105 protein-coding genes, 13 tRNA genes and 1 pseudogene (1 of these 119 only partly in view) are annotated in these 114,435 nt (G+C 45.8%); 86 read left to right on the plus strand and 33 right to left on the minus strand.

The window, feature by feature from the left end:
* The first annotated feature begins 239 nt into the window (after positions 1 to 239).
* Positions 240 to 905, plus strand: a complete 666-nt coding sequence (locus OKC24_RS00005; RefSeq protein ID WP_131276057.1) for a pseudouridine synthase — start codon at positions 240 to 242, stop codon at positions 903 to 905.
* Between the two features lie 12 nt (positions 906 to 917).
* Here OKC24_RS00005 and OKC24_RS00010 read toward each other — a convergent pair whose 3' ends face one another.
* Complete coding sequence (locus tag OKC24_RS00010; protein ID WP_165499122.1) at positions 918 to 1,058, minus strand: hypothetical protein; 141 nt, start codon at positions 1,056 to 1,058, stop codon at positions 918 to 920.
* A 284-nt stretch (positions 1,059 to 1,342) separates the two neighbouring features.
* On the opposite strand from OKC24_RS00010, the gene OKC24_RS00015 reads away from it, so the two are divergent.
* The 11 genes from OKC24_RS00015 (at position 1,343) to OKC24_RS00065 (ending at position 8,823) form a co-directional block, all read left to right on the plus strand.
* Complete coding sequence (locus OKC24_RS00015) at positions 1,343 to 2,287, plus strand: SNIPE associated domain-containing protein (RefSeq protein WP_131276056.1); 945 nt, start codon at positions 1,343 to 1,345, stop codon at positions 2,285 to 2,287.
* An 89-nt stretch (positions 2,288 to 2,376) separates the two neighbouring features.
* On the plus strand, positions 2,377 to 2,787 hold the full coding sequence (locus OKC24_RS00020; RefSeq protein WP_005007888.1) for a ribonuclease E inhibitor RraB: 411 nt from the start codon (positions 2,377 to 2,379) through the stop codon (positions 2,785 to 2,787).
* Between the two features lie 232 nt (positions 2,788 to 3,019).
* Entirely contained in the window at positions 3,020 to 3,466 is a 447-nt protein-coding gene (locus OKC24_RS00025; RefSeq protein WP_130144266.1) for an SRPBCC family protein, read from the plus strand.
* Positions 3,467 to 3,474: 8 nt separating this feature from the next.
* Complete coding sequence (locus OKC24_RS00030; protein WP_130144265.1) at positions 3,475 to 3,822, plus strand: DUF488 domain-containing protein; 348 nt, start codon at positions 3,475 to 3,477, stop codon at positions 3,820 to 3,822.
* Positions 3,823 to 4,009: 187 nt separating this feature from the next.
* On the plus strand, positions 4,010 to 4,354 hold the full coding sequence (locus OKC24_RS00035; RefSeq protein WP_130144264.1) for a zinc ribbon domain-containing protein YjdM: 345 nt from the start codon (positions 4,010 to 4,012) through the stop codon (positions 4,352 to 4,354).
* A 110-nt stretch (positions 4,355 to 4,464) separates the two neighbouring features.
* On the plus strand, positions 4,465 to 4,830 hold the full coding sequence (locus OKC24_RS00040) for a 5-carboxymethyl-2-hydroxymuconate Delta-isomerase (RefSeq protein ID WP_131276055.1): 366 nt from the start codon (positions 4,465 to 4,467) through the stop codon (positions 4,828 to 4,830).
* A gap of 232 nt (positions 4,831 to 5,062) precedes the next feature.
* Positions 5,063 to 5,398: a YegP family protein gene (locus tag OKC24_RS00045; RefSeq protein WP_130144263.1), complete on the plus strand. Its 336-nt coding sequence runs from the start codon at positions 5,063 to 5,065 to the stop codon at positions 5,396 to 5,398.
* 118 nt (positions 5,399 to 5,516) lie between these two features.
* Positions 5,517 to 6,176 carry a DUF2939 domain-containing protein gene (locus tag OKC24_RS00050; protein WP_131276054.1) on the plus strand — a complete coding sequence of 220 codons (660 nt, stop codon included), beginning with the start codon at positions 5,517 to 5,519 and terminating at the stop codon, positions 6,174 to 6,176.
* A 124-nt stretch (positions 6,177 to 6,300) separates the two neighbouring features.
* Positions 6,301 to 6,735 carry a YybH family protein gene (locus OKC24_RS00055; protein ID WP_130144261.1) on the plus strand — a complete coding sequence of 145 codons (435 nt, stop codon included), beginning with the start codon at positions 6,301 to 6,303 and terminating at the stop codon, positions 6,733 to 6,735.
* A gap of 491 nt (positions 6,736 to 7,226) precedes the next feature.
* Positions 7,227 to 7,631, plus strand: a complete 405-nt coding sequence (locus OKC24_RS00060) for an NUDIX hydrolase (RefSeq protein ID WP_131276053.1) — start codon at positions 7,227 to 7,229, stop codon at positions 7,629 to 7,631.
* Positions 7,632 to 7,749: 118 nt separating this feature from the next.
* On the plus strand, positions 7,750 to 8,823 hold the full coding sequence (locus tag OKC24_RS00065) for a DUF1176 domain-containing protein (protein ID WP_131276052.1): 1,074 nt from the start codon (positions 7,750 to 7,752) through the stop codon (positions 8,821 to 8,823).
* Between the two features lie 58 nt (positions 8,824 to 8,881).
* On the opposite strand, the gene OKC24_RS00070 is transcribed toward OKC24_RS00065, so the two are convergent.
* Positions 8,882 to 9,649: a hydroxymethylpyrimidine/phosphomethylpyrimidine kinase gene (locus OKC24_RS00070; protein WP_131276051.1), complete on the minus strand. Its 768-nt coding sequence runs from the start codon at positions 9,647 to 9,649 to the stop codon at positions 8,882 to 8,884.
* A gap of 95 nt (positions 9,650 to 9,744) precedes the next feature.
* Between OKC24_RS00070 and OKC24_RS00075 the strand changes: the two genes are divergently transcribed.
* Entirely contained in the window at positions 9,745 to 10,413 is a 669-nt protein-coding gene (locus tag OKC24_RS00075) for an HAD family hydrolase (RefSeq protein ID WP_131276050.1), read from the plus strand.
* Here OKC24_RS00075 and OKC24_RS00080 read toward each other — a convergent pair.
* Entirely contained in the window at positions 10,410 to 10,892 is a 483-nt protein-coding gene (locus OKC24_RS00080; protein WP_131276049.1) for a hypothetical protein, read from the minus strand. The two genes, OKC24_RS00075 and OKC24_RS00080, sit on opposite strands and share 4 nt — an antisense overlap.
* A gap of 224 nt (positions 10,893 to 11,116) precedes the next feature.
* Between OKC24_RS00080 and OKC24_RS00085 the strand changes: the two genes are divergently transcribed.
* Both OKC24_RS00085 and OKC24_RS00090 read left to right on the plus strand, forming a co-directional pair.
* Positions 11,117 to 12,286 carry a low temperature requirement protein A gene (locus OKC24_RS00085; RefSeq protein ID WP_265464459.1) on the plus strand — a complete coding sequence of 390 codons (1,170 nt, stop codon included), beginning with the start codon at positions 11,117 to 11,119 and terminating at the stop codon, positions 12,284 to 12,286.
* 93 nt (positions 12,287 to 12,379) lie between these two features.
* Positions 12,380 to 12,793 (plus strand): TM2 domain-containing protein, encoded by a 414-nt coding sequence (locus OKC24_RS00090; RefSeq protein ID WP_213073341.1) that lies wholly within the window; start codon positions 12,380 to 12,382, stop codon positions 12,791 to 12,793.
* Between the two features lie 202 nt (positions 12,794 to 12,995).
* Here OKC24_RS00090 and OKC24_RS00095 read toward each other — a convergent pair whose 3' ends face one another.
* The 4 genes from OKC24_RS00095 to OKC24_RS00110 all read right to left on the minus strand — a co-directional run bounded on the left by OKC24_RS00095 (position 12,996) and on the right by OKC24_RS00110 (position 18,315).
* Positions 12,996 to 13,604, minus strand: a complete 609-nt coding sequence (locus OKC24_RS00095) for a DUF805 domain-containing protein (protein WP_131276048.1) — start codon at positions 13,602 to 13,604, stop codon at positions 12,996 to 12,998.
* A 174-nt stretch (positions 13,605 to 13,778) separates the two neighbouring features.
* A complete protein-coding gene (locus OKC24_RS00100) occupies positions 13,779 to 15,062 on the minus strand; it encodes a ribonucleotide-diphosphate reductase subunit beta (protein ID WP_005007934.1) in 1,284 nt (427 codons plus the stop codon).
* A 144-nt stretch (positions 15,063 to 15,206) separates the two neighbouring features.
* Positions 15,207 to 15,341: a hypothetical protein gene (locus tag OKC24_RS00105; RefSeq protein ID WP_005007937.1), complete on the minus strand. Its 135-nt coding sequence runs from the start codon at positions 15,339 to 15,341 to the stop codon at positions 15,207 to 15,209.
* Positions 15,342 to 15,477: 136 nt separating this feature from the next.
* The gene (locus tag OKC24_RS00110; protein WP_131276046.1) at positions 15,478 to 18,315 is read right to left on the minus strand and encodes a ribonucleoside-diphosphate reductase subunit alpha; all 2,838 of its coding nucleotides are present in this window, start codon (positions 18,313 to 18,315) and stop codon (positions 15,478 to 15,480) included.
* Positions 18,316 to 18,914: 599 nt separating this feature from the next.
* Here OKC24_RS00110 and bfmR point away from each other — a divergent pair.
* Together bfmR and bfmS are read left to right on the plus strand one after the other, a co-directional pair.
* Positions 18,915 to 19,631 (plus strand): response regulator transcription factor BfmR, encoded by a 717-nt coding sequence (bfmR, locus tag OKC24_RS00115; RefSeq protein WP_005007943.1) that lies wholly within the window; start codon positions 18,915 to 18,917, stop codon positions 19,629 to 19,631.
* A 40-nt stretch (positions 19,632 to 19,671) separates the two neighbouring features.
* A complete protein-coding gene (gene bfmS / locus OKC24_RS00120) occupies positions 19,672 to 21,348 on the plus strand; it encodes a sensor histidine kinase BfmS (protein WP_131276045.1) in 1,677 nt (558 codons plus the stop codon).
* 57 nt (positions 21,349 to 21,405) lie between these two features.
* Here bfmS and OKC24_RS00125 read toward each other — a convergent pair whose 3' ends face one another.
* On the minus strand, positions 21,406 to 21,762 hold the full coding sequence (locus OKC24_RS00125; protein WP_005007947.1) for a hypothetical protein: 357 nt from the start codon (positions 21,760 to 21,762) through the stop codon (positions 21,406 to 21,408).
* A 626-nt stretch (positions 21,763 to 22,388) separates the two neighbouring features.
* On the opposite strand from OKC24_RS00125, the gene ndhC reads away from it, so the two are divergent.
* The 16 genes from ndhC (at position 22,389) to OKC24_RS00205 (ending at position 39,493) form a co-directional block, all read left to right on the plus strand.
* Positions 22,389 to 22,934, plus strand: coding sequence for an NADH-quinone oxidoreductase subunit A (gene ndhC / locus OKC24_RS00130; protein ID WP_005007950.1), 546 nt, complete (start codon positions 22,389 to 22,391; stop codon positions 22,932 to 22,934).
* A gap of 7 nt (positions 22,935 to 22,941) precedes the next feature.
* A complete protein-coding gene (locus OKC24_RS00135) occupies positions 22,942 to 23,619 on the plus strand; it encodes a NuoB/complex I 20 kDa subunit family protein (protein ID WP_005007953.1) in 678 nt (225 codons plus the stop codon).
* An 87-nt stretch (positions 23,620 to 23,706) separates the two neighbouring features.
* On the plus strand, positions 23,707 to 25,494 hold the full coding sequence (gene nuoC / locus OKC24_RS00140) for an NADH-quinone oxidoreductase subunit C/D (protein ID WP_005007955.1): 1,788 nt from the start codon (positions 23,707 to 23,709) through the stop codon (positions 25,492 to 25,494).
* A gap of 14 nt (positions 25,495 to 25,508) precedes the next feature.
* Positions 25,509 to 26,018 (plus strand): NADH-quinone oxidoreductase subunit NuoE, encoded by a 510-nt coding sequence (gene nuoE, locus OKC24_RS00145; RefSeq protein ID WP_005007957.1) that lies wholly within the window; start codon positions 25,509 to 25,511, stop codon positions 26,016 to 26,018.
* Positions 26,015 to 27,343, plus strand: coding sequence for an NADH-quinone oxidoreductase subunit NuoF (gene nuoF / locus OKC24_RS00150; protein WP_005007958.1), 1,329 nt, complete (start codon positions 26,015 to 26,017; stop codon positions 27,341 to 27,343). Before nuoE ends, nuoF begins: the two co-directional genes overlap by 4 nt.
* Positions 27,344 to 27,354: 11 nt before the next feature.
* Positions 27,355 to 30,039: an NADH-quinone oxidoreductase subunit NuoG gene (gene nuoG, locus OKC24_RS00155; RefSeq protein ID WP_131276044.1), complete on the plus strand. Its 2,685-nt coding sequence runs from the start codon at positions 27,355 to 27,357 to the stop codon at positions 30,037 to 30,039.
* 3 nt (positions 30,040 to 30,042) lie between these two features.
* Positions 30,043 to 31,059 carry an NADH-quinone oxidoreductase subunit NuoH gene (gene nuoH / locus OKC24_RS00160; protein WP_005007963.1) on the plus strand — a complete coding sequence of 339 codons (1,017 nt, stop codon included), beginning with the start codon at positions 30,043 to 30,045 and terminating at the stop codon, positions 31,057 to 31,059.
* 18 nt (positions 31,060 to 31,077) lie between these two features.
* A complete protein-coding gene (gene nuoI, locus OKC24_RS00165) occupies positions 31,078 to 31,620 on the plus strand; it encodes an NADH-quinone oxidoreductase subunit NuoI (protein WP_005007966.1) in 543 nt (180 codons plus the stop codon).
* Positions 31,620 to 32,138 (plus strand): NADH-quinone oxidoreductase subunit J, encoded by a 519-nt coding sequence (nuoJ, locus tag OKC24_RS00170; RefSeq protein WP_171065499.1) that lies wholly within the window; start codon positions 31,620 to 31,622, stop codon positions 32,136 to 32,138. Before nuoI ends, nuoJ begins: the two co-directional genes overlap by 1 nt.
* On the plus strand, positions 32,138 to 32,446 hold the full coding sequence (gene nuoK, locus OKC24_RS00175) for an NADH-quinone oxidoreductase subunit NuoK (RefSeq protein ID WP_005007970.1): 309 nt from the start codon (positions 32,138 to 32,140) through the stop codon (positions 32,444 to 32,446). The genes nuoJ and nuoK overlap by 1 nt, the downstream gene beginning before the upstream one ends.
* The gene (gene nuoL / locus OKC24_RS00180; RefSeq protein WP_265464464.1) at positions 32,443 to 34,332 is read left to right on the plus strand and encodes an NADH-quinone oxidoreductase subunit L; all 1,890 of its coding nucleotides are present in this window, start codon (positions 32,443 to 32,445) and stop codon (positions 34,330 to 34,332) included. The genes nuoK and nuoL overlap by 4 nt, the downstream gene beginning before the upstream one ends.
* Position 34,333: 1 nt before the next feature.
* A complete protein-coding gene (nuoM, locus tag OKC24_RS00185; RefSeq protein WP_219190011.1) occupies positions 34,334 to 35,944 on the plus strand; it encodes an NADH-quinone oxidoreductase subunit M in 1,611 nt (536 codons plus the stop codon).
* A gap of 3 nt (positions 35,945 to 35,947) precedes the next feature.
* The gene (gene nuoN / locus OKC24_RS00190; protein WP_130144247.1) at positions 35,948 to 37,492 is read left to right on the plus strand and encodes an NADH-quinone oxidoreductase subunit NuoN; all 1,545 of its coding nucleotides are present in this window, start codon (positions 35,948 to 35,950) and stop codon (positions 37,490 to 37,492) included.
* A 125-nt stretch (positions 37,493 to 37,617) separates the two neighbouring features.
* Positions 37,618 to 38,253: a uracil phosphoribosyltransferase gene (gene upp, locus OKC24_RS00195; RefSeq protein ID WP_005007976.1), complete on the plus strand. Its 636-nt coding sequence runs from the start codon at positions 37,618 to 37,620 to the stop codon at positions 38,251 to 38,253.
* A gap of 84 nt (positions 38,254 to 38,337) precedes the next feature.
* Entirely contained in the window at positions 38,338 to 38,631 is a 294-nt protein-coding gene (locus OKC24_RS00200; protein ID WP_130144246.1) for a cold shock domain-containing protein, read from the plus strand.
* Positions 38,632 to 38,740: 109 nt separating this feature from the next.
* The gene (locus OKC24_RS00205) at positions 38,741 to 39,493 is read left to right on the plus strand and encodes a cold shock domain-containing protein (RefSeq protein ID WP_265464468.1); all 753 of its coding nucleotides are present in this window, start codon (positions 38,741 to 38,743) and stop codon (positions 39,491 to 39,493) included.
* A 50-nt stretch (positions 39,494 to 39,543) separates the two neighbouring features.
* On the opposite strand, the gene gigC is transcribed toward OKC24_RS00205, so the two are convergent.
* Positions 39,544 to 40,425, minus strand: coding sequence for a LysR family transcriptional regulator GigC (gene gigC, locus OKC24_RS00210; protein WP_130144245.1), 882 nt, complete (start codon positions 40,423 to 40,425; stop codon positions 39,544 to 39,546).
* An 85-nt stretch (positions 40,426 to 40,510) separates the two neighbouring features.
* Between gigC and OKC24_RS00215 the strand changes: the two genes are divergently transcribed.
* Positions 40,511 to 41,272, plus strand: a complete 762-nt coding sequence (locus OKC24_RS00215) for a ferredoxin--NADP reductase (protein WP_005007982.1) — start codon at positions 40,511 to 40,513, stop codon at positions 41,270 to 41,272.
* A 69-nt stretch (positions 41,273 to 41,341) separates the two neighbouring features.
* Here the strand turns inward: OKC24_RS00215 and OKC24_RS00220 are convergent, their stop codons facing one another.
* On the minus strand, positions 41,342 to 41,764 hold the full coding sequence (locus OKC24_RS00220) for a hypothetical protein (RefSeq protein WP_265464577.1): 423 nt from the start codon (positions 41,762 to 41,764) through the stop codon (positions 41,342 to 41,344).
* 209 nt (positions 41,765 to 41,973) lie between these two features.
* On the opposite strand from OKC24_RS00220, the gene eat reads away from it, so the two are divergent.
* The 7 genes from eat to OKC24_RS00255 all read left to right on the plus strand — a co-directional run bounded on the left by eat (position 41,974) and on the right by OKC24_RS00255 (position 48,596).
* A complete protein-coding gene (gene eat, locus OKC24_RS00225; RefSeq protein ID WP_265464471.1) occupies positions 41,974 to 43,413 on the plus strand; it encodes an ethanolamine permease in 1,440 nt (479 codons plus the stop codon).
* A 38-nt stretch (positions 43,414 to 43,451) separates the two neighbouring features.
* Positions 43,452 to 44,855, plus strand: a complete 1,404-nt coding sequence (locus OKC24_RS00230; RefSeq protein WP_265464473.1) for an ethanolamine ammonia-lyase subunit EutB — start codon at positions 43,452 to 43,454, stop codon at positions 44,853 to 44,855.
* Positions 44,852 to 45,670 (plus strand): ethanolamine ammonia-lyase subunit EutC, encoded by an 819-nt coding sequence (eutC, locus tag OKC24_RS00235; protein WP_265464474.1) that lies wholly within the window; start codon positions 44,852 to 44,854, stop codon positions 45,668 to 45,670. The genes OKC24_RS00230 and eutC overlap by 4 nt, the downstream gene beginning before the upstream one ends.
* 133 nt (positions 45,671 to 45,803) lie before the next feature.
* Positions 45,804 to 46,076 carry a hypothetical protein gene (locus tag OKC24_RS00240; protein ID WP_130144240.1) on the plus strand — a complete coding sequence of 91 codons (273 nt, stop codon included), beginning with the start codon at positions 45,804 to 45,806 and terminating at the stop codon, positions 46,074 to 46,076.
* 238 nt (positions 46,077 to 46,314) lie between these two features.
* Positions 46,315 to 48,045, plus strand: coding sequence for a mechanosensitive ion channel (locus tag OKC24_RS00245; protein ID WP_265464477.1), 1,731 nt, complete (start codon positions 46,315 to 46,317; stop codon positions 48,043 to 48,045).
* Between the two features lie 67 nt (positions 48,046 to 48,112).
* The gene (locus OKC24_RS00250; RefSeq protein ID WP_265464479.1) at positions 48,113 to 48,286 is read left to right on the plus strand and encodes a hypothetical protein; all 174 of its coding nucleotides are present in this window, start codon (positions 48,113 to 48,115) and stop codon (positions 48,284 to 48,286) included.
* A gap of 160 nt (positions 48,287 to 48,446) precedes the next feature.
* Positions 48,447 to 48,596, plus strand: coding sequence for a hypothetical protein (locus tag OKC24_RS00255; protein WP_265464480.1), 150 nt, complete (start codon positions 48,447 to 48,449; stop codon positions 48,594 to 48,596).
* 173 nt (positions 48,597 to 48,769) lie between these two features.
* On the opposite strand, the gene OKC24_RS00260 is transcribed toward OKC24_RS00255, so the two are convergent.
* From OKC24_RS00260 to OKC24_RS00280, 5 genes are all read right to left on the minus strand, one after another.
* Positions 48,770 to 49,969: a BaiN/RdsA family NAD(P)/FAD-dependent oxidoreductase gene (locus tag OKC24_RS00260; protein ID WP_265464481.1), complete on the minus strand. Its 1,200-nt coding sequence runs from the start codon at positions 49,967 to 49,969 to the stop codon at positions 48,770 to 48,772.
* An 89-nt stretch (positions 49,970 to 50,058) separates the two neighbouring features.
* Entirely contained in the window at positions 50,059 to 50,925 is an 867-nt protein-coding gene (locus OKC24_RS00265) for a 1-aminocyclopropane-1-carboxylate deaminase/D-cysteine desulfhydrase (protein ID WP_265464578.1), read from the minus strand.
* A gap of 75 nt (positions 50,926 to 51,000) precedes the next feature.
* Positions 51,001 to 52,113: an HlyD family secretion protein gene (locus tag OKC24_RS00270; protein ID WP_131276036.1), complete on the minus strand. Its 1,113-nt coding sequence runs from the start codon at positions 52,111 to 52,113 to the stop codon at positions 51,001 to 51,003.
* 84 nt (positions 52,114 to 52,197) lie between these two features.
* Positions 52,198 to 53,850, minus strand: a complete 1,653-nt coding sequence (locus OKC24_RS00275) for an MFS transporter (protein ID WP_265464482.1) — start codon at positions 53,848 to 53,850, stop codon at positions 52,198 to 52,200.
* A gap of 12 nt (positions 53,851 to 53,862) precedes the next feature.
* A complete protein-coding gene (locus OKC24_RS00280; protein ID WP_131276034.1) occupies positions 53,863 to 54,411 on the minus strand; it encodes a TetR/AcrR family transcriptional regulator in 549 nt (182 codons plus the stop codon).
* Between the two features lie 232 nt (positions 54,412 to 54,643).
* Between OKC24_RS00280 and OKC24_RS00285 the strand changes: the two genes are divergently transcribed.
* On the plus strand, positions 54,644 to 54,832 hold the full coding sequence (locus OKC24_RS00285; RefSeq protein WP_131276033.1) for an NF038215 family lipoprotein: 189 nt from the start codon (positions 54,644 to 54,646) through the stop codon (positions 54,830 to 54,832).
* 222 nt (positions 54,833 to 55,054) lie between these two features.
* Here the strand turns inward: OKC24_RS00285 and OKC24_RS00290 are convergent, their stop codons facing one another.
* Entirely contained in the window at positions 55,055 to 55,510 is a 456-nt protein-coding gene (locus OKC24_RS00290; RefSeq protein WP_005008019.1) for a DIP1984 family protein, read from the minus strand.
* 171 nt (positions 55,511 to 55,681) lie between these two features.
* On the opposite strand from OKC24_RS00290, the gene OKC24_RS00295 reads away from it, so the two are divergent.
* Positions 55,682 to 56,305: a LysE family translocator gene (locus tag OKC24_RS00295; RefSeq protein WP_265464484.1), complete on the plus strand. Its 624-nt coding sequence runs from the start codon at positions 55,682 to 55,684 to the stop codon at positions 56,303 to 56,305.
* A gap of 283 nt (positions 56,306 to 56,588) precedes the next feature.
* Complete coding sequence (locus OKC24_RS20095; protein ID WP_018572368.1) at positions 56,589 to 56,702, plus strand: hypothetical protein; 114 nt, start codon at positions 56,589 to 56,591, stop codon at positions 56,700 to 56,702.
* A gap of 162 nt (positions 56,703 to 56,864) precedes the next feature.
* Here OKC24_RS20095 and OKC24_RS00300 read toward each other — a convergent pair whose 3' ends face one another.
* From OKC24_RS00300 to metG, 3 genes are all read right to left on the minus strand, one after another.
* Positions 56,865 to 57,833 carry an MBL fold metallo-hydrolase gene (locus OKC24_RS00300; RefSeq protein ID WP_131276032.1) on the minus strand — a complete coding sequence of 323 codons (969 nt, stop codon included), beginning with the start codon at positions 57,831 to 57,833 and terminating at the stop codon, positions 56,865 to 56,867.
* A gap of 46 nt (positions 57,834 to 57,879) precedes the next feature.
* Complete coding sequence (locus OKC24_RS00305; protein WP_131276031.1) at positions 57,880 to 59,424, minus strand: LA2681 family HEPN domain-containing protein; 1,545 nt, start codon at positions 59,422 to 59,424, stop codon at positions 57,880 to 57,882.
* Positions 59,425 to 59,487: 63 nt separating this feature from the next.
* Positions 59,488 to 61,545: a methionine--tRNA ligase gene (gene metG, locus OKC24_RS00310; protein WP_131276030.1), complete on the minus strand. Its 2,058-nt coding sequence runs from the start codon at positions 61,543 to 61,545 to the stop codon at positions 59,488 to 59,490.
* A 412-nt stretch (positions 61,546 to 61,957) separates the two neighbouring features.
* Here metG and OKC24_RS00315 point away from each other — a divergent pair, with 412 nt between their 5' ends.
* The 3 genes from OKC24_RS00315 to OKC24_RS00325 all read left to right on the plus strand — a co-directional run bounded on the left by OKC24_RS00315 (position 61,958) and on the right by OKC24_RS00325 (position 64,113).
* On the plus strand, positions 61,958 to 62,578 hold the full coding sequence (locus OKC24_RS00315) for a hypothetical protein (protein WP_265464487.1): 621 nt from the start codon (positions 61,958 to 61,960) through the stop codon (positions 62,576 to 62,578).
* A 125-nt stretch (positions 62,579 to 62,703) separates the two neighbouring features.
* Positions 62,704 to 63,504: a hypothetical protein gene (locus OKC24_RS00320; RefSeq protein ID WP_130144227.1), complete on the plus strand. Its 801-nt coding sequence runs from the start codon at positions 62,704 to 62,706 to the stop codon at positions 63,502 to 63,504.
* A gap of 147 nt (positions 63,505 to 63,651) precedes the next feature.
* Positions 63,652 to 64,113, plus strand: coding sequence for a hypothetical protein (locus OKC24_RS00325; protein WP_131276028.1), 462 nt, complete (start codon positions 63,652 to 63,654; stop codon positions 64,111 to 64,113).
* Between the two features lie 142 nt (positions 64,114 to 64,255).
* On the opposite strand, the gene OKC24_RS00330 is transcribed toward OKC24_RS00325, so the two are convergent.
* Positions 64,256 to 64,555, minus strand: coding sequence for a hypothetical protein (locus OKC24_RS00330; RefSeq protein WP_131276027.1), 300 nt, complete (start codon positions 64,553 to 64,555; stop codon positions 64,256 to 64,258).
* Positions 64,556 to 64,930: 375 nt separating this feature from the next.
* Between OKC24_RS00330 and apbC the strand changes: the two genes are divergently transcribed.
* The 7 genes from apbC (at position 64,931) to OKC24_RS00365 (ending at position 74,711) form a co-directional block, all read left to right on the plus strand.
* Positions 64,931 to 66,199 (plus strand): iron-sulfur cluster carrier protein ApbC, encoded by a 1,269-nt coding sequence (apbC, locus tag OKC24_RS00335; protein ID WP_130144225.1) that lies wholly within the window; start codon positions 64,931 to 64,933, stop codon positions 66,197 to 66,199.
* Between the two features lie 300 nt (positions 66,200 to 66,499).
* Positions 66,500 to 67,090, plus strand: coding sequence for a LysE family translocator (locus OKC24_RS00340; RefSeq protein WP_130144224.1), 591 nt, complete (start codon positions 66,500 to 66,502; stop codon positions 67,088 to 67,090).
* A gap of 154 nt (positions 67,091 to 67,244) precedes the next feature.
* Complete coding sequence (gene dcd, locus OKC24_RS00345; RefSeq protein WP_005008040.1) at positions 67,245 to 67,814, plus strand: dCTP deaminase; 570 nt, start codon at positions 67,245 to 67,247, stop codon at positions 67,812 to 67,814.
* A 761-nt stretch (positions 67,815 to 68,575) separates the two neighbouring features.
* The gene (locus OKC24_RS00350; protein WP_130144223.1) at positions 68,576 to 70,285 is read left to right on the plus strand and encodes a hypothetical protein; all 1,710 of its coding nucleotides are present in this window, start codon (positions 68,576 to 68,578) and stop codon (positions 70,283 to 70,285) included.
* Between the two features lie 10 nt (positions 70,286 to 70,295).
* A complete protein-coding gene (locus OKC24_RS00355) occupies positions 70,296 to 70,955 on the plus strand; it encodes a hypothetical protein (RefSeq protein ID WP_005008043.1) in 660 nt (219 codons plus the stop codon).
* 26 nt (positions 70,956 to 70,981) lie between these two features.
* On the plus strand, positions 70,982 to 73,279 hold the full coding sequence (locus tag OKC24_RS00360) for a DUF6160 family protein (RefSeq protein WP_130144222.1): 2,298 nt from the start codon (positions 70,982 to 70,984) through the stop codon (positions 73,277 to 73,279).
* A gap of 31 nt (positions 73,280 to 73,310) precedes the next feature.
* A complete protein-coding gene (locus OKC24_RS00365) occupies positions 73,311 to 74,711 on the plus strand; it encodes a hypothetical protein (protein ID WP_130144221.1) in 1,401 nt (466 codons plus the stop codon).
* 64 nt (positions 74,712 to 74,775) lie between these two features.
* On the opposite strand, the gene OKC24_RS00370 is transcribed toward OKC24_RS00365, so the two are convergent.
* From OKC24_RS00370 to OKC24_RS00385, 4 genes are all read right to left on the minus strand, one after another.
* Positions 74,776 to 76,491, minus strand: a complete 1,716-nt coding sequence (locus OKC24_RS00370) for a proline--tRNA ligase (RefSeq protein WP_265464489.1) — start codon at positions 76,489 to 76,491, stop codon at positions 74,776 to 74,778.
* 117 nt (positions 76,492 to 76,608) lie between these two features.
* Positions 76,609 to 79,713, minus strand: coding sequence for an efflux RND transporter permease subunit (locus OKC24_RS00375; RefSeq protein ID WP_130144219.1), 3,105 nt, complete (start codon positions 79,711 to 79,713; stop codon positions 76,609 to 76,611).
* Positions 79,714 to 79,736: 23 nt separating this feature from the next.
* Positions 79,737 to 80,864, minus strand: a complete 1,128-nt coding sequence (locus tag OKC24_RS00380) for an efflux RND transporter periplasmic adaptor subunit (RefSeq protein WP_131276026.1) — start codon at positions 80,862 to 80,864, stop codon at positions 79,737 to 79,739.
* Between the two features lie 49 nt (positions 80,865 to 80,913).
* Positions 80,914 to 81,561, minus strand: coding sequence for a hypothetical protein (locus tag OKC24_RS00385; RefSeq protein ID WP_130144217.1), 648 nt, complete (start codon positions 81,559 to 81,561; stop codon positions 80,914 to 80,916).
* A gap of 280 nt (positions 81,562 to 81,841) precedes the next feature.
* Between OKC24_RS00385 and pilG the strand changes: the two genes are divergently transcribed.
* The 6 genes from pilG (at position 81,842) to OKC24_RS00415 (ending at position 90,361) form a co-directional block, all read left to right on the plus strand.
* Entirely contained in the window at positions 81,842 to 82,225 is a 384-nt protein-coding gene (gene pilG, locus OKC24_RS00390) for a twitching motility response regulator PilG (protein WP_005008057.1), read from the plus strand.
* 26 nt (positions 82,226 to 82,251) lie between these two features.
* The gene (locus OKC24_RS00395) at positions 82,252 to 82,620 is read left to right on the plus strand and encodes a response regulator (RefSeq protein ID WP_005008058.1); all 369 of its coding nucleotides are present in this window, start codon (positions 82,252 to 82,254) and stop codon (positions 82,618 to 82,620) included.
* Between the two features lie 6 nt (positions 82,621 to 82,626).
* Positions 82,627 to 83,163 carry a chemotaxis protein CheW gene (locus OKC24_RS00400; protein WP_130144216.1) on the plus strand — a complete coding sequence of 179 codons (537 nt, stop codon included), beginning with the start codon at positions 82,627 to 82,629 and terminating at the stop codon, positions 83,161 to 83,163.
* Positions 83,164 to 83,206: 43 nt separating this feature from the next.
* Entirely contained in the window at positions 83,207 to 85,279 is a 2,073-nt protein-coding gene (locus OKC24_RS00405) for a methyl-accepting chemotaxis protein (protein ID WP_130144215.1), read from the plus strand.
* Between the two features lie 168 nt (positions 85,280 to 85,447).
* The gene (locus OKC24_RS00410) at positions 85,448 to 89,911 is read left to right on the plus strand and encodes a hybrid sensor histidine kinase/response regulator (RefSeq protein WP_131276025.1); all 4,464 of its coding nucleotides are present in this window, start codon (positions 85,448 to 85,450) and stop codon (positions 89,909 to 89,911) included.
* A gap of 3 nt (positions 89,912 to 89,914) precedes the next feature.
* On the plus strand, positions 89,915 to 90,361 hold the full coding sequence (locus OKC24_RS00415) for a hypothetical protein (RefSeq protein ID WP_130144213.1): 447 nt from the start codon (positions 89,915 to 89,917) through the stop codon (positions 90,359 to 90,361).
* A gap of 64 nt (positions 90,362 to 90,425) precedes the next feature.
* Here the strand turns inward: OKC24_RS00415 and dapE are convergent, their stop codons facing one another.
* From dapE to OKC24_RS00430, 3 genes are all read right to left on the minus strand, one after another.
* On the minus strand, positions 90,426 to 91,562 hold the full coding sequence (dapE, locus tag OKC24_RS00420) for a succinyl-diaminopimelate desuccinylase (protein WP_130144212.1): 1,137 nt from the start codon (positions 91,560 to 91,562) through the stop codon (positions 90,426 to 90,428).
* 114 nt (positions 91,563 to 91,676) lie between these two features.
* Entirely contained in the window at positions 91,677 to 91,820 is a 144-nt protein-coding gene (locus OKC24_RS00425; RefSeq protein ID WP_099048129.1) for an entericidin A/B family lipoprotein, read from the minus strand.
* 130 nt (positions 91,821 to 91,950) lie between these two features.
* The gene (locus OKC24_RS00430; RefSeq protein WP_130144211.1) at positions 91,951 to 92,814 is read right to left on the minus strand and encodes a DUF1853 family protein; all 864 of its coding nucleotides are present in this window, start codon (positions 92,812 to 92,814) and stop codon (positions 91,951 to 91,953) included.
* Positions 92,815 to 92,900: 86 nt separating this feature from the next.
* Here OKC24_RS00430 and OKC24_RS00435 point away from each other — a divergent pair, with 86 nt between their 5' ends.
* The 17 genes and pseudogenes from OKC24_RS00435 (at position 92,901) to OKC24_RS00515 (ending at position 96,381) form a co-directional block, all read left to right on the plus strand.
* Entirely contained in the window at positions 92,901 to 93,305 is a 405-nt protein-coding gene (locus tag OKC24_RS00435; RefSeq protein WP_005008071.1) for a YbaN family protein, read from the plus strand.
* Positions 93,302 to 93,793: a cell wall-recycling L,D-carboxypeptidase ElsL gene (gene elsL, locus OKC24_RS00440; RefSeq protein ID WP_131276023.1), complete on the plus strand. Its 492-nt coding sequence runs from the start codon at positions 93,302 to 93,304 to the stop codon at positions 93,791 to 93,793. The genes OKC24_RS00435 and elsL overlap by 4 nt, the downstream gene beginning before the upstream one ends.
* A 406-nt stretch (positions 93,794 to 94,199) precedes the next feature.
* Positions 94,200 to 94,275: transfer RNA gene (locus OKC24_RS00445), tRNA-Val, on the plus strand.
* A 26-nt stretch (positions 94,276 to 94,301) separates the two neighbouring features.
* Positions 94,302 to 94,378 (plus strand) — tRNA-Asp (locus tag OKC24_RS00450).
* A gap of 49 nt (positions 94,379 to 94,427) precedes the next feature.
* A tRNA-Asp gene (locus tag OKC24_RS00455) sits at positions 94,428 to 94,504 on the plus strand.
* A 21-nt stretch (positions 94,505 to 94,525) separates the two neighbouring features.
* Positions 94,526 to 94,601: transfer RNA gene (locus tag OKC24_RS00460), tRNA-Val, on the plus strand.
* A gap of 26 nt (positions 94,602 to 94,627) precedes the next feature.
* Positions 94,628 to 94,704, plus strand: a tRNA-Asp gene (locus OKC24_RS00465).
* A gap of 49 nt (positions 94,705 to 94,753) precedes the next feature.
* Positions 94,754 to 94,830, plus strand: a tRNA-Asp gene (locus OKC24_RS00470).
* A 21-nt stretch (positions 94,831 to 94,851) separates the two neighbouring features.
* Positions 94,852 to 94,927: transfer RNA gene (locus tag OKC24_RS00475), tRNA-Val, on the plus strand.
* Positions 94,928 to 94,940: 13 nt separating this feature from the next.
* Positions 94,941 to 95,017, plus strand: a tRNA-Asp gene (locus tag OKC24_RS00480).
* Between the two features lie 30 nt (positions 95,018 to 95,047).
* A tRNA-Val gene (locus OKC24_RS00485) sits at positions 95,048 to 95,120 on the plus strand.
* A 46-nt stretch (positions 95,121 to 95,166) separates the two neighbouring features.
* Positions 95,167 to 95,243 (plus strand) — tRNA-Asp (locus tag OKC24_RS00490).
* 30 nt (positions 95,244 to 95,273) lie between these two features.
* Positions 95,274 to 95,349: transfer RNA gene (locus tag OKC24_RS00495), tRNA-Val, on the plus strand.
* A gap of 84 nt (positions 95,350 to 95,433) precedes the next feature.
* Positions 95,434 to 95,607: pseudogene (locus tag OKC24_RS00500) on the plus strand (DUF2750 domain-containing protein); the annotation flags it as partial.
* Positions 95,608 to 95,652: 45 nt separating this feature from the next.
* Positions 95,653 to 95,729 (plus strand) — tRNA-Asp (locus tag OKC24_RS00505).
* A gap of 30 nt (positions 95,730 to 95,759) precedes the next feature.
* A tRNA-Val gene (locus OKC24_RS00510) sits at positions 95,760 to 95,835 on the plus strand.
* An 84-nt stretch (positions 95,836 to 95,919) separates the two neighbouring features.
* Positions 95,920 to 96,381 carry a DUF2750 domain-containing protein gene (locus OKC24_RS00515; RefSeq protein WP_130144209.1) on the plus strand — a complete coding sequence of 154 codons (462 nt, stop codon included), beginning with the start codon at positions 95,920 to 95,922 and terminating at the stop codon, positions 96,379 to 96,381.
* Positions 96,382 to 96,401: 20 nt separating this feature from the next.
* Here the strand turns inward: OKC24_RS00515 and OKC24_RS00520 are convergent, their stop codons facing one another.
* The 4 genes from OKC24_RS00520 to yccS all read right to left on the minus strand — a co-directional run bounded on the left by OKC24_RS00520 (position 96,402) and on the right by yccS (position 102,924).
* Entirely contained in the window at positions 96,402 to 97,172 is a 771-nt protein-coding gene (locus tag OKC24_RS00520) for a YdcF family protein (RefSeq protein WP_265464491.1), read from the minus strand.
* 113 nt (positions 97,173 to 97,285) lie between these two features.
* Positions 97,286 to 99,922 (minus strand): PepSY domain-containing protein, encoded by a 2,637-nt coding sequence (locus OKC24_RS00525; RefSeq protein ID WP_265464493.1) that lies wholly within the window; start codon positions 99,920 to 99,922, stop codon positions 97,286 to 97,288.
* 181 nt (positions 99,923 to 100,103) lie between these two features.
* A complete protein-coding gene (locus OKC24_RS00530) occupies positions 100,104 to 100,664 on the minus strand; it encodes a YcxB family protein (protein WP_130144206.1) in 561 nt (186 codons plus the stop codon).
* Positions 100,665 to 100,749: 85 nt separating this feature from the next.
* Positions 100,750 to 102,924, minus strand: coding sequence for a YccS family putative transporter (gene yccS / locus OKC24_RS00535; RefSeq protein WP_130144205.1), 2,175 nt, complete (start codon positions 102,922 to 102,924; stop codon positions 100,750 to 100,752).
* 140 nt (positions 102,925 to 103,064) lie between these two features.
* On the opposite strand from yccS, the gene OKC24_RS00540 reads away from it, so the two are divergent.
* A complete protein-coding gene (locus OKC24_RS00540) occupies positions 103,065 to 104,267 on the plus strand; it encodes a multidrug effflux MFS transporter (RefSeq protein ID WP_252151879.1) in 1,203 nt (400 codons plus the stop codon).
* A 113-nt stretch (positions 104,268 to 104,380) separates the two neighbouring features.
* Here the strand turns inward: OKC24_RS00540 and OKC24_RS00545 are convergent, their stop codons facing one another.
* On the minus strand, positions 104,381 to 105,085 hold the full coding sequence (locus OKC24_RS00545; RefSeq protein WP_130144203.1) for a nitroreductase: 705 nt from the start codon (positions 105,083 to 105,085) through the stop codon (positions 104,381 to 104,383).
* 684 nt (positions 105,086 to 105,769) lie between these two features.
* Here OKC24_RS00545 and OKC24_RS00550 point away from each other — a divergent pair.
* The 5 genes from OKC24_RS00550 (at position 105,770) to OKC24_RS00570 (ending at position 111,636) form a co-directional block, all read left to right on the plus strand.
* A complete protein-coding gene (locus OKC24_RS00550; protein ID WP_130144202.1) occupies positions 105,770 to 107,068 on the plus strand; it encodes a DcaP family trimeric outer membrane transporter in 1,299 nt (432 codons plus the stop codon).
* A 458-nt stretch (positions 107,069 to 107,526) separates the two neighbouring features.
* A complete protein-coding gene (gltS, locus tag OKC24_RS00555) occupies positions 107,527 to 108,768 on the plus strand; it encodes a sodium/glutamate symporter (protein WP_130144201.1) in 1,242 nt (413 codons plus the stop codon).
* 457 nt (positions 108,769 to 109,225) lie between these two features.
* Positions 109,226 to 110,251: a patatin-like phospholipase family protein gene (locus OKC24_RS00560; RefSeq protein ID WP_130144200.1), complete on the plus strand. Its 1,026-nt coding sequence runs from the start codon at positions 109,226 to 109,228 to the stop codon at positions 110,249 to 110,251.
* 384 nt (positions 110,252 to 110,635) lie between these two features.
* Positions 110,636 to 110,818, plus strand: coding sequence for a hypothetical protein (locus OKC24_RS00565; RefSeq protein ID WP_005008096.1), 183 nt, complete (start codon positions 110,636 to 110,638; stop codon positions 110,816 to 110,818).
* A gap of 296 nt (positions 110,819 to 111,114) precedes the next feature.
* Positions 111,115 to 111,636 (plus strand): acyl-CoA thioesterase, encoded by a 522-nt coding sequence (locus tag OKC24_RS00570; RefSeq protein ID WP_005008097.1) that lies wholly within the window; start codon positions 111,115 to 111,117, stop codon positions 111,634 to 111,636.
* A gap of 42 nt (positions 111,637 to 111,678) precedes the next feature.
* Here OKC24_RS00570 and OKC24_RS00575 read toward each other — a convergent pair whose 3' ends face one another.
* Positions 111,679 to 112,023 carry a hypothetical protein gene (locus OKC24_RS00575; RefSeq protein WP_130144199.1) on the minus strand — a complete coding sequence of 115 codons (345 nt, stop codon included), beginning with the start codon at positions 112,021 to 112,023 and terminating at the stop codon, positions 111,679 to 111,681.
* A 227-nt stretch (positions 112,024 to 112,250) separates the two neighbouring features.
* Between OKC24_RS00575 and OKC24_RS00580 the strand changes: the two genes are divergently transcribed.
* The 3 genes in view from OKC24_RS00580 to OKC24_RS00590 are tightly spaced (at most 12 nt apart) and all read left to right on the plus strand, a layout consistent with a single transcriptional unit that may run on beyond the window.
* Positions 112,251 to 112,871, plus strand: coding sequence for a TetR/AcrR family transcriptional regulator (locus OKC24_RS00580; protein ID WP_130144198.1), 621 nt, complete (start codon positions 112,251 to 112,253; stop codon positions 112,869 to 112,871).
* Complete coding sequence (locus OKC24_RS00585; RefSeq protein WP_131276019.1) at positions 112,868 to 114,079, plus strand: MFS transporter; 1,212 nt, start codon at positions 112,868 to 112,870, stop codon at positions 114,077 to 114,079. Before OKC24_RS00580 ends, OKC24_RS00585 begins: the two co-directional genes overlap by 4 nt.
* A 12-nt stretch (positions 114,080 to 114,091) precedes the next feature.
* Positions 114,092 to 114,435: the start of a LysR substrate-binding domain-containing protein gene (locus OKC24_RS00590; RefSeq protein WP_130144196.1), read on the plus strand. The gene runs 550 nt beyond the window's last position; the window shows 344 of its 894 coding nt (coding positions 1-344); its start codon is at positions 114,092 to 114,094; the stop codon falls past the right edge of the window.

A 114,435-nucleotide genomic window follows, 5' to 3' on the forward strand; every position in this document is an offset into this window, starting at 1 on the left:
CAGGATAGTTGAAGTAAACGATTCCGTTTTCTCTTACACCGCCCTTAAAATTCCGTTCTAATAAAATGATAAAAACAATAAAGATTACCGCTTTTTATTTCAAACCGCTCATCGTTTCATTTTCAGCCCAACTTAAAATTGGCCATCCAGCATTGCTGAATGCGGAATCTGTTCCAGACATTGACACATGAAAATGCAGTTGCTATGTTGCGCCAAAATTTTCCCAGTATTGCAGCGCTATGCCCTTAGACGACAACTTTATCTATATGCCTCCGCAACAGCCGCTGATGATTGTCTATGAAGATGATGATCTGGTGGTGATTGATAAGCCTGCAGGGCTGCTGTCTGTGCCGGGGCGGCTGCCTGAGCATCAGGACAGCGCTTATCTGCGCGTGGTGGAGAAATTTCCGAATGCTAAAATTACCCACCGCTTGGATATGGCAACCTCAGGCATACTGATGTTTGCCAAGCACCGCGATGCGGAAGTGGCGGTCAGCAAAATGTTTCAGGCGCGGACCGTGAAGAAGAATTATATTGCTTTAGTGCAAGGCCGGCTGGAAGGCGCAGGCAGCGTCAATGAACCGTTAATTACAGATTGGGAAAACCGGCCGCGGCAAATGGTGCATTATGAATTGGGCAAGCCTGCGCAAACGCTGTATCGAGGGCTGAGCTATGATGATGCGCAAGCAGTCAGCCGTGTGCTGCTGACGCCGATTACAGGCAGATCGCATCAGCTGCGGGTGCATATGATGCATATTGGACATCCCATTACCGGCGATAAAATCTATCATCCGAATGCCGCGCAGAGCCCTTTAAAGCGCATGGCGCTGCACGCCAGCTATTTGGCTTTTATCCAGCCTTTGAGCGGGAAAGCCGTCGAAATTAATGGCAATGTACCGTTTTAAGAACAGTGGAAATTATTCAGGCTTCAGCTGCGCGGTTTGCCTTGGCGAATGCGCCGAGAACGGCTGGCGGCAGGCGCTTGGAATGATTGTGTTGCTGGCGCGGCCCAGCAGGCTGTTGGATGCCTGATCATGCTGCCGCGCAGAAAATAACACTAAAAATGAAAGACAATTAAAATGAAAACTTGGCTAATATCAAATGTTTATAAAATCAGTTTTTGTTTTTCAAAATATTTCCATTGAAACAAAGCAGCTTCAGCAATAATAAAAAAGACAATAAAAAAGATAAGCTTATTTAAGAATCATGGCGCTTGTCCGCTAATCGTATTTTACCGCTCAGCTGTTGAAAGCTTATTCAGGATCGCCTATTCATTATAAAGAAAAGATCATCTGCATAAATGAACGCAAGAGGGTGAAATTCCTCATGCCGAGGAGCAGCGATGCCGTATCCGTATATTATGTTCATTGCACTGCTGGCTGTGCTGACAGCATTATTGCTGTTCACTTGGCAGCAGCTGAAGAAAAGCCGCCAATTATCAAATGCCTTGCAGGACAATTTAGCGCATGCCCGCAATGAGCTGAACCAGCATGAACAGCAGGCCAATGAGATGAAATATGATATGACGCAGCTGCGGATTCAGCTCAGCGGCTTAAAGGTTTCTGTCAATCAGCTCAGCCAGTATCAGCATGTATTAGATATCGAAAAATATGTGATCACCCGCCGCCTGCAGGCCGACAGCTTTATTGAGCTGACGAAAATGAACGCTGAAATCATGCTGAATGAGATCAAAGAGCAAATCGCGCAGGTCAAGGATTTTTTGACAGCGCATCAGCACACAACCCAAGCCTATATCGAGCAAAAAGCGCAGGAAAAACTCAAAGCCTATTGGGGGCAAGCGCAGGCGCTGCAGGAGCGCGATGACGTTATGCAGGCGCTGGAACGGAAAATTAACGGCTATCAGCAGCATTATTTTGCGCCCATTCAGCATTTGCAGAAACAGCTGATTGACGGCTACAGCGGCTCAGATGCCGCGCAGCATTTACTGCAGCTGCGCGCCCAAATTCAGGAAGCGAATCATGCCGGGCGGGTTGCCGAATGCCATTATCTGGATGAGAACCGCTGTCAGGCCGCGATTGCATTGGTTGCATTGGTGTTTAATGCAAAAGCGGACTTGTATTTATCATTGCTGAATGGCGAAAATGTGGGCCAGCTGCTGCAGGAGCTGCGGGATGATTATCAGCTGATCAACTTTCATGGCAATCATTTCAGCCATGCGCAGCTGTACGAGTCATACTTAAATTTAAGGCTGGAAGAGCTGAAGTTTATGGCCTTAATGCAGGAAGCGCCTGACCGCCAAATACTTGAGCAGGATGAAGCATGCTGATCGAAAAATGCTGCGTAATAAATCTCCAAACAGCAGCAAATTTCGGCTAATCTAAAAGCGGCACAACAAAAGCAGAATAAGGACAATATATGACACGCGATTACCAGCAATTCCCAGATGATGATAATGGCAATGTATTATGGCAAATGCTTGAAGATGGCGATGATCTGAGCGTAGCGCATGAAATTGAATATTCCATTGCCTTTCAGCATGAAGAGAAAGCTGACCAATGCGCCATTTACCTGCTGAAAGAAGAACAGAAAATCAGCCTGTTTGAAGATGAGGAATCGGGTGAATGGATCATTACCATTTATGTGTACATGGAGCCTGAGTATGCCGATATTGTCGATTTAGAAGAATGGTTTACCAAAATTGCAGGGCAGTTTTCAGGTGAATATGACGGCTGGGGCTGCATGGCCTATGTATATGATGACGATCTCGAAGAGGATGACGAAGACGCCGCATTCGATGCTGAAAATGCAGACGGAAAGCTGAATTAAACGTTGACGCTGCAGTTAAATGAAAGCCTCGCGCTGAAATCGCCAGGCTTTTTTTAATCCATCCTGCATCGGTAAAAGCGCAGCAGGCTCCTGCCCACAGTCAGATGTAAAAAATGATTGCTGTTCAATTATCCTACAGAAAAGCGCTGGATCATTTTTAGGCAGGCGGATAAATTGATAGCAATAGCGCAAATGCATGACATCATGAATATGATGACCGTGGAGAAAAACAATGAAAAATACCGTACAGCTGCATCGCGTTTTCAGTGCCCCGCCAGAGCGGGTGTTCCGTGCATTTACAGACCCAGACGCTTTAGTGAAATGGATGCCGCCGCATGGTTTCAGCGCGCATGTTGAGTATGCTGAAATATCGACAGGCGGCAGTTACCGGATGCATTTTACTAATTTTTCTACAGGAACCAAGCATTCTTTTCACGGCAAATACCATCAGGTGATACCAAATCAGCTTTTGCGCTATACCGATCACTTTGACGCGCCTGAATTGGCGGGTGAAATTGAAGTGACTATTGAATTCAAAGAAGTCAGTGTGGGAACTGAAGTTAGAATTACCCAAACGGGGCTGCCTGACGTGATCCCAGCCGATGCCTGCTATTTAGGCTGGCAGGAGTCGCTGCAGCTGCTGTCTTTTTTAGTCAACCCCGCTATTCCGGATGAGTAAAGCGGTCTATGGATATACAGATTAAACGGATTTATGACCCTGCTGATGCCGCAGACGGCAAGCGGATCTTCATTGACCGCCTCTGGCCCAGAGGCATAAAAAAAGAACAGGCGCTGCTGGACGGCTGGCCTAAAACATTGACGCCTTCCAATGAATTGCGCAAGTGGTATCATCAGGATATTGAACAGCGCTGGCCCGAGTTTCAGCAGCGTTATGCGGCGGAACTGGCAGGACAGCACGAAGCCATGCAGCAGCTGCGTGATTTGGCGCGTCAGCATAAAGTGACGTTGCTGACAGCGGCTAAAAATACTGGAAAAAGCCATGCCGATGTACTGAAGAAAATTTTAGAACAATAGGCAATCCTTTCGGCTCTATTGGAACAGCGTAGCGCAGAGGAAAACCTCCCGAAAGCGGAATAAAACCTTAAAATATTTACGTGATTTAAGTGGCTGAAAATTAAAAGTGATATAGTACGTGCTTTGAGCGCTGCGGCGGCTCTTTTTGTTTTTCCGTTTTTTCTTTTTTTCTTTTTTTGAGGTTGCCATGTCTTTACCCCTATGCCCAAAATGCCAGTCAGAATATGCCTATGAAGATGGCGATTTGCTGATTTGCCCTGAATGTTCATATGAATGGAAAGAGGGCGAGGCCGCAGACGGCGATGCGCAAAGCGTGATCAGCGATGCCAATGGCAATGTGCTGGCTGACGGCGATACTGTGACTGTGATTAAAGATTTGAAAATTAAAGGCTCATCTTCTGTGGTTAAGGTAGGCACTAAAGTGAAAAATATTCGCCTGCTGACCGATGCTGCCGATGGCCATGACATTGACTGCAAAATTGACGGCATTGGCGCAATGAAATTGAAATCTGAGTATGTAAAAAAAGCGTAAGTGAAGTTTCAGCTGCATTGCTCTATAAATGCGCTGTTTGAGGCAAATCATTCAGCGCACGCTGCTTTGGCAAGGCATAATAGCCTGAAACATTTAAGAGGCCTATGACCATGCCGCATATCCATTTGGAATATTCTGAGAACCTTCAGCCCTTTGACGCTAAGCCTGTTCTGGCAGCTTTAAACCGCGCTTTTTTTGAATCTGGCCATGTCAGCGATTTATCTGACATTAAAAGCCGTGCAGTGTGCCAGCAAGCCTACGTGATTGGTTTGGGAGAGGATGGCGGTGAAGCGTATCTGCATGCGAAAGTCTCTTTATTGACTGGCCGGAGCATCGCGGTGCAGCAGGAGATTTCAGCGCTGTTATTGCAGGTGCTACGGCAGCAGGTGCCGGCCCGGGAAAATTTGCGCATTCAGGCCTGTGTAGAAATGCTTGAAATAAATAAAGAAACGTACAGCAAGCATATTTTAAAATAAAAACAACAAAGCAAATGCAGCAGCTGCTGCATTTGTTTTGTTTTATTTTTTATTTAATTTTTTGAAAAATAACAATATTTGTAGTTTATTCCTGACGGATGGGAAGTGCCTTGAGCTGAAATAAAAAGTATTGTTTTCTTTGATAAATTTCAATTATATTCATAATAATAGAATAAATTTTAGACAATGTAATTCTATCGAATACAAACTTTATAACGAAAAGAGGTGTGAGATGGCGGGGTGGTATGAACTTAGTCAGGCAAGTGACGGGCAGTTCCGTTTTGTGCTTAAAGCAGGCAACGGTGAAGTCATTTTGACCAGTGAATTGTATAAAGCCAAAGCTTCAGCGCACAATGGGATAGAATCTGTTCAGAAGAACAGTTCAGACGATAGCCGTTATGAACGCTTAGAGGCGAAAAACGGCAAGCCGTATTTTAATTTGAAAGCGGCCAATCATCAGATTATTGGCACCAGTCAATTCTACGGCAGTGAGCAGTCGCGGGATAAAGGCATTGAATCAGTTAAAAATAATGGCAGCAGTGAAACCATTAAGGATTTAATTGGTTAATCAATCGCTGTTGTGCAGGCAGGATGCAATCACATATCCTGTCTGCATGAGCGTGAAAAAGCATGTTTCGGCATGCTTTTTTGCGTTATTCAGGGCAAGGCTGGAGCCAATACAGAACATGAAAGCTTTAAAATTTGCACTTGCCGGCATGGTCATGGCCGCGCTCATCCTGTTTTTTGCTTCGCCTTATTGGGTGCTGTACCAAATCAATCAGGCGTATCAGCAGAATGATGCTGCCGGCATTGCCAAATATATTGATTTCGACCAAGTCAAAAAAAGTTTGCAGCCGCAAATTGAGCAAAAATTGAGTGCAGCAGCGGGACTTGAACATTTGCCTGGCGCTTTGCAAAAGTGGGGCCATCAATTGAGCAGTGTAATCAGTACTCAAGCCGTCGATGCGGCGGTAAATGAGCACACCATATTTTTATTAATGCAGGGCAAGGGGCTAAAAGAATCCTTGCAGCAAAGCCTGACGGAGAATTCTGCGGCAATGCCTGAATCAATCCGCAATCTTCTTGCGCAGCAGGCATCAGCAGCCAGCCAATCAGAAAAAATTGAGCAAGACCTTGCCAAGCCTGAAATGGATGCGCAAGGAACAGCGGAACAATCCAGCCTTGATGCTCAGGAAAAACGGCCTAAACCCAAGATGAAAGCGCACTACACTGGTCTGAACAGTTTTGAAATCGCTGTGCCGAATGATGCGGGCGAAATAACGCATGTTGAAATGCGGCGTTCTAATCTTAGCTGGAAAATAGTGAATATCCAGTTGCCAAATTAATTTATAATATATTCGCTAGTTTAATATGCTTTTAAACTAAAATTAATAATAGATCTACAATACAGCCAGATTTGGCAACAATTGCCAAAAAAAAGGAACTCTTTAAATATATGGGAGGGACAGAGTGAAAATAACCGGTGATCAATCTGCGGGACTTGAAATTCTAGCTGTCTTAAACAGTTGGGATAAAGCCATTTGCAGCTTAGATATGAATCAAATTGCGGAGCACTGCGCTGCAGAGGTCAATTTGTTTGATGTGACGATGGAACTGCAAGGGCTTAGCTCTTATCAAAAGGTTTGGAGCGCATACGAGGACTATTTTAGAACTGGCCTGCGGGTCTTCCGTGATCAGCTGAATATACATGCTGAGCCAGACATGGCATTTGTGCATGGTTTTTGCAAAATTGATGTTGAAAGCGGTAAGCCGACTCCTGGCGTTGTCTGGTGCAGAACGACCATTTGCCTCAGGAAAAAAAGTGGAAAATGGAAAATTATTCATCAGCATGTTTCTTTGCCGCATCCTGTTGAATCGATAGTGTCTATGGAGTGGAATATTTAGGCCGCGCTGCAGATTTTATCAATTTAAATTTTCGGGCTTACCGGCTATGCGCGCCTCATTGATTGAGGACAGTCCAATGAATCATCAAAAACAATTTGCATGAACATCCAGCAAAAATAAAGCCGCAGCCGAAAATGCGGATTTCAACTTTCAGTTCCTTTTTTCGCTGGCTGTGAATGGCAGCCAGCAAAATGCAAAAGAGCGGCTGTAGACACCCGCCTAGCATTTCTCCATTTCCTAAATAACAGCATCGGCTTTGATGCAGGCCAGCTGTTGCACAGCACAGCGGGTTTGGCTTTGGATAGTTTTGGCTCTAGCAATAAAATATCTGTGTCATGAGCGAAAATGATTCAGTGAAGTTTAAGGCCTCGCTGCAGGTTTTAATGCTGATCGGGCTGGATGCCGCTATGCTGAAACTGGAGCAGATGAAATAAATGCATGAATATTGGACAATGGCAGGCTGGGTATTGGGTTGAGCTGCAGAGGCGATTATGGGGTTTCATGATTTTTATCGAATGAGTGCGCATGCAGTTATTGTCAACGCGCAGCATCAGGTGCTTCTGCTCAAGGCAAATTATGCGGATCATGCCTGGGGCCTGCCTGGCGGCGGTTTGGATATGGGCGAGACCATTCATCAGGCGCTGCTGCGGGAGTGTCAGGAAGAATTAGGCTGTGCAGTCGATGTGGCTTATTTGTCCGGCGTTTATTTTCATGCCGCGGTTTGTTCACATGCTTTTATTTTCCGCTGCGCTTTGCCGGAAAATGCGCAGATTCAGCTGAGCGAAGAACATTCTACTTACCGCTGGTTTGCCTTGGAGGAGTTAAGCGCGGTACAGCGCATACGTGTGGACGATTGCCTGCAGTTTGATGGCATGGTGCGTAGCAGGAGTTTTTAGCTAAAGTGTAAAAATATGAATGCTTTGTATGGCGGGCATCTGAAATTTTGTATTGAACTTTGATTGCAAGGCATTATTCAGTATTCTGAGAGAATGTCCAAAAATTGAGAGTGCAGCCATGATGATACGCCATAAGCCTCTGCCGCTGCATGTTGCCCTGAGTTTTGCATTTTTCAGTCTGTACAGCGTCAGTCAACTCAGCGCTGCGGAAACCATTTCAGGCACGCATTTTCTGTATAAGGACTGGGAGCTGGCCTGTGACAATACCGGTACTTGCCGCGCTGCGGGCTATCAGGCCGATGATCATTTAGAACGGCCAGTTTCTGTATTGCTGCAGCGGGCTGCTGGAGCAAATGCGCCGCTTACGGCTTGGGTGAAAATTGATCCAGAACAGCTGCCGGCACGCGGAAAACGCTTGGCTGTGCATATGCTGGGGCGCAGCTATGGCACAGTGGCAATCCATGAGCAGACCGGAGAAGGCAAGCTGTCTGCCGTGCAGACAGCCGCATTGCTTCAGGCTGTGCAAAGCGCAGCGTCCATCATTTGGACAGCAGAGCAGACTGAGTGGGCGTTATCGCCAGCAGGCGCCAGTGCCGTTTTGCTGAAAATGGATACTGTACAAAAAAGGCTGGGAACGCCTTCTGCTTTGACTCGTAAAGGCAATCAGCCTAATAGTGCAGTGCTGAAACCGCAGGCTTTGCCTTTGATCCTCATTAAGAATTACCGCCGCGGCATAGCAAAGCATTTGGATGTGAATGCTGCAGAGGCCCAAAAACTGGTGCAGGAATTCAGGAAGTCAGTAAATAAAGACAGCTGCTGGACGCTGTATGAGCAGAATTATCTGCCGGAAGATCAAATCACGATTTACCCGCTGAACCGTCAAAATGTTGTGGTCGAAGCGCCGTGCTGGCGCGGCGCTTACAATTATGGATATGGCTATTGGGTGATGGACAGCGCATTGCAGCAAACCCGCCAGCTGGTGACAGTATCAGGCTCCAGTTTCAGTGAAGGGCAAATTTTTGCAGTGCAAAAAGGGCGCGGCCTGGCTGATTGCGGTTCGCAAGAAGAATGGGCGTGGAATGGCAGCCGTTTTGTGCAAACCTACAAAGCCATTCAGGCGCAATGCAAAGGCTTTGCTGGCAGTGCATGGCAAATGCCTGTGTTTATTTCAAAAGTACAGGCTGCGCAATAAAAAGCGCCCCAACGGGCGCTTATTTTTTGATGTGAAATGCAGCTAGCTATATTTAGAGCTAAAAGCGCTTAGGAATTTTCTGCCCGTTTGGCACAGGTGTTTCAGCATTCTTCAATACACCAAAAAGCCAGACTTCGGCATGATGCACGGCAGTTTTTACATCATCCCCTAAGGCCAGCCGTCCGGCAATATAGCTGGCCAGCGAGCAGCCGGAGCCATGGTATTCACCGTCCAAACGCGGGCATTGGGTTTCAGACACTAATTCACCCTGAACATATAAAGCATTGCGGATGAATTCGGGCGTAGCTTCATGGCCGCCTTTGACCAATACGGCCTGAGCGCCCATAGCAAAGAGTTTTTGGATTGCCCGCTGCAGATCCTGTTCACCGGTTAAAGCCCGCAGTTCGATGGTGTTGGGCGTAATCAGCGTGGCCAGTGGAATCAGTGCAGCAAAGGCTTTAACCAAAGTATCCTGATCGCCTAATGAGCCGCCGCTATTGGCCACTAAAACCGGATCTAAGACATATAAATATTGCGGCTGTTCCTGCAGAAACTCTGCCAGCGCAGCAATATTGTCCGTGGTGCCCAGCATGCCGGATTTGACGCATTTGATTGGCAAATCTTTCACGACGGCATGCGCCTGCGCCAGCAGCAGCTCTTTAGAGGTCGCGCTGAAGCCAAAAACCTGCTGTGAGTTTTGAATGGTCAATGCTGTACAGGCAATGGCGGCATGCGCGCCGCTTTGGCCAATGGCTTCAATATCCGCCTGCAGCCCAGCGCCGCCAGAGGGGTCTAAACCGGAAAAGCACAATACGGTTGGCCGCATAATGGAATCCTTCTGATGCAAAATTTGGGTTAGTATAGGCAAGTTTCAGGCAACACTCGAGTGCATTTTGCAGAGTGGCGAATAAGGTGCAGGGCGTGATTAAAAATATATTGATTGATTTGGATGGAACGTTGACAGACCCCAAAGTCGGCATTACTGCATCGGCGCGTTATGGGCTGGAAAAAGTGGGGCATCCGATTAATGAGCATATCAATATCGACTGGATTATTGGCCCACCGCTGAAAGCATCACTGGCGAAAATTCTTAATGTGGCGCTCGATGATCACTTGGCTGAGCAGGCTTTGCTGGGGTATAGAGAGCGCTTTTCGGTCACCGGCCTGTTTGAAAATCAGGTCTATCCGCATGTGCCGGAAACACTAGAAGCCTTAAAGCAGCAAGGCTTTAAACTGTATGTCGCGACAGCGAAACCAACCGTCTATGCCAAGCGGATCTTAGAGCATTTTCAATTAGCGCCGTATTTTAGCCGGATTTACGGCAGCGAGCTGTCGGGTGAGCGCACCAATAAGGCAGAGCTGATTGCCTATATTCTAGAGCAGGAACAGCTGGCCGCCGCAGAATGTCTGATGGTCGGAGACCGTGAATATGATGTGTTAGGCGCGCGCCATAATGGCATCGACAGTATAGCTGTGACTTATGGTTACGGCAGCGCAACAGAACTGGCGCATGCGCAGCCGAAAAAGCAGATTGAGTCCTTTGCCGATTTAGCCGCGGTGATTCCATCGCTTTGCAGCCAGCCGGCTTAAAGCGAGGGGCTGGTTTTTTCAAGTGACAGCACGGCGGCCAGTGCAATCAGATACAGCACAATCAGGCCGATCATCATCATGCGGAACGTGCGTGAAGCTTTTACGGGCAGTTTTTCATGCGCTAAAGGTTCACCATTTTTAAAAAATATTTGCACCATGCGGGCATTGGCGCTTAATGCAATTTCACGGATGGCTTGAATTTCAATGCCATCCAGCTGTGCTTCTGTACGGTCCATCAGCTGAATAAAGACAATCGGCTGTCCAAATTCATTCCATTTTAAATTGGCCTGCTGCAAGAGCTGTGCAAAATGATGTTCCGCAACGGGGTAATTCACGGCAAAACTGTCTAGGCTGTCAAAGGAAATGGGGCACATTTCTTGCGCAAGCAGGGTTTGGCTGGGCGACAGCAGCGACATCTGCTGCTGTGCAATCTGTACCCAAAGCGCCTGCGGATACAGTTCTAAATAATCTTGAATCATTTATTATAGAATTGGTTTTTATTTTAAAGCAGTATGTCACTGATTTTTTGATAAAAGAAGTTATTTTAAGTAAAGCGGCCTTAATTGGATTGCCTTTGCAGCCAGCAGTGTGATGAGCAGGCAGCAATTGGAACCGAAAAAACTATTTATTTTGTAAGCCTGCTTGTTTCTCCGAATTTAATTTGAAAAAATTTGCCTGAATCCATGAATCGTCAGAATAACAAATGCCAAATTATTTTTCATTCGCTCATGCATGGCTCAAGCCGATTGCGCCGCGTGACCCGCATGAGAAGCACCGAGTCGCAACTTCTTTAGAATTGCTGTTTGATTTAATTTTTGTTGTGGCGATTGCGACTGCGGGGCAGCAGCTGCATCATGCCATCATTGAAAATCATTTGGCGCATGGCCTGACTTTGTATGGCATGGTGTTCTTTGCACTGTGGTGGGCGTGGATGAATTTCAGCTGGTTTGCTTCAGCTTATGACAATGATGATGCGCTGTACCGAATTTTAACCTTTATACAGATTATAGGCTCGCTGGTGATTGCTGCAGGCATTCCCAGCGCATTTCAGCAGCAGGACTTTGATGTCATTATCATCGGCTATGCCATTATGCGGCTGAGCTTAGTCACGCAATGGCTCCGTGTTGCAAAACATGATGCTGAACGGCGTCAAACGGCGCTGCGTTATGCTTTCGGCATTATTCTGGTGCAGTGCGGCTGGCTGCTGTTTCACTTTTCGCCGATACAGTTCACGGTCTATTTATTTGCGCTGCTGGCGGCCGCCGAGCTGTGTGTGCCTGTTTTTGCAGAAGCGGCCAGCCGCACGCCGTGGCATGCGCATCATATTGCTGAACGCTATGCGCTGCTGACGATTATCGTGCTGGGGGAGTCGATTGTCGGCTGTTCAATCGCCATTACCGATGCCTTGAATAATCAGCGTTTCAGTACCGAACTGATTTTTCTGATGATTGGCGGTCTGGTCATGATGTTCACCATGTGGTGGGCCTATTTTGACAGTGAGATTGCAGAAAGGCTGAACAGCCGAAAAATGGCCTTTGCGTGGGGCTATGGGCATTTTTTTGTGTTCATCAGCATTGCGGCCATTGGCGCAGGGCTGGCTGCCGCCGTTGATGTCGTGTCGCATGAGGCTCTGATCAGCTCTATGCATGAAAGCTATTTCGTGGCGATCAGCCTGATTGTGTATACCTCTAGTCTGTACATTCTGCATGAAGCGCATCATCAAAGCGGTTTGAAGAAATGGCTTTATCCGCTGACAGTGGTGATTGTATTGTGTATTCCTCAGTTGATTGGGCCTGCGGGGTATGCCATTTTTGCCATGGCGGCGGTATATGCGCTAAGGCTGATTTTATCTAAATGCTATTTGAGGCGCTAAACAGATAGACGTATTTGCTTTATTTTGAGTTTGAGGATTTCATGGCATAATCTTGAATACAAACATAAAAATGCAAAAATACTGAGGGGTAATATGAAAGGGCAAATATTAGATTTCTCCATTCAAAGTAATACGGGTGCGATCAGTGGCGATGATCAAAATCGTTACCAATTTTCGGGTAGCGATTGGAAGGGGCAGAGTCATCCTGCTCGAGGACAGTTTGTAGACTTTGAAATTAGAGGCTTAGGGCAAGCGGCTAATATTTACCAAATATCTGTTCCTTCTGCACTAGGTACTCAATATGGTCAAAAAAGCCGAATTGCCGCAGCAATTTTGGCTTTTTTTCTTGGTGGATTTGGGATTCATAAATTTTATTTAGGTCAAATAGGCTGGGGAATTATTTATCTGCTTTTCTGTTGGACCTTTATCCCTTCAATCGTTGCTTTCATTGAATTCATTATTTACTTATGTACGTCAGATGAAGATTTTGCCCGTAAATATGGTTAAGTTGATAAACAATAAAAAGGCGCTAAGTGCGCCTTTTTATTGTTTAAGACCTTGGACTGGCTGTTCCTCTTGGTTCATATTGGCTTTGGTATTTGTTGCTTACCAAATAAATAAGAGGAGGTGATACTGATGCTGCTAAATTTGGAATGAGTAAAATAATACTGCAGATATTTTCTAATCGATGAGCGCTAATGATTTGTACTTACTTTGCAGGTTGTCCCCATTGATTAGGTTCAGGTTTTGTTTCAGTTGCAAACCAGACAATCAGTAAAATTCCTCCAATTAATGGAATTAAAGCAATTAGATACCACCAACCAGATTTATTAATATCATGCAGTCGACGAACTGATACGGCTAAACTTGGAATAAATAGTGCCAATGCGACCAATCCATACAATACAAAATCAGTTCCAATAATTGAGTCAATAATTTGAGTAATAATGAGTATGATGAATTGAACTAATACAAAAAACCAAAATTCTTTACGGCGTGCACGCCCTGTGAAATTAGCATAATTTTTCAGGCATTTTACAAACCAATCAATCATATTAAATTCTGATTCAGACTGATCTTGATTGGAAATTTTATCAAGCTGTTGTGAAAAGTTTTGTATTGGATTGGCGCTGCCCAGTGCAGTAAATATTTGAACAGCTTTGCCTTCGGGGTTAATGTCAAAATCTACGCGGTCACCCCGTTTAGGTACATTTTGTCCTCGCCACTCAGCTCCTATAAACTCATATCGGTTTTGATCATCGGCACTGATAATGCCTGTATTAGTTTGAATCGAATAATCTAGAATCTGACCTTTCATTTTCACCTCTATTATTATGCGTTTTTTTAAATTGATGTATTTTTAAACTGTTTTATATTATCAGAATAGTTTTAACTTAAACTGATATATTCATAACTAAGTGTATTTCTAATGTTTTTATATAAAAAAAGCGGAACCAAAACGTTCCGCTTTTATTTTCACTGAAGTGATTTCCTACCAGCTCAACGCGCCGCCAGTCTGATAATCTGTTACGCGAGTTTCGAAGAAGTTCTTCTCTTTGCGCAAGTCCATCATTTCAGACATCCACTGGAATGGATTGTTCACGCCAGCAAACTGTTCAGGCAAGCCCAGCTGAGCTAAACGGCGGTTACAGATGAATTTCAAGTATTCTTCCATCATTGCCGCGTTCATGCCCAGTACGCCGCGCGGCATAGTATCGCGTGCGTATTCAATTTCCAGCATGGTCCCTTCAAGAATCATTTGAATGATCTCTTGCTGGAATTCAGCCGTCCATAAACCTGGGTTTTCGATTTTGATCTGGTTGATCATGTCGATACCGAAGTTCAAGTGCATCGACTCATCGCGTAAAATGTACTGGAACTGCTCAGCAACACCATTCATTTTGTTGCGGCGGCCCATCGACAGGATTTGGCTGAAACCGCAGTAGAAGAAGATGCCTTCAAGCACACAGTAGAACGCGATCAAGTTGCGAAGCAAAATTTGGTCGTTTTCAGGTGTGCCGGTTTGGAAAGTAGGATCGCTTAAAGACTGCGTATACTTCAAGCCCCATGCCGCTTTGCGCGCAACACTTGGTACTTCACGGTACATGTTGAAGACTTCGCCTTCATCCATACCCAAAGATTCGATGCAGTACTGGTAAGCATGCGTATGAATCGCTTCTTCAAATGCTTGACGCAAGATGTACTGGCGGCATTCTGGGTTGGTGATGTGGCGGTAAATAGCCAAGACCAAGTTGTTTGCAACCAAAGAATCCGCAGTCGAGAAGAAACCCAGTGAACGCATAACAATAGTACGCTCATCTTCAGTTAAGCCGTTTTCAGACTTCCAAAGCGCGATGTCATGGTTCATGTTGACTTCTTGCGGCATCCAGTGGTTTGCGCATCCGTCAAGATATTTCTGCCAAGCCCATTCGTATTTGAACGGGACCAGCTGATTTAAGTCAGCGCGGCAGTTGATCATTGCTTTGTCGTCAACCTGTACACGCTGCGCGCCCATTTCCAGCTCTTCCAAGCCTGGAGCGGCATCCAGCTGTTCTAAGGCAGCAGATGCTCTTTCCATTGAATTGGTTGGATTTGATCCGCGACTTCCAGCGGTTCGAGCGGGTTGTGCAGCTGCCAGATTCGGCGATGATTGCTGTGCATCAGATACCACTTGCGAATCAACCGTTTTTTTCGGCTCGACGGGCGCAGGCTGGTGAGCTTGTGCAGCTTGTTTCGGTTCATCATCTTCGAAATCGTCCCAACTTAGGATAGACATAACAGTTCTCTCTTCGTTGCTTTATATCTTTTATGAGACATCCAGCTGTTGAAGCTAAGACATCCTACTATACGCTCATTCTGTGTAAGCAAAATTAAGTTTTGCCGATGGATGCTCTAATTTTATGCGGAAGAGCAAATATCCTCACGACTTATTTTGATTACGCTGCTGTTCCCGTATTTTGACCCATGCATAAGTCAACGGTACGTAAAAACAAACAATAAAGGAAACCACCAAGGCAACAAGTCCTAACAAGTAGTTATGGGTCATATGCGGCATGGTGGGGTCCTTTATTTATCTTTCATTCTTAAATCCTCCCTAACCCTCCTTTGAAAAAGGAGGGAACTCCAACTCTCAAAAGTATGGGAGTCCCTCTTTAAAAAGGGGGATTTAGGGGGATTAAAAACCTGTCAGCTTACTGACAAGCTTCACAATCAGGATTGTCAATTGAACATGCCATTGGCACTGGTGCCGCATTTGCGAAACCATCATCTTCAGCAGAGGCTTCAGGTTTTTTCGCTTCAACAACAGGAGCCGCTGCGGCAACAGGCGCTGCAGCTGCAGTCGCTTTAACTGCATTCAATGCGCCAGTGTTAATGGTCGATTTCTCTGCAGAAGTCGCGCCCAATGCACGCAGGTAATACGTGGTTTTCAGGCCGCGCAGCCATGCCATTTTGTATGTCATGTCCAGTTTCTTGCCGTTTGCACCAGAGATGTAAAGGTTCAGAGACTGAGCTTGGTCGATCCATTTTTGACGGCGTGATGCAGCGTCAACAATCCAGCGCGGCTCAACTTCAAACGCAGTCGCGAAGATCGCTTTCAGCTCTTCAGGAATACGTGAGATTTTTTGAACAGAACCTTCGAAGTGTTTTAGGTCGTTAACCATCACAGAATCCCAAAGACCGCGCTCTTTCAACGCACGTACCAAGTACGGGTTGATCACTGTGAATTCGCCAGAAAGGTTAGATTTCACATACAGGTTTTGGAATGTCGGTTCGATTGATTGCGAAACGCCGCAAATGTTCGAAATGGTTGCAGTCGGTGCAATTGCCATCACGTTCGAGTTGCGCATGCCGTCTTTTTGAACTTTGGCACGCAGAGTGTCCCAGTCCAAACGCTGTGTGCGGTCAACTTCAAACATGCGTTCAGGGCGTGACTTCGCAACCAGATCTAAAGAGTCGATTGGCAGGATGCCTTGATCCCACAATGAACCTTTAAATGTTTCATAGGTGCCGCGTTCAAGCGCTAGATCGCTAGACGTTTGAATCGCGTAGTAAGAAATCACTTCCATAGATTCATCAGCAAAATCAACAGCAGCTTCTGAACCGTAAGCCAATTGCATTTCATACAGCGCATCCTGGAAGCCCATGATGCCCATGCCGACTGGACGGTGTTTCAAGTTCGAATTGCGCGCTTGAGGAACCGCATAGTAATTGATATCGATCACGTTATCGAGCATGCGGACTGCAGTTTTTACGGTACGCGCCAGTTTTTCACGGTCAAGAACGCCGCCTTGAACGTGCTGCACAAGGTTGATTGAACCTAAGTTGCAGACTGCAATTTCATCGGCATTGGTGTTCAGCGTAATTTCTGTACACAAGTTAGATGAATGCACTACGCCAACGTGCTGCTGCGGAGAGCGCAGATTGCAGACGTCTTTGAATGTGATCCAAGGGTGGCCTGTTTCAAACAGCATAGACAGCATTTTGCGCCACAAATCTTTTGCACGGATTTTCTTGTGCAATAAGTTTTGCTCTTTGGCAATGCCTTCGTAGTATGCATAGCGTTCAGCGAATTCTGCGCCAGTCAAATCATGCAGGTCTGGTGTTTCAGATGGCGTGAACAGTGTCCATTCCGCATCTTCAAATACACGCTGCATGAACAAGTCTGGAACCCAGTTTGCTGTGTTCATGTCGTGTGTACGGCGGCGGTCATCACCTGTGTTTTTACGCAGCTCTAGGAATTCTTCGATGTCCAAGTGCCAAGTTTCAAGGTATGCACAGACTGCGCCTTTACGCTTGCCGCCTTGGTTCACTGCAACTGCAGTATCGTTCGCCACTTTCAGGAAGGGAACAACACCTTGAGACTTGCCGTTAGTGCCTTTGATATAAGAGTTCAAGGCGCGAACAGGAGTCCAGTCATTGCCTAAGCCGCCAGCCCATTTAGACAGCATCGCGTTGTCACGCATTGCGCCATAAATGTTGTACAGGTCATCGCCAATGGTGGTTAAGTAGCAGCTCGACAATTGCGGACGCAATGTGCCTGAGTTGAACAGGGTAGGCGTAGACGCCATGTAATCGAAGCTGGACAATAAGTTGTAGAATTCGATTGCACGGTCTTCACGGTTTTCTTCATTGAGCGATAGGCCCATTGAAACACGCATGAAGAACAATTGCGGCAATTCAAAGCGCACGCCATCTGAATGGATGAAGTAACGGTCAAATAAGGTTTGCAGGCCTAGATAGGTAAATTGGTTTGAGCGTTCAGGCTGAATCGCAGCGGCCAGCTTAGCCAAGTCAAAGTTAAGCAACTCTGGTGAAAGCAGGTCAAGTTCAATCCCTTTCTTAAGGAAAGTCTCTAGAGCGTCGCCTTCATTGGTTTCTGCAGCCAGACCCAAGAATTCCAAACCGGTCGCAACAAGGTTGTCGCGAAGCAAACGCGCAGTCACGTAAGTATAGTTGGGTTCTTGTTCAATGCGGGTACGGGTCGCCATCATCATTGTGGTTGCAATATCTGACTCTTTTACGCCGTTGTATAAGTTTTTAACGGTTTCATCGATAATGGCCTGAACGTCGATGCCTTCCAAGCCTTCAGCCGCTTTCGCAATATGCGCTTCAAGCGCGCTGAGATCCAGCGGGCGAAGCTGGCCGTCTGCAGTGGTAACCTGCAGGGTTGGGTGGTGATTCGCGCCAGTCAGCTTGCGCGCTTCAGCGCGCTGTTCACGGTAAATCACATAAGAACGCGCAACTTTCTGTTCGCCTGTGCGCATCAGCGCAAGTTCAACTTGATCTTGAATTTCTTCAATGTGGATTGTGCCGCCAGACGGTAAACGGCGCTGGAACGTATTTAATACCATCTCGGTAAGTTGAGAAATACGATCGTGGATACGGCTAGAGTCAGCGCTTTGCTGGCCTTCAACAGCCAAGAACGCTTTGCCGATCGCTACAGAAATTTTTTCCGCATCAAAAACAGCAACATCACCGGTGCGCTTGATCACCTGCAATTGGCCTGGGGTAGACGTGATTACGCTCATGTCAGCATAGCTCCATTGTCATCTATTGTTATGTTTGTAGACCGTTTGAACCGGGCAAAAACTATGCCGCAGTGTTTGAGGTTTAAACACAAGACTTAGTGGTTTAAAAATGAATTGGACACAAGATACGGGAAAATTTAGGTCAGATCAATATTGACATTTTATTAAATATTTTAATCTGTTTCGATGGAAATCCTTCTCGAAAAAATCCCTATTTTTTATCTTTCTTGTTTAAGCCTTATTGGACAAGGGCATAGCATAGCAAAGCTAAGTTTAAGTGCTTATAGATAACCTTGTGGATAAGTTGAAAAGCTAAAAACTTATTTGCGTCATGGTTCATCTGATTGCTGTAAATATAGGCATTGTCTAATTTTTATACTTTTTGTAACTGAATGTTTTGAAAAATTCCTGAAAAAGTGCATATCGGAAAATACAGCGAATTCATCATTTGAAAATTTTTAACAAATTGCAGTCTTGATGTATCAGTTTCGTGAACAGCATCTTGTTTACAATGTAAACGTGTGTATATTGCAAAATATATTGAATTGTATCTTTTGGATTTTTAAGGGATACGTCCAGTCAAATAAAGGGGCACTCTAATGAGCCAAGAAGAAAAGTTACCTAAAATTTTAATCGTTGAAGACGATGAGCGTCTTGCCCGCTTAACTCAGGAATACCTTATCCGCAATGGACTTGAGGTTGGGGTAGAGCCGGACGGCAACCGCGCAATCCGCCGCATTATTGCAGAACAGCCGGATATGGTGGTTTTGGATGTGATGCTGCCGGGTGCAGATGGCTTAACGATTTGCCGTGAAGTGCGTCCGCATTACCATCAGCCAATTTTAATGCTGACTGCGCGCACAGAAGACATGGATCAGGTGCTTGGCCTTGAAATGGGTGCAGATGACTATGTGGCAAAACCTGTGCAGCCGCGCGTATTGTTGGCGCGTATCCGTGCATTGCTGCGCCGTACAGACAAAGCGCCGGAAGATGAAGTGGCGCAGCGCATTGAGTTTGATGATCTGGTGATCGACAACGGCGGCCGTTCAGTGACGCTCAATGGCGAGTTAGTTGATTTTACCAGCGCCGAATATGACCTGCTGTGGCTGCTGGCGTCAAACGCTGGCCGTATTTTGTCGCGTGAAGATATTTTTGAGCGCCTGCGCGGTATTGAATATGATGGTCAAGACCGTTCGATTGATGTGCGCATTTCACGTATCCGCCCAAAAATCGGTGATGATCCTGAAAATCCAAAACGTATCAAAACTGTACGAAGCAAAGGCTATCTGTTTGTAAAAGAAACTAACGGCATCTAATTGATGCCGTCCCTTTGAGGCTGAAGCAGGGCAGGTCTAAGTGTTAAAGCACAGTATTTTTTTGCGCATTTATGCAGGACTGGTCATCTTGGTGGTATTGGTGGCTTTGTTCGGCTATTTGCTGGTGCAAATCATCAATTATCAGCGCGCGCAGGAATACCGCGAGTCCCTGACGGACGGCATGGCTTATATCATCAGTGAAGGCATTGCCCGTCAGCCGAATGAGCAGCAGCGCATGGATTGGATCTCCGATGCGTCCAATCTGCTGGAATTGCCCATCTATTATGTTAAAGCCGACAAGGTGGACTTAACCCGCGCCGAAGCGAAGCGCATTGAAGAGCGCAAAGCGGTGGTGCGCTGGGATGCGCAAACCAATGTGGCCTATATCATTATCGGCCTGAAAGATGATGCTGGGCACCTGCTGTATATCAAGGCTGAAAATATCACTGAACGGCAGATGAAGGCTCTGCCTGTATTTGTGCTGGATTATTTGGTGTATTACCCGGGGCAGGAAAAAGAATATCTGCAGCGCATTCAGCATTATTTTGCTTATCCGATGCAAATTGAAGATGTTAAAAACCTGCCTTTGGATTCAGAGCAGATTGGCCGCTTAAGGCTGGATCACAGCATTATCCTGTACCGCGACAGCGCAACAGTGCGCGGCACAACTATTTCTATTGTTTCGCCGATTCCAGGCTCAACTACTGAAGTGCTGGTGATGGGGCCTGTGCCTTTATTCAATTGGATGCCTTTTCAGCTGGCTGCCGGCATTACCTTACTGAGCCTGTTTGTATTAAGCCTTGGGGTGTATGGATTGCTGGTGCCGATGCAGCGCAAGCTGCGCGCGGTGAATTATGCATTGAATAAAATGAAGACTGGGGACATGTCTGTACGCCTGCCTGTGGAAAGCAGCGATGAAATGGGTTCACTGGCGTCCAGCTACAACTCCATGTCAGATCATATTCAGCGTTTGATTGAGGCGCAGCGTGAGCTGATGCGCGCTGTGTCGCATGAATTGCGTACGCCTGTCGCCCGAATCCGTTTCGGTGTGGAAATGATGGCAGATGAAGAAGATTACGAATACCGTCAGCATCAGGTCGAGCAGATTGATAAGGATATTGAGGCGCTAAATACCTTGATTGATGAAATCATGACGTATGCCAAGCTGGAGCAGGGCACGCCGTCATTGGATTTTGAGCAGATCATCCTATTTGAAGTGCTGGATCAGGTGGTAATAGAGACTGAAGCGCTGAAGACTGGAAAAACTCTGGAACTGCAGGCGCCGCCGCTGACCGTTGTGGTGGATGCTGAACGCCGCTATCTGCACCGCGTTATTCAGAATCTGGTGGGCAATGCGGTGCGCTACTGCGACAATAAAGTGGTGATTAGCGGCGGGCTGGACGGCAAAGGCAATGCGTACATCTGTGTGGAAGATGACGGCCCAGGGATTCCTGAAGACGAGCGCAGCCGCATCTTTGAAGCGTTTGCCCGCTTGGATGACAGCCGTACCCGGGCATCAGGCGGTTATGGGCTGGGCTTGTCGATTGTCAGCCGGATTGCATACTGGTTCGGCGGTTCGGTGCATATTGATGAAAGCCCAAGATTGGGCGGCGCGCGTTTCATTATGCAGTGGCCTGCCAAGCGTTTTAAAGACAGTAAGCGTAAAGCTGGCGATGCTGCGAAGGATTCGGACAACGAAAGCTTGAACGTTAAATAAGGCGTTAAAGCCAAAAAAAGCCATTCAATTGAAAGGCTTTTTTTATCGCTTGAGTTTTTATTCGTGAACGGATGCGTCTGGCGCAATAATGTCTTTGCCATTTTTTAATGCGGCCAGCGCATTGGTATTGAAATCAATCAGCAGTGAATTATTTTTAGCATCAATAGCATAGCGGCTAATCAATTTTTCATCGCCATTCAGTGTTTCAACTTTATATTCATCGGCAATATTCATGATGCCGTCTAGGTTGGTTGTTGCTGAGGCTTTGTCTTGACGGAACAATTCGTAGATATCACGCAAATCAAAAATGGCATTATCTGCGTCTGGGTGTTTTGCTACATAGTTTTCAATGTGACGGATAATGAGCTGGGCAAACAAAAAGTAGTCTGGCTTATGCGTAAACTCTAGATTCATGTATTGCTCCTTTTTCGAGTGATTTGATTGTTTTATATAGGAATAGCACAAAAAGAATTAAATGCAGATAGGCGGCTTAAATTTGCTGCAAAAAAATACAAAGCCGAATGAAAAAAAATTGCGGTTAAAAGCGCATGCCGCAGCGGCAGGGGAGATAATTTTTGCAATGCGGCCATGCCGCTGCAAGAGGTAGGTAAAAAGTTGGCTGGCGGTTAAAAGTGCCAGAATGATAGATTTTTATTGTTAAAATTATCATAATGTGAAAATTTAGTGAAAAAATAAATAAAAGTTGGGTTGCTGGTGAATTTCTCAATCATGCGGTGATATTTTGTGCTTTGTGGTTTGAAGCTGTGCTTTTAAAATGCGCCGGAAATAGAAAATTTGTAAAAATAATAATAGCTTAAAAATTTATTTAATAAGGCGGTAAATCGGGGTGAAATACGGCTTTAGTCGAAAGTTTTAAGAAAAATGCCTAAAAAATCATCCCAAAGACTAAGGCTTATAAGCTAGCAAGATACATCATCAATCAGGTACAATTGGCGGGATTAATTTTGTGTTTGGTGTATTTGAAGGCCAATACATGCATTCTTTGTTAATAAATTAGGCCTGCCAGGAGTTATCCCCGCATGAGTGCCATTACTCCATACGATTGGGCAATTATTGCCTTCGTGATCGGCGTTACATTTCTATGCGTCTTTATGCTCACAGTCCCGTTACTCCTAGGGGGTAAATCGTGGGGCCGTGCTAAGCAAGAGCAGTTTGAGTCAGGTGTTGTCGGTGCAGGCGGTGCGCGTATCCGCTTGTCTGCAAAGTTCTATTTAGTTGCAATTTTCTTCGTCGTTTTTGATATTGAAGCGCTCTACCTCTATGCATGGTCTACATCTGTGCGTGAAGCAGGCTGGTTTGGTTTCACGACGGTGGTCATCTTTGTAGTCGATTTATTGATTGCATTGGTTTATGCCGTGAAGGTTGGCGCGTTGAATTGGGCGCCAACAGATAAGCGTAAAGCTGCTGGCCGAGAGCTGAAAATTGGTTCACCAAACATGAACATTGCAGAAATTACCCGCTTTAACTCAATTGAAGAATTGGTACTTGACCCTACTGGTCAAATTCCAGCTCAATCATCTGGCCGTGTGAAAAAATCTGCGGCTGCATCATCTGATAAGGAGTAACCCGGGAATGAAATATACATTAACCCGTGCGAATCCGGATGCTGATCAATATCCGCTTCAAGAGCGTCAAATCGTGACAGATCCGCTTGAAGAAGAAGTGAATAAAAATGTATTCATGACCCGTTTAGAGGACTTGATGCATACAGCAGTAAACTGGGGCCGTAAAAACTCAGTTTGGCCGTTCAACTTTGGTACATCTTGCTGCTACGTAGAGTATGCAACAACTTTAACTGGCGTACATGACTTGTCACGTTTCGGTGCCGAGGTTATCCGCGCTTCACCGCGTCAGGCGGATGTGATGATTGTTGCAGGAACCTGCTTCATGAAAATGGCGCCAGTCATTCAGCGTTTGTACGAGCAAATGCTTGAGCCGAAATGGGTAATTTCCATGGGCGCTTGTGCAAACTCAGGCGGCATGTACGACATTTATTCTGTTGTGCAAGGCGTGGATAAAATTATTCCTGTGGATGTGTACATCCCAGGCTGTCCGCCGCGTCCTGAAGCATTAATTCAAGCATTAATGCTATTGCAAGACCAAATTCAATTAGAGCGCCGCCCATTGTCAGCGGTTATCGGTGATGATCTTCAGCCAGTGTATAAGCCAAAGATGCAGCCGGAACGCGACCGCAAGCAAGCACAGCGCATTGCTGTGAAAAACCTGCGCTCTATGGATGAAATTAAATAATTTAAACGATGAATGTTTGATACACCCGGTCCGGGTGTAATTGTCGTTTAGGTTGACTGAATTTGTATTAAATAGGAAGCCAAGCCAATGGCTGAAACTGAAATTGCTATGCCAGAATCAACTCCCGTTGATTCACGCCCAGCATTTGCAATTGTAGAAGAGCTCAAAGCCAAATTTGGCGAGAACTTCTACGTGCAAACGACTTTTGAAGACTTTCCTACAGTCTGGGTTGAGCGCGCACGTGTGCAAGACGTTTTAATGTTCTTGCGTACAGTGTCACGCCCATACGTGATGCTGTTTGACTTGTCTGCAGTAGACGAGCGCCTGCGCACGCACCGTGACGGTTTGCCTGCATCAGACTTTACAGTGTTCTATCACTTGCTGTCTCTTGAGCGCAACAGTGACATCCGTATTAAAGTTGCGTTGAGCGAGAATGATGTAAATCTTCCGACTGCAACCAATATTTGGCCAAATGCCAACTGGTACGAGCGTGAAGCTTACGATATGTTCGGGATCAATTTCGAGGGGCATCCAATGCTCCGCCGTATTTTGCTGCCGACTTACTGGGAAGGCCACCCGCTTCGTAAAGAATATTCTGCGCGCGCCACTGAATATACACCGTATATGCAGAACCAGGCGAAACAGGATTTCGAGCAGGAGCATCTGCGTTTTGTGCCTGAAGATTGGGGCCTGAAACGCGGCAATGCTGACGAAGACTTCATGTTCCTGAACTTGGGTCCGAACCATCCGTCTGCGCACGGTGCATTCCGTGTGATTTTGCAGCTGGACGGCGAAGAAGTGAAAGACTGCGTGCCGGACATTGGTTATCACCACCGCGGTGTAGAAAAGATGGCTGAACGTCAAACTTGGCATTCATTCATTCCGTATACCGACCGTGTGGACTACTTGGGCGGCTGTGCGCAAAACATGCCTTACGTCATGGGCGTAGAGCAAATGGCGGGCATTACTGTGCCTGACCGTGCGCAATGCATCCGCGTCATGATGTCTGAATTGTTCCGTATCAATAATCACTTGCTGTTTATTGGTACAGCCATTCAGGATGCTGGCGGTATGACGCCAGTCTTCTATATGTTCGCCGACCGTCAGAAAATCTATGACGCCATCGAAGCGATCACGGGTTACCGCATGCACCCAGCGTGGTTCCGTATTGGCGGTACAGCGCATGACCTGCCAAATGGCTGGGAAAAGCTGATCCGTGAAATTTTGGACTGGATGCCGGGCCGCTTGAAAGAGTACTACACTGCAGCATTGAAAAACTCAGTGTTCATTGGCCGTACCCGCAACGTCGCTCAGTACGATGCAAAATCTGCATTGGCATGGGGTGTAACGGGTACTGGCTTGCGTGCGACAGGTATCGATTTTGACGTGCGTAAATACCGTCCTTACAGCGGCTATGAAAACTATGACTTCGATGTGCCTTTAGAGTACGAAGGCGATGCGTATGCGCGTGTGATTGTGCATTTCCGTGAAATTGAAGAATCGCTGAAAATCATTAAGCAATGTTTAGACAACATGCCTTCTGGCGCATACAAGGCGGATCATCCGCTGGCTGTTCCACCGCCGAAAGATAAAACATTGCAAGATATTGAAACTTTGATTACGCACTTCCTGAGCGTGTCATGGGGTCCTGTCATGCCTGCTGGTGAAGCATCTGTAATGGCGGAAGTGGTGAAAGGCGCGTCGAACTACTACTTGACTTCAGACAAGTCAACTATGAGTTACCGTACCCGTATCCGTACACCGACCTTCACGCATTTACAGCAGATGCCTTCTGTGATTAACGGCAGCTTAATGTCTGACTTAATCATTTATTTAGCGACCATTGACGTCGTAATGGCTGACGTGGATCGCTAAGGGGTAAACGCATTATGATGATTTTGACTGATAAAAAGCCGCGTGTGAATGTTGAAGGGATTTTGACTGCTGAAGAAATCCACGATATTCAGCATCACATTGAGCACTATCCGTACCCACGCGCTGCGTGTTTGGATGCGCTGAAATGTGTACAGCGCCGCAACGGCTGGGTAGATGACGCGCAGATGAATGCGATTGCTCAAATGCTGAGCATGAGTCTTGCAGACCTTGAAGGCGTGGCGACATTCTATAACCGCATTTACCGTCAGCCTGTTGGCCGCCATGTAATTTTATTATGTGACTCAATCGCTTGCTTCTTGATGGGCGCGGAAACTTTAGCTGAAGCATTTCAGCGTGAATTGAGCATTCAGTTTGGTCAAACGACTGCTGATGGCCGGTTCACATTGCTTCCGATCTGCTGCCTGGGCAATTGCGATAAAGGTCCAACTTTGATGATTGATGAAGATACTCACGGACTGGTTGAAGTGACATCGATTAAACAGTTATTGGAGAAGTATGTATGAATACTGAACCAAAACCAATTTACGGCGACGGCAACCCGGAAACTCATCCGCTGACATGGCGTTTGAGCAAACAGGCTAATGTTCGCAGCGCAGATGACTACGAAGCGCTTGAAGGCTATGCAGGCTTTAAAAAAGCGTTGACCATGCCGCCAAAAGATGTGCTGGATGTGATCAAAGCTGCAACGGTCAAAGGCCGCGGCGGTGCTGGTTTCCCGGCAGGGATTAAATGGTCACTGATGGCGCCGAATGACGGCGGTCCCCGTTACCTGATCTGTAATGCCGATGAAATGGAACCGGGCACCTTTAAAGACCGTTTGCTGATGGAAGATCTTCCTCACCAATTGATCGAAGGGATGCTGATTGCCGGTTATACCCTTGAAGCAACGCAAGGTTATATCTTCATCCGCGGTGAATACATCGAAGCGGCTGGCTACTTAAATGAAGCATTAGAGCAAATCCGCGCTAAAGGCTATTTGGGTGAAAACATCCTAGGCTCTGGCTGGAACTTTGAGCTGCACGTGCATACAGGCGCGGGCCGTTATATCTGCGGTGAAGAAACTGCATTGATTAACTCGCTTGAAGGCCGCCGCGCGAACCCGCGTACGAAACCGCCTTTCCCGCAAGTTGCTGGGGCATGGGGTCGACCTACGATTGTCAACAACGTTGAAACTTATAACAACTTGCCGGCAATCATGCTTCGCGGCCCAGAATGGTATATCGGTTTATCTGCGGGTAAATCGAAAGATCCAGGAACTAAAATTTACGGCGCTTCAGGCAAAGTAAAATACCCAGGCCTTTGGGAACTTCCTTTCGGTACCACTGCGCGTGAAGTGATTGAAGACCACGCTGGCGGCATGCGTGATGGCTTAACGCTGAAAGCATGGCTTCCGGGCGGCGCATCTACAGACTTCTTGGCTGCAGAGCATATCGACCTTCCGATGGATGCTGAAAGCATCATGAAAGCAGGTTCGCGTTTAGGTACGTGTCTACTCATGGTGGTTGATGAAACGCAATGCATGGTTTCAGCAACACGTAACTTAGAAGAATTCTTTGCGCGTGAATCATGCGGTTTCTGTACGCCTTGCCGTGATGGTTTGCCATGGGCGGTTAAAGCGCTGAAAGCACTCGAAGACGGCACAGGCAAGAAAGAAGATATCGACCACTTGCAAGAACTGACTCGCAAGCTTTGGATTGGTAAAACTTTCTGTGCGCATGCTCCAGGTGCGATGGAACCATTAATGGGCGCACTTAAATATTTCCGTAGCGAGTTTGAAGCAAAAGTAGTTGATGCTGCTGCTAAAACTGGCAACGTAGAACAAGCTTAAGGAATTCGACTATGGCTACAATTCATGTCGATGGAAAATCGTATGAAGTCAACGGCTCTGAAAACTTGCTGCAAGCATGTTTAAGCCTTGGCATCGACATCCCATACTTTTGTTGGCATCCATCCTTAGGTTCTGTCGGTTCTTGCCGTCAATGTGCTGTAACTCAATACGCGAATCCAGAAGATACCCGCGGCCGTTTAGTTATGTCATGTATGACGCCTGCGTCTGACAATACCTATATCTCAGTTGAAGACAAAGAAGCAAAAGACTTCCGCGCTTCGATTGTTGAATTCTTGATGACCAACCACCCGCACGACTGTCCAGTTTGTGAAGAGGGCGGTCACTGTCATTTGCAAGATATGACGGTGATGACGCAGCATGACCGCCGCCGCTACCGCTTTACCAAGCGTACCCATTACAATCAGGAATTGGGTTCGTTCATTTCGCATGAAATGAACCGCTGTATCGCGTGCTACCGCTGTGTGCGTTACTACAAAGACTATGCCGGCGGTACAGACTTCGGCGTATATGCAAACGCATCGCGCGTTTACTTTGGCCGTCCAGAATCAGGCACTTTAGAGTCTGAATTCTCTGGCAACTTGACTGAAGTGTGCCCTACAGGCGTATTCACCGACAAAACTCACTCAGAACGCTACAACCGTAAGTGGGACATGCAGTATGCGCCTAGCGTATGCCAAGGCTGTTCTTCGGGCTGCAACATCTCTCCGGGTGAGCGTTATGGCGAGCTTCGCCGTGTAGAAAACCGCTTTAACGGTGATGTCAACCAATACTTCCTTTGCGACAAAGGCCGTTTCGGCACAGGTTATGTCAACCGTGAAGACCGTCCGCGTCAGCCGCAATTCCGTAATGGCGCAACTGTAGAAACAGTTTCTGTAGATACAGCGCTGGATACTGTGATTGCAAACATCCAAGGCAAAAAAGTTTTGGGTATCGGTTCGCCGCGCGCTTCACTTGAATCTAACTTCGCGCTTCGCGAGCTGGTAGGTCAAGAGAACTATTCAACAGGCATGTCTCAAAAAGAGCAGAACTTGGCTGAGCTGGCTGCATCAATTATGCAAACCGAGGGCGTATACAACCCGACGATGCGTGAAATTGAAAGCTATGACGCTGTATTGATCTTAGGTGAAGACCTGACTCAAACTGCGCCTCGCATGGCTTTATCTGTTCGCCAAGCGGCGAAAAACAAAGCCAAAGAGATGGCTGCGGAACGCCGTACTCAAGACTGGCTGGCTGAACCTGTGCAGCGTATTGCGCAAGATGCGAAATCTCCGATTTACATCTTGGCGGCAACGCAAACCCGTTTGGCTGATATTGCTGAAGGTGAAGTGGTTGCGTCTCCTAACGACATTGCGCGTTTAGGTTTTGCAGTTGCTGCTGCTGTTAAAGGTGAAACGGTTACTGGTCTTGCTGACGATGCGAAAGCATTTGCGCAAACCATTGCTGATACTTTAAAAGCGGCCAAAAAACCATTGATCATCTCTGGTACAAGCCTGCAAGACGCCTCAATCATGGAAGCTGCTGCGCAAGTTGCACAGAATCTAGGTTCAAATGCGGGCTTAACCTTGACGGTTCCTGAAGTGAACTCAATGGGCTTGGCAATCTTAGGCGGTCAAAGCTTAGAGCAAGCTTTTGCGCAAGACTATGACACGGTTGTGATCGTTGAAAATGATCTATTCCGCCGCTTGCCTGCGAGCCAAGTTGAAGCAGCGCTGGCGAAAGCGAAAGACGTGATTGTTTTGGATCATTCTGAAACTGAAACTGTGAAGAAAGCGGATATCGTGCTTTCTGCTGCTTCATTTGCTGAAGGCGACGGTACAGTTGTTTCTCAAGAAGGCCGTGCACAGCGTTTCTACCAAGTGTATGACCCGAGCTACTATAAGCCGGAACTGGCGATTAAAGAATCTTGGCGCTGGCTGCATGCCATTGAAACTGGCGTGAAAGGCAAAGCGATTTCTTGGACTTTGCTGGATGACGTGATCGAATCCGTTGCGAAAAACGTACCTGCGCTGGAAGCGATTCAAGATGTTGCGCCAGATGCGGGCTTCCGTGTCCATGGCCTTAAAGTTGCGCGTGAACCGCGCCGCTATTCTGGCCGTACTGCAATACGCGCGCCGCTGTCAATTCACGAGCCTAAACAGCCTGTGGATACAGACTCTGCATTAACATTCTCTATGGAAGGTTATGTCGGCAGCGAAACGCCATCTCCGCTGGTTCCATTTGCATGGTCCGCTGGCTGGAACTCACCGCAGGCTTGGAACAAATTCCAAGACAACGTGGGCGGCCATTTAAAAGGCGGCGATTCAGGCATCCGTTTGTTCGACCGTTTGCCAAAACGTCCAGCGCGTACATTTGTTGCGCCTGAGACTGCTGCGGTCAACCCAGACAGCTTCCGCCTAGTGCCAATGCATCACATTTTCGCTTCTGGCGAGTTCACGGTGAAAACGCCTGCAATGGAAACCCGTATTCCTAATGCAGTGTTTGCAGTGGGTGAGCAGGATGCAGCGCGCTTGAATGTTCAAGACGGTCAAAAAATTACGATAAAAGCTGGCGAGACTTCAATTGTGCTTCCAGTTCAAGTGATTGAATATTTACCTACAGGTTATATTGGCTACCCAGTTGGCATCGCGCCGACGGTATCTCTTGCTGAGCCTGTTTCAGTCGCGGTAGGAGTGTAATTCATGCAACAAGAATTAATACGTCAAACGCCGCTGTGGGCTGAGAACTGGCCAATTGCCTATTCTGTGCTGCAAGCGATTGTCATCTTGCTGGTTGTTGTCTTAATTGCTGCGCTGATGTCGTTCATTGAACGCCGCCTTCTGGCATTATGGCAAGACCGTTACGGTCCGAACCGTGTCGGTCCGGGCGGTATGTTCCAGATCGTTGCCGACATGCTGAAAATCATGTTCAAAGAAGACTGGACGCCAAAATTTGCTGACAAGCTGACTTTCCGCCTAGCGCCAGCAGTGGCGATGGGGACAGCTGTACTGTCATTCATGGTTATTCCGGTATCGCCTTATTTAGGCGTTTCGGACATGAGCATCGGCTTGCTGTTCTTTATGGCAATGGCGGGTATTGCCGTGTATGCCGTGCTGTTCGGCGGCTGGTCATCAAATAACAAATATGCATTATTAGGCGGCCTGCGTTCTGCTGCTCAAACCATTTCATATGAAGTGTTCTTGGGCATCTCGCTGATGGGTGTGGTGGCAATTGCCGGCTCATTCAACATGCGTGAAATTGTGGAAGCGCAGCGCGATGTATGGTTTGTCGTTCCTCAATTCTTAGGTTTCCTGATTTTCGTGGTTGCAGGCGTTGCAGTAACGCACCGTCATCCATTTGACCAGCCGGAAGCGGAACAGGAATTGGCGGAAGGCTACCATGTAGAATACGGCGGCATGAAGTGGGGGATGTTCTTCGTTGCGGAATACGTCAACGTAGTGCTGATCTCTGCTCTGATCGTAACTTTATTCTTTGGTGGCTGGCTTGCGCCGTTCAACCTTGAAATTCCGTTTATTCCAGATGCGTTCTGGTTCATTATCAAAACAGCATTCTTTGTCATGATGTTTGTCTTGGCGCGCGGTTCATTAATGCGTCCGCGTTACGACCAAGTGATGAACTTTGGCTGGAAAATTTGCTTGCCTTTGGCGTTGGTTAACCTTTTGGTGACTGGTGCTGTGATTCTGATGAATCAGGCCTAAGACAGCAGGGAGAACAAAATGTTTAAGTTTCTAGCTGGATTTGGGTCAATTGTACGTTCACTGTGGATGGTTTTCTCACATGTGACACGTAAACGTGACACCATTTTATATCCGGAAGTGCCAGCTGAAGATATCGTACCGCCGCGTTTCCGTGGCCGTATTGTGCTGACGCGCGACCCAGATGGGGAAGAGCGCTGTGTGGCCTGCAACCTATGTGCGGTTGCATGTCCAGTGGGCTGTATTTCACTGCAAAAAGCAGAACACGAAGATGGGCGCTGGTATCCGGAATTTTTCCGTATCAACTTCTCTCGCTGCATTTTCTGCGGTATGTGTGAAGAAGCATGTCCTACGACTGCAATTCAGTTAACACCTGATTTCGAGCTGTCAGAATACGTTCGTCAAGACCTTGTGTATGAGAAAGAACACTTGCTTATCTCAGGTCCTGGTAAATATCCTGATTACAACTTCTACCGCGTAACCGGTATGGCTGTGACAGGTAAAGACAAAGGCCAAGCGCAACGTGAAAGCGCGCCTGTTGATGTACGGAGTCTATTACCATGATGTGGCCGTTTTATTTGATGGCGCTTGTGGCCATCGTCTCTACGATTCGTGTTGTGACCAACACCAATCCAGTACACGCTTTACTCAGCTTGATCGTTTCATTGCTTGCCGTTGCAGGCATGTTCATGATCGTTGGCGCGCCGTTTGCCGGCGCGCTTGAGATCATCGTTTACGCCGGCGCGATCATGGTGCTTTTCGTATTCGTGGTGATGATGCTGAACCTGGGCCAGCAAACTGTGGAACAGGAAAGTAAGTGGCTGACTTCATCTGCGTGGGCTTATCCTGCGCTGATGAGCTTCCTGATGGGCTTAGTGCTCGTATGGATGCTGGGCTCAGACTACACCAAAGCATCTTTGGTGATGGGCGCAGAAGTTGTTGGCCCGAAAGCTGTGGGTACAGCACTCTTTACTCAGTACTTATTATTGGTCGAAGTTGCCGCGATGCTATTGCTTGGTGCGCTTGTCGCAGCATTCCATCTGGGTAAACGCGAACCAAGTGCAGAAGAGGAAAAAGAATAATGGGCAACATTCCTTTAGAACATGGTTTGATCGTTGCAACCATTCTTTTTGCACTGGGTTTTTACGGTGTAATGGTGCGACGCAATTTACTCTTTATTTTGATGAGCCTTGAAATCATGATGAACGCCGCTGCTTTAGCGTTCGTTTTGGCGGGCAGCGCATGGGCGCAGCCTGATGGCCAGATCATGTTCATCCTGATTTTAACGCTTGCTGCGGCAGAGGCCTGTATCGGCCTTGCGATCGTCCTTCAGTTCTATCATCGCTTCCATCATTTGGATGTGGATGCTGCTAGTGAGATGCGCGGATGAGCTATTTATATTTAACAGTATTATTTCCGCTCATTGGTTTTATCCTTTTGGCGGTGGGACGCAACAATCTTCCTGAAAAAGTTGCAGCCATTATCGGGGCGGGTTCAGTTGGCCTTTCTGCATTATTTGCATTGATTGCCGGCTTAGATTTCGTAAATAACGGTTCTGTTGCTACAACCCAGCATCTTTGGACTTGGTTCAGCGTTGGCAACTTAGCGCCGGGCTTTACACTTCACCTGGATGGCCTTTCATTATTAATGATGGGCATGGTGACGGGTGTGGGTTTCTTGATTCACATCTTCGCGACATGGTACATGCGCGGCGAAGAAGACTTTGCGCGTTTCTTCTCTTATTTCAACCTGTTTGTAACAAGCATGCTATTGCTGGTTCTAGGCGATAACTTAGCGTTATTGTTCTTGGGCTGGGAAGGCGTTGGCCTTTGTTCATACTTGCTGATCGGCTATTACTACCAAAACCCTGCAAACGGTTTTGCTGCCATCAAAGCATTTACCGTGACCCGTATCGGTGACGTATTCCTGCTGATTGCGTTGTTCTTAATCTACCAACAGTTTGGCACTTTAAACATTGCAGAAGTGGTTGCAGCAGCACCAACAGTTCTGGCTCAAAGCTCATCAATTGCAATCTGGACTGCATTAATGCTGTTCTTGGGTGCTGCAGGTAAATCTGCACAGATTCCATTGCAAACTTGGCTGGCAGATGCGATGGCTGGTCCTACACCAGTATCCGCATTGATCCACGCGGCGACCATGGTAACCGCAGGTGTTTACCTGTGCTGCCGTATGTTCTCTGTGTTTGAGCAAGCGCCTGAAGTGATGGCGTTCATCTCAATTACGGGTGCGGTAACATTGCTGGTTGCTGGTTTTGCTGCGCTCGTACAAACAGACATCAAACGTATTTTGGCTTACTCAACAATGAGTCAGTTAGGCTATATGTTTATGGCTGTGGGTGCTGAGGCATACCAAGCAGGCCTGTTCCACATGCTGACTCACGCATTCTTCAAGGCATTATTATTCTTGTCTTCCGGTGCGGTGATTCTGGCTTACCATCATGAACAAAACATTTTCAAAATGGGCGGCTTGTTCCATAAGAACAAATTCCTGTTTGCCTGTTTTGCGATTGGCGGCGGCGCATTGGCTGCAATCCCATTCATCACGATCGGCTTCTTCTCGAAAGATGCGATTTTAGGTGCAGTATGGGTGAAAGGCCAAGCGGTTGCTGTTTATGACTGCTTGTACTGGTCTGGTGTTGCAGGCGCATTCTTAACGTCAATTTATACATTCCGCTTAATCTGGATCGTATTCTTTGGCAAAGAAAATACGCCTTACCATGAAATTAAAGGTGTGACGTACTGGGGTCCTTTGGCGATTCTTGCAGTATTGTCGACTGGTTTAGCTTATGTATTAAAAGCGCCGGTAACCAATATTTTAAACGCTGCCAAAATTCCTGCATTCAATGTTCCTGAAGCTTTGGAACACGGCATGCACAGCGCTGAATACACCGCTGTGGGCATTGCGCTTGCAGGCCTTGTGATTGGCGTGATTCTGTTTGCTTTCGCTTACAGTGCAGTAAAAGCATTTGCGAAAACTTCACTGGGCGCTGGCCTTGTGAATATCTGCCGCAATGCGCTTGGTTTCGATGCGCTGTATGACATCGTATTCGTTAAGCCATATCTGCTGATTGCGAAAATCTTAGGCCGTGATCCAATTGACGGCTTATGGCTGGTACTGCCTGCACTTGTAAAAGGCGGCAACAGCTTTACAAGTTCACGTCAAACAGGTTCATTGCGTGAATACGCATCAAGTATGGCATTCGGCACAGTTGTCTTGCTGATGATCTTGGTCGTGATTCAGGTCGTGGGGAAATAAAATGGAAACTAATAATTTAATTTTACCCGCTCTGGTTCTTATTCCGTTCATTGCAGGTTTTGCATGCTGGCTGGTCGATAAACTCGATCAGCATTTGCCGCGCTATATCGCACTGATCGGTATGCTGGTGACTTTGGTGTTAACCATTGTTCTTTGGCAAACGGGTACATATAACTACGAACTTGGCAATGCTGCGCCAACATGGGCTGCTGAGTTTAAATTGCCTTGGATTCAGACCCTCGGCATTAACATTCACCTTGCGGTGGATGGCTTGTCGCTTCTTATGGTGGGTTTAACTGCACTCCTTGGCGTGCTGGCAGTGGGCTGTTCATGGGGTGAAATTCAGAAGAATGTCGGTTTCTTCCACTTAAACCTTCTATGGTCTTTAGGCGGCGTTATCGGTGTATTCCTTGCAATTGATTTGTTCCTGTTCTTCTTCTTCTGGGAGATGATGCTGGTTCCAATCTATTTCTTGATTGCACTTTGGGGCCATCGCGGCGCAGAAGGCAAGTCCCGCGTTTATGCTGCGACTAAGTTCTTCATCTATACGCAAGTTGCCGGCTTAATCATGCTGATCGGTATCCTTGGCCTTGTGGCTGTCGGATATTCGATGAATGGTGAAATCCGTTTTGACTACAACTATTTAATGGCTGTAGCGAATACGATTGATGCGCAAGCGCCGGCTTTAGCCTATGCTTTCATGATCTGCATGTTCATCGGTTTTGCAGTCAAGCTTCCAGTTTTCCCATTGCATGGCTGGCTTCCAGACGCGCATGCGCAAGCGCCGACAGCAGGTTCTGTTGACCTTGCAGGTATCCTGATTAAGACTGCCGCTTACGGTTTATTGCGTTTTGTGATTCCGTTCTTCCCGGCAGCATCTGCACAGTTTGCTGACATTGCGATCATCTTTGGTTTAATCGGTATTTTCTACGGCGCTTGGTGTGCTTTCCAGCAAACCGATATGAAGCGCCTGTTAGCGTATACGTCGATTTCACACATGGGCTTCATTTTGCTTGCAATCTATGCAGGCAACATTTTGACCTTCCAAGGCTTAATGATCATGATGCTGGCGCACGGCATCTCTTCGGCTGCCCTGTTTATTATGTGCGGTCAAGTTTATGAGCGCCTGCATACACGTGATTTACGCCTAATGGGCGGTATCCGTGGCCAGTTCAAGTATCTTGCGTTCTTCCTGATGTTCTTTGTTGCTGCGCTTGTGGGTATTCCTGGTTTAGGCAACTTCATCGGTGAATTCCTGATCTTGATGGGCTCTTATGCTCGCTTCCCAGTGTTTACAATTCTTGCTGCGGTAAGTTTGGTATTTGCTGGCCTTTACGGCTTAATCCTGATCCATAAAGCATTATTTGGCACACCAAATGAAGAACAGCAAAAGCACTATTCAAATCCATTAAAAGACTTGAATGTACGTGAAATGGTCATTCTTTTAATTTGTGCGCTGAGTCTGGTTTGGCTGGGCCTGTACCCGCAAACGTTCCTTGACGTTTCTAATTCAAGCATGGCGTGGTTAGCGAATAGCTACATTCCTGTTCAAGAAACAGTTGATACACTGCAGCAAGCTGTCGTTTCAGCTGAAAATGTGGAGATCCAATAAGTCATGAACTTCACAATGTCATTTGCAGAGCTGATGCCTATTGCGCCAGTCATGATCGTCGCTTTAACAGCGGTGGTGGTGATGCTGCTGGTAGCCATCAAGCGCAATCATAATTTAGCTGCAACAGCATCGGTTATCGGTTTAAACCTTGCTGCGCTTTACATCATTTTCGTTGTGTTGGCAGGGCAGTTTGCGCCTGCCAACGTAATGAATTTGTTCATCGTAGATCCGTTTACGATGCTGTACCAGTTTGTGATTATCGTCGCGGCGCTTGCGTGCTGCACGCTGTCGCATGCCTATATTGAAACTTATAAAGACAACCGTGAAGAGCTTTATATCCTGATGCTGGCGTCTGTGACAGGCGCATTGCTGATGGTGGCAAGCACGCACTATGCATCGTTCTTTATCAGCCTTGAGTTGATGTCAATTCCAGTTTATGGCTTATTGGCTTACACGCATCAGCGTTCTCAATCGCTTGAAGCCGGTGTGAAATACCTTGTTCTTTCAGCAACCGCGTCTGCGATGCTGCTGATGGGTATGGCCTATATTTATGCTTACACAGGCACGCTGAACTTTGTCGCTGAACCGGGCAAACTGTTCACGACATTCAGTCAGCCAGCTGTGGTGCTGGGCCTGGCGTTAATCATCTTTGCAGTTGCATTCAAACTGTCTCTTGCGCCATTCCATAAATGGACGCCAGACGTGTATGCAGGTGCGCCGGCGCCAATCGCGACTTTCCTTGCAACTGTTGCCAAAGTGGCAATGATCGGCCTGTTTGTCCGCTATGTACTGTCTTCAGGCTTAATCCTGTCAGACAGCTTTGTGATCATTCTGACGATTCTTGCTGTGCTTTCTATCCTTGCAGGTAACTTGCTGGCGGTTCGCCAAGTGAATTTGAAACGCATTCTTGCGTATTCATCGATTGCTCACTTCGGTTACTTGCTGGTGGCGGTTGTCAGCGCGCGCAATACAGACTTCCTTCAAGTGCAAGGTTTCGCGACGTTTGAATCAGTAAACGTGTATGTGATTACTTATGTGTTAACCACCATCGGCGCGTTCGGTGTTGTTACCTTAATGTCCAGCCCATACAACAATACAGATGAAGCAGGCAGCTTGGCAGAGTACCGCGGCTTATTCTGGCGCCGTCCAGTGTTAACTGCGACTTTGACCGTGATGATGCTTTCCCTTGCAGGCATTCCATTAACAGCGGGCTTTATCGGTAAGTTCCTCGTGATTAAAACTGCAGTTGCGGGCCAGTCATGGTTCTTGGCGGCAATGGTAATCATTGGTTCGGGTATCGGCCTGTACTACTATCTGCGTGTCATGGTAGTGATGTACATGACACCGCCTGAAAACCCGCGTATTGACGCTGTTGACCATTGGGGTCAAAAAGTCGGCGGTATTATGGTATTAGGCGCCGCAGCTCTTGTGCTGTTGATCGGTGTTTATCCAGACCCAATTATTGCGGTTTCTAAGGTGGCTTTCTTTGCTATTTCACCTGAATTACAGCAATTCATTCTGGCATTGGTGCAAAGCGGTTTTAACTGATTAATGCTGAATTAATCCAGTTATTACAAAAAAGCCCTCGACTTAGAGGGCTTTTTTATTTTTATCATTTGTTAAATGCCTTTATAATACTAAGAATTTGATCTTAACCTTTTAGGTGTTCTCCCTTGGCTATCCATGAAATCCGCCATCCGCTCATCCGCCATAAACTTGGTTTATTGCGCCGTTCGGATATCAGTACTAAAAACTTCCGCGAACTTGCTCAAGAAGTCACTATGCTTCTGACTTATGAAGCGACTAAAGACTTGCCAATGTGCGATCATGAAATTGACGGCTGGGCTGGCAAAGTGACTGTAGACCGCATTGCGGGTAAAAAAATTACTGTAGTGCCTATTTTGCGTGCAGGCATTGGCATGCTGGAAGGTTTCTTAAACTTAATTCCAAGCGCAAAAGTTTCGGTATTGGGCTTAGAGCGCGATGAAGAAACGCTGGAAGCGCGCACATATTACAAAAAATTAGTGCCAGATGTGCAAAACCGTATTGCGATGATTATTGATCCGATGCTGGCAACAGGTTCTTCACTGGTGGCTGCGATTGATGTATTAAAAGCAAGCGGCTGTAAAGATATCCGTGTGATGGTCTTAGTTGCGGCGCCAGAAGGCATTAAACGTGTAGAAACAGCGCATCCTGATGTGACAATTTTCACTGCATCAGTTGATCAGGGCATTAATGAACATGGCTACATCGTGCCTGGCTTGGGCGATGCCGGCGACAAGATTTTCGGTTCAGTGCAAAAAGACTGATTTTGAGATTGAATAAGAAAGAGGCTTTTAAAGCCTCTTTTTTATATAATGCGCATAAGGCATTTTAAAAAATAGGGCGGCATCATGAAAGACGAAGTATATCAGGGTAAAATCAAGCAGTATGACTCTGCAAAAGGGTATGGTTTTATTGGTTCAGCTGAAGGAGATGTGTTCTTTCATATTTCTGATTTTCCTGCAGCGGAAGGTGAGCCAAAACGAAATGAGCGTGTGAAATTTAACGTAGTAGACAATGGCGGTAAATTTAAAGCGGTTAAAATTGAGCGTGCGGAAGACAATTCAGCGAAAGCCAAGAAGTCAAAAGTAGTTGCGAATAACACATCAATTACTTCTGCATTATTGTCAAATTTACGCAAATAAGAAAACTTAATGAATTGATATTTCATGAAAATTGAATGAAATATGATGCAAAAAAGCGCCTCACGGCGCTTTTTCTATTACAATAATTAAAAATATAAAGATTGAGTGAATGATGTTTCAAGAGGGGAAAGTTAAGAATTATCAAGCAGAACGTGGCTTTGGTTTTATACAAGTGGACGGGGAATCTAGGGATCTATTTTTTCATATTAAAGATATGCCCAATCGGAATATTCAGCCGCAGATTGGTGAAAATCTGAAGTTTCGGATTGTAGAAGAAAAGGGCAAATTTAAAGCAGATAATATTGTTCGTTTAAATCTGAAGAGTGATGATAAATTCGAACCAGTTGGCCAGCAATATCAATCTTCAGGTCAAACAGCCAATCCCGTTAACTGCCCTCCAGCAGTAGAGAAACCGGCATCAACTTACGCAAAATTGTTTACGCTGATTGGTGCTGTGATAATCGCAATTTTAGCTTTTTTGCTATATGGAAAAATTCAAGAATATAATGCACATAAAGCTGAACGTGTGCAGCAAATGGTGCTGGAACAGGAAAAGATTATTGCCAAACAGCGTCAAGCGCAAGGAAATTTACCTGATCGAGTTCTGTCAGAACAAGGCCATAAAAATTTAGAAAATCATCCCGAAGTTTTGATAGGAACCCGCCCTAAACAAGATGTTAAAAATAATGAAATAACCAAGCAAGCGAGTTCTAAGCCTATTGATCCAAAGTGTTATGAGCGGACACGTTGCGGTCAAATGACTTCAAGATCAGAAGCTGAGTGGTTTGTAAGAAATTGTCCAAATAATCAAATGGATGGTGATGGTGATGGAAGACCCTGTGAAAATGATTCACGGTGGTAACGATTGATATAAAAAAAGCGCCATCAGGCGCTTTTTATTATTCGCTTCTATTATTTAGCGTCACAGAATTTCATAAAAGCTTTTAAGCCCGGCCCTTGATATTTCTGACGGTGCACCAGCATGAACAGCGGGCGGGTCAATTGCCAGAAAGGGGTGTCTAAAATCACCAATTGGCCTTTTTCACGCAGCGGCTCAATAGCAAGTTTAGAAATGCATGACATGCCTAAACCGCCGGCAACAATTTTCAGAATTGCTTCATTATGGCCCAGAGTCAAGCGGATATTGGCATCCGGCAAATCCTGCAAAATTGCATTGTCAAAGACTTCGCGCGTGCCTGAACCTTCTTCGCGCAATATCCATTCCACATTTTTAAAGTCATCTATGGTTAAAGGACGGCCCAGCCGTGCCAGCGGATGATCGGGTGAACAGCATACTGCCAGTTCATCGTCGCGCCAGTGAATGCATTGCAGCTGCGGCAAATGGCAAGAGCCTTCGATTAAGGCCAAATCCAGCTGAAACTGATTGACCGCTTCAATCATCTGGCGGGTATTGCCGACTTGCAGCTGTAAATGGGCCTGCGGCTGGATTTGCAGAAAATCCGCCATCAGGTCAGGCATCAAATAATCGCTGATGGTTAAGGTGGCGCCTAAGCGTAAATCAATGCTTTGCAGTTCACCTTTGGCGGCTTGTTCGAATGATTCACAGCGGCCAAGGATTTCTAAGGCTTGAGGCAGTAAAAAACGGCCTAAGTCATTAAGCTGCAATCGTTTGCCTAGACGGTCAAACAGCGGCGCGCCCAAGCCATCTTCCAAGTCTGCTAAAGCCATACTCGCAGCGCTTTGCGTGAGTTTTACGGCATCACTGGCTTTGGTTACTGTACCTTCTTGAGCGACCGCTACAAAAACAGCCAACTGGCGTAAAGTCATGCGCATGAATAGAGCCTTAACATTTAAAAAATATTAATAAATTATGCCGTCATGCTAACATGAGCGCAGTCTTTCATGCCACGTTGAAATCATGTCAATTGAGAAATTTAGCTTAGAAAAAGTTCTATCTGTACATCGTTGGACCAATACTTTATTCAGCTTTACCATGACGCGGCCTGCTCATTTTAAATTCACTGCAGGCCAATTCGCACGCATTGGCTTAAAAGTGGGGGATGATTTGGTGGTGCGGGCTTATTCTGTCGTATCTTCGCCATTTGATGAAACTTTGGAATTTTTCTCAATTGTTGTTCCAGATGGAGCATTTACGTCTAATTTGCAGCATTTGCAGGTGGGGGATGAGCTGTATTTGGAAAAAATTCCGTACGGTTTTTTAACGCTGGCGCGCTACCAGCTGCCGCTGCCCCAGGATTTATGGCTGCTGGGTACAGGAACAGGCTTAGCGCCGTTTTTATCGATGCTGCAAGATTTTGAAACGTGGCAGAAATATTCAAAAATTAACTTGGTTTATAGTGTACGCACGGAAGCAGAATTGGCTTATGTGGAACGGATTAATGAAATTGCCGCGATGTTTGGCGAAGGGCATACAGGCTTTCAGTTTATTCCAATTATTACCCGTGACCCGAATGCGCCTTTGCATGACCGTTTACCCGTCTTGATCGCCAATGGCGAGCTGGAAAAAGCAGCAGGCATGGCGCTGAACCCTGCAACCAGCCATGTCATGCTCTGCGGCAACCCGCAGATGGTGGATGACACCAAAGATGCGCTGAAAGCGCGTGGCCTGACCATGAACCGCCGCGGCGAAGGCAATATTGCTGTTGAAAATTATTGGTAAGCGCTTTGCACTATAAAAAAACCTCCCAAATGGAGGTTTTTTTATTTGAGCTGTATCATACAAACAGGCTTAATGCACAAACATATCCATGTATTCACGGATTTCCTGAATGGCTGTGTCTACATCTACGGTGAGCCATGTCGGCTCAAAAAAGCCGGCATAATGATCCATGCGCTCTTGAGGCACAACTAAGCGTACTGGGCAGTCTTCTTCCAGCAAGCGCCAAGGAATAATCGGCACTTCATTATCCAAATATGCTGTGACATTGCGGATATCAATCACCATGGCATTAATGCAGTCTGGAAACGGCATGACTGAGAATTCTTCCGTCCTGCGGCGGAAAAATTCTAAATCCCCCCATTTCAGGACATAGCTGGGCTTATTGAATTCAATAATGCCAATCAGATGCTGATCGCGGGTGTAATGTAAAGCACATTGATAAGTGACGTCAGTGTCAAGATCAAGCGTTACACTTTGCTGACGGTACGCCATATAGAATGAGTGCATGAAAAATGAAGTGCATAATTATAGCCCATTTATTGCCGCAAAGGCAGACTTTCATTTTTTCATCCATCTTGCGCATGATCATATTTAAAACAACGGGATAGCGTTTTGACTAGGCTTGAACCTGACTTAAAGATCTAATTTGGTATGGCTTATGCATAGCACCGGGTGAGCAAAACTAAAAATTAGAGGTGCATATGTCAAATTCAGAAAGCGCTGCAGAGCTGCCAGCGGCGGAAACCGCTGCAGACGATTATTTTGCGCAAAGGCAATTAAAAAGCGGAGCAGTGGGCTGGCTGCTGCTGGTCGGGCTGGGTGTGGCTTATGTCATTTCAGGGGACTTTGCCGGCTGGAATTTTGGTTTAGCGCAGGGCGGATGGGGCGGCATGTTTATTGCCACCGTTGTGGTGGCCTTTATGTATTTATGCATGTGCCTTTGCATGTCGGAAATGTCGACGATGCTGCCGACAGCAGGCGGAGGCTACAGTTTTGCCCGCACAGCATTTGGCCCAATGGGCGGCTATTTGACGGGTACAGCTATTTTAATTGAATACGCCATCGCGCCCGCGGCGATTGCCTGCTTTATTGGCGCTTATTGTGAATCCTTATTTGGCATGGGCGGCTGGATGGTTTATCTGGTGTGTTATTTGGTCTTTATGGGGATTCATTTGAAAGGCGCGGGCGAAGCATTGAAAATCATGTTTGTGATTACTGCAGTGGCGGCTATTGCATTGATGGTGTTTATTTTTGCTATGCTGCCTGCATTTGACAGTGCCAATTTATTTGATATTGCAGTGAAAGCGGATGCGGCAGGCACCAGCAGTTTCTTGCCAATGGGCTATCTTGGAATTTGGGCTGCTGTGCCTTATGCCATTTGGTTTTTCTTGGCAGTTGAGGGTGTGCCTCTGGCGGCGGAAGAAGCCAAAGAACCACATAAATCTCTGCCGCGCGGCTTGATTGGCTCCATGCTGATTTTGGCATTCTTTGCGCTGAGCATTTTATTTTTAGGGCCGGGCGCAGCAGGTGCAGAGGCATTGAAAGAATCAGGCGCGCCCTTGGTTGATGCTTTAAAAGCAGTATATGGCGCCAATACGTGGCTGGCGGGTTTTGTCAATTTTGTTGGTTTGGCTGGTTTAATCGCCAGCTTCTTCTCAATTATTTATGCTTATTCGCGGCAGATTTTTGCCCTGTCCCGCGCAGGCTATTTACCCAAATCCATGTCTTTAACCAATAAAAACCACGCGCCGCATTTGGCGATTATTATCCCCGGCATTATTGGCTTTTTGATGTCTTTATCTGGAGAAGGCGACCTGCTGATCTTAATGGCGGTGTTCGGCGCGACAATTTCTTACGTACTGATGATGCTGTCTTATATTAAGCTGAAAACATCGAAAGCCAATCTGCCGCGTCCATACCAAGCGCCGGGCGGTATAGTGACGGCTTATATTGCGCTGATACTGGCTGCGATTGCTGTGGTTGCAGGCTTCGTGGTGGATCCGAAAGTCTGGTTAGCGGCCGCCGCCATTTATGCGGCCTTTATTCTGTATTTCCTGCTGTACAGCCGCAACCACTTGGTGGCCGGCACGCCGGAGGAGGAATTTGCCAATATTCAGCATGCAGAGCAAGAGTTGAAATAAGGCAAAAAAGGGCGCAATAACAGAACAAGGATAAAAAGATGCTGTATCAAATCAATGTGGTGGATCATCATTATGTTTTTCAGGATTTAAAAACCTTGATGGCCAAAGCCACGCCTGCGCGGACAGGGGATCAGCTGGCAGGCATCGCGGCGCGGGACGCCACAGAGCGGGTAGCAGCGCAAATGTGCCTAGCAGATGTGCCTTTAAAACAATTCCTGAATGAAGCGCTGATTGATTATGAGCGTGATGAAGTCACCCGCCTGATTATGGATGAGCATGATGCGGCGGCCTTTTATCCTATTGCGCATTTTACTGTAGGGGATTTTCGCAACTGGCTGCTGAGTGACGATGCCAGCACTGAAAAATTGCAGGCGCTGCAGGCCGGGCTGACGCCTGAAATGGCCGCTGCAGTCAGTAAAATCATGCGCAATCAGGATTTGATTTTGGTGGCGAAGAAATGCCGCGTAGTCACGCAATTCCGCAATACGATAGGCCTGGAAGGCCACTTATCGACGCGCCTGCAGCCCAATCATCCGACCGATGATGTGCTGGGTATTTCCGCCAGTATTTTAGACGGCCTGATGTACGGCAATGGCGATGCGGTGATTGGCATTAACCCCGCCACCGACAATCTGCAGAATTTAACTGAGCTGCTGAAACTGCTGGATTACATTATCCATGAATATGAGATTCCAACGCAGTCCTGCGTGCTGACGCATATCAGTTCTGGCATTCAGCTGGCGGAAAAAAATGTGCCGATTGATTTGATGTTCCAGTCGGTTGCGGGTTCGCAGGATGCCAACAGCGCTTTCGGCATCAGCCTTGCTATGCTGCAGGAAGGCTATGATGCCGCCTTAAGCCTGAAGCGCGGAACAGTGGGGCAGAATGTGATGTATTTTGAAACGGGGCAAGGCAGCGCGCTGTCGAGCAATGCGCATCATGGGGTAGACCAGCAAACGATGGAAGCCCGCGCTTATGCGGTTGCCCGCAAATATCAGCCGCTCTTGGTGAATACCGTGGTGGGCTTTATTGGGCCTGAATATTTATATAACGGCAAGCAGATTATCCGCGCAGGGCTGGAAGACCACTTTTGCGGCAAGCTGCTGGGCGTGCCGATGGGCTGTGATATTTGCTATACCAACCATGCCGATGCTGATCAGGACGATATGGATGTGCTGCTGACGCTGCTGGCCAATGCTGGGCTGAATTTTATAATGGGCATTCCCGGTTCAGACGATGTGATGCTGAATTATCAGACCACTTCATTTCATGACGCGCTGTATATCCGTCAGCTTTTAGGTTTGCAGCCTGCTCCTGAATTTGGCGCATGGCTGGAACAGCAGGGAATTTTAAAGCAGCATTCTCATCAGCTGCAGTGGCCTGCGCATGTGCCGGACAGATTTTCCCGACTGCTGATGTCTGAGCGGAGATTTAATCAATGAAATTACATCAGGATGTGCAGTTTAAAACCCAAGCGAAAAATAATGAATGGGAGCAGCTGAAGCAGTTTACCGATGCGCGCATTGCCTTGGGGCGGGCAGGCGGCAGTTTGCCGACACGGCCTGCTTTAGCGTTTCAGCTGGCGCATGCTCAGGCCAAAGATGCGGTGCTGAAAGTGCTGGATTTAGATGGCATTCAAGCGCAGCTGGCGGTATTGCAGCATGAGGTGCTGCGGATTGAAAGCTGTGCAGTGGATAAGGCCCAGTATTTGCAACGTCCTGATTGGGGGAGGAAACTGTCAGAATCCTCTCGGCAGCAGCTCAAGGATTATGTCCGGCAGCATAAAGAAGCCTATGATGTAGTGATTGTCGCAGGAGATGGCTTGTCTGCCCGAGCAATTGAAGACAATGCGCCGTATTTTATCCAGCAGTTATATGAGGCGTGCATTGCTCAGGGCTGGCGGGTCGCTCCGCTGATTTTGGCAACTGGCAGCCGTGTGGCGCTGGGAGATGAGGCTGCGCAGATTTTGCAGGCCAAAATGCTGGTCATGCTGATTGGGGAGCGCCCCGGTTTAAGCTCACCCGACAGCATGGGGATTTACTACACGTGGCAGGCGCAGTCAGGCTGCCGCAATGCTATGCGCAACTGCATTTCCAATGTACGGCCAGCAGGGCTTTCGATTCAGGTCGCGCTGCAGCGCTTAATCGCTTTAATGAAAAAGTCAGCAGAGCTTGGGCTGTCTGGCGTTCAGCTGAAAGATGAGCATGAAATGGCGGCGGCAACTGATCAGCTTCAGCGGCCGAAGCAGCTGTTTTAAATGAGCGGCTGCTTTTGGCCTGTATGATTATTTTTACAACTTTACACCAACCTGCAATGCTTCTTCACACTTCATAACATAAGGGTTTGATAGTATAAAAAAACAGCAATAGATAATAAAAGTGAGGGGAATTATGACACATGATTTTAATAAACCGCCCCATACTTCGAGTTCGGAAGAAACCACTCAGAAGAAACGCATACCTGTGTATATTTTGGTCTTAGTCGGCATTTTCTTTGTTGCGCTGATTATCTACATGTCAGCAGACATCAAGCCGAATGCAAGTGATGCGCCTCCAGGGCACCCGAACCCAGAAATGCAGTCAGCGGCACCGAATAATACCGCTTCAGGCACAGCAGGGGATAAAGCAACGGACAGCAATACCGCAACCGCTTCTAATCACTGATTCAAATTTTCAAACAATGATCTATCAACCGCAAGCTCTGGCCTAGACGCTAGAGCTTTTTTGCAAGTGATTGTGCTCTTTTGTTGTAGTTCTGCATTTCAAGGTTGAATAAAAAACACTCAAATTCTAAGGTGGATTGGAAAGTTCTAAGTATTTGAGCAGGCATTGCTATGCGCTGTGTCACATTAATACTTGTGTAAAGAAAAATAGATCAAGCAATAACAATGAGGGCGTATAAATGAATGATTATCCTGGAGGTTCAGGCCGGTTTGATGCCATGTATTACTGGGATCAATTTCATCCTATCTTAAGTGCCGTTGCAATTCTTTTTATCGGCTGGATTGTGGCTTTGCTGGTTGCCGGCGGCATTAAAAAAGTGCTGGAAAAGCTGGGCACCAATCAAAAGCTTTCCAGCGCCACGGGTCACCGTTCCAATATTGAAAACATTGTTTCGCGCATTGTCTTTTGGATCATATTGATTATTGCGGTCATTGGCGCCTTGAATGTACTGAATTTAACCAGTGTCAGCGGGCCGTTCAGCAGTATGATCCAGCAATTCCTGCTGTTTATTCCGCAGCTGCTGGCTGCTGCAGCTGTAGGCTTTATCGGCTGGATCATTGCCAACTTAGTCAGAGTCGGCTCGCAAAAATTGCTGAGCAAAACCCAGCTGGATGAAAAACTCAGTTCTGAAGCGGGTGTCAGCCCCATCAGTAAAAATATCAGTGAAATTGCCTATTGGCTGATTCTGTTGCTGTTCCTGCCGATCGTACTGTCCATCTTAGGGCTGAACGGGCTGCTGTATCCTGTGCAGAATATGGTTAATGAAGCGGTGCTGTACTTGCCGAATATCTTCATTGCAGGCGTGATTGTTTTTGTCGGCTATATTTTGGCAAAAATTGTCCGGGGGATTATTGAAGGCCTGGTCAGCAGCCTCAACCTGCAATCACAGGCGGAAAAACTAGGCCTGTTTAAAAATTCGAATTTACCGCATTTGCTTGGCTCATTCGTTTTCGCAGTTGTGATGATTACCGCACTGATTGTGGCTTTTGAAGCTTTAGGCATCGAGGCTATTTCACAGCCGGCCACCGCCATGCTGCATGAAATCATGTTTGCCATTCCAAATATTATCGCTGCCGGCTTGATTTTAATTTTGGCATATGTGGTTTCGCGCTTTGTCGCCAAGCTGGTCACAGAGGTGGTGGCTGGAACTGGCGTAGACCGCATTCCTGAAAAAGTGGATGTACAGCGCTTTTTAGGTACAACCAAACTGTCTGATGTGGTTGGCTATTTGATTGTTTTCTTTACCATGCTGTTTGCGGTGTCTGAAGCGGCCAACCGTTTGGGCTTTGAGCAAATCAGCACGCTGATTGCCATGTTCATCCAGTTTGGCGCCAATATTTTGCTGGGCGCAGTGATTTTGGTGATCGGGTTCTGGCTGGCCAATATTGTGGCCAATGTGGTGCAGCGCGGCGAATACAACAGTTCACGCTGGCTGGGCAATTTGGTTCGAGTGTTGATTATGGGCTTAGTGGTCGCCATGGGCCTGCGCGCTATGGGCATTGCAGATTCTATAGTGAACTTGGCTTTTGGCTTAACGCTGGGCGCAGTCGCGGTAGCTTTTGCCTTGGCCTTTGGTCTAGGCGGACGTGCGCCAGCGGAACGTGTGCTGACCGATTTGATTGATAAAGCCAAAAAAGAAGGCTGTCAGCCAAATCCTGTAAAAGAACAGGCGCGCGCTTGCGGATTCGGAACTTCAGCTTCATCCGCAGCGGCTCAGCCTGATCCGCTTGATGACGGCTATACCGTGCAGCATCAGGAAGCGCCGGGTGTGGTGGAAAAAGAAACGGCAACGCCGGATCAATTAGATGTTGATCCCGCGCAGCAGCCTGTCAACAATCCATTTGGCTCCAAAGGTGAAAAAGAAGAGGGGGTTGATACACATGCGCCTCCAAAAAATGACCCCGAATAACCTGTTCAATCCATAATGAATCGGCCACTCTATCTATGGCCGATTCATTCTTTTAGAGAGGTGTAAAATGCAAAAAAAGGCGCCGAATAAAGTGCTTGCCCCAATTGTGATTGCGGGAATTACGATTGGCTTTTTAGCCAGCGGGTATAAATATATTTTTGCCGCCAAAAAGCGCACTGAAATAGGGCGCAATAAACAGCAGCTGCAAAATGACGCGCCAGATCAGAAAAAAAGTGTTTGAAATTTAAACTTTATTTGGTATTTTTTGATATATGCAAAACTAAGTTTATTTCATAAAAATATAAATGAAATAGAGAAATTTAGTTTTAATAATATGGAAATGAAGCTGTGCTGTAATCAGCTCAGGCTTAGCCAATGAATGGCTTATAAGGGGAATCAAAATGCTGAATAAATTTATTGCAACTTTAAATCATCAATTATCTGTCCGCACAGGACATGAAGCAGCAGCACTGGCAAAAATGGAACAGGCGATGGGCCGTTTAGCGGCATCGAAAGGAATCTCATTGTTTAAGACTGATTATTTGGAATAATCACCTGATATTGCAATATAAGGTCCTGATGCGCAGAATTTCAAGCGTTTCAATTCTAATGAAACAGGCATAAAAAAGCGGTTGATATTGAATCAACCGCTTTTTTTTACTCAGCTTTGCCGTACTTTTTAACGGTTGCCGCTTTGAATACTGCCTGGCTAATGCGAAACAACTTAGACGTATTCAGATGCTGCATGGGCAGACGCCCAAGCCCATTGGAAATTGAATCCGCCCAAATGGCCAGTAACATCCAGTATTTCACCAATGAAGAATAGGCCTTTCTGCTTTTTGCTTTCCATGGTTTTCGATGAAACTTCGGCGGTATCGACACCGCCTAGGGTGACTTCCGCTGTACGGTAACCCTCAGTTCCTGAAGGTTTTACTTCAAAGGCCGCTAAGCGCTGGGCAATTTTTTCCAGTTTTTCATCGCTGATATTGCCAATTGCGGTATCTGCGCTGTCAGGCCAAATCAGGTTTTGCAGTTCAGTCACGACGCTTTTTGGCATGTGCTCAGTCAGCAAGGTGCGCAGCAAGACTTTGGGCTGGCTTTGTTTTTTGCTTTTAAAGAACGCCTCTAAATCTACACTCGGCAGAAAATCAATTTTAAAGCTTTGACCGACATCCCAATAGTTGGACAGCTGCAGCGAGCTTGGCCCGCTGAGGCCGCGATGCGTAAACAGCAAAGCTTCGGTAAAGCTGTTCAAATCATTGGATAAGGTTGCTTCTACCGCATTGCCGCTGAGGCGGGTGGTGATGTCTTTAAAGCTGTCTGAGAAGGTAAAGGGAACCAGACCGGCACGGGTTGGGTAAATATGGTGTCCAAATTGTTTGGCAATGTCATAGCCGATGGCAGAGCCGCCTAGGGTTGGAATAGACAAACCGCCTGATGCAATTACCACAGACTCAGCTTCAAAATAGCCCAGTGATGTGGCGATTTGAAAACCGTGGCCTTCAACCGTGTTTACAGCCTTGACTTCACAGCTGGTTTTAATATCGACCAAACCTGTTTTGTCACATTCTGCCAATAGCATCGACAGAATCTCTTTTGCACCATTTAGGGTAAACAGCTGTCCATGCTTGCGCTCTTCGTAGGCAATGCCATAGTCACAGACCATGCCAATGAAGTCCCAGTTGGTATAGCGCGAGAGGGCAGAAATGACAAAATGCGGATTATGAGAAATAAAATTTTCAGGCTCGACATACAGGTTGGTGAAGTTGCATTTGCCGCCGCCGGACATCAGAATTTTCTTGCCAACTTTGTTGGCTTTTTCAACCACCAGCACTTTGCGTTCGCGCTGCGCCGCTTTATAGGCCAGCATCAAGCCTGATGCGCCTGCACCTATTACTACAGCATCGTACAGATTTTTGGACATGAGCCAGCCTGCGGGAGAATGAAAAGAGGCGGATTATACTCTGTTTTGAACGAATTTTCAGGGAAAGCTGCGGCTTCAAACAGTGGGAATTAAGACGGCATTTTTCCCTGCAGCCCGCCGGTATGCAGAACCAGAATCCGCTGTTCGGGTTTGATTTCACCGCGCAGAATCATCTGCTGAATCCCAAACAGCATTTTGCCGGTATAAACCTGCTCCAGCGGGATGCTGTATGCAGCTTCAAACTCTTGAATAAACTGCATGATTTCTGGCGTGGTTTTGGCATAACCGCCCTGACAGAATTCATCGGTGATGCGCCAGTTGCGCCGCGCTGTCCATTGCTCCACGTCTTGCGTCAAAAAATCACCTTTCAGCGCCGAAAATCCGAGCACTTGCTGATGCGCCGCGCTGGCTTCAATTAAGCCTGCAATGGTTCCGCCAGTGCCTGCGGCACAGCAAATCAGGTCAAAATTTTCTAAATCGGCAGGGCTTAAAATTTCTGTGCAGCCTTGAATGGCAAGGGGATTGGTGCCGCCTTCAGGAATAATATAGCCGTTTGGAAATTCGGCTTGCAGCTGCGTGAGAAAACTGGCTGATTGTTTCAGCCGATACATTTCACGGCTGACAAACTGCAGCTGCATGCCAAAGCCCTGCGCGGTTTGCAGGGTCGGATTCAGCGCTTTATGCGCCAGTTCTTCGCCGCGGATAATGCCAATGCTTTGCATGCCGAAAAGATGGGCTGCATAAGCCGTAGCGGCAATATGATTGGAATAGGCGCCGCCAAAGGTCAGCACCTGTTTGAGGCCTTGCCGCTGGGCCGCTGCAAAGTTGTATTTCAGCTTAAAGAACTTATTGCCTGAAATTTGCGGATGCACTGAATCCAGCCGCTTGATGGCCAGCGTCACGCCGTGGAGATGTACGGTGTTATAAGGAATGGCTTGGGCAAGGGCGTCAAACATAGACATGTGCATTTAGGCAAACAGAATCTGCTGTAGTGTAGCGGATTCCTGTTAAAGAGCGGTATCAGTACCTTATTAATGAGCTGAGCCAGTATCGACTGAAGCCACCACCGACATGCCGGGACGCAGGCGCTCCATGCCTTGTTGATTCGGGTCAATGGCAATGCGCACAGCAATGCGCTGCACCACTTTAGTAAAGTTGCCAGTGGTATTGTCGGCTTTCAGTACGCTGAATTCCGAGCCGGCGGCTGGAGAAATCTGCTCGACTTTGCCGCTGAATTTTTGATGATTCATGGCATCGACCGTAAACCATGCATTTTGGCCAATTTGCATATTGGCAATCTGAGTTTCCTTAAAATTGGCGGTGACCCAGCGCTGCTGAGGAATCAGGTACATCAGCTGTGTGCCTGCAGACACATATTGTCCAACGCGCGGACTCACTTCACCCAGCTGCCCGTCCATCGGTGCGGTAATCAAGCTGTAGTCCTTGGTGGTCACGGCTTGATCACGCTGCGCTTGGGCATTCGTCACCTGCGCTTTTAAGCCGGTTTGCGCTACTTCCGCAGTTTTTAAGGCTTCGATTGCCACTTGAATGTTCGCTTCGGTCTGATGCACGAGGGCCAAATTGTTTTTCATATCAGCGCGCGCTTGGTCCTGTTCAGTTTTAGAGGCCGCGCCGCTGTCACCCAATTGCGCATAGCGCTGCAGCTGGGTCACAGACAGGCCATAGGCTGCCCGTGCCTGATCGGCTTTGGCTTCAGCCGCTGCAATATCGGCTTTGCGCTGCTGAATAGTTTGGCTTTGATTCGCCAAGCTGTTTTGCGCCTGCTCGACGCCAGATTCAGCCTGTGTGACTTTCTGATCGTAGGTGGTGGTGTCGATATGCATCAAGGGCTGGCCTTTTTTTACCCATTCAAAATCAGTGACCAGCACATCTTTAACATAGCCATTAATCTGTGAAGACAAAATCGTGGTTTTGCCTTTGACATAGCTGTTCTCAGTGGATTCCACGGCCGAATGAAAAGGGCCGATTTTCCAAGCCCATAAAATTAAACTGACCCCTGCCAGCAGGACAAAGAACATCATCACTAAAACCCGCTTATCGGTGGGAATCAGCTTGCTGGACGGCTGCGGAGCAGGGTTAGGCGCTGACGCTGCATTTTCTGCTGGCTTTTCGTGTTCTGACATGGGCTTCTCTAAGTTTAATTTGGGTTTAACGCTATCTGTTCATTGAGAGATTTGTTCCTGAATTTTGGATATCAGGCTGGATCTTCAGCTGGAATCTGGCCGCAGGCTTTGCTTATAGCTGCGGTAACGGTTGATGCTGATGATAAACAGGCCCCAAATCAGCAGCAGCACAGCAAAGAGCTGATTGAGGAAAATCACATCGTTATAAGCGCGGACTTGCGCTTCTTTGGTGACGGCTTGATTTAAAGTGCGCAGCGCCTGGCTGTGCTCCTGTATAGGGTCGAGCGTATATTTTTGGCTGCTTTGCGCATAGCTTTGCAGGCGCTGAGCCACTTGCGGGCTGGTGCTGGGCAGTTCTGCACTAATTTCCGCTTGATAATGCTGTGTGCGCATTTGCTGATATGTTGAAAAAAAAGAAGACCCCATTAATCCGCCAAAAGTTTGACTGGCGGAGAACAGCACAATGAAGGTGACCATATGGTTGGGGCCGCGCTGCAGTGCATTGATAATGCCGGTCAGCAGCAGTGGGCCAATAAACATGCCGCTGGCAAAGCCGACAATAAACTGGCTGCGGAAAAAATTCTCTGGACGCACGTCGCTGGTCAGGTGATGATCCAGAGCGCAGGCAATAAAAATCAAGGCCACTGCGCCCAGCAAATGCCAAACGGCTTTGTCTTTAGAAAAGGTCAGGGCGCTGAAAATAGTGCCGCTGAGAATGCCGAAAAAAATCACTAGGTAAAAGTTTACAAACTGGTCTGGCCCCATGCCCATAGTTTTTAAAAAGCTCACGGCGGCATAGCTTTGTTCTGACATCACAAAACGGATGGCAAAAGCGCCCAAAATAAAACGCACAGTCGATGAGGTACCCAGCCATCGGGTAATGATCAGCGGATTGACCCGGTAGTGTTCATAAGTCAGCCCTACAGTAATTAAAATCAGCGCGCCAATCAGCAGATAAGCCAGCCAGTCGGCATTCAGCCACCATTGAATAGGGCCTTGGGTCAATACAATGCATAAAAAGGCAAAGCCGGTTGCCAGCAGAATGAAGGTGAAAATATCTTGAAATTCGAAGACTTCTATCCGTAAGCTCCGCGGCAGTTTTAAGGAAACCACCATGGCCAGACAGCACAGCGCGAGCCCCAGTTCAAAGGTATACAGCAGCGCCCAGTCATTTACATCAACCAGATAAGGCGACATGATCCATGCCAGTGGAATGCCCAATTGCTGGAAACCCAAAGCCAAATATAAACCGCGCCCAAAATTGGCGCGGCTGAAGGCCTGCATAATGTAATACATGCCCAAAGAACTGAGCGGCGCAGCCACCAAACCGCTGACCATGCGCACAAATACCGCCATTTCAAAGGTATGCACATACAGATGCAGCACCATCACTGCAATAAAAACCACAAGGCCGATTTCGGAAAACAGCCTCAGTCCATATTGCTGCCGCGCCTTAAATAAAATCAAGTTTGAACTGACATTCGCCATGACATAGGCCGCTGGAATCCATGCGGCTTCTGACGGGGTTAAGCCATATTCACCTTGAATCAAGGGCAAATTTGCGGTGATGAAGCCATTGCTGAGGCTGCCTGAAATGGCAACAACTAAGCCAATCACAAAATATAAAATACGCTTATAAGCCGGGTGTGCAATGGCCGCAGGCGAACCTGGCAAAGTCGGCTTTTCTTCTGCTGTCCAGTCAGGAGCCGGTTCCAGCAGGCAGGGAGGTTGAGCCATGCTGCTGCCTTGCTATGGGCGGATGCCGTTAAGCAGCAGATCTACGGCGCGGGCCGCTAAGATCTCCTGATCGGAGTCTGTATAGCCCTGTAAAGCAGCCCTCAAAATTGAGGTGACCATGGAATAGTCACGCGGACTAAAATCTGAGCGGCAAACGCCATTGGCAATCGCCGTATTAATCAGCGGCTGTAAAATTTGATCGCGGCGCTGGTAAATCAGCACCATGGCCGGATCATTGCGTTCGATCACCCGCCAATATTCCATTAATGCCGTGAGGTAGGGGATATTATGAATATGGTCTTGAATCAAGCGGATAAAGCCGTCTTCATATTGGGCGTGATTGCGGGCCCGATTTTCTAAACGGTTCAGCGCCTGCTCCATCAGTGCCAGCACCAATTCACGCCGGTCTGAAAAGTTGCGGTAAAACGTTGCCCGCCCTACCTGCGCTTCATCAATAATCAGCTGCAGCGGCGCATTAATGCCGTGAGTACGGAAAATATTGATGGCTGCGGAAAGCAATTCTTCGCGGTTTTGCGCAGCGCGTTCTTGGCGTAGAGACATGCGGTTTTCTTATCGATAATCAGTTTTAGCAATAATTTAACGGACAAAAGTGTCCGATGTAAATATTGCAGATTGTGATATTTTGTAAACGCGGTTGACGGTGCATTTTAATATATTGAAATCGCAGTTTTTATTTATAAAATTTATTCAGTTTGAGAGTATCGAAAAGTGGTGTAATTTTATACAGTAATGCTATGCTGAAGGCTATAACAATAAGCATGGAGGAGATAAGATGAAAATTTTATCTGCAGCCATAATGACCTGCCTGCTGCTTAGTATGGCAGGCTGTGATGCAAAGGATGATCTGAATAAGCCCCGTACCGAAGTGCGGACGATGATTATTGGCGGCGTGCCTGCGCATGATCAGGACTACCGGATTCCGAAAGATTCTGCTGTGTCGGCTCAGCTGCATCAGCAGTGAACCTAGCGCTGTGCTGTAAAGGGTGGGCATATTGTCAGTGCATGGTAGTGCGTAGTGCAATGTAAGAAGTAAAAGATGCATGGTGCTGCGTCAGAGAAGTGAAAAATTTGAAGCAGACGCTTTACTTCTTGCAAGCGTTTGTTGAATTAAAGCCTTACAAACGCGGAAAAGGCCTTGCACTCGCCCAATATGCCCGAACTGTGATGGATGGCTATCCAAATTTTAAATTAAATCGACTTGCCAGTTTGATGCTTGAATCTCTAAATTATTTTGACGCAGCTGCTTGCTGATGTCATCTGCCTGCTTTTGAATATCAGCAACAGAAATGGTTTTAATCCAGCGGATTTCACTGGAGCTGTAGCGTCCATTTTCACGCCGTGAATTGTCAATAGCCTGCTGTAAAATTCGGTGCTGGCTGGTTAACGCATCACGCTCAATAATTAATTCTAATAGTTTTTTACCGTTGCTGGCTGCGGCTTGCGCATTGGTCGCGTGTATGCGCTGAATTAAATCATGCAGTTCACGGTTCACGGCCGATGCTTCTTGAATCAGCTGATTTGGATCTTCGCTGGGCGTATCGCCTTCCTGCACTAAAATATTGCTGTTAATACGCTGCTGCAGTGAGGCCAGTTTGGTTTGCATGTCGCTGCGCAGCAGCAGCGCTTCCGCTAATTTCATAATTGTTAGATCTTTTATTGCTTAAGCCCGATCATGCAATAGATTTATGGGCCAATCAATAAAATAACAGTGAATTATTCGGTGATTTTGTCAAAGTCCTGTGAAAAATAGGGAGATATTCAGCGGTGATGCTTGTAAAATTGCCACGGAATTTATTTTATAGGTGTTGCCGTGGAATCATTTTGGATTTTGGGTTCGATTGCATTTGCTTTGATGTTAGGTGCAATGAGCCCTGGGCCTACTTCTATTTATGTGGCGAAAAATTCAATTGCGATTTCACGCAAGCATGGCTTATTTACAGCTTTAGGCACAGGTACTGGCGCAGCCATCTTTGGTTTGCTGGCGGTATTAGGCTTGCAGGCCTTTTTATTGGCTGTGCCATCGGCGTATTTGGCATTAAAAATCTGCGGCGGGTTATATCTGCTTTGGATGGCCTACAAAATTATTAAGCATGCCAAGGAACCGATTGATGCAGATGGGGATGTAGCTGCGCAAATGACTTTGCGCCGCACCTTTATGACCGGTTTAATTACGCAGCTGTCAAATCCGAAAATTGCGATTATTTTAGCCAGTATTTTTACTGCGCTTTTACCGAAAGAGATTCCCTTCTACTTTTATTTTGTGTTGCCTGTTTTGTGTTTCTTTATTGATGCAGGCTGGTGCTCGCTGGTGGCTGTTGCGCTGTCTGCCGAAAAACCGCGTCGCGTGTATTTGAAGTTTAAGGCAGTCTTTGACCGTACTGCAGGCGCAGTGATGACGGCGCTAGGGCTGAAGCTGATTTTTGGGATGAAGTGATTTCAGTTGCCTAACCGAATTAACACATAGAGAGGAGTTTTACTTAGGTTAGACATGACCGAAGTAATAAAAACAAATGCCTCTCTTTTAGCATTTTTAGAAATTTCTGAATCATTTTGACCATCTGTATTAGAAAAATAGTGCAAATCTGTATATTGACTTTATTGTGATGAAAAATATGATTTTTTATTTAAAATATTTTATAAATTAATCACTTGGATTTGTTTCACTTTTTGTTTAATACACGCTAACATGATTGAAATTGGCATATTTAGGTGGCGGTATGAGTTTTTGGAAAAAGAAAAATAAAGCGAGTTTTGTTTATTTTATTATCACATCATATTCGTTGCTTGGCTTTGGAATTGGCTATGTGATTTGGGAATTTGTGCTGTCCTAAGTTGTACCTATGGTAAAAGCCCCTAGTGATAGGGGCTTTTTTTGTGGCTGTACTTTTGACTTGGTTTATTTGCTTGAGTGTCTTTTAGAAGGAAATTCTGTGTTACTTTACCTCTTGCGGAACAGTGTTCCTTCCTTCTAAAAGGAGGAAGTCTGTTATCAATTAATCCTTAAAATGCACAGGAATCCATTGATAGCTTTTCCCATCTGCGGAATAGATATGTCCAATAGCAGGGAATGGCAAGTGTGGCGCTGCAATGGTTTGTCCGCCTTTTGCATATTCCGCAAATTGCTTTAAGCGGGTTTGCACTGCTTTTTTCGGGTCGATATCATAATCAATAGCGGTTTCTGGCTTGTCGAATTGCACAGTGTGAGAGTGCACAATGTCACCAATAAATACCACCGTTTCGTCTTTGGTTTTCAGTTCATAGCTAAAATGTCCCGGCGTATGCCCCGCGGTATTAATGACTTTAAAGCCTTGAACTTGATCGCCCAGTTGATACGTTTTGAAGCGTTTTTTGGCTTGATAGGGCGCAATAGCCTGTTTAATTTTTTCAACAGTTCCTAAGTAGCCGGCTCGTTTTTCTTTCGGGAGTTTGTCGACTTGTTTCGGGTTTAGCCAATAGTTCGCTTCATCGTTCGAGACGTAAACCGTTGCATTTGGAAAGTTTGCAACGCCATTTTGGCTAATACCACACACATGGTCTGGGTGTAGATGCGTCAGTAAGATGGTATCGACTTGCTCTGGTTGATAGCCTGATGCTTTTAAGTTGCTTAACACTGAACCCAAATGTGTGCCAAAACAGCTCGCAGCGCCGCTATCTACCAAAACCAGTGAATGACCTGTATTCACGAGGAAGGCATTTACAGAGGTTTGTACGCCTTTGGCTTGGTCGGCAGCGTATTTCTTTAAAATTTCATGCACATCTTTTTCTGGAGTGTTTTGAAAGAGTTTAGGCGACATGAAGTTAGTGCCATCGAGCAGGGCAGTGATTTGTACATCACCTGCTTGATATTGGTAATAGCCTGAAACCTGTTTTTGTTGCGAGATTGGGGCGGGCGGGGAAAGGGCGAAGGCTGAAACACTAATGAGACTGGAGCTAATTAACGCGGAAGCAAGTAACTTATTCATTTATAAAGTTTCACAAAATTTGTTGAATTGTCTATTTTTTAGCATGTCATGGAGAACCTTTAAACTCCTTTTTATGGATTTTTATTTCAATAGAATTATTTTTATCATTTGGCATTTTCTGACGTAGATCTTCAACAATTGCAAATACTGTTGAAAATATAGATGATCTTGTTAATTGAATTAAATTTAGGAGACTATTTTCGAAGTCAGTGATTTTTACATAAGTATGTGTAGAGTCATTAGAGAGCTCAAAAGTATCTGGAACTAGAAATAAAATATGATGTTCGAGAGCATTTCGCCAAACTTTATAGAAACCAAATTGTCCATTTTTTTCATTTAGATCAAAAATAAGACTGTTAATTGCAATCAAAGCAAAATTTTCTTTGCTTTCTAGGGCAGATTTATTCTGATGCCAAAAATTATTGAACGCAGTATTTTTCTCAATTTTAAGTGAAAAATACTGACACAAGAAGATTGCTAACTTATCTAATATTGAGAAACATAGTCTGAAACAAGTTCTTAGCTTTTCAGATCTTATATTAATGATTTCTTTGTCATCAAGTTCCGAATAACAGCTTTCATAATCAAACTTAGAGCTATTTGTGAATTTAGATTCATAGAACATTACTCGCATCAAGGAAAATTCGGCTTTCAATCGGTTGAGATATTGTTCATATATAAGAATATTAGTCGGAGAAATTATACCCTCTAAAAGAGTTAAATTATCTCGTTCATTGGCAATGCATGAACAATACATTCCATGAATATTCAGAGTTAAATTTTCTTCTATACACCATTGTCGGAATTGAGTCATAGAAGAATATTCTTTAAGTGTCTCAGCTTCTTCAGAATCTAAGTCTTTAGAATCTAATTGTTCAGTTAAAAAATTGACTTGATTTTTGTAGTAAGGTTTCCAGATATTCGGAGTTAAATGTGAGTTACAAGCGAATTTATACCCTTTAATTATTTCCATAATCATTTTTGCGGTGCGATGATCTAATAGTTGATCAAATTGCTTTAAACAAGATGTTCGATTGAGCCATGCTTGTGGATAGGGCGTATTTTCTTTTATTACTAAATCATAGAGTTTTAAAGCTTCCGAAAATCGAAATTGTTGTTTGAGAACATTTGCAAGATTAATTATATTTTGTTGATATAAATCGTAATTATCTTCTTTTTTAATTAATTTATAAGCCTTCCAATATAAGTTTTTTACATCATTAAATAATTCAATATTTTTGAAATTTACGTCATCTTCTGCATAACCACAATCATTAGCTAATGCTAATTTTCCATTTGCTAAATTATAATAATAGTTAATATTAGATTGATTTTCATAATGCTCTGAGTAAGTCTCCAAAATTTGGATTCCTTTAGACACGGCATTCTTATTTCTTAACGATGTGCCTGCATCTATAAATTGTCCTGCTAAATTAAAGAATAGACGAAATACTGATTCTGATTTTTCATATTTTTCGAGTTCATTCAATATTATCTCAGAACCTAACAAAGCTTCTTCATATTGTTCAGTATCAATAGAATAAGAAATAGCATTTATAGCTTCATTGATTTTTTTTAATTCTAATCTCATTTTATTAACTTACATAAAAAAGCCCCACTCAATATAGCAGGGCTTTTTATAAGTGTCTAAAATTTAAGAAACCTTATCACCCGCTTTAGCACCAGATTCAGGTGAAATCACCCAAACACCTTCGCCATTACCTGCTGCAAGTACCATACCGTTAGAAATACCAAAACGCATTTTACGTGGAGCAAGGTTTGCCACCATCACTACCAATTTACCTTTTAAATCTTCTGGCTGATAAAACTCACGAATACCACTAAATACATTACGTGGTTCAGCTTCACCGATATTTAAAGTCAATTGAAGCAGTTTGTCAGAACCTTCAACCGTTGCAGCTTCTAAAACTTCCGCTACACGCAGGTCAACTTTCATAAAGTCTTCAATGCCAATAATCTCAGCTTCGCCGACTTTAGGTTCAGCTTTCTTTTCGGCCTTCTTCTCTTTTTTCTTTTCCACTTTTACAGGTTCAGCCGCAGCCGCTAAAGAGTCTTTAGATGCATCGACCATTGCCGCAACCGCTTTCGGGTCTACACGTTGCATTAAAGGTTGGAACAATGCAATTTCATGATCAACCAATACCGTTTGAGCAGAAGCAAAGTCAAAGCGGTCTAGTTTTAAGAACGCTTGCACTTGAGCCGCTAAAGTCGGAAGTACAGGCGCCAAGTAAACGGCAAGCTGACGGAACAGGTTAATCCCCACCGAACAAACATCGTGTACTTGCTGTTCTTCGTCTTCAACTTTTGCCAAAGCCCAAGGTTTTTTCTCATCGATATATTGGTTGGCTTTGTCTGCAAGCGCCATGATTTCACGAATCGCAGCAGAGAACTCACGTGCTTCATAGGCTTTCGCAATTGAGTCGCCCGCATCGATAAAGCTTTGAACCAATTCAGGCTCTGCGCAAGTTGCTGATAACTTATTATCAAACTTGGTGTTGATGAATTTTGCACAGCGGCTGGCAATGTTGACCACTTTACCAACTAGGTCAGAGTTTACTTTCTGAACGAAATCATCCAAGTTCAAATCAGAGTCTTCAACTTTATCCGACAGTTTAGACGCGAAGTAGTAACGTAAGTATTCAGGGTTTAAGTGCTCTAAATACGTTTCAGCTTTGATGAATGTCCCGCGAGACTTCGACATCTTCTGACCGTTCACCGTCAAGAAACCATTGACGAATAAACCTGATGGCGTACGGTAGTTTGCACCTTCAAGCATTGCAGGCCAGAACAGTGCGTGGAAGTAAACGATGTCTTTACCAATGAAGTGATAGACTTCTTTGTCAGAGTCTTTCTTCCAAAAGTCGTCAAAACTTAAATCAGGACGTTTAGCTTTGATGTAGTTTTCAAAGCTTGACATGTAGCCAATCGGCGCATCGACCCAAACATAGAAATATTTGTTTGGCGCATCTGGAATTTCAAAACCGAAATACGGCGCATCACGTGAAATATCCCAGTCTGATAAACCCGCTTCAAACCATTCATCCAGTTTGTTGGCAATTGAAATAGGTAAGCGGCCTTGGTCACGGGTCCATTTTTGCAAATATTCTGAGAAATTCGGCAGTTTAAAGAAGTAATGATCTGAAGATTTCTCTACAGGCGTCGCACCGCTTAAAGTCGATTTCGGGTTTAAAAGCTCGGTCGCGTTGTAAGTGGTACCGCAGACTTCACAGGCATCGCCATACTGGTCTTCTGATTTACATTTCGGGCATGTGCCTTTAATGAAACGGTCCGATAAGAACATGCCTTTTTCAGGGTCAAACAGCTGGTTGACAGGACGGATGGCAATATTGCCTGCTTCACGGTTCTTAATATAAATCTCGGAAGAGCGTGCTTTGTTTTCATCACTATTGGTTGAATCATAATGATCGAAATGCACACCAAAACCATCAAAGTCACGGATGTGTTCTTTTTGCACATTGGCAATTTGTTCTTCAGGAGAAATGCCATTGGCTTCGGCGCGCAGCATGATGGCTGTGCCGTGAGCATCATCCGCACATACATAAGTCACATCGTGTCCCATTGCACGCATGGCACGAACCCAAATATCTGCTTGGATATAACCGAGTAAGTGTCCCATATGGATGGGGCCATTGGCGTATGGCAGGGCGTTAGTGACTAAAATATTACGCACGGATATGACTCTCTCATTCGTATTTTATATAAGGTCAACGATTTTACCTTAGATAGGGTGCGGATGCACAAGGGAATAAGTGAATTCTTTTCAAAAGAGTTAAAACAGCAGGCTGTCTGAATGGCGGCGTTCAGGGCAATTTGTCATGGCATCCGTTTGCCGATAGGCGATTGCCTTTGCTCATTTTATCCATGTTTAGCTGCAGAGTGTATGCGCCTGCCTTCAACGAAGGCGCTGCTTCAGTGATGTGCTGCGCACGTTATCTGTATACAAAAGATTAAAATCTTTGCAAAAACTGCGCACAGTTACACTTGATGCCTCTGAAAAAAAATCCATACACTGAACTCATCATTCTTTAAATCATCCAAAACCACTGGGACTGTAAGAATGCGCAGGAAAGGGGGATGGCTATTTGCATGAGGCATTGCAAATATTGCGCTATGGCCTGATAGGTCTCATTGCGCTGGCGGCCATCCTGTGTCTTTGTGTGGTGCTTTTTATTGTGGCTGTATTGATCTTTGGCTCATTCACGCAGCGGGAAGAATTTAAGCAGCAGCTGGACTATGCTTATCATCTAGATCAGCAGCAATTTTTACAGCTGCAGAAGCCGGCATTCATTTTTTACCGCAGGCATTCACCGATGAAAGGCAATGTAGTGCTGGTCTATGCCATTGATAATGGCCTTAGAGCGGTCATTCTGCAAAAAGCTGCGCACAGTTCGAGCCAGCGCGATGACGCGGTAGAGTGTGTGAAGCCGACAATAAAGAAACGCTGGCGAGGCTGGCATAAGACGCTGCATTTTGTGCAGCCGAGCCCTGAATATTTAAGCCATCATGACTATATCAATCACGACTCCTACTATGTGCTGGGTTCGACTGAATATTTAAAGCAGGCTGTCAGCGCCTGCTATATGACTTTTGTGCGCATTCCCGCCGCTGCCGCGCCTGAAAAATACCCTAATTTTAAGCACAGCTACTGGGCTTTAAGCGAAACCGAAAACCTTCTTTTCAGCGTGTACGATACCTGGCATTAATTTTTCTGCATCAGCATGCCGCGATGCTGGAAGAAAATATGCGGGCAGAATGTGATTTATCTGTATCCTCTGCACAAGAACAGCGATAATGCACAGATTCAGCCCATTTTTAAGAGTACAAGCCCATGATCGATGATGATTTTGATTTCGACCAGCCCGTGACGCGCATTCCGCAAAATTCAGGCAGTCAACAGAAACTCGGCAATCAAATCTTAAAAATAGCGGCGCAATATTTGCAAACGATGGGTTCTGCATCTCATGCTCAACTGGTCGCTGAATTAAGGCAGCTTGCTGCGCAGGATGCCTATTTTGATGTATTGGCCGACCAGATTGAATTTGAAAGCGATGCGCCCATCGCTAATGACGCGTTAAATCTGCTGTATTTTTGGAAATTAGCGTCTGAAAAAGAAAGCGGAATGGCTAATTTTGCTTTGCCGGCGCTTATAGAACAAGACTATTTTCAGCATGAAATGCTGTCCGCTGTTGACGCTTTGCAGATTGGCGGTAACCTGCCGCTGCACCGTCAAGTCATTGAGCAGTGCTTCAAGATGTATGCACAAGAATGTTATGCAGGCTGCGTGACGGTGCTGTATGGGCAGATTGAAGGCATTTTGACGGAAGCATTGGCAGAGCGTGGCTATTTGCAGCTGAATCAAAGCAAATATATTGATGTCTATAAAATTGTGCCGGGGCTGAAAGGCCATGAAGTAAAAAGTTTATGGCATAAGGTGAAAATCGCCAGCGATATTAATCCTTACTTTTTAGAACTGCAGGCTTTGAAAATGGATAATAGTTCAACGGTGACTGCAACCCGCCATAATATTGTGCATGGTTCAGACGTTGAGCACTTCACCCGCGCACGCAGTTTAATTCTGTTTATTTGGCTGTTTGCGGTGATCAGTTTTATCAGTACGGTGAAGAAGTAAAGCCCCGTTTTATGGCTTGGGTTCGGCTGTGGTGAGGTTTATTTCAGTTTGTTATAAAGTGTGTCGAAATGATGCTGCGACTTTATTTAATCCGATGAGATGTTATATCTATTGTTAGACAATTCATATAATTAAGAGGGTATAAAGATGAGCAATTCACAGCTGGATGAACTGAAAAATAAAGCCGCTGAGCTGGACGAAAAAGTAAAGCATTCGGCGCAGGAAGCCAAGCTGCAGGGTGAAAAAGCGCTGGATGATTTAAAGCATACGGCTAAAGAAGCTAAACTGAATGCAGAAGCCAAGCTCGACGATTTAAAGCATGAAGCAAAGGCGCGGCATGCCGAAGATAAAGCCGCTTTGCAGGAAAAGGCTGATGATTTGAAAGCCAAAGCTGAAGCCGCTAAAGCATCTGCACAGGAAAAATTTGACCATCTGAAAGAAGAAGCGGGTCAAAAATTGGATGAGGCTAAGCTGAAAGCGGCGGAATTGAAGCAGGAAGCCTCTGTCAAGCTGGATGAGTTAAAAGTTCACGCCACAGAAAAGTTTGATGAGCTGAAAAAGAAAACTACAGAGACTTTAGGCAAGTTTAAAAAAGGCGATCAGGCATAATTTTATCATGCTGGCTGCAAGTGCAGGCTTGAAGAAGGCTGCGCTTGAATCAAAAAACCCATTGCCTCAAGCAATGGGTTTTTTGATAAAGGATTCAGATGTTAAGCAAATGCGGCCTGTGCATGGCAGCATCGTTTTAGACTTATTTATTCAGGTTTTCAGTTTGAATCTGGCTGATTTTTCCATTCACCACAGTAATCACATAGCGCATGTTTTCAATTTCATAGGTGTAATCAATCGCCAATTCTTCTTTTTGATCTTTTTGCGGCAGTACGTATGAATTTACTGTGATGGGAGATGCTTTCATCCGCATCTGCATATCTTCAACAGAATCTCCCAGCGTAATTGACTGGCGCTCTGCCGTGAGAAACGTCTCTACATTCATGCCAGCATGGCTTAAGCCTGCGGCGGCAAACCAAAGCATAAAGACTAATTTTTTCATTTTAATTCCCCCAATAAACATAAAATGCATTTCCCCATTTCAATTCAGCCGACAAATTCAGTCCATATTTTTCCGGACGTTGCTGGGCTATCACTGTTTTTTATACGTTTAATGCTGTGTGCATGCGTTAATCTATTGACAGTGAGGTCAGGCCTGCGGCAAATAAAAGCGCCAAGCGGCCAATGCTGAAATTTATATCAAAAAAATATTCGAACTGTATTGTTGAAATGTATCTGAAAGAGAAATAAAACCGAGTATTTTGCTTGGATTTTTAACTTTATCCTACATCTTCTTAAATCCGGTGCTTAACCTAGGCTCTATTTGCCGTTAAACTATCAGTAATATGCTGTATTTTCGCTTTTTTGGAGTAACTTTATGTCTTGGCTTTCTTCGCTTAAATCGGTCTTCTCACCCTCGCAGGAAGTCAAGGAAGATGAAATTCAGCATGTGCTGCAAAGTTATCTGCTGCCCAATTCAGCGAATGCACTAAAAGACCGGATTACCCAAATCAATGTGCAGGGGCAGGTCTTGCAAATCACGATTAATACCTTTCCCTCTGAAGCGGATGACCTGCAAAAAATTCACGATGATTTAGCCGATGCTTTGGAAAAATGCGGGATTACTGAATTAAATATGCATGTGATTCAGCAGAAAACGGGGCATAGCTCAGGCGGCTGCGGGCATAACCATGCAGAAGGTGAAAGCTGTTCCAGCCAACCTAAAGCAGAAAACGCTGCCCCAGAAAGCAATTTGCCGCCAGTGGTCGATGCATCCGCTAAAGCGCCTGAACAGCCGGCTGAAGCTGATCCAAACAATCCGCCTATTCAAAAAGCAGCGCCGCAGCAGCGCGATGTGCCAAAGCATCCGCGCATTCAAAATGTGATTTTAGTGTCATCAGGCAAAGGCGGCGTCGGCAAATCGACAACGACCGTCAATCTGGCTCTGGCGCTGCAAAAACTGGGTTTAAAAGTGGGGGTATTAGATGCTGATATCTATGGCCCAAGCATTCCGACCATGCTGGGAAATGCCGGCAGAACGCCAATGATCGAAGCAGAGCACTTTGTGCCGCTGGATGCTTATGGACTTGCTGTGCTGTCCATTGGCCATTTAACAGGCGACCACAATACCCCAGTGGCATGGCGCGGCCCGAAAGCGACGGGCGCGCTGATGCAGCTGTTCAATCAAACTCTATGGCCTGATTTAGATGTGCTGATGATCGACATGCCGCCGGGCACAGGCGATATTCAGCTTACTTTGGCGCAGCGCATTCCTGTGACTGGCGCCGTAATTGTGACGACTCCGCAAAATGTAGCGCTGATGGATGCAACCAAAGGCATTGAACTCTTTAACCGTGTACAGATTCCAGTGATGGGCGTAGTCGAAAACATGTCGACGCACATATGCTCTAATTGCGGTCATGAAGAACAGATTTTCGGTACAGGTGGCGGCGATAAATTAGCTGAACAATACAATATTCCACTGCTGGGGCGTTTGCCATTAAATGTGCAGATCCGTGAAAATGCTGATGCAGGTAAGCCTTCTGTGCTGGCGGAAGACAGTGCTGCCGAGGGCTACATGGCCATTGCTGAGCGTATTGCTGAAAAACTGCCAAAAGCAGAGAAAGACCAAAGCCGTATTTTCTAATCATGGCTTGATTCCTGAACCAGCTCAGGCTGGTTTTTTGAATCTGTGAGCGCAAATTAAAATGTGATATTCTTTTTGTTATTAAGGGTTTTGTGCGCATTAAATAACGTTAAATGCTTATTTTGTTTAAAATTTAATCATATGTGACTCTTTGGTTACAGCAATATGCTTTTTTTAAGTTATTGAATAATATTGTTTTAGTTTAAGTTGCTTGAAAATTATATATTGGCTTACAAATCTTGTTTTGCCAGCGCACCTGAAGTGATTTAATCTGCGCTCACTCAAAGGTGAGTTTTTCGTATGATTACATGGTTTTTCATTGGCTTAGTCGTCACAATTTTACTGACTCCAGGCCCGACCAATACCTTGCTGGCATCATCAGGCATACAGGTAGGTGTACGTAAATCTTTCCGCCTCATTCCCGCAGAAGCATTCGGTTATCTTATCTCTATAAGCTTATGGGGATGCCTCATTGGAAAAGTGACAGCGCAAATGCCGTTGCTGCCAATGATTCTAAAATTATTCAGCGCAGCCTATATTCTTTATCTGGCTATACGCGCATGGAAAATGTCCAACGTCAATGAAGACTACAATCAAGTGTCGATTGGCCCAGTCCACTTGTTTGCGGCAACCTTGCTCAACCCGAAAGCGCTGTTATTTGCATCTGCGATTTTCCCTGCGATTGCTTGGGTGGATCCCCGCTATTATGTAGCGCATATGCTGGCATTTTTATTGATGCTGATTCCAATTGCATTTGTTTGGACCGTTATTGGCTCAGTATTAAATTCAAATAAAATCAGCTGGCTTAACCAAAGCACATTACAAAAAACTGCATCGCTGGTATTGATGTGCTTCTCGGTATTAATGAGCTATACCGCATTAACCGCATAACCTTAAATTTTCATATAGACCGTCTGTTTTAATCATTAAGGCAGACGGTTTTTTTGCTAATATATCTGCAGTATGATTGGTTTGTTTTCATTACAGCCAATTTCAGTTAAAGTACCACGCAATAATTGAATTAACGCTTTTTGGATAGAGATACATGGCTATTAAGTCTGATCGTTGGATTCGCGAAATGAGCGAAAAGCACGGCATGATTGAACCGTATGCAGAGAACCAAGTCCGTTATGATGAAAATGGTGAAAAACTGATTTCATATGGCGTATCCAGCTACGGCTATGATGTGCGCTGCGCGCGTGAATTTAAAGTTTTCACCAATGTGCATTCTGCAATTGTGGATCCAAAAAACTTTGATGATAAAAGCTTTATTGATATCGAGTCCGATGTCTGCATTATTCCGCCAAACTCATTCGCTTTGGCGCGTACAGTGGAGTATTTCCGCATTCCGCGTAATGTGCTGACCGTCTGCCTAGGCAAGTCGACCTATGCGCGCTGCGGCATTATTGTGAATGTCACACCGCTTGAACCTGAATGGGAAGGCCACGTCACATTAGAATTCTCAAATACAACCAATTTGCCGGCGCGCATCTACGCGGGCGAAGGTGTTGCGCAAATGCTGTTCTTTGAATCTGATGAAGTGTGTGAAACCTCTTATAAAGACCGCGGCGGCAAGTATCAAGGTCAAACAGGCGTCACTTTGCCGAAAGCATAAGATGCACAGACAAAGCATATAAAAAAAGGCAGGTCATTTGATCTGCCTTTTTTTATATGCTTTATGTCCTGTTCTGAAATAATTTTTTCAGAGGCAGCATTTCTATGAAATCTGCTCAGGCGGCAGAGGCGAAAGGATTGCAAAGAAATGGATCAGGCGGTCAGCTGAAATATGTTCTGAGCATTTAGTGGATGCACTGCAAATGGCAATGCGCTCTGTGAAAAATTGCACTGAGATGCTGATTCAGCATGTGGACAGCGGGTCAAAGCATGGTTCAATTCTGTAATAATCAGCCGCGTAAAATATGCACTACTCTTACTAGCTGATGAAGATGGCTGTGCTCAGCAGGGCTTGCAGAATCAAACAGCCAAGAGAATATAAGCAGGCTTTTAAAACTGCAAGATGCGATGAAGAAGCTGGAACTGCAGAATGCTGGGTTTTGATGATTTTATCTCATTATTATGAGATGTTTTTCATTAAAAGATAAGAGATTGAAAACCAAAATGTGAAACCGCCGAATTCAGCCAACAGCAGCATGGGGACTGACAAAGAATACCGTCAATTTCTTTCAGGCCGAGGCATCATTCATCGGAAATGTCTCGGTTGAGATAGTTTGTTTTTGCATTTGATGAATTATTCAGCATAATAAAAAAGCATAACTTGGGTAAATGCTGTTTTAAGATTTCACAAAAATATAAATGCCAAGTATAGGATGAAGCAAAAATAAAGATGCGGAGCATCTGATAAAAAGGAAGGTCGAGATGACTTATATTATAAAGAAGACAAGGTTTGCTAGATCTTGTCTTGCCAGTATGATTGCGCTGTACAGCGCGGCATCAGTTCATGCACTTGAAACTTTGTCAGATCAATCTCTTTCCGATACAACGGGAGAGGGGATCGCACTTTTACCTGAAAATTTTAAAATGGTTTTTCAGGGCGCTAAAGATATTTCATCCTCTTCGACCTATGGCGCAGCGACAGATGCTGCGTCTTTATTGGCAGCCTCTAAAAATGATACCGGCTTTATCCGGATTATTCCGACAGGGGAAAATTATAGCGGTTTAGCATCTACAGTCACTGCAGCGAATGCAGCAGCAAAGCAGACGAAGGCGGATGTCTTTATTTATGGCTTAGCCTTGTCAAAAAGCGACGATCAGTTAAACCTGCGTTACAGCAACCAAGGGTTTACATGGGGAACGTCAGCGAACCCGTGGTTATTCAGAGCGGGAACAGAAAGTCAGGTTCAGCAATTTCAAGCATCCAATGCGGCAGCAAATGTCGGGTATTTGGCATTGGAAGCGCCGCTGGCGACCGTAGCGGCGGATGAAAGTGACAATAATATTAAATTAGGCTACTGGGCGGATGCGTTCTCCCGAAAATGGGGCTCAAGCAATGCAGTAAATGTTATTACTGGCGCGCCTGTGGCAGTGCCAATGACATCAGATGCAACGAATGATCAGAACTTAGATAAAAATCAACGTTTACGTTTTCAATTTGTTGCCAATGGCTTGAGCTTGAACGGTTCTCAAGTCAGGCTGTTTCAGACGCAAAGTTCAAGTGTGACACAGCAGAATCAGACACTGGGTATGGCCAGTATCCTGCGGCTGAACACAAATGATAATCCCCAGAGCATAAAATCGACAGACACTGATTTAAATGCAAAAGCGATACGGATCAGTACGGCTGCTATAGATGACGGCAGTTATTCTACGCCGGCATTAAATGGTTCTTCTGCGCCAACCTTCAATAGTACGGAAGGCCTGTATATATATAGCCCCAATATCAACTTGGTCTTAGGGAATATGTACCAGCCATTTATTGTCGGGTCGGAAGGGAAAAATATTATTTTAGAAGTGACCGCAATTCCGAATGTTGCGAGTATTTATAATAAAATTTATACGCATTATAAAGATGCAGAAGCAACGTATGCTGTAAATGCTTCTGGCGGATATTATAAATCTAAATCCGGCGCTTATTACAGCGTTCAGAATTTCAGCAGTGTATCCACTTTTTATAAAAAGATAGTCGATACAGCCAACAACGTCACTAGCTATGTTGCAGACAGTGCGGGCACCTATGTAAAAGACAATGTGAGCGGCGGTTTTGTTGAATTGGGATATACCAGCAGCATCAGTGCGCCCACTAAATATGCAATCAGCAACCAGTCAGCTTTAGATGCACTGGCAAATCAATATAAAGGCAGCACCTGTAATGTCGCTGTTTGCGGAACAAATGGCGCACAAGTGAATGGCACAAGCTATCAAGGTACCAATGCAACACATAGCAGTATTTCAATGGGTACGGTAGCGCGTGATGCCTCTGCAAATACTTTAATTGCAAACCGGGATAGTACGGCTACAGGCATTATGTTTAAAAGTGCTGCGGCAGGGGCAGCAGCGGTTAATTTAGGATCTGCGGCGATAGATGGCGTATTAATTCAGCATCTTAAAATTAAAACTACAGGCTTATAGGAGCTAAAGCATGCTAAAAAAAATAATGGCTTCTATTTTGCTGATATCTTCAGGCGCCGCTCAGGCGGGATTAGTCAATTTAAATAATGAAGATATGCAATCCATTGCCGGTCAAGGCGGCGCAGACTTGAGCTGGACTTTGTCTTTGAATCATAAATATGCCAATGATATGAGCTTAAAAACCATTTCTACTGTAGATGCCACTGGCAAAACGACAGCCGCCAATTATGGGTATTCGTGCGTAAATAATATTATGTGCCGTCTGGCTATTGCGCCGAATAATCATGTGGATAGTTCTGGAAACAAGAAATGGCTGGTATTTAAGCAAATTCAAGGCACTCTTCAAATTGATAAGTTTTCATTAGATGGATCAACAATTCTAAATAAGGACAATAAAGCTCAAACTGCCATGCAGCTGAGCTTTTATGATGACAAGCCGCTAAAAATAAGAAACTTTGGTTTCGCGAATTTGTCTGTAGAGACTGGCGCAACGGCATATCAGAACTCAGCGACGTACACAACATTTAACTCAAATCAAAGTGTGCCGGATTTTGATAAAGGCGCTGAGACAGGATTCATGGGGCTGAATATGCATGGCAATTTGCATCTATCAGGAGACTTGAAAATTTTTAGTTATAACTGCGCTGGAACTTCTACAAGCCGCTGTTAATTAAAAATAAAAACAAGGATGTTGAGATGAGAAAAATAACCAAATTAAAACTTCTTACAGTCTGTATTTTAGCGGCGCAGCAAGCGAATGCTTTTGAACAGCTGTCGGATGAAAGCCTAAGCTCCGTTCGTGGGCAAGATGGCATTTCAATTTCCCAAGAAGTTTCCAAGGTCACTATTAATCAAGCAAACTGGGTAGATCAAACAGCCAATGGAAGCATGAAGCTGGGTCTGCATAATGTGACGATTCAAGGAGAGAATAATCAAAATATCATCAGCAAGCTGAATTTGGATGTCGGTACAACGCCAAACGGTGCTGGTGTGCATTTAAATGCGAGCATTTCGCCTTTTCAGGCAACAATTGCAAATTTAATGCTGATTTGCAGCAATGCAGCATGTAAAACTACCCAGCAAAGTTTAGGCTCGCTCAATATTTCGACCTCGTCTCCTTTGGTTCTTAATTTAATCACCACGAATGGATTATTTAACCGTAATGCTTTAGCGCATATGGATTTAGAGATCAAGAATGCTGATATTAGTTATGGATTAAATAGCAAGTATCTGACTTTAAATGATTTCAACTTCAATATTTCCGCAGACGGATATCTGTATATTGACCGTGATGAGGGCATCGTCCTGACCACCAAAGCAGCGGATGGGACAGACCATATTGTGAACCTTGGGCGAGTTGCGGACAACTCTTATGCTTCAGGGCGTGTGAATGCCACTAATCCAGGGGTGAATATTGATTTGCGTTATGGTTCGGACCTGCAAAATCAAAAGAATGTGATCCGTTTAGGCGCTTCCGGCGCCTTAACAAAGGGACGGATTCAAATTAATGCGAATCAGGCGGATTTGGCGGCATTCAATACCGTCAATCATAGCGCCGGCAGCAGCATGATTGAGCAGGCTACGACGGCACAGGGGTATGAAACAGATAAAGGCGGTTTGCATTTAGGGATGTCGGCGGAATTTACACGGGCTAAAAATTCATTATTGTCCAGTACGCAAGCGCCGACAACGTTTGAGCTGGGCCATACTGGGCGCGGCAGTTACGCAATTGAGTTTTCAAATCTGTCTCCGCTCGTAGTGCCGTCTGCCAGTGATGAAGCTGGGAATACGCATAATGCATATATTGATTTTGGCGATATTTATATCAATGCGTTGCAGGCAAAAACGCTCAATTTTATTATCAATGACAATATTCAAAAAACGCTGGGCGCAAGTTCGCCGATATTCAACTATTACCTAGATCCGCAAACGAACAGCAGCCTGTCTCAGGAAAGGGATGTGGCATTTATTGCTGTCCGCGGCATGGATTTTCAGGCGATTGCGCGTACAGCTAAGTTTATTTCAGATAATTCTCAAGCTGAATTGGGTCAAAGCACTGCAACGTGGGGGCTTGGCATACCTATCTTTAATTTGAATGCAAACCTCGCTTTGTTTTCAAAAACATATAGCTATGGCGATGCCACAGTAAAGCAGGGTTTGGGATATAACCTGGTCTTTAGTACTGAAGGCTATGGAATTGATAAGAAGACCAATGCGCCAAGTACAACCTCAATTATTATTGTCGATGGTGCAAAAGGTGTACATGATGTAGAGCGGAACTATTATGCAGGTTTGCGCAATATAGATGCATTTATGAAAGCTGATGGGGTGATTGGCTTTGAAGATGACGGCATTTATGTAAAAGCAGATAATTTATTATTCGCGGCCAAAGCAGAGGTTGCCATTGGGCAGCTTCCTGGTTCTGTTTATAACTGTGCTGGTGTGAGCGCCGTGACGAATTGCGGGACTTTAGTTCCAGCCGACAACTTTTCTAAAAAGGATGATGTGCTTTCATCTATCGCATTTAAAATAGATGGCAAAGGCGAGTTGTTTATTATTCCAGGAATGGATGCCGCAAATAGCACACCCGATACCAACTTTTTATCGTTTAAAGCCAATTTTGCTTTTAATGATTTAGATTCGGCCACAGCCGCAAATCAAACCGCACTGGGCAGCTATATCAGTGTTATGAATGAAGATGTTAAAAGTGACGGCAGTGTTGTAGCGTCCAGCGTCAACTTGAATAAATTGCAGGGTAATTTAGGCCTGGACGCTAGGCTTTATGTGAAGTCGGATCAAGTTGTCTTAGATAATCAAATCCAATTTAACTATCCATCCCAAAAACTGACCTCAGCTCAAATTCAGGCGGGTCAGTATGGCAGCGCTTTCCGTGCCGAAATTGCTTTAGCGCCTTCAGGAAGCATTCAAAAAATTGCAGATATTGTAATTCCTGGCGGAAATATGCGCAGTACTTTAGGAATAACTCCCCGATAAATTAAATAATCATTATAGACAGGGAAAGATAATGAAAAAAACGATATTAGGAAGCATCATTGCATCAACATTCAGTCTGTCGACGATGACCTATGCAATGACCAGTTTAGATGATGCAGCGCTCTCAAATGTGACAGGCCAAGCCTTGTTTTCATTGTCTAAAGTTTCTGATTCCAGCCAAGGGCTTGATTTCTTTAAATTAGGATTTGATGCAGAACTGTCGCTGAATACGAATATCAAATCATTGCAATTAGGCTGCGGCGGTGATAATGGCAATGGAGGCTGTGATATTGATATTTCACAGCTTTCTTTCGGCTGTGTCACAAATGCTTCTGGAACCTGCATCACTTTAACTGGCGCTGCAGGCCAGCCAACGGGAACCGATAATAATAATGCAGTATCGAATCAAGCCGCTTTAAAAGATTTTGTATTGACCAATCCGTTTTATCAGTTTGCAATTAAAGGTGGAAGCCAGGCATCTACACGGCAAATCGTCGGGGTTCGTGTCGGTGCTGAAAAAGCTGAAGGTCCAATGAGTATTGGAACGATGAATAGTTTCAGCGGTTATTTAACGGGTAAAACCAATCTGAATATTTTGGCGCAGACGAATATTGCGGTAACGTGTAAAGCTGGTACAACTGGCTGCAGTACAAGTGATCAGTCTAAATATTCGACAGATTTTATGGGAGATTATGGGCTTGGGATTATACATAACTATAAGCAGCAATATGCCGCTGCCGGTTATTTAGGTGTAGGTGATGAAGAAATTACTAATTTAGGCCTTATTGCAGTGCGATATAGAGATTTAACGGTAGATACGGCGGCCGCTTCGAAATCAGCGAATGTGACTGCGAATGGTACCCGTTTGACTCAAGTGAAAATTTTAAATTTAGGTTTGGGAGACATTGTTAACGAAGTCGTTGAAGGATTGTCAATCAATCAGTTATGTGCTGGTGACCCAGGAGGCAATTGTAATGCATTGGGTACTGCTCAAATCGCTGGAACATTAATGCCACTGTTAAAAACAGGCATTAAAAATTATATGAAGCAGCAAACGCTGATAGGCTTAGGGCAGGCTGTTCCAACAAAGGGTGCATTAGAAACAGCTGATAACTATGGTAAAAAATTAACGACATTGCTGAATGATTATCAGCTCCCATACAATCTAAACAATGTACATCAACTGGATGTAAATTCAGATAAATTTGGCATTGCTTTAACATCGCTGGCAAGCATTCAGTATCCGGGGTATGACTCTGCTGTTGGCAAAGGCTGGTCGATGTATTTGCAAGATGCATTTACGTTAAATATTACGGATTCATTGACGAATTTGATGTCAAATATGGTTCAAAACGGCAATGCCGCTGCGGGTAATATTACAACGCTTGCGCCTGCGTACCGGAATTGTTTTGGCTCTTCACGTTTCTGCTGATGACGCTGTTTGGCCAGTCATAAAAAATCCCGCATCAAGCGGGATTTTTAATATCAGCTAAAATTTATTTTGCAATTTTAGCCCATAATTCTTCTTTAGACAGATTCACAGACTCCGCATCGCGGCGCCCTTTATATTCAAACGTTCCTGCATCTAAACCTTTTTCACCAATGACGATACGGTGCGGAATGCCGGTTAATTCAAGGTCAGAGAATTTAACTCCTGGGCGCTCATTGCGGTCATCCAGCAAGACGTCATAGCCGGCAGCAGACAGTTCAGCATACAGCGCTTCGGCTGCTTCCAGCGTTTTTGGTGATTTATGCGCATTCATCGGCACAATGGCAACTTCAAACGGCGCAATGTTAGCAGGCCAAATAATGCCTTTCTCATCAAAGTTCTGTTCGATGGCGGACGCCACAACGCGTGTTACGCCAATGCCGTAACAGCCCATAGTCACGACCATTGGCTTGCCGTCTTCACCGAGTACTTTGCAGCCTAAAGCTTCAGAGTATTTTTTGCCCAGCTGGAAAATATGGCCAACTTCAATGCCGCGTTTAATTTGTAAAGTACCTTTGCCATCAGGAGATGGATCGCCTTCAACAACGTTGCGCAAGTCAAAGACTTCTGTGAATTTCGCATCACGTTCCCAGTTTACGCCGACAGCATGCTTATCAACTTCATTCGCGCCAGCGACAAAGTCAGAAAGCACAGAGGCTGCACGGTCAGCAATTACCGTAATGCCTTTTTCAGCAAGGCCCTGCGGACCGCAGAAACCTGCGGTTAAACCAAGTTCAGCTAATTGCGCTTCAGTTGTAAAAGCAAGCGGCGCTGCAATCAATGGGTGTTTTTCAGCTTTAATTTCATTCAGCTGATGGTCGCCGCGCAGGAACAGCGCAACGATAGGCGCTGTTTTGCCTTCTTCAGCCACGCCTTGCACAAGCAGCGCTTTAACGGATTGAGCAGGATCTGTTTTTAAGAAAGCGGAGACATCTTCAATTGTTTTTTGATTTGGCGTGTCTACAATTTCTAAGGCTTTGGCAGGAGCCGCGCGTTCACCGGTTAAAACGGCTTCAGCCATTTCTACGTTGGCTGCATAATCTGATTTGGTAGAGAAGGCAATGTCATCTTCACCGCTGGAAGCCAATACGTGGAATTCGTGAGAGCCTGAACCGCCAATCGAACCTGTGTCGGCTTGCACTGGGCGGAAGTTGAGGCCAAGGCGCGTGAAGATTTTGCAATATGCTTCGTACATATTGTCATAGGTTTCTTGCAGTGATGCTTGATCGGCATGGAACGAATAGGCATCTTTCATGATGAATTCGCGTGAACGCATTACCCCAAAGCGCGGACGGATTTCGTCACGGAATTTCGTCTGCACCTGATAGAAATTGGCTGGCAATTGCTTATAGCTTTTCAGTTCGTTGCGCGCAAGATCAGTGATGACTTCTTCATGCGTCGGGCCAAGTACAAAATCGTTGGCATGGCGGTCTTTAAAACGCAAAAGTTCAGGGCCATACTGCACATAGCGGCCGGATTCTTCCCATAGGGACGCGGGCTGCGTTACAGGCATCAGCACTTGCAGTGAGCCGGCACGGTCCATTTCTTCACGGACAATCGCTTCAACTTTATTTAATACGCGAACGCCCATCGGCAGCCAAGTGTATAAACCTGAAGCCAATTTACGAATCATCCCTGCACGAAGCATCAGCTGATGTGAAATAACTTCAGCATCGTTCGGGGTTTCTCTCAACGTTGCAAATAAAAAGCGACTCGCGCGCATGGAAACTGTCCTAAAAAATTAAGCGTTAAAGCAGAGATTATACAATAAAAAATGAGATGAGCATTTCTCAATGTCATCTCATTGGCATTTAATCGCAGGAATTCATCTAAGTGGAAATCAAGACGTGAATTTTTTGACCTGACGCATCATGAAATTCTTTAAATCATCCAAGTAGGTGAAAATCACGGGAACCACCACCAGCGTTAGCAGGGTAGAGGTAATCACCCCGCCAATCACGGCATGCGCCATCGGCGCACTTTGCTCACCGCCTTCACCCAAGCCCAGCGCTAAAGGCACCATGCCCATCACCATGGCGCTTGTGGTCATGAGGATAGGCCGCAAACGGGTCTTGCCTGCGGCAATGATTGAATCATATCTTGAATTGCCTTTATCCATGGATTTTTTGATGAAATCGATCAGCAGAATCGCATTTTTCGTCACCAGGCCCATCAGCATAATAATGCCGATAATGGAAAATAAATTCAGGGTGGAGTTGAACAGGAACAGCGCAAGAAACACGCCAATTAAGGACAGCGGCAGTGAGGCCATAATGGCTGCCGGATGAATAAAGCTGTTGAATTGCGAGCCGAGCACAATGTAAATAAACACAATGGACAGGGTGATGGCGGTCATGGCGTAGCCTGCTGATTCCGCCATGTCTTTATTGGCGCCTTGGGTTGCAAAATAATAGCCCGGCGGCAGATCAAAGCTGTCTTCAATCTTTTTGATGTCTGCGCCGATATCGCCGGCAGGACGGCCTGCAGTGTTGGCTTCGACCAATACTTCACGGGCAAGGTCACGGCGGTTAATCTGTGATGCCCCCAATGTTTCTTCAAAACTGGCGACAGATGCAAGCGGCACCAGAATTGGCAAGCCGGCTGCATCGGTTTTTTGCGAGGTGATGTACATGTTTTGCACATCGCTTGGCAGCCTGCGGCGGTCTTCATTCAGGCGCAGGTTGACATCATAAGTTTCGCCCTTTTCATCTTTCCATGTGGTGATGTTGTCGCCTGCTATCAGTGGGCGCACCACATTGGCAATCTGATTGACCGAAAGGCCTAAATCACTGGCTAAGACACGGCTGATATGGACGCCTAAGGTCGGTTTTGGCTCTTTCAGTGAGCTTTCTAAATCGACAATGCCTTTAACCTGCGATACTTGAGCCATAAAGCGGTCGGAAATTTTCTGCAGCTCATTCAGGTCAGGCCCTTTAATGGAAATCATGACCGGTTTTTGACCGCCGGATACCGTTTCATCCGCCGAGGCGATAGACGTGACCGTAATGCCGGCAACGGACTGCAGGCGGCTGCGGAATTCGTTATTTAAATCGGTTAAGCTTTGCTGGCGCTCCGTGCGCGGGGTGACAGCCACGCGGATGCTGATGTGGTTTTTGCCGCGGTCAGAAACGCTGTTGATGGCGCCGTAAGTGGCGCGGACTTCAGGGTGCTGGCGGATAATTGAATCAACCTGTTTAAGCTTTGCTTGCGAGTACGCCAGCGTTGCATCAACGGGGGTTTCAAACTTGATGCGGATTTCGCTTTTGTCCGGTACGGGGACAAACTCTGTCCCAATCAGCTTAGAAAGGCCCAGCGCGCCAAACAGCGAGGCGACGGCAATTAAAACTGTGATCAGGCGGAAGCGCAAAGCCAGTTTCAGCAATTTTTCATAATGATGGCTCAAATTGTCTAATTTGTCAGAAATCCAATTCAGGAAGCGTTTGACAGCGCCTGGTTTTTTATCTGGATTCTTTTTTTCGGCCCAATGCGCGGACAGCATTGGGTCAAGCGTAAAACTGACAAACATTGAAATCAGCACAGCGGTACTGACGGTGACGCCAAACTGATAGAAAAAACGCCCAATAATGCCGCCCATAAAGGCAACGGGAAGAAACACCGCAACAATGGTGAGTGTCGTGGCCAATACTGCGAGGCCAATTTCTTTGGTGCCGTCCAGCGCGGCGGTGACATGGTCTTTGCCCATGTCTGCATGCCGGACAATATTTTCACGCACCACAATCGCATCATCAATTAGCAGGCCGATACTGAGGGAGAGCGCCAGCAGGGTCATCATGTTAATCGTAAAGCCAAAGGCCCAAATGAAGGTGAGGGTGCCCAGCAAAGCAATCGGCAAAGTCATGCCGGTAATGGCGGTGGAGCGGAAAGAGCCTAAGAACAAAAGCACAATCAGAATGGCTAAAACGGCGCCTTCGATAATAGTGCGGGCAACGTCTTTAATGCTGCCGCGGATGCCTTTGGAGGAATCTACGACAATTTCAGCTGTTGTGCCTTTCGGCAGCTGGGTTTTAATTTCTTCCAGTGTTTTGCGGGTGTTGTTCGTTACTTCGATGATATTGGAGTCTGAGCTGCGCAAAATATCAATGGCTACCGCTGTTTTACCGTTAAGGAATGCGCTGGATTCCATCTCCGCTTGGCTGTCTTCAATACTGGCCACTTGCCGGAGGAAAATAGGGGCGCCATTTTTATTTGCCACCACTAAATCGCCAAAAGCCTGAGGGTGAATGACGCGGGACTTGATTTCAACCACCAATTCAGACGTTGGCTGCTTGAGCGTGCCGCCCGGAACTTCAATGTTTTCTGCCTTGAGGGTGTTTAAGACTTGATCAATGCCCAGTCCAAAGCTCTGCAGCTTTTGCGGATCGACTTGAATGCGGATCTGGCGCTGCGCATCGCCTAGCAGGTTGACTGTGCCGACACCGGAAACGGTTCTTAGCTGGGGCACAATGCGCTGTTCCAAATAAGAGCTTAAATCACGCAAGTCCATATTTTTTGATTCAAATACAATAGACATGACTGCGCTGGCCGTTGGGTCATAGCGTTCGACAATCGGATCATCAATTTCATCGCGGAACTGCGCGCTGACTGGCGCAATTTTGTCGCGGATATCCTGCGCAGCGACAGATGAAGGCACATCTAGGTTGAATTCAGCAATAATGGTCGACAGACCTTCACTGGACTGCGAAATCACCTGTTTAAGGCCGGAAATGGTATTGATCTGATCTTCCATTTTTTTGGTAATTTCAGATTCAACGGATTCAGGCGATGCGCCAGGATAATTGGTATAAATCACCACGAACGGGAAATCGACATCCGGAAATTCTTCAACGCCCATGCGCTGCCAAGAGGCCAAGCCAAGCACCATCAGGCAGAACATCATCATAATGGTGAAAACGGGGTACTTGACGCTAATTCGGGTAAACCACATAACCGCTATCCTGCTTTTTTTATTTATTCTTTATTGATGCTGACGTCTTTGTGAATATCATCTTCGGAAAATTTAACGCGGCTGATTAAATCGCTGCTTTCAAGGCCGCTGACCACAGCCGTATTTGTGCTGTAGCGCTGCTCTAACACCTTGACATTCAATCGGGCGATTTTATGCTGCCGCACTGCCCAAACATAGGGTTTGGCTTGAATATCATGCACTGTATCCAGCGGAATCAGCTGTCCTGAAACTTGATTTGAGCCTAAAATAGAACCTTCAACAAAAGCGCCGATACTGCGCGAATTAATGCGTTCAGATGGCTCTGCGAAGAATTCAATTTGGCGGCTGGCTTGATCTGCAATCGGCGAAATGCGGGATAATACTGCGGTCAGCTTGTTCGGGTTGCCTTGAATGCTGTATTCAATGGCCTGTCCAATTTTTAATGCGGACTGCATGTCGCTCGGCAGCTGCGCTTGTATTTCCAAATGGCTGGGATCGACAATTTCAAACAGGGTTGCGCCTGCAGCAACCGTTTGCCCCAGTTCAACCTTACGCTTAGTGATGACTCCGCTGATAGGGCTGTAAATAGTGCCGTCCTGATCCGCTTTACGGGCTATATCCACATTCGACTGCTGAGCATTGACATTTTCCAGCTGCGCCTGATAGTCGACTTTGCTTTGCTCAAAATCCACTTTAGAAATAAATCCCTGATTCAACAAGCGCTGTTTGCGCTGCATCATCAGTTTGGCCTGATTGGCCTGCGCTTGGGCTGAAGCGAAATTGGCTTTGGCTTGCGCTAAGCGGGCCGCATTGTCCTGATTGTTTAAACGGATAAGCACCTGCCCCTTGACGACAGACTGTCCGATTTGCGCATTGACAGAGGCTGCGGTTGCTGTGACTTGCGCCTGAATGCTGCTTTGATTGACTGCGCGGACGGTACCGGTGAAATCAGTTCTGCTGACGGATGCGCCATGCTGTACCGCAACCAGATCCTGCTGAATGAGTTCAATGGTTTTTACATTTTCAGCGGGCTGCGCTGTTTCATTTTTTTGGCATGCGCTAAGCGCTATGCTCAGGCAAAGAACGCCGGATTTTAAAAAATGGGCAGTGCGGTTCCCATTAAAAAAAGTAAAGTGCTGTGCTGATCGCATGATCGTCCTTTTTATTCAGCTGTGAACCGCTGCAATCGAATAAATAAAATTATTCCATTGATTTTAAACGTGAAATAATTTTGTCGTATTCTACTGCTGTATTTCGATAGCTTGTTTGTAAAGATTGAATGTATTCTTTTTTTAATACGATATTTTTTTGATTATTCGTAAGCATAGTTTTTAACTGCGCAGGCACAGTTTCGCCTTTGCGGAAATGCTCACGCTCTTGACGGACGAATACAATACGGTCATTTTGCAGCTGTTTCAATTGTTCCTGCTGAAAAACCAGCTGCTTATTGATTTGGGTCAGCGCATCTTTTTTCTTCAGCAGTGCTGTGCCGCTGTTTCCATAGGCCCGTTTGAGTTTGTTGTCATTTGCTATTTGCTGGGCGTGGGCTGCGCGCTGAGGCGCTTGCTTAATGTCTGCTTCTGCATTATAAGGCTTATTGCGCTTAATCACCTGCATATTCTGATCAAGCGCTTCGTACCCGTAGCGGATATGGTTGGGAGTGACGCTGGTGCTGATATTGGCCACACCTTTGCTGTCATAATAGCGGTACCAGGCGCTTTTAGGCTGCTGGGAAGCTGGAGCCGCGGCAAAGGCCATCTTTGACAATAAACAAGCAATAAAAATAATTTTTTTAGACATGCTTTTATCTTCAATGAAAGTAAGTTTTTTTCTAAACTGACTCAGCATTGGACTCCCCAGTTTAAAGTTGACTAAATTACTTATTTTAAAGTAATAAAAATGTTATATTAGTCCTAAAAGATAGAATTAAAAACCATTCCCAGACAAAAAAAAATCGTTGGTCATTAGGAAGTGTGAAGCGGTTGTTGTTATTGTTGGTTAATGTGCGGTCGAGCAGAAAATGCTCATTGAAAAAGCAAGTAAATATATGTTAAAAATGTTAATAACTTGTAAAAATATAGCTGCTCACAAAATTTGTTTGTACATCTAAAAATGGTAGGGTCATTAAATGGACGATAAATTCCAAAATCTAAAAGTCATGGTGATTGATGATTCAAAAACCATCCGCCGTACAGCAGAAACACTGCTTCAGCGTGAAGGATGTGAAGTGGTCACAGCGGTAGATGGTTTCGAAGCGCTGTCTAAAATTGCTGAAGCAAATCCAGATATTGTTTTTGTTGATATCATGATGCCGCGCCTGGACGGTTATCAAACTTGCGCGCTTATCAAAAATTCACAAAATTATCAAAATATTCCAGTCGTCATGCTTTCAAGTAAAGACGGCTTGTTTGACCAGGCGAAGGGGCGTGTCGTAGGTTCGGACGAATATTTAACCAAGCCATTCAGCAAAGATGAATTGCTGAATGCTATCCGTAATCACGTAACTGTTTAATAAAGATTTATTTTTGGGGTAATGGAATGGCGCGTATTTTAATCGTGGACGATTCACCGACAGAAACTTTCCGTTTCAAAGAAATTTTAGGGAAGCATGGTTTTGAAGTGATTGAGGCTTCAAACGGTGCGGACGGTGTGACCATGGCGCAAGCTGAATTGCCGGATTTAGTTTTGATGGATGTGGTAATGCCAGGTGTGAACGGCTTTCAGGCGACTCGTCAAATTGCACGCGGCGCAACCACTAAGCACATTCCTATTGTCATTGTCAGCACCAAGGATCAGGCCACTGACCGCGTTTGGGGCAAGCGTCAAGGCGCAGCTGACTATTTGACTAAGCCTGTTGATGAAAAACAATTAATTGATGTGATTAAACAACACCTCAATGCAGGATAAAGCTCTATGGCAGCAAATGGATTTATCGAATTACTTCGAATAGCAAAGCGTGGCAATAAAAACTACGTTTCTACCGAAAATGAAGTAAACCGATGGTCAGGCATTGCTTTTGAGATGATGGGGCAATATTTTGTTGCTCCTTTGGGTGAAGTATCTGAAGTAATCTATCCGCCAAAATGCACCCCAGTGCCGAATACGCAGTCTTGGGTGCAGGGGTTGGCGAATATTCGGGGCCGTTTACTGTCAGTGTCTGATTTAGCGCACTACATTTCGGGCTATCGAAGCAGTTACTCGCCGACTCAAAAAGTATTGTGCATCACTCATAATGACCATTATGTCGGTTTAGTCGTGGATCAGGTTTTGGGGATTCAGCATTTTAATAAGAAAAGTTACTTTTCTGCGGGCACTGAGTTAGACAGCAATTTAACAGAATATTGCAAAGGATATTTTCACCAGCATAACCAGCAGTGGCATGTCTTCTTATTCAGCAGCTTGATGCAAAATCCTAAATATATGAACGCATCAATAAAATTTATAAATTAATTGTCGCACCTAAACATCTAGGTCGAAAACGGGGAGAGGCTGCATGGGCTTTAAACTTAAGAAGAAAAATACGGGCGAAAGCACTGGCCGTAAAAGCGGTAATGCTTTATTAGCCAAGTTTCAATCACAAACAGAGCAGTTATCGCGCGTATTTGGTGATAGTGAAAAGTCTAAGCCTTTAATCTTGGGCGCAGCCTTCTGTTTATTTGTGGCAATTTTCTTGCTGCTGTATCTTTTCTACAGTGTTCCTCGTAATAATGAGTTGACGCGAAGCTTGGGTGAATTGCGCCTATTGTCGCAAACCATTTCGCGTCAAGCGACGGAAGCGACGGCATCAGGCACACCAGAATCAATCAAAAAGCTGACTGAGTCTCAAGCCGCTTTCGCAGCCAACTTAGAGACGGTGAAAGATACGCATCCATCAACGCAAGCGTTGAAAACGGTTGAAGCACAGTGGCAGAAAGTTTCTGACAGTATTACACTGATTTCTTCGCAACAGAAAATCATTAACAAATTGTATGACACGAACATTGCCATTGGTGAAACCATCCCTGGTATTCAGGCTGAGTACAACCTGATGGTTGACCAAATGGCGCGTCAAAATATGCCGTCCAACCAGGTAGTGATTGCGAAAAACCAGGTATTCATTGCGGAACGTATTCTGCGTTCTATCAGTTCGGTATTGACGGGCAGTGAAAGTTCGCGTGAATCTGCGGATGACTTCAGTGCCGATACAGAAACATTCGGATCATACTTGAATGCGCAGCTGAACGGCAGCGCAGAACTGGGTGTAGAGCGCATTTCTGATGAGTCTTTGCGTGAGTCTTTAGCGGGCATCAAAGCAGAGTATGATGATGTACTGAAATCCGCAGCGGCAACCATTCTTAAAAACTCAACACAAATTGTAAAAGTGCGTCAGGCTTCTGCTTCTATTTTCGCTCAGTCGGATGAACTGCTGACAAACTTAAATAAACTGTCAAGCGGCTCTAACTTGGAAATTGCGATTCCTGCATTGTTCCTGCTGCTGTGCTTAGTCGGCTTCTTAATTTGTGTATTCCGCCTGCTGGCTTTGCGTGGTCAATCAGATAAACAGCGTGTAAGCCGCTTACAGGAAGAATACGACCGTAACCAAAACGCGATTTTGCGTTTACTGGATGAGATTGCGGACTTGGCGGACGGTGACTTGCGTTCATATGCAACGGTATCTGAAGACTTCACGGGCGCTATCGCCGACTCGATTAACTTCGCAATCGACCAATTGCGTGACCTTGTATCACGTATTACAGAAACTTCTCAAGAAGTTGCACAGTATACGGCGAATACGCAGGGCATTACCAACCAGCTGGCTGAAGCATCAGAACATCAGGCGCAAGAGATTGCTGGCGCATCTGCGGCGATTAACGAAATGGCAATGTCTATTGACCAAGTATCTGCCAACGCCGATGAGTCTGCTGTGGTAGCAGAACGTTCAGTACAAATTGCTGCCAATGGCGCGCAAGTTGTAAACCGCTCAATTGAGGGGATGGACACGATTCGTGAACAGATCCAGGAAACTTCAAAGCGTATTAAGCGCTTGGGTGAATCTTCGCAAGAGATTGGTAACATTGTTGCCCTGATTAACGATATTGCCGACCAAACGAACATCTTGGCATTGAACGCTGCGATTCAGGCATCTATGGCGGGTGAAGCAGGCCGCGGTTTTGCCGTGGTAGCGGATGAAGTACAGCGTCTAGCTGAGCGTTCAGCATCTGCAACTAAACAGATCGAAGGCTTGGTAAAAACAATTCAGACCGATACGAATGAAGCGGTTATTTCCATGGAGCAGACCACTTCTGAAGTTGTCCGCGGTGCAAACTTATCTAAGGATGCCGGTGTCGCACTGGATGAAATTCAGAACGTATCTGGCAACTTGGCAAAACTGATTGCGAACATTTCCGATGCTGCAAAACTTCAGTCTGCTTCTGCGGGCCATATTGCGACAACGATGAATGTTGTACAGGAAATTACATCTCAAACGACAACTGCAACCTTTGATACTGCACGTTCGGTATCTGAATTGGCAAACATGGCCGAATCATTACGTGAATCTGTATCTGACTTTAAACTTCCAGACTAAGTCAGAAGGCTTTGGGGAAATGCGCCTTGCTTAAGGGTGAGGCGTATCACGAAACACAGATAAAGCATCGTCAAGATGAACTCAACGAAAACAAGTTGAGTCACGCGTGATGGTTACAATTAAGTTTGAGCACCCTGCTTGGTGGCAAAAACGTAAGAAGCCTTAGCTATGAAAGAAATATTAAAAAATTTAGTAGAAACGACTACGCTTCCGGAAGATAGCTATCTAGATCAAGATGCAGAGATTTTAGAAATTTTTGTTGAAGAAATAGAAGAGATCTTTGCTGAATTAAATTCTTTATTTACGGGTTGGCTAGAAGAACCGAACAATCCAGAAACGCTGACTACGATTCGCCGCCATTTCCATACTTTAAAAGGTTCTGGACGCATGGTAGGCGCCAAATCTGCCGGTGAAACAGCATGGATTGTGGAAGATACGCTTAACCGTGTCCTTTCAGGCACAGTTGTGCTGACGCCCGTCATCCAGAAATTTGCTCAAACAGTTTTAAATGTTTATCAGTATAAGTTATATCCGCGGTTTAAAACGGTAGAAGAGCTGGATATTGACTTGCGCCCTTTGGTTTTATTGGGTCAGCAGCTGCAGCAGGGGATAAGCCCTGAGCCGGCACTGCAAGAATTATTAAGCCTGGCCGATACTTTAAATGCGCCAAGCGTTATGACCGGCTTAGAACTGGCCGATGCAGCTGAAAGCGCGGAAGCCGGAACAGGATCTGCTGCTGAAAGTGAAGACCATTATATTGAAGAAACAGTTTCGATCTTTATTGAAGAAGCTGAAGAGCATTTGCATACCATTGATCAGTTCCTGAAAACAGAAAATGAGCAAACTCAGGATTATAATGGCCTGATCCGCGCCCTGCATACCCTGCGCGGCAGTTCATCGATGGCGCAAATTGATCAGATTTTTGAAGCCAGCACAAAAGTTGAAAATCTGTTTAAAACTTTGCTGCAGGAAGACATTGTCTCTACCTCAAAAGAAAGCGCATTGCTGATTCAGTACGCTGAATTTGTCCGTGATTATTTGCTGACTATGCGTCAAGGCTCCAGCAGTCAGCTGAATTCGATCTATGAAACATTCAGCACAGCATGGAATGATTACGGTTTTGCAGCTGAAGACGTCAGCGCAGATATTAACCCGCAAGGCCTAGTTTCTAAGCTGATCGAATTGAATATTGATCAGCTGCTGGATGCAGAGTTTGAATTTGACAGCCGCGCTAAGGCTGAATTTCCAGAATATCTGACTTTGTTGAGTTCACAGGCGAAATTGCTGCTGGATCACACGGATAACCGCGCTTCTGCAGGAATTCATGCATTCACTGTAGAATTGAAGCAGGGCTATGATGTGCTGGTCGAGAAGCCAGAGCTGATGAACCTCAACTATGCGTATGAACTGTTTGCGCAAGCGCATCAAGAGTTTATCCATTTGTTCGATACCTTGGCTGCAGGTCAGCGAGTGGTTTTGAATGCTGAAGCGCAAAAACTGCTCAGTGAGTTGTCTGCTTTTGTTCAGCAGGATGTGGAGCAGGCTGCTGTTCATGCACAGCCACAAGAAGTCCAGGCTGTGCTTGAAGTAGAAGCAGCTGTTCCAGCTGGTGTGGACTATGCGCAGTTAAGTCAGCGGATTGCTGCGGAGCGCGCTCAGCTTCAATCTGCTGAGGCAAATAAAGACTTTGATGAAGACTTGCTGGCTATCTTCCTGGAAGAAGCTGATGAACTGCTGTCGGGTATTGATGATGATTTAAGCACTTGGGCAAAAGATCAAAGCAATATTGGCGCCCTGAACAATTTAATGCGTTATTTGCACACCTTGAAAGGCGGTGCAAATATGATTTCAGCAACACATATCGGCTTAATCGCACACGAGCTGGAATTTGTTTATGAACGCATTATCCGCCAGCAAATTGCCATCAATCCAGCGCTGATTCAAATCATCCGCTTAGTCCAGGATGATGTTTCTGACCGTATCCAGACGATCCGTGATCAAAATATTGATTATCCTGCGCATGCGGTGATTGATATTGTTCAAAACATTCAGTCTCTGTCTGCGGGGCAAACTGACGCTGTTAAAGAAGATGCCACTGAAGAAGACTTGGCGGCGGATCAAGCATATGCGGCGGAAGCTGTTGCGGAAGAACTTGAACAGGTGTTTTCAGCTGCAGAAGAAACTGAAGGCAGCATAGCGCCTGCTGAAGAAACAGCGCAAGTTGAAATGCCGCAGCCTGTGCTTGAGGAAAGCGTAGCTGCAGCGGATGAGCGGGTCATCTCGGATGAAGATCAAGCGCTGCGGACTGTTGTTGAGGAAACCTTCTTAGAAGAAGCTGAAGAAGTATTGGAAAATACAGAACAGCTGCTGGCAAAATGGTTTGAACAGCGCAATGACCGCAGCATTTTGCTTCAACTGCAGCGTGCAGCCCACAGTATTAAAGGCGGCGCGCGTATGGTGGAGAATGAGCCTGTTGCGGCGATTTCTTACCAGCTGGAAACAACCTTTGAGCAATTTGCTGTACATCATTTCAGCTCTAATGTTTATGATGATTTGCTGCAAACGACTGTCAGCTGGTTAAAGCAGGCGATCTTCGAGAAAGACTACAGCAATTTTGACAGCATTAAATTCAGCCTGGATTCAATTGAATTTGTCAATGTAACGGCACAGCTGCCGAACAGCTTCGCGCGGTCTGAGCAAAGCCCTGCTTCGCGCGGTTTTGAATTTATCCAAGGCGATGGCGCAGAGCCGCCATCGATGCAAGGTGAATGGTCAGACACGCTTAAGTCCGATAACAGCAACGAGATGATCCGAATTTCGGCTGATCTGGTTGAGAAAATGATTGACTTGGCGGGCGAAAACTCAATCAACCGTTCGCGTATTGAGATGGATTTGGGACAGCTGGGCAATACCCTGAATGAGATGGAATTGGCCATCAAGCGTTTGGCGGACCAGCTGCGCCGAATGGAAGGCGAGCTGGAGTCGCAGATTATTGCGAAGCATGGTTCTGAAAATTCACGCTATGCCGATTTTGACCCATTGGAAATGGACCAATATTCATCATTGAACCAGCTGTCTAAATCTTTGGCTGAGTCAGCATCGGATTTGGTTGACTTTAAGAGTACGCTGTCTGAAAAAATCCGCGATACCGAAGGCTTGCTGCTTCAGCAATCACGCATTCAGGCCGAAATTCAAGAAAGCCTGATGCGCACTCGTCTGGTACCGTTCTCGCGCATGCTGCCGCGTTTGCAGCGTATTGTGCGTCAAACCTCTTCTACCTTGAACCGTCCTGCAGAATTGATTGTGCAGAATACCGAAGGTGAGCTGGACCGTACAATTTTAGAGCGCTTGGTGACGCCATTTGAGCACATGCTCCGTAACGCGATTGACCATGGCTTGGAAGATACGGCTGACCGCATAGCGCTGAACAAGCCGGAAGTGGGCAACATTGTTTTAAACATCAGCCGTCAAGGCACCGATGTTCTGGTCACGTTCAGTGATGACGGCAAAGGTATTGATGAAGGGAAGATTAAGGCCAAAGCCTTGAGCCAAGGTTTGATCAAAGAAGATCAGCTCTTGGATAAGCAGGAAATTCTGCAGCTGATTTTCCATCCGGGCTTCAGTACCGCGCAGGCTGTTACGCAAATTTCCGGACGCGGGGTAGGTCTGGATGTTGTGCAAAGTGAAATTAAAGCGCTGGGCGGGCATGTAACGGTCGAGTCTGAATTGGGCAAAGGCACGTCCTTTACCATCCGTGTGCCGACCACCGTGGCGGTCAGTGATGCCTTAATGGTGAAAGCCGGTGATCAGCAGTTTGCGATTTCTCTGGCGCAAATTGACCGTATTGTGCGTATTGCGCCGTCAGCGCTGGAAGACTATTTCAGCAGCAAGGCAGATACCTTTAAAATTGACAATACGCATTACAAATTGCGCTATTTATCCGAGTTCGTTTCTAATTTGCCTACACCGCGTTTAGGCCAAATTGCGCACTCCTTGCCGGTGCTGCTGATTAAAGGCAACAGCGGCCAAACCATTGCGCTGCTGGTTGATCAGCTGATTGGCTCGCGTGCGCAAATTGTGGTTAAGCCAATTGGCCAGCAGTTCTCTAATGTTGGCGTGATCGCAGGCGCTACGATTCTGGGTGATGGCCAAGTTTGCTTAATTTTGGACGGCCAGAGCATTGCGCGTCAGATTCAGGCGACACAGCGCGTTAAGCGCAGTAAAGATCAGCGTGATCTGTCACGCCACGGCAATGCGCGCCGCTTAGTCATGATTGTGGATGACTCGGTAACGGTGCGTAAGGTGACATCTCGCTTGCTGGAACGTCAAGGCTATGACATTGTGACGGCGAAAGATGGTGTGGACGCCATAGAACAGCTGGAAAATGTAAGACCAGACTTGATGCTGCTGGATATTGAAATGCCGCGCATGGATGGTTTTGAAGTGACGAACTTGGTTCGCCATCATGACATTCACCAAGACTTGCCGATTATCATGATTACCTCGCGTACTGGTGAAAAACACCGTGAGCGCGCGTTCAGCTTGGGTGTAACGCACTATATGGGCAAGCCGTTCCAGGAAGCGGAACTGCTGGCCAATATTGAAAGTTTAATTGCAGAGAAACAGGAGTAATCAATGAGTCAGACTACTGTATCCAATGAGATTAGCCAGCAGGAGCTGCAGCATTTAATTACGGTTTCTACCGGATTTATTGATGCATATATCATTGATTGCTATGGCAAAGAGCCGATGCTGCTGCCGCAAAATATTGTCTTGTCAGCACTGGACAGTGAAACTCAGGTGCAAAGCGTGCAATGGCATGAATTGAATTTGTCGGTTTATGCGGTGAATGAACCTGAACGTCTAAATGGCGTGGCGCTGGTCATTGAGGGTGAAGATGTCAGTCAGCGCTTTGCGCTGATGTGCAATGAAATGCCGAAATCAGTCCGTTTGCGTATTTCGGAAATTGTGGATGAAGATCATGTTATGACTGACCCGGCCATTTTCCAATATGTTCGCATGGGTGACCAGATCTATCACATACCGAATTTGACTCATATTCAGTCAGCTATTGGCTTGTAAGCTTGCAGAATGTTAGGCGTAAAAAAGGAACTCCGCGGAGTTCCTTTTTTATGCATGGTTTTAATTAAGCCAATAAGCCTTCTAAGATTTGCTCATAAATTTCAGCCAAAGGCTCTAGATCATTTACATTAACATGTTCATTGACCTGATGAATGGTGGCGTTCAGCACACCTAGCTCCAGCACTTGAGCGCCAGTCGGTGCAATAAAGCGCCCATCCGATGTGCCGCCGCTGGTGGAAAGCTCAGTTTCAACACCTGTAACATTCAGGATCGCTGTTTTTGCCGCATTCACCAGCTCACCGACTGGGGTCAAAAACGGTAAGCCAGACAGCGTCCATTCAATATCATAATCAACATTGTGGCGGTCTAAAATTTCCAGCGTGCGGGATTTGAGTTCTTCTGCGGTGACTTCAGTCGAGTAGCGGAAGTTAAACAGTGATGTCATTGTGCCCGGAACCACGTTGGTCGCGCCAGTGCCTGAATGAATATTTGAAATTTGGAAAGAGGTTGCAGGGAAGTACTCATTGCCGTTGTCCCAAACAGTTTCACACAATTCTGCAAGGGCTTTAGACGCTGTATGAATCGGATTCACCGCAAGATGCGGATACGCTACATGGCCTTGCTTGCCTTTTACCGTGAGTTTGGCATTTAAAGACCCGCGGCGGCCATTTTTAACAATATCGCCAAGTGTATTTGTGCTTGATGGTTCGCCGACTAAGCACCAGTCCATTTTTTCATTGCGGGCTTCCAGCGTTTCAACCACTTTCACAGTGCCATTAATGGATGGGCCTTCTTCATCTGAAGTAATTAAAAAAGCGATAGAGCCTTTATGATTTGGATGTTTTGCAGTGAAGCGTTCAGAAGCAACCACCATTGCTGCCAGCGCAGTTTTCATATCTGCGCTGCCGCGGCCATAAAGCTTGCCGTCGCGGATTTCAGGAAAAAAAGGGTTTGAATTCCAGTCTTCCAGGCTGCCCGTCGGAACCACATCGGTATGCCCGGCAAAACAGAAAACAGGAGACTCTGCACCGCGGCGCGCCCACAAGTTATCAACGTCATCAAAACGCATATGTTCAATAGTGAAGCCTGCTTTTTCCAAGCGGTCTGCCATAATGGTTTGGCAAGTATGATCGATAGGAGTTACTGAAGGCTGACGCAGAAGCTCTAGGCTGAGATCGAGGGTCGCTGATGATGAAGTCATGCTGAATCTTAAAGTCTAAAATGTCGCAATATAATAGGCGAATCAGCAAAATAAGGGAAAAATTAAACGTAAAAAACCTTATCAGCCGATAAGGTTTTTGATGGACAGGATAAATTACATTTTGTTTTCGGTTTTTTCCGCGGTATTGGTGACCGCATCGCCCGCTTTCGATACATCTTTACCAAAACCTTTGAATGTGTTGCAGCCCGTTAAAGCAAAAGCCACGATCAGTGAAGCAGCAAGAATTTTTTTCATCATCATCTCCATAATTATGAATAATTAAATTATTCTGATGTGAGAGTTAGATTAAAAAATACACTGGTTAAACTGTATACAGTTTTTATAGTGCTTCGGTAAGCAAATGTAATACCTAGATCTGACAGCAGCATCAGACATGCTTCGCCAGTAAGCTGGGCTGACGGTACATATAGTAGTGTTGATGCCGTGCCGACTTATATAGGCCATCTGTCCACCATTTGGGGCTTAGACTGCTGGCGGACTGATTCGCGCAAATCCATTCATGGCGCTGCATGTGGTAAAAGCCTTGAGATTTTTCCGGGATTTGATGTCCCCATAAGCCCATTCTGCGCGCAGGATTAATCCAAGCGGGCAGGGCTGCCTCGGCGTTGGCTGCCGGCAGGTATAACTGGCCTTTTAAAATGCAGTAGCGGCGCTGAATGGGCTGTTCCAACGCATCGGAAAATTGGAACTGCTTTGCTGTAAAATGCTGCAGCTTTCGGCTGAGCGTATCAGTGCGGTTCAGGCCGTACCAAAAGGGCAGTGAAAAATCGCGCTCTGCCAAATAATACTTCAGCGCTACTTCCCAGTGTTCAACTTCATGCGTGGTACTGTTGAATAATACAAAATCAAGTTCACCCAGCGTGCGCGCGCCGGCAATTTTTTGAATGCTGTGGCCCAGCAGTTGATAGGGGTGATACTGATGGTCAAGCAGCCAAAACCAAATAAACATTTCGAAACGCAAACCCAGCCGGGTGCTTTTTAATTGCTGCAGAAAGCTGATCAGCTCATCAGGATGCTGATCTAAATACTGCAGGCGCAGCCAATAGTTGTCTAAATGCTCTGCCCAGACGGCATTTTCATGAAATTGAAATGAATGCGTTATGGGCAGTTCAGCAGGCAGGCGGCCAAGAATATTGGCGCTGCCAATGCAAAATGCCAGTTGGCGGACCAGCGGCTGTGACAATTGCAGCCAGCGTTCATCCAGATCAGTATTTAAAAAAATAAGGTGCATGTGTCGCCTGAGGAAAGTGCAGAATAACAACGGATAAATTGCAAAAACACTTTATACTACCTTAATTCTGAAATTTGGGCTGTGGTATGAAGACGTTGTTTTGGCGAAGCCTTGTGGTGATTTTTGTCATACTGGGTTTTATCGGCGCAATATTGCCGGGAATGCCAACAACAGTGTTTTTGATTTTGGCCGCTTGGGCGGCGTCCAAAGGCTGGCCGCAGATGGATGAATGGCTTCTGAACCATCCTAAATATGGCCCGACCCTGCGCGCATGGCGCGAAAATGGCACAGTGCCGCGCAAAGCCAAGTGGATTGCCAGCATCATGATGCTGATCAGCGGCATGATTATGCTGTTTACCAGCGCGCCCTTTGCAGTGAAGGTTTTTACGGATGTGACAATGCTGTTGGTAGCCGTCTGGCTGTGGCTGCGCCCAGAGCCTCCGCAGTTAAGCATCAATATGAATTGTGAAAAGACTGAGAAAGACAAATGACGCAATACGCACTGGATCAAGCCGACATTATCATTGATTTAAAGCATCAGACTTTAAGCTTAAATAAGCTGAATAAATTTTATGTGATTTCTACAGGCAAAAATGGCATTGGAGAAGCAGAAAACAGCGGTAAAACGCCACGCCGCTGGCATACAGTTGCAGAAAAGTTTGGTCAAGATCTTCCTTTAAACAGTGTTTTCATTGCCCGCCAGCCGACTGGAGAAATTTATAGTGCGCAATTGGCTGCAGCAAATCCTGACAGAGATTGGATTTTATCGCGCATTTTGTGGCTGCGCGGTTTAGAACAAGGCTTTAATTTGGGTGAGGGCTGCGATACCTATAAGCGCTATATCTATATACATGGTACGCCGGACTCTGAACCGATGGGCATTCCAATGTCACATGGCTGCATCCGCATGCGCAACAGCGATATTGCAGAATTGTTTGAGCTGATTCCAGAGCAGGCTTTGGTTTATATTGCAGAATAAAGGTGAATGCTGCATTAAAGCTGAGTGCGCAGGATATGCTGCAGCTGCTTAGACCTTTCAGTCGTTTTTTTTTGTATCAGAAGAGCGCTAAAAAAAGACAAGGCTTAGAGATGAGGCTTATCATATTTGGCATATGATGATTTAAATTGAAGCTAAAATAATCAAGCCGTCAATTGATGAGAAATTTAGGCGGTAAAAGCAGTATTTTTATTGAAGAACAGCTGTTAAAAAGCAGCCGAATTTAGATATGCATTTAAAAATTATACAAAAAATGCAGGTTTTTACAGCATATTACCTATTTTTTAATCACTCAGGCTTAAAAAGTGGAAAACTCGCAGAAAAGCGTTTGACACTCGGTCAAGATTCTCTATAATGCACCTCATCAAACGATGAAGACGTTTTGAAAGGGCGCTTAGCTCAGTTGGTAGAGCGTCTGCCTTACAAGCAGAATGTCGGCGGTTCGATCCCGTCAGCGCCCACCAAGCTTTTTCAGCGTCAAGATTTAAGTGCAGCGGTAGTTCAGTTGGTTAGAATACCGGCCTGTCACGCCGGGGGTCGCGGGTTCGAGTCCCGTCCGCTGCGCCACTTTAAATTTTGCTATTCGTTTGAACCACAATTGCGACATTGTGTAGATGCAGCGGTAGTTCAGTTGGTTAGAATACCGGCCTGTCACGCCGGGGGTCGCGGGTTCGAGTCCCGTCCGCTGCGCCATTTACATGATTGATCTTTTGAGGGCGCTTAGCTCAGTTGGTAGAGCGTCTGCCTTACAAGCAGAATGTCGGCGGTTCGATCCCGTCAGCGCCCACCAAGCTTTTTCAGCGTCAAGATTTAAGTGCAGCGGTAGTTCAGTTGGTTAGAATACCGGCCTGTCACGCCGGGGGTCGCGGGTTCGAGTCCCGTCCGCTGCGCCACTTTAAATTTTGCTATTCGTTTGAACCACAATTGCGACATTGTGTAGATGCAGCGGTAGTTCAGTTGGTTAGAATACCGGCCTGTCACGCCGGGGGTCGCGGGTTCGAGTCCCGTCCGCTGCGCCATTTTAATGATTGATCTTTTGAGGGCGCTTAGCTCAGTTGGTAGAGCGTCTGCCTTACAAGCAGAATGTCGGCGGTTCGATCCCGTCAGCGCCCACCATATTCTTTGTGATGCAGCGGTAGTTCAGTTGGTTAGAATACCGGCCTGTCTCGCCGGGGGTCGCGGGTTCGAGTCCCGTCCGCTGCGCCATTTTAAGAATAAAGGTACCAACCCCTTAAAGGGCGCTTAGCTCAGTTGGTAGAGCGTCTGCCTTACAAGCAGAATGTCGGCGGTTCGTTACCGTCAGCGCACGACATATCTTTTATGATATAAAGAGTACTTCCTAGAAGTAACGTGATGCAGCGGTAGTTCAGTTGGTTAGAATACCGGCCTGTCACGCCGGGGGTCGCGGGTTCGAGTCCCGTCCGCTGCGCCATTTTAAGAATAAATGTACCAACCCCTTAAAGGGCGCTTAGCTCAGTTGGTAGAGCGTCTGCCTTACAAGCAGAATGTCGGCGGTTCGATCCCGTCAGCGCCCACCATATATTTTCTCTAAAGCTTGCCTAATCGTTTATTTTTTCATAGAATTTGCAGTCTATAATAATTTTAATATATCCATGTGATCTATGAGAAATCCATATCAGCGCAAGGCAGCGGCTAAAACTCAAACAGCATCTTACAATCCTCAAGACATTTATAAACAATTTATTGAAACTATGGTTGCGCAAGCCGGATTGATTGCATTGTATCAGGACGGCTGGGCATTATGCGCAACACCTACAGGGCAAAAAGCCTTTGCTGTCTNCTTTTAAGATATAAAGTGTACTTCCTAGAAGTAACGTGATGCAGCGGTAGTTCAGTTGGTTAGAATACCGGCCTGTCACGCCGGGGGTCGCGGGTTCGAGTCCCGTCCGCTGCGCCATTTTAAGAATAAATGTACCAACCCCTTAAAGGGCGCTTAGCTCAGTTGGTAGAGCGTCTGCCTTACAAGCAGAATGTCGGCGGTTCGATCCCGTCAGCGCCCACCATATATTTTCTCTAAAGCTTGCCTAATCGTTTATTTTTTCATAGAATTTGCAGTCTATAATAATTTTAATATATCCATGTGATCTATGAGAAATCCATATCAGCGCAAGGCAGCGGCTAAAACTCAAACAGCATCTTACAATCCTCAAGACATTTATAAACAATTTATTGAAACTATGGTTGCGCAAGCCGGATTGATTGCATTGTATCAGGACGGCTGGGCATTATGCGCAACACCTACAGGGCAAAAAGCCTTTGCTGTCTGGAAAAATAAAAGCCTCGCAAAATTATTAATTAAAGACAATTGGGCCAATTACGAAACGCTGGAAATCAGCCTGAAAGATTTCATTGAAAAAGTCATTCCGTTCTTGCGTGAACAAAACACAGCCGTGTCGATGGATCTAACCCCGGAAGGGCAGAATATTTTGGTGGCGCCTGAAAAACTGCTGCTGGATTTAAAAAATTATTTATATCAGGTCTATGTGCAAAAGCCGGATTTTTTTAAAGATCTGAATATTCCATTGCCGCGCAATATCCGAATCAATTAAAAGTTTCATTAATCCGTGTATTAATATTCATTCAGCAGCCAGCCGCTTAGAAACGCGAAATATTCACGCAGCCAAGAGTTATAGCGGATATACAGCGGTGTTGGCGCACTGATTGTGTAAATATGGCTGTAGCCTTCGTGCTTGGCAATAGCTGCCGCACGCGGCAGATAAAAGTCACTGCTGACGATAGCAACCGGCTGATCGGCAGTAATATGCAGCTGAGCTAAAACCGCTTTGCTGTTGGCTAGATTTAATGCGGTACTGGTGCTTTGATCTTCTAAATAAATCCGCTGTACCGGCAGATGATGTGCCTGCTGCATATATTGCCGCATGACTGCGGCTTCAGACACTTTTTCATGCCTGCCGTAACCGCCTGTCATTATGATGGCTGCCTGAGGATTTTGCTGTGCCGCTGGAACGGCCGCATCCAAGCGGGCTTTGAGTGTCGGTGAAGGCTGTCCATTTTCAATGCCGCTGCCCAATACGATAATAGCGCGGACTTTGGGAATGCTGGCGGATTGCTGTGAACTGTATTGCAGATAGCCAAAGAATCCAGCCAAACTTATTAACCAGAGCCAAAAACCTGTCCAGCTGACCCGCCAAAAAGAATTAACTTTGGGATGCTGAGCTAAAAAATGCTGAATAGCGCCATAAAATATGGCCGTCATCATAAAGATCAGGCCAATGAAAATGGGCAGGATAATGCCTAAGTGAATTTTGTCCAAAGACAGCAGCCACAGGCCATCCACGATTAAGATAAGCCCAAAGGCAAACAGCAGGGCTCTTTTCATATGGCTCAAGTATTTTGCTGGAATAGATCGAGCAGTTTAAACAATTTGATGGCAATAAAAAACCGAGCACTGAGGCTCGGCTTTTTTATTGTCTTAAAGCGCAATGATTCGGCTTAGTACACATCGCGGCGGTAGCGGCCATCCTGTTTCAGCTGATCCAGCGCAGCTTCGCCTAGAATATCCCGTAAGGCCGAATCTACATCGCTGGCCATGCCGTTGATGCTGCCGCAAACATAAATCACTGCACCATTTTCGATCCATTTTTGCAGTTCAGCAGCCTGTTCCCGCAGTTTATGGTGCACATAGATTTTTTCAGCCTGATCGCGTGAGAAAGCCAAGTCTAGACGCCGCAGCATGCCTGTACTTTGCCAAGCTTCGATTGTGCTTTGGAAGAAGAAATCATGCTCACGCTGGCGTTCACCGAAAATCAGCCAGTTGTCTGTATAGCCTGAACGGATACGTGAACTGAGCAGGCTCATTAAGCCGGCAATGCCTGTGCCGTTGCCGATGAGGATAATCTGGCGGTTATCATGAATCAGATGGAAGGATTCATTGGTGCGGATGCGCATGGCAATTTCACTGTTGACGACAGCATGCTGGGTCAGCCAGCCAGAACCTAGGCCAAGCTGTCCTTGAGCATCGGATTGCTGACGCACCACTAATCGCAAGACTTGCTGTTCAGGAATGCTGGCAATCGAATATTCGCGGGAAGGCAGAACCGGAAGCTGTTCCAGCAAATGATCCAGATTGGCAAAAGGTTCGGCTTCTACAGTTAAATCACGGTTCCAGAGCATTTCTGCAATGGTTTTAGCGGTGGATTCAACCGGTGCATTTGCGCTGATGCTGTATGTAGCCAAGAAAGCCTCAATGCGCGCTGCACTGTTGCCTGGCTGGATTTCAGCAATATCGCCGGCCTGCCAATGCACTTCATGTTTTGGAGTGAATTCCAAATTAAAGGCAGGGGAGCCTAGGCTGCCTGGATTCAGCAGCGTGCGCTGTTTAAGTGTCCAGACATCAAAAGTTTTATTGATCGTCATGGCCTGCAGATCCAGCTTAGTTACTGCCGCTAAAGCAGTATTCCATTGCTGTACGGCAGCTGCATCGCCATTATTCACTTCAATGACATTAAATAATGCACTGGCGCCATTTTGAGACAGCCAAGTGAATACTCTATGGCCAAAAGCGCAATAGCTGTCAGGGTATTCTTTAGATCCGAGGGCCAGCACGGCAAAGTTCAGATGGCTGAGGTCCTGCTGCTGCGACATGAGTTTTTTCTCAAAAGCAGAAGCTGAATCTGGCGCTTCGCCTGTGCCGTAGGTGCTGGCAATCACCAAGAATTGCGTGGCTTGCTTAAGGTCATCCATAGTCAGCTGCTGAACTGCTTTGACAGCGGCGGGCTGGCGCGCTTCCTGTAAGCTGACGGCTGTGCGCCAAGCCAGTTGTTCGGCTAAGCCTGTTTGCGAGGCATAGACGATCAGCCAAGGCTGGGCATTTGGATCTGCGGATATAGGAGCTAAGCTGCTGCGTGCCTGCACGGCCAAGCGCTTTTGCTTGCGGCGCTTCAGATACAGCATCCAGCCAGTCACAAAGAACAGCGGCATGATTAAAGAAGCCAGCATCGCTGCGAACTGATAGACCGGGCCAAAGAAGCTGCCGCGGTGCACAGGCAGCATGCTGCTCATGATTTTTTCGTTGAGCTTTTTGTCTTCGTACAGCTCTAATTTTTGAATCTTGGCTGCTGAATAATCATAGGTGGCTTTATTGCGTGCGCGCTCATGCTGCGGCACTGCATCTGTAAACTGGATTTCCAGTTCACCATTGGCCTTTTTAGGAATATTGAAGGTGATGCTTGAATATTCACGGCCCAGTTGAGTATTAAAGCCTGTCCAAGTTTGGGCAAGTGCGAGATTGATCTGCTCAGGCTTTAAGCCTTTTTTCTCTCCGCGGCCTTCTTGTTTGCCTTCAGCCTGTTCTGTGGAGCCTGCTGATTTTTGTCCAGCGCGCGGCTGCTCTTGGCCTTCACGCGGGCCATCGCCGCTTTTGCCAGCCCCATTTTTAGCCTGCATTTTGGCCTGCGGACGCTCTACACCCATCACTTTAAACATGCCGTCCCGCCACCAGCCATACGACCAGTACAGCCCTGTAAACGCCAGCAACAGATAGAAAATGACAACCCAAGTGCCAATCACGGCGTGTAAATTCCACAGGAAATTACGGCCTTTTAACTGCGGCTTGACCATCAGCCATTGTTTGAATGAATGCTTTTTAGGCCAGCGTAAATAAATCCCGCTCAAAATAAAATAAATTAAGATCAGGGTCGATGCGCCTGTCAGCTGCTTGCCAAACTCACCTACGGTTAAATTGCGGTGCAGCTGCTGAATGAATTGGAAAAATTCACGGCCTTTGACTTCGGGCAATATTTCAGCTGAGTAAGGGTTAATCATCATGTTATAGCCCTTGCGCGCGCCTTCTTTTACGATATTGACGGAAGAAGAGGCTGCAGGGTCATGGTCTATGGTGATGCTGTTGATTTTTATAGAAGGATCGGTCTGCTGAAAATGCTGATAAATTTGCGCAGGTGTCAGTTTTTCTTTTTGTTCGGCTTTTACGGTGTAGCTTTCCTGATTCAGCCACTTTTGAATCGGCTGTTCATAAGAATAGATTGCGCCAGTCACTCCCATAATAGAGAGGATTAAACCGGCGCTGATTCCGAGGAACCAGTGAATTTGGAAGAGGGTCTTTTTAAACATGGCAATCTATGTTTAGGCAAGTGGCAAGTTGCTGCGAATTATAACCTTAGATTAAGAAGAGAATGTGTATTTAAAGATAATATTTATTCTCATTCTCATTATTAATTCGCTTGGCCGCTGCGCATTAAAAAAGCCTCCAATGCAGGAGGCTTTTCATATCAGCGGAAAGCTGTTCAGCCGCTTAAACTGATTTCGGCTCGCCGACAGTTTCAGTTAAGTGCTTGCGGATCGTCGCAAAAGGAAAATTCTTGCTGTCTAAGCGCTTAGGCAGAATATACGCGCCTTGCTGATCCTTAATTTTAAAGTTGATCAGAATGAACTCTGGCGTATTGTACCATTCGTAAATATCTTTCCAGCCCACAGTCATATTGCCCATTTGCATGCCCACCTGCTGCTGCATGGAAATGCCGTGCGGCTGCACGCCTAAGCGGATGCCTTTAATTTCTTGAACTGGTGTTTCATTCAGCTTGCGTTTTACATACCATTCGATGCCGAATTTGCGGACAAGAAAATAAATAACGACACAGACAATGGCAACCCAGCAGAATACTGTTGAATAATTTTTGATTAACAGAATTCCGAGCAGTGAAAGGGCAATGATTGCGCCCATGATCAGCCAGGCTTTTGTGCCGATTTTATAGTTGCTGCGGGACAGCACCAGCTGGGCATTGCGCTGCTCAGCTTCAGAAACTTCATAAGCCACAGGCTGCAGGGTATAAGCGTAAACGTTTTTAGCGGTCATGATTAAACTAACAAATTTCAAACTGTAAAAAGTTTAGCATTATTTGTACCAATTCAGTGAGTATATTGTTCCAAATTCAGCCAAATTATAAAGAAGCCAATTCGGTTGCATGCGGGTCATGGTCATGGCTTAAATTCTGCTTCAAATGGCTGATTTGATCCAAAATACTGAACATTAATGACAGCTGCTGCAAAATGATCAATGATTTCTGATCATCATCATTATTTTGCGATAAGCGCTGGCGGATGGCCTGCAGCATATTGGTTGCGGTTAAGTCCGGCACTTCATCACGCAAAAGCGCACCTTGGATATCATCCAAAGCTTTGTCCAGCAGATTTAAGACTTCCTGATCCTTAATTTTTTCACGGTGCGCGCCTAAGGCCGCAATATAGCTGATGAAGGTGTGATTTAAACAGAGGAATTCAAAGGCTTGAGCTTTTTGCGCAGGATCAAAATCCGGTTCGGTCGCCAGTGTTGAAATTAAAGAGGCGACGTCTGCATCGGTATTGTGCGCGGCGCGGCGCACAACGCGGTAATTCAGGCCATTGTTGCGGCCATGCTTGTATTGTTCAACCACTTCTGACAAATAATCGCATTGCGCCTGTAAAGAGCGCTTGATGGTGCGCGGCAGGCGGCGGAATTTCCAGTCTGGGAAAATAAAGCTGACGCCAAACCAGGCTAAAGCGCAGCCGATCAGGGTATCGATCATGCGCGGCATGGCTGCCGCAAAGCCCAGGCCGTCTAAATTGAAGTTGATCATCGCCAAGATTGTAATGAAGGCTGTCGCTTGCGCATACTGTTTGCTTCGCAATTCAAAGAACAGCACGCCGCTGAGGATCAGCAGCAGCAGCTGGCCTTCAATCGAAGGGATAAAATACAAAATCGCGTAGCCTAAAATAATGCCGATTAAGGTTCCGATAATCCGCAAATATAGGCGGCGCTTGGTGGCGTTAAAGTTCGGCTGGCTGACAAATAAGGCAGTCAGCAAAATCCAGTAGCCGTATTGAATATCGGTCAGCTGCACAAAAATATAGCCAATGAACAGCACCAAAGAGACCCGAACGGCATGGCGGAACAAGACCGATTCAGGTGTCAAATGCTGTTTGACGCGAATGACAATGTCGTCCCAGCCTTTTAAGTCGTCATCTTTAAGCTGATTTTCGATGTGTTTGGCTTTGTCAAAATTCATATGGCGTTCGGTTTCCACATTACGCAGCTGTGAATCGATGGCTTTTAAATTTTGATAAAGTGAAAACAGCGAATTTACCCAAACCTGATCATACTGCTGTTCGGCACGGAGCTTTTCTAAGGACAATTTTAGATTTTGAAAAGCATGCTTAAAGCGTTTGCTGTGATTATAGGGGGTGCGCTGCAGAATGCTGCTGCTTAAGTCTTTGCAGGCTTTGGCCTGAAGAGACAAAATGCGCTGAAAGCGGAATAGGATATCGCTGTGCTCGAAAATCTTAGACAGCTTCTGATAGTCAATATGCGCAGAATCGGCGCGTTCATGAATATCCTGCGCCACAAAATAATACTGCAGGCTGCGCCGTGTATCGCGCTGGCCACGGTCACCTTTTAAACGGGTCAGCAAGGCGGTTTTCATATCGTTGAAAATGGTGATTAATTTTCCATTTTCTAAAGACAATTCAATCATGCTTTGCTGATAGCTGGCTGGCGTCATGTCTACATCAAATAGATTCGATTTAGCAAATAAGAAGTCGGCTAAAGACGAATAGCACTGCGCCAGTTTGTCCTGCACTTGGCGTACAGGAAACAGCAGGAAGCTGATGGTGGAAATTAAACCGTACCAAGCCGCGCCTATGACCAGCAAGCTTGCCTGCGTATACCAGTTGTCAAAAAGGCTGACGCCAAGCATGGAATATACAGAAATGACTAAACAGCCGTAGGAGATCGTGGCATAGCGCCGCCCCAGTGAACCCAGTAAAATCCAGCCAATGCAGGACACAATTAAGCCAATGGCAAATAAAATTGGATAGGGAAACAGCAGATAGACCGATACTGCAGTTACAAAGAACCCGATATAGGTATAGATCAGATTCATGATCCGCACAGAAAAGCGGTCATCAATATCGCTTAAGCCTGCAGCCACAACCCCTAAGGTGAGGGGAATCGTATACAGCTGCTGCCCGATGAAATACGGGACAAAAGCCGTACCCGCAAACGCGATAATCATGCGGATGTTGTACATGAAAGTGGTGTTGTACGTCGCTTGTTTTAGACGTGCGAGCCAAGAGTTCAATTTCTATCCTTTGCTGTCTGGAGCAGAGCGGTCAGCTGATATTTGAATTGTGTGATTTTTCACTTTGAATATGCCGAAATAATACTATGACACGTGTAAACTTGTCTGCATTCTCATCATTTAGAAACGAAAATATCTCTATGCAGACAGAACAAAGCAAAACGCAGTATTCCAGCGCGTGGATTATGCTGCTAGCGCTGCTGACTTCGCTGGGCCCGCTGTCAATTGATATGTATCTGCCGGCCTTGCCGCAAATGGCGCATGATTTTGGCGTGAGTACGCAGAGGATTGCCAATACCTTGCCCGCATACTTTTTAGGCTTGGCGGTGGGGCAGCTGATTTATGGTCCGCTCAGTGACCGTATTGGCCGTAAAATTCCGCTGTATTTTGGACTGTGCCTGTACATTGCAGCAAGTTTGTTGTGCCTGATGGTGCAAAATGAATGGAGCCTGATTGCTGCCCGTATCCTGCAGGCTTTAGGCGGATGCGTAGGGGTCGTGATTGCGCGGGCAGCCATCCGGGACCGTTTAGATATGCAGGCGTCTGCGCAAGCATTTTCAAGCATGATGATTGTGATGGGGATCGCGCCGATTATTGCACCAACACTGGGTTCATGGATTTTGAAATTTTTCAGCTGGCACGCAGTGTTTGCCGCATTAAGCTTGATGGGGGTTGTCTGCCTATGCTGCGTGCATTTTTTCTTTCATGAGTCTTTGCCTGCATCCAGGCGTCTAAAGTTAAGCTTTAAACAAGTGCTGCTGCTGTACGCGACAATTTTTAAAGATGCCAGCTTCCGCCTGCCGATGATTATCGGCTGCTTCTCGGGTGGTTTGCTGTTCTGCTATATCAGTTCATCTGCGCCGGTTTTAATGGATGACTATGGGCTGACCCAGCAGCAATTTGCCTACGCTTTTGGTGCGAACGCCTTTGGCATTATGCTGTTTTCGACATTCAATAAGCATCTGGCGGCAAAAATCAGTGTTATGCAGCGTTTAAAAATAGGCGCCTATATTCAGCTTTCAGGTGTGATGATTTTGTTTGCTGGCGGACTGCTGCCGCACGCGCCCATGGTTTCTGTCATGCTGGGCATGTTTTTGACGGTTTCCGGCATCGGCTTTACCGGGCCAAATGCAATGGCTCTGGCAATGTCTGAGCAGGGTGCGCGCGCTGGAACGGCCAGCGCAGTTATGGGCAGCATGCAGTTTGCCTGCGGCCTGTTAGGCGGACTGATTTTGAATTTTCTGTGCTGGAGCCCATTGTTAAATATGGCGGCGGTGATGCTGCTGTTCATAGTGCTGGCGCTGTATGCAATTCGCAGCATTCAGAATGCACGAGCCGTTTAAAATGGCCTGAAGCGGAACAGGGGGATTGCTGAATGCCTGCCATGAACGGCTGAAAGATCCGAGATAAAAAAAGGAGGCTGGGCCCCTTTTGCTGCGATGCGGTCAGCAAGCCTTCATTCAATAAATACAGCAAAGTCTTCTACCGGGACACGCGGCGTAATAAAGGTATTTACGATATGATCAGGATCTGCATAGCCCAAAGCCATGCCGCATACCAGTTCTTCATCGCTGGAGGCATGGACTTCGCTGAGCACAATGCTGTGGAAATGATTCCAGGCGGCTTGAGGGCATGTATCTAAGCCGCGGGCTTTGGCTGCCAGCATGACATTCTGAATCATCATGGCGATATCCATTTTTGAGCCAATGCCCAAAGATTTATGCACGGTAAAGAACAGCCCGACGGGCGCATCAAACAATTTGAAATTACGCAGCTGCTGCTGCGCCATTTTTTCTTTTTCACCTTTCTGGATTTTTAGTAAGCCATATAAGCCCCAACCATTTTCACGGCGGCGCTCAATATAGGGTGAAAGCCATTGTTCAGGGTAGTAAGGGAAGGTTTCTGTATAGTTTTTTGCCAATTCAGGGTTTAAAAATAAGGCAGATTGCGCGGTGCTGACTTTTTCAATCAATGCATCCCGTTTTCGGCCCTGCACGACATAAACCCGCCATGGCTGGGTATTGGTTCCAGACGGAGCGCGGCTGGCCACCTGAAGGATTTCTTTGAGTGTTTTCCGATCAATTGGAGTGTCCAAAAACGCACGTACAGAATGGCGCGAGGTGATGACTTGATCTACGGCTTGCTGCAGCTGCTGGTCCATATGCCTACCTGTGATTGCTTTAATTTTTAAATTTTCATTCAAATGTTTAACATTAATATGCGTTTTAGAACAAGCTTCGCTGCTGAATTGTGAAAAAGGCGATAAAGTTTTAATACTCTAAAGGTATAAATATTTACCTTTAATGTATAATGATGGCATATTCGGTGAGTGGCAGCTTGGGTATCTTGTCTAATTCTATGACCGTGTTCAAGAACTTATATCTTCCATGAAGATGAATAGCTCTGTTGATCCGGCTTTTGTGCAATAACGTATTGCTGAGCGTCAACTGCATGCTACTAAAGCACAGATAGTCATTCGCGGCGTTGTCCGTTCAAATAATCAGCATGAGGTGTCAGGAAGATCAGCTCAATTTTAAAAATACTGAAGATGAAATGGATTTATAAAAAGGAGCGGTTCAACAGGACCAATTATTGCAAGACAATACAGCCATTGCAAAATGGTGAACATGGTGCTGTTTAGGTGTTTGGAAATTTATTGCTGTGAAAAACTGAGCAAAATTGCTTATTCATTATATAAATTACAAATGCGTAAAATCAGCAAAGTAGTGGTCAATTTTTCCTGTATAAATGTGCAATTAGGAAAAACTTAAAAATTGTCACAAAAAATACATTTTCATCTGGATTGAAAATGATTGCGTGAAACTAGAATTCATCTGGAGAATATATGAATTTCGCTCAACTTAAAAAACCTGCAGCTCAATACAGCTTAGCCATTGCCGTTTCAGCACTGATGCTGAACTCTGCGCAAGCAGCCACAGCTGAACAAAAAGAAGTTGCGCAGTTGCGGGCTGAAGTTGCAGAACTGAAGGCATTAATCAAACAGCAGCAGCAGGTTCAAGTACAGCAGCAGGCTGATATTCAGCAGGTCAAAGCGCGTCCTGCTCCAGTAGCTGTTGTGGCAGCGCCTGTTGCGCCGCTTGCTGGGCTGAAATCTAAGGCTGGCGCAGATGTAAATGTTTATGGTTTTATCCGCGGTGATGCCAACTACATCATTGAAGGTTTTGATGGAGACTTTGGTGGCGTAGCATCTTCAACTGGCGCTACAAAAGACAAATTGCGCGCGACAGCAAAAACTACACGTATTGGCTTGGACTTCAGCGCTCCTGTAGGCGCTGACAATAAAGTCGGCGGTAAAATTGAAGCGGATTTTGCTGACCCTGACAGCGTTAAAGGTGAAGGTTTCCGTATCCGTCATGCGTACTTGACTTACAATAACTGGTTATTCGGTCAAACAACGTCGAACTTCCTGTCTAGCCATGCGCCGGAAATGATTGACTTCAGCACTAACATTGGCGGCGGCACTCAGCGTTTACCGCAAGTGCGCTATAATTTTAAACTTGCGCCGCAAACTCAATTATTTGTTTCTGCTGAAGAAGGTGACAGTAAAGGTACAGTTGCGGCAGATACGTCTTACCGCGTTCCGAACTTGACCGCTAAACTGACTCAAGGTTTTGCTGAGGGCAAGGGTTCAGCATCTGCGCGCGCACTGGTTGAAAATTACAAGTCAGACGCTGCCAATGAAACTGAAACAGCTTGGGGCGTTGCCGCTGGCGCATCATATGCAGTGACGGATCAATTGAAGCTGAATGGCGATGTTTCATACGCGGAAGGCAACAGCAACTATTTATACGGTTCAAATTCTGCATACTCTGTAGTGAATGGCAGTGTTGAACAAAATAAATTTACAGCTGTGCAAGTCGGCGCTACCTATAAGTTCAACGAAAAATTGCGTTCAACTTTAGCGTATGGCGCGTTATTTGCTGATGATGGCAGCGCTTATGCTAAAGATGTGTCAAACAGCAACGCAAACGAAGAAGTTCAACAGGCTTGGCTGAATATTATTTACGCACCAGTAAAACCAGTTGAACTGGGTGTGGAATACATCAATGGTAAGCGTAAAGCATTTGGCGGCAACTCATACCACGATGACCGTGTTGGCTTAATGGCTAAATACAGTTTCTAATCTGGATTTTTAAATTGCCTAAAAAACAGGAGCATAAAGCTCCTGTTTTTCATTTGAGAAGGCTGAACTTCGCGCTTATAAATCAAACGCCATTTTTTTAGAAAATAAATATAAAAAAACTATCACTGTTACTGATATGAATTATTGTAAAAAAATAAAGTTTTTACACAAAAAATATGCATAATGTCGCACTTTTATTCATATTGATGGTTGATCAAAAGATTTGACAAGGATATTCGTTAAAAGTCTAAATCATTAGGAGTGGGCGGAATATTTTGGGCAATACATATGCCATTAGGGGAGTATGGTATTGCAAGTCATTTACATGAGAAGCATCAAATGAGCCACAGCATAAATATTTGGAATAAAATTTCGGCATTGGGTTAAACCTCGCCGGATTTTATTCATTTTAGTAAATTTTTAATTGCTCTGGTTCATTACCTGCATGGACTATTATTATGGAATTTACTTTTAACGCATTTTATACCTTAATTGCTGCCGTGATCGTGCTATTGCTTGGGCGGTTTCTCGTTAACAAAATTGGTTTTTTAAAACGCTATAATATTCCTGAACCCGTTGCGGGCGGCTTAGTCGCTGCTGTTCTATCGCTGGTTGTGCATCAGCTCTGGGGATACAGCATTACCACCAGCAGCCAGCTGCAAACCAGCTTTATGCTGATCTTCTTTGCTTCTATTGGCTTAAGCGCCAACTTTTCTAAGTTGAGAGAAGGCGGCTTGGGCTTAGTGATCTTCCTTGTGGCTGTCGCATCGTTTATTGTGGTGCAGGACTTTGTCGGCATTAGCCTGGCGACAATCATGGGCATTGATCCATTAATCGGCTTGATTGCGGGCTCTATTACGCTGACTGGGGGACATGGCACAGCAGGCGCTTGGGGTGAAATTTTAGAAACCCAGCATGGCATACAGGGCGCATTGGCGCTTGGCATGGCGAGTGCGACCTTTGGTTTGATTATTGGCGGCATTATTGGCGGGCCTTTAGCAAAATTGCTGATTAACCGTTATAAGTTAGCTACACCGCGCACCAATGAACAAATCGAAAAAAGTGACAGCACCCCTTTGGCCGATATAAATTCTGCAGAATATGTTCCATTTGAACATCCGCACCGTGTCCGTTTAATTACGGCGGATAATGCCATTACGACATTGGGATTATTTGCAGGCTGTTTGGCATTTGCTGAATTTATGACAGGCTACAGCAAAGGGACAATGTTTGAATTGCCGACATTTGTCTGGGCTTTGGCAGGCGGCGTTATTCTGCGCAATGTGCTGGAAGGCATTTTTAAAATTCAAATTTTCGACCGCGCGATTGATGTATTTGGAAATACGTCGCTTTCACTGTATTTAGCGATGGCTTTGCTTTCTTTAAAACTGTGGCAATTATCTGATTTGGCTGGCCCGCTGGTTGTCATTCTGGGCGCGCAAACCTTAACTATGGGACTGTATGCCGCCTTTGTCACTTTCCGTGTTATGGGTAAAAACTATGATGCAGCGGTTTTGGCTGCAGGGCATTGCGGTTTTGGCATGGGCGCTACGCCGACAGCTGTTGCCAACATGCAGGCCATTACCAATATGTATGGGCCTTCACACAAAGCATTTTTAATTGTACCGCTCTGCGGCGCATTTTTTGTTGACTTGATTAATGCGACAGTCATTCAATTTATTTTAAAATTCTTTGCATAACTGAAGGCTGTTTGAAATTTAACGAGCTTTAAAAAATACCCAAGGAAACTTGGGTATTTTTTTATGCAGCAACGAATCTCCATGCAACTTAAATTGCAGGCTAACCGCTTATACCGCGAGATTAAGCGGTAAAGCTGCCCATAATGCTGCAAAGCCATGATCTGCGAATATTCATCATCTGTCAGCCATTTGTTTCTTTGGATCAGGTCCTAATGCAAAAGATCAAATAGGCAGCTGGGCTGCCAAATGAAGTGCTGCCGAGTTTTAGAAAGACCTAAAATATGGACGGCAATGATTTAGAGTGCATCGATAAATACTGCGAAGTAAAGAGGATTGGATTATAATTTTAGACTATAAAAAAGTCAGAAAATGTGAAATTTCCGGCGCCGTTTAACGAATCATAACAATGGTAGTGATCTGATCTCTTTAGACTGTTGGAGTCTAAAGAAAATGAATAATGAATGTTGGAATCTCTGTAGTGAAAATGAAATCTGCTTTTGCTGCGTTGACTTGCGTCGTGCTTGCAGCCTCTCAAACTGTGGTAGCGAAACCTGCTGAACAAGTGCCGGCAGCAGCGCAGCAAAGCGCCGAGCCTGCTCTGAATATGATTGAAGCCTATGCGGGCAAGGACCGTATTGACTTTAAAAAGCTGAAACAGCAAGAAAAGAGGCCGATTGTTGCCTTGGTTTTAGGTAGCGGCGGCGCGCGGGGCTACGCACATATTGGCGCGATTCAGGTCTTGGAAGCCAATGGCATTAAGCCGGATTTTATTGTAGGCACCAGTGCGGGCAGTATCGTCGGTACGCTGTATGCCTCGGGATTAAATGCAGAAGAAATGCGTGAAATTGCGCTGAATATGAAGCCCAATGATGTGCGGGAAATCCGCCTGGCTAAAAAAGGCGTACTGGATGGCAAAAAAGTTGAGGAATATGTCAACAAGCAGGTGAATAACACCCCGCTGGAATTGCTGAAAACCCCAATGTATGTGGTGGCCACCGAACTGCAGCAAGGCCGTAAAATGGTATTTAATGCCGGCAATACGGGACAGGCGGTGCGCGCTTCGGTGTCTATTCCTAGCATGTTTATTCCTGCAGTGATTAATCATCAGGAATATGTGGATGGCGGTTTAGTCAGCCCTGTTCCGGTAGATGTCGCGCGGGATTTAGGGGCAGACATTATTATTGCCGTCGATATTTTAGCGCAGCCGATTCATACCGAAACCAGCAATGTCTGGGGGCTGTTTAACCAGAACATCAATATCATGCAGTACTACTTGGCAAAAGAAGAATTAAAGCGGGCTGATATTGTAATTCAGCCGGATATCCGTGAAAAAGCGCATATCTTTGATGTCACTGGCCGTGAAGCGACCATGCAAGCTGGGGTTACAGCTGCTGAGCTTAAGCTGAATGACATTATTAAAACTTTTGCAGACCACAAGCATCCGCTGGAACGCGGCACTGTACAGTACAGCGCGCAGCAATAATTGAACGCGCTGCTATTTTTGTTTTGAGGCATAGACGTTAAAAAACGCTGAAGCTGTGAGTTTTTTTGGCCGCACTTCAACGCCTATTTAAACATTTTCCATATGATCGGCTGGTGAATGCCGCCTTTTATGAATCTGTTAGCCTTTATAGTTATAGATTTTAGAACTGGCGCAGGGGATTCAAGGCGGTATTTTTTGAATTGATGTTAAGTTTTTGAAATTTATTAATAATAAAATTAATTCATAAAACATTAAGTATAATATAAATTTTCTATTTAGCTTTTTACTGCAGAGATTTCCGTTTACCTGTGTGTGTAAACCCGCTACACTTTTTGCGAGCTTTTTATAGCTGAAATCAATTAATAAAAGCATGAGTAAAACCAAATGCATACATTGAAAATTGGTCAGAAAGTCACTCTGGCGGCCATGGAACAGCAGGTTTTTATTGTCACTGCCATTCAGGTTGATGGCTCTTTTTGTATTGAAACTGAGTTGGCCAATCAGCAGAAATTAAGCTATAACAATGTGGCCTTTGAAATGCTGAAAATTCTCCCGCCTAAAATTTAGCATGTGTGTCATTTTGTGCAGTGGTCAATGAGGAACATAGAGGCCGATATGATGTATGCCGCTTTATTTTTTTGTCATGCCTTTAAAATGAGGCGATTTAGTGAAATGTGCAGATATTCATAAATATGCTTAATACTCAACCATTTAATTAAATACTATATATTTTTTTGAATGATGTCTAAATCACTATAAATAATAGTGATGAATTTTTTGCCGAATAGAACATTTTATTGAGTGTAAAACCGATATAATAATCACACTTATCAATGTCCTTTCATAAAGTCTAGAGAAACGCGATGTCCCCATTAGATCAAATTGCTCCGATATTAGAAGACCAATCTGAATTAAACATGTCCGTCCTGATGACCCCAGATATGGCGAATTTTTCAGGCAATGTGCATGGCGGAACAATTTTAAAACTGCTGGACCAAGTGGCATATGCATGCGCCAGCCGTTACTCGGGCAGTTATGTCGTAACATTATCTGTAGATAAGGTTAATTTTAAAGAGCCGATTCATGTGGGCGAGCTGGTAACATTTCTGGCCAGCGTAAATCATGTGGGCCGCACGTCGATGGAAATCGGCATCCGCGTTGAAGCGCAGAATATTCAAAAGCGCACCGTGCGCCATACCAACAGCTGTTACTTCACGATGGTGGCTGTGGATGAAAACGGCAAACCGAAACCGATTCCAGAACTGAATCTGAATAATGACTGGAAGCGCTGCCGTTTTGAAGCGGCTGAACAGCGTAAAATTGCGCGCCTGCAGGAAAACCATCATCCGTCATGCAGCATCTATAAAAAATCATCGCACAGCTGATTTTCTGCTGATGCAATCAAAGCCGCCATTTGGCGGCTTTTTTTATGGCTGGCGGTTGATCAAATACTCTCCGTCTACCGTCATGCTCCAGATCCCGCTGCTGCTGAGATGGGGGGCGGCAGATACCCTGAATTCAGAACTGAAAGGCCAAAAGCCAATTTGGATGATATTGTGGTGAAAGGATTGGATTTTGCCTGTGATGGATTTTTTGCCGTGCATTTCAAGCTTGATGTAATGCAATTGCCCTGACGGGCTGATCTTGAAGATGGTGCTGCTGTCATCGTTTTGCCAAGTGCCTGCATAGTGGCGCTTATCTTGCGGAAGCGGTTCGCTGCATGCGGTTAAAAGTAAAATGCATAAGCCTGCAGGCAAAGCCGATTTAGACATAGAAATTTCCTGAAATTTATTGTTTTTTTCACGATGGTTTTTTTATTTAGTATCTGTGATTTTTCTGGGCGGAGGCCTGAAGATCAGCGCCTGCAATTTTAACAGCCTCAATTCCGGGTATTCAACTAAAGTTTTATTCAGGACGGCAAGAAATGGATAGAGAACCGCATCAATTGAGGGTAATATGAAACGATACGTTTCGTTTTATACCTATCTATGGATTGCACATGAATGCAGTGAATAATGCGCTAGAACTGTCTGGAGCAAATGAAACTGAAAAAAGCTCAAGGCGCAGGCAATGCATTTTGCGCGCCGTGAATGATGCCTTAGCGGAGTGTGACTATAGCAAATTGACGGTTGAAGATATTGCCGCGCGTGCAGGCGTCGGCAAGTCGACGATTTACCGCTGGTGGAAGCATAAATCGGATTTGGTGTTTGAAGCTTTTAAAGAAAATACCGTGTCTGTTTTTGATTTGGATTTTAACCAGTCTCTGGAATTCAACTTAAATCAGCAGCTGCTTAAGCTGTCCAGCGCATTGAACCAGCCTGTTGGGCGGGCGCTGCTGGTGGTAATGGCGGAACACCGGGAGGCTGCAGGGGAATTTTTTAAACAATACCTGCTGCCGCGCCGTGAACAGACCCGCAAGCTGATTGCACAGGCCATAGCGCGCGGAGAAATTAAGGCGGATTATCCTTTTGAATTGATGCTGGATATGCTTTACGGCCCGATCCATTATCAAATTATCTTTTTTAACTGGATGCCCGATGAGCGCTATATTCAGCAGCTGGTGCATTTGGCGCTGCAGCCAATTCTTATTACGCCTTCACTGGCAGGCGGCAGCGCATGAGCCGGATGCCTGAATCTCTAACGCCTGCTGAACAGCTGTGGAACCGTGCATTCATGCTGTGCCTGTGCAATAACCTGTTTCTGTTTATTTATTATTTCGCCATGCTCACGGTGCTGCCCATTTACATCATGCAGGATTTAGGCGGTACAATTAAAGAAGCCGGTTTAGCATTGACGCTGTTTTTAGTGTCTTCTATTGCCATTCGCCCATTTTCAGGGTTGATTGTAGAGCGGCTGGGGAAAAAAAATGCGCTGCGCGGCGCTGGGCTGCTGTTTGTATTGTTTGCATTCAGTTATTTGCTGATCGACAGTTTAGGGTCTTTGCTGCTTGCGCGTTTTTTGCATGGCTTCTGGTTCAGTATTTTGACCACAGTCAATGTGCCCGTGGTGAATGATTTTATTCCAGAACACCGTAAAGGCGAGGGCATGGGCTATTTTGTCATGTCGACCAATTTGGGCGTGGTCTTTGGACCGCTTATTGCATTAACCGTCATTCAGTTTGCCAGCTTCACCGCGCTGTTTGCGCTGCTGAGCATTGTGACCTGCATTGGATATATATTCTGTTTAACCTTAAAGGTGCAGGAATCACCGAAAGCAGTTCAAGACGCGGATGCGCCAAAACCGAAGCTAGGCTGGCATGATATTGTCGAAGTGAAGGTTCTGCCAATCAGCCTGATTGCGCTGTTGGTGGCCTTTGCATATTCCAGCATCACCAGCTTTATTACGGCATTTGCTGACAGCCGGCATTTATTAAGCGCCGCTAGCTTATTTTTTATTGTGTTTGCTGTATCCATGATCGCGGTGCGTCCATGGGTGGGCAAATGGTACGATCAAAAAGGGCCAAGTTCGGTTATTTATCCATCCTTTATATCATTTGCCATTGGTTTGGTGATTGTCAGTTTTATGGATAATCAATGGGTGCTGTGGCTGTCCGCGGTGTTTATCGGCATGGGCTATGGTTCATTATTCCCCTGCATGCAAACACTGGCGATACAGTCCGTGTCTAAGCAGCGCATGGGTCATGCGATTTCAACGTTCTTTGCTTTGTTTGATATTGGCCTGGCCATCGGTTCCGTCATTATGGGCTTGCTCATCGCCTACTTTGACTATCAATTTACCTATTTAAGCTGCGCGGTCATCGTGATCGTAACGCTGTTTATTTACAAGGCGTCTGCGGCATTGAAGAAGCCTGTTCAGACATCCATTTGATAGAGGTGCAGTGTGGAATTACGACATTTGCGTTACTTTGTAGCTGTTGCTGAAGAGCTGAATTTTACCAAAGCCGCGCAGCGCATGTGCACCGTGCAGCCATCTTTAAGCCAGCAGATTAAAGATTTAGAGCAGGAAGTGGGTGTACAGCTGCTGTTGCGTTCAAACCGTAAAGTTGAACTGACGGAAGAGGGCAAAGCCTTTTTGAAAGAGGCGCGCCTGAGCCTGGAGCATGCGGAAAAAGCCATACTGGATGCGCGTCAAGTTGCGCATCTGACCAAAGAGCAGCTGAACATCGGCTTTGTGCCTGTGGCGGAAATGAAAGTCTTTCCTTACATTATGCCGAATATCCGTGC

This window comes from Acinetobacter entericus (assembly GCF_026168575.1).
Taxonomy (GTDB): domain Bacteria; phylum Pseudomonadota; class Gammaproteobacteria; order Pseudomonadales; family Moraxellaceae; genus Acinetobacter; species Acinetobacter bouvetii.

What these genes read in the sequence shown, in the direction of transcription:
- OKC24_RS00005 (WP_131276057.1), top strand. Translation starts at nt 240, where the DNA reads ATGCCCTTAGACGACAACTTTATCTATATGCCTCCGCAACAGCCGCTG.
- OKC24_RS00015 (WP_131276056.1), top strand. Translation starts at nt 1,343, where the DNA reads ATGCCGTATCCGTATATTATGTTCATTGCACTGCTGGCTGTGCTGACA.
- OKC24_RS00020 (WP_005007888.1), top strand. Translation starts at nt 2,377, where the DNA reads ATGACACGCGATTACCAGCAATTCCCAGATGATGATAATGGCAATGTA.
- OKC24_RS00025 (WP_130144266.1), top strand. Translation starts at nt 3,020, where the DNA reads ATGAAAAATACCGTACAGCTGCATCGCGTTTTCAGTGCCCCGCCAGAG.
- OKC24_RS00030 (WP_130144265.1), top strand. Translation starts at nt 3,475, where the DNA reads ATGGATATACAGATTAAACGGATTTATGACCCTGCTGATGCCGCAGAC.
- OKC24_RS00035 (WP_130144264.1), top strand. Translation starts at nt 4,010, where the DNA reads ATGTCTTTACCCCTATGCCCAAAATGCCAGTCAGAATATGCCTATGAA.
- OKC24_RS00040 (WP_131276055.1), top strand. Translation starts at nt 4,465, where the DNA reads ATGCCGCATATCCATTTGGAATATTCTGAGAACCTTCAGCCCTTTGAC.
- OKC24_RS00045 (WP_130144263.1), top strand. Translation starts at nt 5,063, where the DNA reads ATGGCGGGGTGGTATGAACTTAGTCAGGCAAGTGACGGGCAGTTCCGT.
- OKC24_RS00050 (WP_131276054.1), top strand. Translation starts at nt 5,517, where the DNA reads ATGAAAGCTTTAAAATTTGCACTTGCCGGCATGGTCATGGCCGCGCTC.
- OKC24_RS00060 (WP_131276053.1), top strand. Translation starts at nt 7,227, where the DNA reads ATGGGGTTTCATGATTTTTATCGAATGAGTGCGCATGCAGTTATTGTC.
- OKC24_RS00065 (WP_131276052.1), top strand. Translation starts at nt 7,750, where the DNA reads ATGATGATACGCCATAAGCCTCTGCCGCTGCATGTTGCCCTGAGTTTT.
- OKC24_RS00070 (WP_131276051.1), bottom strand. Translation starts at nt 9,649, where the DNA reads ATGCGGCCAACCGTATTGTGCTTTTCCGGTTTAGACCCCTCTGGCGGC.
- OKC24_RS00080 (WP_131276049.1), bottom strand. Translation starts at nt 10,892, where the DNA reads ATGATTCAAGATTATTTAGAACTGTATCCGCAGGCGCTTTGGGTACAG.
- OKC24_RS00085 (WP_265464459.1), top strand. Translation starts at nt 11,117, where the DNA reads ATGCCAAATTATTTTTCATTCGCTCATGCATGGCTCAAGCCGATTGCG.
- OKC24_RS00090 (WP_213073341.1), top strand. Translation starts at nt 12,380, where the DNA reads ATGAAAGGGCAAATATTAGATTTCTCCATTCAAAGTAATACGGGTGCG.
- OKC24_RS00095 (WP_131276048.1), bottom strand. Translation starts at nt 13,604, where the DNA reads ATGAAAGGTCAGATTCTAGATTATTCGATTCAAACTAATACAGGCATT.
- OKC24_RS00100 (WP_005007934.1), bottom strand. Translation starts at nt 15,062, where the DNA reads ATGTCTATCCTAAGTTGGGACGATTTCGAAGATGATGAACCGAAACAA.
- OKC24_RS00105 (WP_005007937.1), bottom strand. Translation starts at nt 15,341, where the DNA reads ATGCCGCATATGACCCATAACTACTTGTTAGGACTTGTTGCCTTGGTG.
- OKC24_RS00110 (WP_131276046.1), bottom strand. Translation starts at nt 18,315, where the DNA reads ATGAGCGTAATCACGTCTACCCCAGGCCAATTGCAGGTGATCAAGCGC.
- bfmR (WP_005007943.1), top strand. Translation starts at nt 18,915, where the DNA reads ATGAGCCAAGAAGAAAAGTTACCTAAAATTTTAATCGTTGAAGACGAT.
- OKC24_RS00125 (WP_005007947.1), bottom strand. Translation starts at nt 21,762, where the DNA reads ATGAATCTAGAGTTTACGCATAAGCCAGACTACTTTTTGTTTGCCCAG.
- ndhC (WP_005007950.1), top strand. Translation starts at nt 22,389, where the DNA reads ATGAGTGCCATTACTCCATACGATTGGGCAATTATTGCCTTCGTGATC.
- OKC24_RS00135 (WP_005007953.1), top strand. Translation starts at nt 22,942, where the DNA reads ATGAAATATACATTAACCCGTGCGAATCCGGATGCTGATCAATATCCG.
- nuoC (WP_005007955.1), top strand. Translation starts at nt 23,707, where the DNA reads ATGGCTGAAACTGAAATTGCTATGCCAGAATCAACTCCCGTTGATTCA.
- nuoE (WP_005007957.1), top strand. Translation starts at nt 25,509, where the DNA reads ATGATGATTTTGACTGATAAAAAGCCGCGTGTGAATGTTGAAGGGATT.
- nuoF (WP_005007958.1), top strand. Translation starts at nt 26,015, where the DNA reads ATGAATACTGAACCAAAACCAATTTACGGCGACGGCAACCCGGAAACT.
- nuoG (WP_131276044.1), top strand. Translation starts at nt 27,355, where the DNA reads ATGGCTACAATTCATGTCGATGGAAAATCGTATGAAGTCAACGGCTCT.
- nuoH (WP_005007963.1), top strand. Translation starts at nt 30,043, where the DNA reads ATGCAACAAGAATTAATACGTCAAACGCCGCTGTGGGCTGAGAACTGG.
- nuoI (WP_005007966.1), top strand. Translation starts at nt 31,078, where the DNA reads ATGTTTAAGTTTCTAGCTGGATTTGGGTCAATTGTACGTTCACTGTGG.
- nuoJ (WP_171065499.1), top strand. Translation starts at nt 31,620, where the DNA reads ATGTGGCCGTTTTATTTGATGGCGCTTGTGGCCATCGTCTCTACGATT.
- nuoK (WP_005007970.1), top strand. Translation starts at nt 32,138, where the DNA reads ATGGGCAACATTCCTTTAGAACATGGTTTGATCGTTGCAACCATTCTT.
- nuoL (WP_265464464.1), top strand. Translation starts at nt 32,443, where the DNA reads ATGAGCTATTTATATTTAACAGTATTATTTCCGCTCATTGGTTTTATC.
- nuoM (WP_219190011.1), top strand. Translation starts at nt 34,334, where the DNA reads ATGGAAACTAATAATTTAATTTTACCCGCTCTGGTTCTTATTCCGTTC.
- nuoN (WP_130144247.1), top strand. Translation starts at nt 35,948, where the DNA reads ATGAACTTCACAATGTCATTTGCAGAGCTGATGCCTATTGCGCCAGTC.
- OKC24_RS00200 (WP_130144246.1), top strand. Translation starts at nt 38,338, where the DNA reads ATGAAAGACGAAGTATATCAGGGTAAAATCAAGCAGTATGACTCTGCA.
- OKC24_RS00205 (WP_265464468.1), top strand. Translation starts at nt 38,741, where the DNA reads ATGATGTTTCAAGAGGGGAAAGTTAAGAATTATCAAGCAGAACGTGGC.
- gigC (WP_130144245.1), bottom strand. Translation starts at nt 40,425, where the DNA reads ATGCGCATGACTTTACGCCAGTTGGCTGTTTTTGTAGCGGTCGCTCAA.
- OKC24_RS00215 (WP_005007982.1), top strand. Translation starts at nt 40,511, where the DNA reads ATGTCAATTGAGAAATTTAGCTTAGAAAAAGTTCTATCTGTACATCGT.
- OKC24_RS00220 (WP_265464577.1), bottom strand. Translation starts at nt 41,764, where the DNA reads ATGGCGTACCGTCAGCAAAGTGTAACGCTTGATCTTGACACTGACGTC.
- eat (WP_265464471.1), top strand. Translation starts at nt 41,974, where the DNA reads ATGTCAAATTCAGAAAGCGCTGCAGAGCTGCCAGCGGCGGAAACCGCT.
- OKC24_RS00230 (WP_265464473.1), top strand. Translation starts at nt 43,452, where the DNA reads ATGCTGTATCAAATCAATGTGGTGGATCATCATTATGTTTTTCAGGAT.
- eutC (WP_265464474.1), top strand. Translation starts at nt 44,852, where the DNA reads ATGAAATTACATCAGGATGTGCAGTTTAAAACCCAAGCGAAAAATAAT.
- OKC24_RS00240 (WP_130144240.1), top strand. Translation starts at nt 45,804, where the DNA reads ATGACACATGATTTTAATAAACCGCCCCATACTTCGAGTTCGGAAGAA.
- OKC24_RS00245 (WP_265464477.1), top strand. Translation starts at nt 46,315, where the DNA reads ATGAATGATTATCCTGGAGGTTCAGGCCGGTTTGATGCCATGTATTAC.
- OKC24_RS00250 (WP_265464479.1), top strand. Translation starts at nt 48,113, where the DNA reads ATGCAAAAAAAGGCGCCGAATAAAGTGCTTGCCCCAATTGTGATTGCG.
- OKC24_RS00255 (WP_265464480.1), top strand. Translation starts at nt 48,447, where the DNA reads ATGCTGAATAAATTTATTGCAACTTTAAATCATCAATTATCTGTCCGC.
- OKC24_RS00260 (WP_265464481.1), bottom strand. Translation starts at nt 49,969, where the DNA reads ATGTCCAAAAATCTGTACGATGCTGTAGTAATAGGTGCAGGCGCATCA.
- OKC24_RS00265 (WP_265464578.1), bottom strand. Translation starts at nt 50,925, where the DNA reads ATGTTTGACGCCCTTGCCCAAGCCATTCCTTATAACACCGTACATCTC.
- OKC24_RS00270 (WP_131276036.1), bottom strand. Translation starts at nt 52,113, where the DNA reads ATGTCAGAACACGAAAAGCCAGCAGAAAATGCAGCGTCAGCGCCTAAC.
- OKC24_RS00275 (WP_265464482.1), bottom strand. Translation starts at nt 53,850, where the DNA reads ATGGCTCAACCTCCCTGCCTGCTGGAACCGGCTCCTGACTGGACAGCA.
- OKC24_RS00280 (WP_131276034.1), bottom strand. Translation starts at nt 54,411, where the DNA reads ATGTCTCTACGCCAAGAACGCGCTGCGCAAAACCGCGAAGAATTGCTT.
- OKC24_RS00285 (WP_131276033.1), top strand. Translation starts at nt 54,644, where the DNA reads ATGAAAATTTTATCTGCAGCCATAATGACCTGCCTGCTGCTTAGTATG.
- OKC24_RS00290 (WP_005008019.1), bottom strand. Translation starts at nt 55,510, where the DNA reads ATGAAATTAGCGGAAGCGCTGCTGCTGCGCAGCGACATGCAAACCAAA.
- OKC24_RS20095 (WP_018572368.1), top strand. Translation starts at nt 56,589, where the DNA reads ATGAGTTTTTGGAAAAAGAAAAATAAAGCGAGTTTTGTTTATTTTATT.
- OKC24_RS00300 (WP_131276032.1), bottom strand. Translation starts at nt 57,833, where the DNA reads ATGAATAAGTTACTTGCTTCCGCGTTAATTAGCTCCAGTCTCATTAGT.
- OKC24_RS00305 (WP_131276031.1), bottom strand. Translation starts at nt 59,424, where the DNA reads ATGAGATTAGAATTAAAAAAAATCAATGAAGCTATAAATGCTATTTCT.
- OKC24_RS00320 (WP_130144227.1), top strand. Translation starts at nt 62,704, where the DNA reads ATGATCGATGATGATTTTGATTTCGACCAGCCCGTGACGCGCATTCCG.
- OKC24_RS00325 (WP_131276028.1), top strand. Translation starts at nt 63,652, where the DNA reads ATGAGCAATTCACAGCTGGATGAACTGAAAAATAAAGCCGCTGAGCTG.
- OKC24_RS00330 (WP_131276027.1), bottom strand. Translation starts at nt 64,555, where the DNA reads ATGAAAAAATTAGTCTTTATGCTTTGGTTTGCCGCCGCAGGCTTAAGC.
- apbC (WP_130144225.1), top strand. Translation starts at nt 64,931, where the DNA reads ATGTCTTGGCTTTCTTCGCTTAAATCGGTCTTCTCACCCTCGCAGGAA.
- OKC24_RS00340 (WP_130144224.1), top strand. Translation starts at nt 66,500, where the DNA reads ATGATTACATGGTTTTTCATTGGCTTAGTCGTCACAATTTTACTGACT.
- dcd (WP_005008040.1), top strand. Translation starts at nt 67,245, where the DNA reads ATGGCTATTAAGTCTGATCGTTGGATTCGCGAAATGAGCGAAAAGCAC.
- OKC24_RS00350 (WP_130144223.1), top strand. Translation starts at nt 68,576, where the DNA reads ATGACTTATATTATAAAGAAGACAAGGTTTGCTAGATCTTGTCTTGCC.
- OKC24_RS00355 (WP_005008043.1), top strand. Translation starts at nt 70,296, where the DNA reads ATGCTAAAAAAAATAATGGCTTCTATTTTGCTGATATCTTCAGGCGCC.
- OKC24_RS00360 (WP_130144222.1), top strand. Translation starts at nt 70,982, where the DNA reads ATGAGAAAAATAACCAAATTAAAACTTCTTACAGTCTGTATTTTAGCG.
- OKC24_RS00365 (WP_130144221.1), top strand. Translation starts at nt 73,311, where the DNA reads ATGAAAAAAACGATATTAGGAAGCATCATTGCATCAACATTCAGTCTG.
- OKC24_RS00370 (WP_265464489.1), bottom strand. Translation starts at nt 76,491, where the DNA reads ATGCGCGCGAGTCGCTTTTTATTTGCAACGTTGAGAGAAACCCCGAAC.
- OKC24_RS00375 (WP_130144219.1), bottom strand. Translation starts at nt 79,713, where the DNA reads ATGTGGTTTACCCGAATTAGCGTCAAGTACCCCGTTTTCACCATTATG.
- OKC24_RS00380 (WP_131276026.1), bottom strand. Translation starts at nt 80,864, where the DNA reads ATGCGATCAGCACAGCACTTTACTTTTTTTAATGGGAACCGCACTGCC.
- OKC24_RS00385 (WP_130144217.1), bottom strand. Translation starts at nt 81,561, where the DNA reads ATGCTGAGTCAGTTTAGAAAAAAACTTACTTTCATTGAAGATAAAAGC.
- pilG (WP_005008057.1), top strand. Translation starts at nt 81,842, where the DNA reads ATGGACGATAAATTCCAAAATCTAAAAGTCATGGTGATTGATGATTCA.
- OKC24_RS00395 (WP_005008058.1), top strand. Translation starts at nt 82,252, where the DNA reads ATGGCGCGTATTTTAATCGTGGACGATTCACCGACAGAAACTTTCCGT.
- OKC24_RS00400 (WP_130144216.1), top strand. Translation starts at nt 82,627, where the DNA reads ATGGCAGCAAATGGATTTATCGAATTACTTCGAATAGCAAAGCGTGGC.
- OKC24_RS00405 (WP_130144215.1), top strand. Translation starts at nt 83,207, where the DNA reads ATGGGCTTTAAACTTAAGAAGAAAAATACGGGCGAAAGCACTGGCCGT.
- OKC24_RS00410 (WP_131276025.1), top strand. Translation starts at nt 85,448, where the DNA reads ATGAAAGAAATATTAAAAAATTTAGTAGAAACGACTACGCTTCCGGAA.
- OKC24_RS00415 (WP_130144213.1), top strand. Translation starts at nt 89,915, where the DNA reads ATGAGTCAGACTACTGTATCCAATGAGATTAGCCAGCAGGAGCTGCAG.
- dapE (WP_130144212.1), bottom strand. Translation starts at nt 91,562, where the DNA reads ATGACTTCATCATCAGCGACCCTCGATCTCAGCCTAGAGCTTCTGCGT.
- OKC24_RS00425 (WP_099048129.1), bottom strand. Translation starts at nt 91,820, where the DNA reads ATGATGAAAAAAATTCTTGCTGCTTCACTGATCGTGGCTTTTGCTTTA.
- OKC24_RS00430 (WP_130144211.1), bottom strand. Translation starts at nt 92,814, where the DNA reads ATGCACCTTATTTTTTTAAATACTGATCTGGATGAACGCTGGCTGCAA.
- OKC24_RS00435 (WP_005008071.1), top strand. Translation starts at nt 92,901, where the DNA reads ATGAAGACGTTGTTTTGGCGAAGCCTTGTGGTGATTTTTGTCATACTG.
- elsL (WP_131276023.1), top strand. Translation starts at nt 93,302, where the DNA reads ATGACGCAATACGCACTGGATCAAGCCGACATTATCATTGATTTAAAG.
- OKC24_RS00515 (WP_130144209.1), top strand. Translation starts at nt 95,920, where the DNA reads ATGAGAAATCCATATCAGCGCAAGGCAGCGGCTAAAACTCAAACAGCA.
- OKC24_RS00520 (WP_265464491.1), bottom strand. Translation starts at nt 97,172, where the DNA reads ATGAAAAGAGCCCTGCTGTTTGCCTTTGGGCTTATCTTAATCGTGGAT.
- OKC24_RS00525 (WP_265464493.1), bottom strand. Translation starts at nt 99,922, where the DNA reads ATGTTTAAAAAGACCCTCTTCCAAATTCACTGGTTCCTCGGAATCAGC.
- OKC24_RS00530 (WP_130144206.1), bottom strand. Translation starts at nt 100,664, where the DNA reads ATGACCGCTAAAAACGTTTACGCTTATACCCTGCAGCCTGTGGCTTAT.
- OKC24_RS00540 (WP_252151879.1), top strand. Translation starts at nt 103,065, where the DNA reads ATGCAGACAGAACAAAGCAAAACGCAGTATTCCAGCGCGTGGATTATG.
- OKC24_RS00545 (WP_130144203.1), bottom strand. Translation starts at nt 105,085, where the DNA reads ATGGACCAGCAGCTGCAGCAAGCCGTAGATCAAGTCATCACCTCGCGC.
- OKC24_RS00550 (WP_130144202.1), top strand. Translation starts at nt 105,770, where the DNA reads ATGAATTTCGCTCAACTTAAAAAACCTGCAGCTCAATACAGCTTAGCC.
- gltS (WP_130144201.1), top strand. Translation starts at nt 107,527, where the DNA reads ATGGAATTTACTTTTAACGCATTTTATACCTTAATTGCTGCCGTGATC.
- OKC24_RS00560 (WP_130144200.1), top strand. Translation starts at nt 109,226, where the DNA reads ATGAATGTTGGAATCTCTGTAGTGAAAATGAAATCTGCTTTTGCTGCG.
- OKC24_RS00565 (WP_005008096.1), top strand. Translation starts at nt 110,636, where the DNA reads ATGCATACATTGAAAATTGGTCAGAAAGTCACTCTGGCGGCCATGGAA.
- OKC24_RS00570 (WP_005008097.1), top strand. Translation starts at nt 111,115, where the DNA reads ATGTCCCCATTAGATCAAATTGCTCCGATATTAGAAGACCAATCTGAA.
- OKC24_RS00575 (WP_130144199.1), bottom strand. Translation starts at nt 112,023, where the DNA reads ATGTCTAAATCGGCTTTGCCTGCAGGCTTATGCATTTTACTTTTAACC.
- OKC24_RS00580 (WP_130144198.1), top strand. Translation starts at nt 112,251, where the DNA reads ATGAATGCAGTGAATAATGCGCTAGAACTGTCTGGAGCAAATGAAACT.
- OKC24_RS00585 (WP_131276019.1), top strand. Translation starts at nt 112,868, where the DNA reads ATGAGCCGGATGCCTGAATCTCTAACGCCTGCTGAACAGCTGTGGAAC.